Raw genomic sequence first — 113,796 nt, forward strand, 5'->3', positions numbered from 1 at the left:
CGCCCTGGCCTGGCTGGTCACCAGGACCAACACCCCGGCCAAGTGGTTCGCCCGACTCGCCGCGCTGATCCCGCTGATCGTGCCCGGCATCCTCAACACCGTCGCCTGGGCGCTGCTCTTCGCCCCGCACACCGGCCTGCTCAACGAGCTCTTCCGGGCGGTCGGCCTGCCCGCCTTCGACATCTACTCACTGCCCGGGATGGTGCTGGTGCAGTCGATGCACGTGGTGCCGGTGGCCTTCCTGATGGGCAGTGCCGCCTTCGCCACCATGGACTCCTCGCTGGAGGAGGCGGCGCTCAGCTCCGGTGCCCCGCCGCGGCGGGTGTTCCGGCTGGTGACCGTGCGGATGATCCGGCCCGCCGTGATGTCCGCCGCGCTGCTGATGTTCGTGCAGACCATCTCCACCTTCGAGGTGCCGCAGCTGATCGGCGTCCCCGGGCACACCTTCGTCTTCGTCAGCCGGATCTACAAGGCGCTGCAGACCTTCCCCACCGACTACGGCTCGGTCGGCGTGATCGGCATCTTCATCCTGGTCGTGGCCGGACTGGGACTGTGGCTCTCCCGGCGGGTGGGCGGCGGCGGGGCGGCCACCCAGACCATCAGCGGCAAGGGCTTCCGCCCCGGCACCACCGACCTGGGCCGCTGGCGCTGGCTCGGTCTCGCCGCCTCCGTGCTCTTCTTCCTGGTCGCGGTCGCCCTGCCGCTGCTGATGCTGCTCTGGTCCTCCCTGCTGCCCGGCTACGAACCGCCGTCCGCGTCCGCCCTCCGCCATCTCACCCTGGCCAACTACCGTGCCGTGCTCCACACCCCCGACCTCACCGCCTCGGTCCGCAACAGCCTGGTCACCGCGTTGATCGCGGGGGCGGTCGTGACCGTCCTCAGTTCGCTGGTCGCCTACGTCACGGTCAAGACCAAGGTGCGCGGCCGGGCCCTGCTGGACGGGCTGGCCACCGTGCCGATCGCGGTGCCCAGCGTGGTGATGGGCGTCGGCATCCTCTACTGGTACCTCACCGCGCCGATCCGGCTGCACCTGTACGGGACGCTGGCCATCCTGGTGATCGCCTTCGTCACCATCGGCCTGCCGTACGGGATGCGGTACATCGCCCCGGGAATGGCCCAGATCAAGGACGAACTGGAGGAGGCCGCCGCGACCAGTGGGGCCACCTGGTGGCGGACCTTCCGCCGGGTGGTGGTGCCGCTGCTGGCGCCCTCGCTGCTCTCCGCCTTCCTCTACACCGTGATCGTCGCCTTCCGGGAGATCTCCGCGGCGATCTTCCTCTACACCCAGGACACCCAGGTCGTCTCGGTGACGATCTATCAGCAGTGGTCCAACGGCAGCTATCCGATCGTGGCCGCGCTGGGTGTGCTGATCGTCGTGTTCCTCGCCGTCGTGGTCGGACTGGTCCGGCTGGTCGGCGGCCGGGCCGGCCTCCAGCGCGGCTGACCGACCGGCCCGCCAACGACTCGAAGGGGAGTCTCAATGATCGAGATAAGCGGACTGACCAAGCGCTTCACCGGTAGAGCGGTGACCAGGAACGCCGTGGACGCCGTGGACCTGTCCATTCCCGAGGGGCGCCTGGTGACCCTCCTCGGCCCGAGCGGCTGCGGCAAGACCACCACCCTGCGGCTGATCGCCGGTCTGGAGCGGCCGGACAGCGGCGAGATCCGGATCGGCGGCAAGCTGGTCTGCGCCCCCGGCCAGGGCGTGTACGTCGGCGCCCACCAGCGGCCGATCGGCGTGGTCTTCCAGTCCTACGCGGTGTGGCCGCACATGACCGCCGCGGAGAACGTGATGTTCCCGCTGCGCCAGGGGCAGCGCCGGGTGCCCGCCGCCGAGGCCAGGCGGAAGGCGATGGCGGCGCTGGACCTGGTCGGTCTCGCCGACCTCGCGGACCGGCCGGCGCCCGCCCTCTCCGGCGGCCAGCAGCAGCGCGTCTCGCTGGCCCGGGCGCTGGTCAGGGAGCCCGAGGTGCTGCTCCTCGACGAGCCGCTGAGCAACCTCGACAAGGGCCTGCGGGACCGGGTGCGGGACGAGATCCGCGCCGTCCAGCAGCGGCTCGGCATCACCACCGTCTTCGTCACCCACGACCAGGACGAGGCGCTGGCCGTCTCCGACGAGGTGGTCGTGATGAACCTCGGCCGGATCGTGGAGCGAGGGGCCGCCCAGGACGTCTACGCCACCCCGCGCGAGGAGTTCACCGCCCGCTTCATGGGGATCTCCAACAGCCTGCCGGGCGCGGTGATCTCGGTCGCGGACGGGGTGGCCGAGGTCGAGGTGGCGCACGGCAAGCTGAGCTGCCTGGTCTCCGACGGTCTCGGCGCGGGCGACCGGGTCAACGTCTTCGTCCGCCCGGAGAGCCTCGGCCTCTCCCGCAAGGGCGGTGCGGAGCGCGGGGGCTGGCAGGGCACCGTGGAGTTCTCCATCTACCACGGCGACTGCTGGGACTACCACGTCCGGGTCGGCGACGACCTCCTCCGCTCCCGCATCTACCGCGCGAAGGCGGGCCTGGCGCACGGCGACCCGGTGTACGTGGTCCCGGAGGAGGAGTCGGCGATCGCGCTGCCCGCGGGGGCCTGACGAGGGCCGGCCCAGGACCGGACCGCGCGGCGGGTTCTAAGCTGCTGGTATGCGCATCCGACCGATCCTCGATACCCCGGTGTCCAGTGGCGGGCCGCGCCCGGCCGGCGGGCTCGCCGAGATCGGCGCGCAGCTCGCCGAGGGCGGGGTCGCCGTGCTGAGCGGCGCGGGGATCTCCACCGAGTCCGGGATCCCCGACTACCGCGGCGAGTCCGGCCGGCACCAGCGGCACACCCCGATGACGTACCAGGACTTCACCGGCGACGAGGCCAATCGCCGCCGGTACTGGGCGCGCGGCTACATCGGCCGGCGGGCGATGGCCCGGGCGCGCCCCAACGACGGCCACCGCGCGGTCCAGGCGCTGCGGGCCGCCGGGCTGGTCACCGGCGTGATCACGCAGAACGTGGACGGCCTCCACCAGGCCGCGGGCACCGCCGACGCGGTGGAGCTGCACGGCAGCCTGGACCGGGTGGTCTGCCTGGACTGCCGCCGGATCACCCCGCGCGACGAGCTGGACGCCCGGCTGCTCGCCGCCAACGGCGAGTTCCTGGCCGAGACCGAGGCCGAGGGGCTCCGGGTCAATCCGGACGGCGACGTGGAGCTCCCCGACGAGCTGGTCGACGGCTTCCGGCTGGTCCCCTGCCTGACCTGCGGCGGCGTCCTCAAGCCGGATGTGGTCTTCTTCGGCGAGAACGTCCCGAAGGAGCGGGTGGAGCGCTGCTTCGCGCTGGTCGGCTCGGCCCGCTCGCTCCTCGTCCTCGGCTCCTCGCTGGCCGTCCTCAGCGGCCTCCGCTTCGTCCGACGGGCGGCCGCGGACGCCAAGCCGGTCTCCATCATCAACCTCGGCCCCACCCGCGGCGACGAGTACGCCCACGCCCGCGTCGAACTCCCCCTGGGCGAGGTCCTCCCCCTCCTGGCCCGCCGCCTGGGGGCGCCGCTGCCCGCGGAATGGGCATAGATACAAGCTTGGATACAAGGGCTGGTACCCTCGCCGGGTGATCGAGGATGCCGAGCGGCCGAGGCGCGTCTCCGCGGCGCACCAGGTCTATGCGATGACCAAGGAGCTGATCCTCAGCGGGGAGCTTCCGCCGGGGAGTCTGATCAGTGAAGGGGAGATCGCCGAGCGGGGGAGGGTGAGCCGGACCCCGGTGCGGGAGGCGTTCCTGCGGCTGGAGTCGGAGGAGCTGCTGGCGCTGCATCCCAAGCGGGGGGCGGTCGTCGTGCCGGTGCCGCCGGGGGAGGCGCTGGACGTGCTGGAACTGCGGCTGGCCATCGAGGGGTCGGCGGCCGAGCGGATCGCCAGGAGCGGGCTGGACGCCGCCGACCGGGTGCGGCTGCGGGAGACGATCGCCGAGCAGCGCGAGCACGCCCGGTCCGGCGACGTCCGGGCCTTCGCGGTCGCGGACGAGGCCTTCCACCGCGGGGTGGTCGAGGCCTCCGGCAACGCGATCGCCGCCCGCTTCTACGCCACCCTCGGCGACCGGCAGCGCCGGATGAGCATCACCGCGCTGGGTCCGCGCCCGGACCGGCTGGCCGAACTGGCCGACGAGCACGAGGAGTTGCTCGGCCACCTCGCCGCCGGCGACGGGGCGGCGTTCACCGCGGCCCTGCGCGCCCACCTGTCTGCGACCCACGGTTCACCGTGAGTGGTCCGGGGCGCGGTCCCGGGCCGCCCTGGCCGGATCGCAGGCCGGTTCGCTACTACGGAAAGTTCTGCCACAGATGCTCGACGTTCGAGGGATATCCGTGTCGTCCGCGCCTGTCGCCGCCCGGCGTTGGCCGGTCGTCGCGGCGGCCATGTTCGCCTGCGGGTGGGGTGGGAACCAGTTCACGCCGCTGCTGCTGATGTACCGGCGGCTGGGCGGCTACTCCGCCCTCAGTGTGGACGCGTTCCTGGGGGCGTATGTGGTCGGGCTGGTGCCGGGGCTGCTGCTGGCCGGACCGGTGTCGGACCGGAGCGGTCGGCGGCGGGTGATGGTGGCCGGGACGGCCGCCTCCGTGCTGGCCAGTGCGGTGCTCTGCTTCGGTGGGCAGAGCGCCTGGGCGATCTATGCCGGACGGCTGGTCACCGGCGTGGCGGTGGGGATCGCCATGGCGGTGGGGACCAGCTGGGTGAAGGAGCTGTCGGCCGCGGCGGACGGTGGCGGCGACAGTGGGGCCGCGGCCCGGCGGGCCTCGTTCTGCCAGACGGTCGGGTTCGGGCTGGGCGCGGGTGTCGCCGGGGCGCTGGCGCAGTGGGGGCCGTGGCCGATGGTGCTGCCGTACCTGGTGCACATGGCGATCACCGCCGCGCTGCCGGTGCTGCTGCTGCGGGTGCCGGAGACCAGGGGCGGGGCGGCGGGCGTAGAGGCGGCGGGCGCCGGGGCGCCGACCGCCGGTCCGGCGCGCGGGCTCGTCCTCGGGCTGCTGCGGGATCTGCGGATCCCGCCGCCCGCCAGGCGCCGGTTCCGGCTGGTGGTGCTGCCGATGGCGCCCTGGGTGTTCGGCGCGGCGGGGCTGGCGTACGCGGTGATGCCGCAGCTGGTCGGGGCGAAGGTCGGGCAGTGGGGGCTGGCGTACGCGACCGCGCTCACCGTGCTGATGCTGGGCACCGGCGCGGCGGTGCAGCCGCTGGCGAAGCGGCTGCGGGGAGCCGGCGGCCACGGCGGCCGGGCCCCCGTGGTGGCGATGTCGGTGATGCTGGCCGGCGCGGTGCTCTGCGCCGTGGACGCGCGGTGGCTGTCGCCGTGGGCGGCGGCGGTCGGCGCGGCGGTGCTGGGCGCCGGCTACGGGATCACCGTGGTCACGGGGCTGCTGGAGGTGCAGCGGATGGCCGGCCCGGACGACCTCGCCGGGCTGACCGGCGTCTACTTCACCCTCGCCTACGCGGGCTTCCTGCTGCCGACCGTGCTGGCGACCCTCTCCGGGCTGGTCTCCTACCCGGTGATGCTGGCCGCCGTCGCCCTGCTGGCGCTGTGCTGCCTGGGCCTGGTCTGCTTCGGGGTGCGGCGGACCGCGGCGGAGGGGATCCGCCCTCAGTCCTGATCGATCGTCACATGCTTGGGGTAGAAGGCGACATGGCCGGCGATCTCGGCCACCGCCGGATGCGGCTCGGGGTACGTCCACACCGCGTCGGCGATCTCCTGCCCGTCCCCGGTGCGGAGGGAGTAGTAGGAGGCCTCGCCCTTGTACGGGCAGTAGGTGTGGCTCTCGGTCCCGGTCAGCACCGCGGGGTCGACGTCCTCCAGGGGGATGTACTGGACCGGCGGGTACCCGCCCTCCAGGCCCTCGGAGAGGGTCAGTGCCCGGCGGGTGTCGGCGACCACCGCCCCGCCGGCCCGGACGACCACCCGCCTGGGGTTCTTCTCGATGGTGATCGGGTGGTCCGGTCCGGGCACCCGCGTCTCACGCGCCATCTCGCTCCTCCGGGACTCGCGGCGGTTCAGGTCCGCCCACCAGGCTACGCCGAACCGGCGCTCCGGCGGAGACCCGGCGGGGACCCGGCGGAGACCCGGCGGGACGGCGTTCACCGGCGGGTCACGGCTTCACGCCCACCCCGGCGTAGAGGGTGGGGGCCAGCGGCGCCGGCGGCGCCGGCTCGGGGCCGGGGGCCTTCGGCCGCCAGTCGTGCGCCAGCACCAGCCCCGGCTCGACCAGGTCGGTGCCCGCGAAGAGGCCGGAGACCTCCTCGTGGGTCCGGAAGACCAGCGGCGCGGTCGCGTTGCGGTAGATGTCCACCCCGCCGGTCCGGAGCTCGGCCTCGATGCCGTCGGCGGTGCCGTGCGAGAGGATCAGGCAGCTGCCGGGGGCCAGCGGCGCCAGGAGCTCGCGGACCAGTCCCGCCGGGTCCTCCTCGTCGCGGATGAAGTGCAGGATGGCGACCAGCATCAGCGCCACCGGGCGGTCCAGGTCGAGGACCGCGCCCGCCTCGGCGAGCAGCGTCGCCGGCTCGCGGAGGTCGCCCAGCAGCACCCGGGTGCGGCGGGACGGGTCCATTCCGGCGAGCAGGGCGCGGGCGTGGGTGAGGACGATCGGGTCGTTGTCCACGTAGACCACCCGGGCGTCCGGGGCGACCTCGGCGGCGACCTCGTTGGTGTTGCCGGGGGAGGGGATGCCGGTGCCGACGTCCAGGAACTGCCGGACGCCGCGGGCGGCGGCGAAGCGGACCGCACGGCCAAGGAAGGCGCGGTTGGCCCGGGCCACGTCCCGGGTCTGCGGGTAGAGGGCGATGGCCTGCTCGGCGGCCTCGCGGTCGGCGGCGAAGTTGGTCTTGCCGCCCAGGTAGTAGTCGTACATCCGGGCCGGGTGCGGCAGATGGGTGCGCAGGTCGACGCCCTGCTCGTACTCCTCGCCGGGCTGCTCCCCGGCCTCGGCCCCGGTGGTCTGGTCCGCCACGCGCGTTCCGCCTTGTCCTCAACTCCGCCGCGCCGAACGGTTCTTCGGGCGGCACCGGAAATGAATCATGCCACGCGGAGGCCGGTCAGGCGCAGCAGCGCAGCGGAGTGCCGCCGTTGAGGGCGATCATGTGGGAGAGCGCGGGACCGAGCGGGAGCGGGGCGCCGGGCGGGGTGCCGTCCAGGTCGGCGAGGGCGCGGAGGAGGTTCGCGCCCAGGCGCTCGCTCTCGCCGAGGGCGCTGTGCGGGCCGAGGTCGGCGGCGCGCGCCGCCGCCAGCGGGTCGGTTCCCTCGGCCCGGGTCCGCCGGGCGAGTTCGAGGAGGCGGTGGAAGTAGTCCGCGGCGTCGTCGATCGCCTCCGGTCCGCAGACCGGTCCGTGGCCGGGGACGATCACCGCCGGGTCCAGCTCGCGGAGCACCTGAAGGGCCGTCAGCATCCCGGTGGCGGAGCCCATGAAGCAGAACGGGCTGCGGCCCGGCATCAGCAGGTCGCCGGCGAAGGCGATCCGCTGCTCGGGCAGCCAGACGATGGTGTCGCCGGTGGTGTGCGCGACCCCGGGGTGGATCAGCTCGATCCGCAGCTCGGGGTGCGGAAGCCGGTGGACGGTGGTGGAGTACGTGGTGGTGGGCGGCGCCAGGATGATCTCGCCCCAGTCGATGTCCGGCCAGATCTGGTGGAGTTGGAGCCCGGCGGCCAGCAGCTGCTCGGCGCACTCGGCGTGGCCGACGACGGTGGCGTGCGGGAGGAACACCGAGTTGCCGTAGGTGTGGTCGCCGTGGTGGTGGGTGTTGACGACGGTCCGCGGGGCCGCGCCGCCGCACAGCCGCAGGGCGGTGTCCCGGAGCGCGGTGGCCCGGGCGATGGTGGCGGCGGTGTCCACCAGGACCGGGCCGCTCGGGGCGTCGATGACGCCGGCGTTGCTGATGCACCAACTGCCGGGCGGCTGGAGGTAGGCGTGCACGCCGGGAGCGAGCTCCTCGGTGAACGGCGCGGTGGCTTGGTCGTACGCGGTGCTGCGGGAGATCGACGCGGGCATGGGCCAAGCCTGCCGTACCCCGAGCCGCGGTGGTGACCGGGGGGTCGGTCAGGGGGTGCGGAAGCGGCGGTGGAAGCCGAGGCCGAGCCAGGGGCGCCGGCCGTAGGCGAAGGACCGTCCGGTGGCTATCGTCCGCCAGACCGGCTCCCGGGCGAAGCCGATCAGCAGGGCGGCGTCGGCGCTGAGCGAGAGGGTGCAGTCGACGGGCCCGGCCGCCGGCCCGCAGTGGGCCCGGCCGTCGGCGCTACGGAGGTCGAAGGGCCGGGCCCCGCGGATGCGCAGCCGGAACGCGACCGGCGGCCCGCCGGTGGCGGCCTCGTCGGCCAGCAGCGGCAGCATCGCGCCGAGCACCACCGGCGCGGCGGCGCGCGCGGACTCGGGCGGCAGGCGCCGGTCGGCGCCGAGGGCGCCGGCCAGGTCGCGGCCGTGGACCAGGGTCTCGCTGACCGCCAGGGCGGCGAGGACCGCCGCCGGGAGTTCGACGCCGGCCCCGTACCAGGGGGCCGGCAGCGGGGCGGCCGGGTCCGGGTGGGCGTCCAGGGCGGCGAGGAGGGCGGCCGCGGCGGCGCGCAGGGCCTCGGCCGCCTCGGCCGGCGTGGGCTGCTGGAAGAGCGGCAGGGAACGGGAGTTGATCTCGGCCAGCCGCTCCGGGCGGAGGCCGGGGGCGGCGCCGTGGGTGTCGTCGTGGGCGGCGCCGCCGTGGGTGTCGGCCTCGGCGTCTGCCACGGCGGTCGCGCTCGCGGCGGCCAGCTCGGCAGGGAGGTCCTCGCCGCGGATCGCCAGGCCGAAGGCGTGGTACGCGGCGCACAGGTGGGCGGCCAACTGGCCGACGTTCCAGGCCAGTCCGGGCACCGGCCGGTCCGGATCGGGGGCCCCGGCGAGGAGCCGGGCCACCCGTTCGGCCTCCCGTTCGACGGCCAGGCGGAGGGCGGGCACGTCGTAGTCGGCTGCGGGGGCGAGGGCGGTCGGGCCGGGCTGGGAGGGCATGCGGGGAAGTCTGGGGACTCGCCTGGACACCGTCAAGACTTGCCGACCGGACCCGCCGGACCGTCGGGTCCCACCGGCCCCACCGGCCGGCCGTCCAGCAGCTCGACGGCCCGGCCGCCGGCGGCGGAGAGGGCGACCGAGCGGGCGGCGGCGAGCCGGGCCGCGGACTGGGGGCGGAGGAGCTCCTCCGCCTCGGCCGCCGTGACCAGCCGCCACTCCGTCAACTCGTCCTCCTGGAGCCGGATCCCGGCCAGGTCCCCGGCGTCCGCGAGGCCGCCGTCGTAGACGTGGATCAGATGGTGCTCGGGGCCGCTGCGGGTGGACCAGTCCACGGCCAGCAGCCGGCCGGGGCGGCGGGACCAGCCCAGCTCCTCGGCCAACTCGCGGACGGCGGCCTGCCGGGGGTGCTCCCGGTCCGGCTCCAGGGTGCCGCCCGGCAGCACCCAGGGCGCGGCGGCGTCCGCCGAGCCGTCCGCCGGACGGACCCGGACCAGCAGGACGCGGCCGTCGGCGTCCCGGATCAGCGCCCGCGCCTTGACCAGGATCCGGGGGCGGGAGGCGAGGTACGCCGCGAACGGCTGCAGCACGGGCGGGGGCTCCGGCGGGGCCACCGCGAGGGTGAGCGGGGCCCGCTCAGCGGCGGCGGCGTCCGGCCCGGCGGGTCGGCCGGCGGCGGGCCGGCCGGCAGGGCCGCAGCGGAGTGGTCGGCGAGGTGGCCGTTGACCAGTTCCAGCGGCCCCGCGCCGGGCCCGGCGGCCAGGCAGGCGGTGATCCGGCGGGCGATCCGCGGGGTGGCGGCGGCCCGGACCTCCTCGGCGGTCAGATGGCCGCAGGCCGCGATCTCCCGGGGCTGGAGGACCAGCCGGCCCTCCTCCGCCGCGGTGAGCGGCTCCGCCCAGTAGACGGTGGTGGCGATCGGCGGCCGGCCCGGGGCGGCCGACCAGTCCACGGCGGCGAGCTCGCGCAGCCGCGGGGTGACGCCGATCTCCTCGCGGCATTCGCGGGCGGCGGTCTCCCGCGGGGACTCGCCGGGGTCCTGACCGCCGCCGGGGAGGGCGATCCGGTGCGGCCCGTAGGTGAGGCGGACACAGAGCACCCGGCCCTCCCGATCGGGGATCAGCACCGAGCTGGAGGCGAGGACGCCGTTCGGCCGCGGCCGCGCTCCGGGCGGGAGGCCGGTCGCCGTCCCGCTCTCGGCCTCGCTTCCGCCCGCGCTTCTGCCCGCGTCCGCGCCCGCGCTCTCGGTCTCGGTTGCGGTTTCGGTCTCGGAAGGTTGCATCAGCGAACCACGTCCTCGTCGTCCTCGTCTTGGTCCTCGACCGGCACGGAGCACGTTACCCGCCGTCGGCAAGGGTGTTGACGGAGTGTCAGGGAACGTGCGGGCTTGGTGACGAGCCCTCCGGCGGGCGAAGATCCGCCGCCCCCTATGCTGGGGGCGGCCGGGACGGAGACCTGTGGATCGGCACAGGACACAGGAGGATGAGTGGCAGCGCTGGAGTCGGACGACCCGCGTTCCATCGGCGACTACCAGCTGGTCGAGCGTCTGGGCGCGGGCGGGATGGGCCGGGTTTTCCTGGGCAGGTCGCCGGGCGGACGCCGGGTCGCGGTCAAGGTGGTGCACACCGAGCTGGTACGCCAGCCGGAGTTCCGCTCGCGTTTCCGGCGCGAGGTGGCGGCCGCCCGCGCGGTCAGCGGAGCCTTCACCGCCCCGGTGATCGACGCCGATCCGGACGCCCCCCAGCCCTGGCTGGTCACCAGCTACATCCCCGGGCCCTCGCTCGCGGACGCGGTCAACGGGCAGGGCGCGATGCCCGCCGACTCCGTCTTCTCGCTGGCCGCGGGGCTCGCCGAGGCGCTGGTCTCGATCCACGCGGCGGGCCTCGTCCACCGCGACCTCAAGCCCTCCAACGTGCTGCTGAGCGACGACGGCCCGCGGGTGATCGACTTCGGCATCGCCCGGATCCTGGAGAACCCCGGCTCCACCATGACCGGGCTGGTCGTGGGCTCGCCCGGGTTCATGTCCCCGGAGCAGGTGAACACCGGGGAGATCACCCCGGCCAGCGACGTCTTCTCGCTCGGTGCGGTGCTGGCCTTCGCCGCCACCGGCGCCAACCCGTTCGGCATGGGCGCCACCCCGTCGCTGCTCTACCGGGTCGTCCACGCCACCCCCGAGCTGAACGGGATCGACGATCCCGAGCTCCTCGGCCTGATCACCGACTGCCTGGCCAAGGAGCCGGAGCAGCGCCCGACCCCCCGCCAGGTGCTGGACCGCGCCCGTGCCCGCGGCAGCGCGGCAGACCCGGGCTTCGGCGGCGGATTCGCGGGGGGCGCGGCGGGATCCACCAGGGCGGGTGGCGGTTTCGCGGAAGGCGCGGCCGGGCCCACCGGGGCTGGCGGCGGTTTCCCGGGGAGTGCGGCAGGAGCCGCCGGGACCGGTGGCTTCGCCGGGGGCGATGGGGACGCGGCCGGCGGTACCGGGGCCGGCTTCCCGGCAGCCGGTGCGCCGATGCCCGCGCCCTACCCGCCGGCCGGTACGGAGAGCTGGCCGCTCGCTCCGCCGATCGCCGCTCCCGGCGGACCGGGCGCCCCCGGCGGCTACGGCGGCCCGGGCGTCCCGGGCGGCTACGGCACTGCCGGGGCCGGCGGATCGGCCACGCCCCCCGGCGGTCACGGCGGCGCCCCCGGCCAGCCCGGGTACGGAACGCCGTACGCCGTGCCGGGCCAGGGCGGGCCGGCCACGCCGTATCCCGCGCCAGGCTTCGGCGCGCCGGGCGCGCCGGGCGCGCCGGGCGCTCCCGGCGCCCCCGCCACGCCGTATCCGGCTCCCGGTGGCTTCGGCGGCGACGGCCCGTCGGGGCCCCGCCGGCGCGGGCCCGCCCGGCGCACCCTGCTGCTCTCCGGTGCCGGGCTGGCCGTCGTGCTGGCGCTCGTGGTGGTGCTCGGGCTCCGGGCGACGGGCGGGGGCGGAGCCGACGGCCGGGCCGCCGCGGGGCAGTCCGTGCCGGCCCCGACCGGAGCCTGGACGCTGACCTCGCACACCGGGGACCGGGTGCCGGACACCGCGGGCGGGCATCCGGCCACCGCCACCGACGTCCGCTGGCCGGTGGTGAAGAGCCGCGGGGCGATCTTCAACGGCCGTAGCAGCTCGATCACGACCTCGGGACAGGTGCTGGACACCGGCGCCGGGCACAGCTTCACCGTCTCCGCGTGGGTGCGGATCGACCGCGTCGCAGACCAGTTCGCCACCGCGGTCAGCCAGGACAGCGGCGGCAGCGGGGGCAGCGGCTTCTACCTGCAGTACTCGGGGAGCGACCGGCGCTGGGCCTTCGCGCGGCCCGGCGTCCGCGCGCTCTCCACCGGCAAGCCGGTGGCCGGCGTCTGGACCCATCTGGTCGGCGTCGACGACGGCGCGCGCGGGCTGCTGGTCCTCTACGTCAACGGCCGCGCCCAGGGCAGCGTCCGGCTGAACGACGCCCAGCAGCCCGCCTCGCACGGGCCCCTGGCGATCGGCCGCGCCCACAACGCCACCGGTCCCGCGGACTGGTTCCCCGGCGCGGTGCGGGGCGTCCGGGTGTGGAACCAGGCCCTCACCGCCGCCCAGGTGGCCGCGGTGGTATAGCGCCGCCGCGCGCCGCGCCGCCGCACGCCGCGCTCCCGCGGCTACCCGCCGTCGCCCGGCTGGTGGCGTGACGTCAGGACGTGCTCCACCAGCCTGATCAGCACCTCCTTGCCGGACTCCCGGTCGCGTGCGTCGCACAGCACCACCGGTGCGTCCGGCCCCAGGTCCAGGGCGCCGGAGATGGACTGCTCGCTGTGCGCCTGGACGCCGTCGAAGCAGTTGACCGCGACGACGAACGGGATGCCCCGGTCCTCGAAGAAGTCCACCGCCGGGAAGCAGTCCACCAGCCGCCGGGTGTCGGCCAGGACGACCGCGCCCAGGGCGCCGGTGGCGAGCTCGTCCCAGGCGAACCAGAAGCGGTCCTGGCCGGGGGTGCCGAAGAGGTAGACGGCGAGGTCGTCGCGGAGGGTGATCCGGCCGAAGTCCATCGCCACGGTGGTGGTGGTCTTGGTCTCCACCCCCTGGAGGTCGTCGACCGGGCGGCCGACCTCGGTGAGGTTCTCCTCGGTGGTCAGCGGGCGGATCTCGCTCACCGCTCCGACCAGGGTGGTCTTGCCGACGCCGAAGCCGCCGGCCACCAGGATCTTGAGGGCGGTGAAGGCCGGCCGCCCGGGCCGCGCGGGCGGCTCGGACCGGTGTGCGGACCGGCCGGTGGATCGGCCGGTGGATCGGTCAGAGTGCGCGAAGGCCATTGATCACGTCTCGCAGAAGTCGGGCGTCCGGGCGGTGGCTTGGGGATTCCGCCTCGGGCGGGGTGATGCGGACCAGTCCGTGGGTGACCAGTTCGCCGAGCAGTACCCGCACCACGCCGACCGGCAGCCCGGAGTCGGACGCCAGATCGGCGACCGGCTGCGGGGCGTCGCCGCAGAGGCGGAGGAGATCGCGCTGCTCGGGGGGCAGGAAGCCGGGTGGCCGCTCGCCGGTCGGCTGGACGATCGCCATCAGGCCGATCCGCCCGGCGCTGTCGGGCGGCCGGGCCCGGCCGGCGGTCATCGCGTAGAGGCGGACCAGCGGGCCGGCCTCCTCGTCGTAGCGGTCCCTCCACTCGTCGCCCGAGGCGGGTCCGCCGCCGTCGCTGACCTCTTCGCTCACGGCGCGCCGTCCGTCCGGGCGGGGACGCCGAGGTGCTCGCCGACCCGCTCGACCAGGACGGCCATCTCGTAGGCGATCAGGCCGATGTCGGCGTTGCCGTGGGTGAAGACGGCGAGGCAGGAGCCGTCCCCGGCGGCCACCACGAAGAGGAAGCCGGACTCCAGCTCGACCATCGTCTGGATGACGCCGCCCGCCTGGAAGTGCCGTCCGGCGCCCTTCGCCAGGGAGTGGAAGCCGGAGGCGATGGCGCAGAACCGCTCGGCCTCGGCGCGGTCCATCCCGGCCGAGGCGCCGACCACCAGGCCGTCCGAGGAGAGCATCACGGCGCAGCGGACCTCGCCGACCCGGGAGACCAGGTCGTCGAGGAGCCAGTCGACGCCGTCGCCGGAGCCGCTGCCGGAACCGCTGCCGGGATCCGGGGCCGGACCGCTCAGGTGGGTGATGGTGTACGGCTCGTTCACTGGTCTTCCCCTGCCTCGGCCCGGCCCGGGCGGGGGCCCGGTTCGGGTCGGTGGTCCGGTTCCCGCGGTGCGCCTCGGCCGAGCGGCTCTGCTCGGCGGGAGCGCTCGCGCCTGTGGCTGCGCCTGCGCCTGCGTCCGCGCCTGTGGCTGCCCCTGCGCCTGGGTTCGCGCCGGCGGCGCGGGCGCGGCGCCGGCCGGAGCGGAGGGAGCTGATGGTGGCCCGGGCCGCCTCGGGCGAGCGGTACGCGGCCGGCCGCGACTGCTGCCCGCCGGCCGTGTCCGGCTGGTCCGGCCCGCCCTGCTGCCCGGTGCGGCGCAGCTCGGGCGCGAGGCTGGCCTGCCGCACCCGCTGGGGGAGGCCCTGGGCGTCCGCGGCCGCGGCGGGGGCGGCCTCGGTGGGCGCGCCACCGGAAGGCGCCGCCTCGGCGGTCGCGGGCTGGACGGTCCCGGGCCGGGCGGACGCGGAGCCCGTGCCGGGGGTCTCGGCCGCGTGCTGGCCGGCGTGCCGTGGGCGCGGGACGGAGTGCGCCGAGGCCGTCGCGCCGGTGGCTGCCGCGCGGTGCGCGCCGCCACCGGGCGCCGGTGCGGGTGCGGGCGCCGGCGTGGACGCCGGTGCGGGCGCGGACGTCGCGCCGGGTGCCCGGGTGTGCGCCTCCGGGAAGCGGAGGCCGCGGGCGCTCGCGCCCTGCGGTACCGCGCTCCGCGCCTCGCCAACGCCGCGGGCGTAGCGGGGGAGCATCGCCCGGCCCTCGCCCGCGCCGGCCGACCTGCCGCCCGGCCCCGCCCCGGACGCCGTCTCGGCCAGGCCCGGGTGGAGGGCGCCGAGGCGGTCCTTGGGGATGAAGATCACCGCGCACACGCCCCCGTACACCGAGTGACGCAGCGTCACCCGCATGTCGAGCCGCTGGGCCAGCCGGTTGACTACGAAGAGGCCGAGCTGGCGGGAGTCGAGGAGGTTGACCTCCTCGGCGCCGATCCGCTCGTTGGCGGCCCGCAGCGCGGCGTCGCTCATGCCGAGCCCGCGGTCCTCGATCTCCAGCACCGCGCCGGTGCCGACCTCGTCGCCGCGGATGGCGACCTGGGTGTGCGGCGGGGAGAACGCGGCGGCGTTCTCGGTCAGTTCGGCGATCAGGTGGACCAGGTCGGCGACGGCGCTGCCGTCCAGCCACAGCTGCGGGACGCTCTCGATCCGGACCCGGCTGAGGTCGGCGGTCTCCGCCGCGCCCGCGCGCACCGCGTCCAGCAGCGGCACGGGGTTGCGCCAGGCGCGGCCCGGCGCGGAGCCGGAGAGGATCAGCAGCGACTCGGCGTGCCGGCGCATCCGGGTGGTGAGGTGGTCGAGCTTGAACAGGTCCTCCAGCTCGGCCGGGTCCTCGGTCCTCCGCTCCATGGTGTCCAGCAGGTCCAGCTGCTTGTGCAGCAGCACCTGGCTGCGCCGGGCCAGGCCGACGTACACCCCGGAGACGCCGGTGAGCGCCGCGGCCCGGCCCGCGACCGCGCGCAGCGCCGCCCGGTGGACGGTGTTCAGCGCGGCGGCCACCTGGCCGACCTCGCTGCGCCCGGCCTCGGAGTCGGCCAGCGGGGCCTCGGCCTCGACATCCAGCTCCTCGCCGTTGTGGATCCGGCGGATCGCGCCCGGCAGGCGGGAGGAGGCCAGCTGGAGCGCGGTGTTGCGCAGCCCGGTGAGGTCGGTGACCAGCCCGCGGCCGACCCGGACGGAGAGCACCAGCGAGCAGATCACGCCGAGCAGTCCCAGCACCACCGCCAGACCCGAGCCGCCCAGCACGGAGAAGGAGTACGGGCCGGCGCTCGCCCCGCGGGCCTCGGCCGCCGCCTCCGCCTGCCCGAGTCCGGACAGCGTGCTCCCGGCGGCCGCCGACCAGTAGTCGGCGGGCACCGCGGTCAGCGCCCCGCCGGCGCCCGCGGCGGAGATCGCCTGCTGCGCCTTGGCCAGCGAGGCGGACGCGGCGGAGTCGAGCACCGCGCGGTACCCGGCCGAGTCCTGCGCGCTCAGGTCCGGCAGCGCGCCCTCGGTGAGGGACTGCTGGACGGCGCTCTGCCGGACGAAGTCCAGGTACTGCGGCTGCTGGAGGACGCCGGCCGCCTGGGCCGCCCGGAAGTCGCCGTCCTGGCGGCTCAGCGCCTCGCGGGCGCGGGCGAGTTCGAGCACCGCCCGGGCGTCGCCGGACTGCTTGGCGCCGGCCGCGTCGGCCAGTCCGGCCTGCACCGAGAAGGCGCGCTCGACGGTCCGGTCGTAGCCGCTCGCCAGGTCCGCTGCGCCGTGGCCCGAGCGGCCGGCGGCCAGCGAACCGGCGCTGCTCATCAGGGCGTTGATCCGGGCGGGGAGGTCGGAGTCGAGGGCGGCGGTGTCCGTGCTGCTGCGGTCGACACCGCTGCGGAGTGCCGCCACGGCCCGGTCGGTGCGCTGCTCGGCGCCGTCCAGAGCGGTGCGGTCGGCGGAGTTCGGGGCCGCGCGGTAGACCAGTGCGGCGGTCCGCTCGTCCTCCACCGCGCCGGTGAGGTCGCGGATGGGGGTGGTGAGGGTGGTGTTGATGTCCCGCAGCTGCTGGGCGGCCGACACCTGGGACGCCGTGCCCACGGCCGCATAGCCCCACAGGGCCATCAGCGACACCACGGGCACGGTGAGCAGGACGACCACCTTGGCGCGGATCGTTTTCGGACGCAGCCGCTCGGGCAGCGGAAGTCGGGTGGTCATGGGAGGGGGGTCTCCTCGGCGGTGAGCGGGGGGACGCGGGACCTCGGGGGCCGGCCGGTCGCGGTCAGGAGGCGGGGAGTTCGACCTCGGTCAGCGGGCCCGCGGCGGCGGCGTCCTCGGCGCGCTCCTGCGCGGTCGGTGAGAGCGCCACGAAGGCGCTGGTGAGGAAGAGGAAGGAGCCGAGCACCACGGCGAGCGGGAAGATGAAGGAGCCCGCGGTGGCGCCGCTGAGCGGGCCGTGGCCGCCGTCCACGTGCACGGTGGCGGCGAGCATCCCGGTGTAGTGCATGCAGCTGACCGCGAGGCCCATCAGGAGTGCGGCGATCGAGGTGTAGAGGGTGCCGCGGATGGTGAGGGCGGCCCAGAGCGCGGCGGCGGCGGCCACCGCCGCGATCGCCACCGAGAGCGCCACCAGGCCGGGGGAGTAGCTGATGGTGCCGTGGAGGTTGACCGCGGCCATGCCGATGTAGTGCATGGCGGCGACGCCGACCCCGGTGCCGATTCCGCCGAAGGCCACCGAGCGCACCCGCGAGCCGCCGTAGCCGGCGATGAAGACGCCGGCGCCGACCACCAGGACCGCCACCAGCAGGCTCAGCAGGGTGAGCGGGATGTCGTAGCGGATGGGGCTGCCCTCGACGGCGAAGCCGAGCATGGCGATGAAGTGCATCGTCCAGATTCCGGCCGCCAGCGCGATCGAGGCGGTGATCAGCCAGGCGCGCTTGGTACGGCCTTCGGTGCCCAGTCCGCGCACGGTGCAGCGCAGTCCCAGAGCGGAGCCGACCACTGCCATCACATAGGACAGGACCGGAGTGATCCAGCCGCCGTTCATGTGCTGCATATGACCCACAAAAAACCCCTGGCTCGCGTCGTCGGCCCCCGAACGACACGGGAACGTAACACGTTGACCCGGTGCGGGTTGTGGGGATTCTGTATAGCCGGAGGGGGTTACCGATGCGTAGCCCCCGAAAGATGAGGGCTGGATGAAGATCGCGACCGTCGGCCGGGAAATCCCGGCTGAGATCCATCTCACCCCGCCGGGCAGCGTTATCGCCGCGGAATAGCGGACATCTCCGCATTTCCCTGCGCTTGTCGGCCCTCCGCCCGGGGCGGCCCATTCGAAAGCCGCCGGAATCCCCTCCGGACCGGGCGGACCGGGCGGCCCGAACGGAACCGGGAGCGGATCAGCGCGCGGACTCCGGGTCCACCGGAACGGTCCCGGTGGTGTCCCAGAACGCCGGGTCGGCGTCCTGCAGCCGGCTCGCCGCCCGCTTGAGGTGGCGGCGGGCGGCCGAGCGGGCCCGGCGGGCGTCCCGCGCCTCGACCGCCTCCACGATCGCCTGGTGCTCCCGGCGGACGGCCTCCGCGAAGTCGCCGCGCCTGGCCTCGTTCGCCCTGGTGACCCTGATCCCTCGGCGGGACACCTCGCCGAGGTAGCGGGCGGTGGCGACCAGGACCGCGTTGCCGGTGGACTCGGCGATCGAGCGGTGGAAGGCCAGGTCCTCGTCGGTGCCGTCGCCGCCGGCGGCCACCGCGGCGTCGATCGCGTCCAGCGCGGCCCGGATACGGGCGAGGTCGGCGGCGGTCGCCCGGGACGCCGCCAGCTCCGCGGCCTCGCCCTCGATGGCCCGGCGGACCTCCACGATTTTCAGGACATTTGACTTGGCGTCGGCTCCCAGCGGGTCGTCCGCAGCGGCGGCCTCGAGGTCGAGCGGCCGGGTGCGGCGGGCCAGGACGAAGACCCCGCGGCCCTGGCGCGGTTCGACCAGGCCCGCGTTGCGCAGCCGGGACACGGCCTCGCGGACCACCGTCCGGCTGACCCCGAGCTGACTGACGAGCTCGACCTCGGTCGGCAGCCGGTCCCCCTCGGCCAGCCGCCCGGACTCGATCTCCTCCGCCAGCAGCGCGGCCACCCGGTCCGTGAGCCGAACCGGGCCGCTCAGCTTGGAGAACATGGCCGGCAGTCTAGCGAGGGGTGATCGCGGAGCCGGTGGCGGCGAGATGCCCGCGGACCACCGACTCGAAGTCCGGGTCGGGGGTCAGGCCGAGGGCCGCGGCCCGGCGGTGGTCGAAGTCCGCCGGCCAGGAGCCGACGATGGCCTCGACCGCCGGGTCCGGCGCCACCGTGACCAGGTCGGCCACCGCGTCGCCTGCCACCCGGCGCAGGGTCGCCAGCATCTCCGCGACCGACACGGTGAGCGCCGGCAGGTTGACCGGCAGCCCGCCGGCCAGCCGCCCCGGCTCCGGGCCGCGTTCGGCCTCGGCCACCCGCAGGATGCCGGCGACCGTCCGGGGCGGGGAGGCCAGCGCCACCCGCAGGCCGGTGTCCACCGGGCAGACGGCGGGCAGTCCGGCCAGCGGCTCGCGGATGATCCCGGAGAGGAAGCCGGAGGCCGCGGCGTTCGGCTTCCCCGGCCGCACCGCGACGGTCATCAGCCGGGCCACCCGGCCGTCCAGGAAGCCCCGCCGGGTGTACTCGGCGACCAGCTGCTCGCAGACCAGCTTCTCCGCGCCGTAACTGGACCTCGGGGTGGGCAGGGTGGACTCGTCGACCACCGCCGGCAGGGGGAGGGCCGGGTCGGAGCCGTAGACGGCGACGCTGCTGGAGAAGAGGAGCAGCGGAAGCGGGGAGCCTCCGCCGGCCCGCGCGGTCTGCGCCCTCAGCGCCTCCAGCAGGGCGCGGGTGGTCTCCACGTTGCCGCGCATCCCGAGGTCGAAGTCGGCCTCGCACTCCGCCGAGACGGCGGCCGCGAGATGGATCACCGCGTCCACCGGCTCGGCCAGCAGCTCCGGCAGACGCTCCGTCAGATCGCCTTCGACGGTCTCCACCAGCCGGTGGGCGGTGAGCGGCGAGCCGGGGTCGGTGACGCGGTCGGCCAGCAGCAGCCGGTCGATCGGCGCACCCCGGAAGGTCCCGCGCTCCAGCAGGGCGCCGGCCACCCGCCGGCCGAGGAAGCCGAAGCCTCCGGTGATCAGGATCCTCATGCGCTCGCCCCTCCGTGGTCGCCGATCCAGTGGAGGCCCTCGCCGGTCCCCGCGCGCGGGTGGTACTCGCAGCCGATCCAGCCCCGGTAGCCCTGTTGGTCGATGACGTCGAGGAGGTGGCGGAGGTTCAACTCGCCGGTGTGCGGCTCGTGGCGGTCCGGGACGCCGGCGATCTGGATGTGGGCGACCCGGCCGGTGGGGAGGTCGCGGCGGAGGGTGGTGGTGAGGTCGCCCTCGACGATCTGGCAGTGGTAGAGGTCGAGTTGGACCTTGAGGTTCTCCGCCCCGACCGCCTCCAGCACGGCGTGGGCGTCGGCCTGGTGGTTGAGGAGGTAGCCGGGCATGTCGCGGGGGTTGATCGGCTCGATCAGGATCCGTACCCCGGCCGCGGCGGCCCGCTCGGCGGCCCAGGCGAGGTTCTCCAGGTAGGTGGCGTAGGCCGGACCGGTGCGGTCGATCCGGGCACCGGGCTCCCGTCGGGCGTCCGGGACGAGACCGGCCATCATGTGCACCTGGTCGCAGCCGAGTTCGGCCGCGTACTCCAGGGCGCGGTCGGTCCCGGCGCGGGTCTCCGCCTCCCGGCCGGGCAGCGCGGCGGTGCCGCGCTCGCCCGCGGCCCAGTCGCCCGGCGGCGCGTTGAAGAGCACCTGCCGCAGGCCGTTGTCGTCCAGCCGGCGGCGCAGCTCGGCGGCCGGCCAGGGATAGGGGAAGAGGTACTCCACGGCCCGGAAGCCGTGGGCGGCGGCCGCGGTGAAGCGGTCCGGGAACTCGTGCTCGGTGTACATCAGGCTCAGGTTCGCTGCGAAGCGCGGCATTCCGGTCTCCTCACTCCGGTCTCCTCACCAGGCTGCGCCGAAGGCGGACTTCAGCTCGTCGAGGGCGGTCTCGGGCAGCGGGTCCGGCCGGCGGCCGGTGAGCAGCCAGAGCTTGGCGGTCTCCTCCAGCTCCTCCAGGACGGCGAGTGCGGCGGAGGCGTCCGGACCCCAGACGACGGGGCCGAGCCGCTCCAGCAGTACCGCGCGGATCGGCGTCCCGGCCGCCGCCCGCTCGGCGATCCGCTCTGCCACCAGGTCGGCCACCCGCGGATCGCCGGGGCGGTGGTAGGGGATCAGCGGGACGTGGCCGACCTTCATCACGTAGTACGGAGTGATCGGCGGCAGCACGTCCTCCGGTTTCCACACGCCGGTGAGGGTGAGGCCGACCAGGTGGGTGGAGTGGGTGTGGACGACGAAGGTGGCCGTGCGGTCGGCCGCGCGGATCCGCTGGTGGAGGGCCAGGGTCTTGCTGGCGCGGTCGCCCGCGAGCTGCCGGCCCTCGGCGTCGACCAGGGCCAGCCGCTCGGGCCGGAGGAAGCCGAGGGCGGCGTCGGTGGGGGTGATCAGCTGGGCGTCGCCGACCCGGGCGCTGATGTTGCCCGCGCTGGCGTGGACGTAGCCGCGGGCGAAGAGGCTGCCGCCGACCCGGACGATCTCGGCGCGGGCGGCGTCGAGGGCGGTGGGGTCCGGGCCGGCGGTGGGGTCCGGTCCGGCGGCGGGGTCCGGCCAGGGGGCGGGGCCCGGCTCGACGGGGGCGTCCGGCCGGCCGGCGGTGCCGTCCCGCTGGGCGGTTCCGGTGCTGTGGTCGGGCTCGGGGCTCATCGGGGCTCCCAGGTCTCGAACGCGTCGGTGAAGAAGGCCGGGCCGCCGAAGTTGCCGGACTTCAAAGCGATATGGAGGGTCTCCGGGGGTTCCGAGCCGCCCGGCAGCGTCGCCGCGCACCAGGGCACGCCGGGGTCGATCTGCGGGCCGATCCGCAGCCCGGTGAGGCCGAGTTCCTGCACCACCGCCCCCGAGGTCTCGCCGCCGGCCACCACCATCCTGCGCACCCCGCGGTCCACCACCAGTCCCCGGGCGATCCGGGCGAGGGTCCGCTCCACCAGCTCGCCCGCCTCGGCGGCGCCCAGCCTGCCCTGCACCTCGCGTACCGCCTCCGGACCGGCGGTCGAGTAGAACAGCACCGGTCCCTTCGCGAGATGCCCGTCGGCGAAGGCCAGCGCCTCCGCGACGAGATCCGCGCCGGAGGCCGCGCGCAGCGGGTCCACCCCGAAGGCCGGCCGGCCCTCCGCGAGGAAGGCGGCGACCTGGCCGTTGGTCGCGGTGGAGACCGAGCCGGAGACGATCGCCCGCGACTCCCCCGAGGGGGGCGGGAGTTGGGCCGCGGCCGGGGAGGGGGCGAAGCCCCAGTTGGCGGGGAGGCCGATGGCGAGGCCGGAGCCCGCGGTCACCAGCGGGAGGTCGCGGACGGCGGCGGCCAGCCGCAGCAGGTCCTGGTTGTCGACTGCGTCCGCGACGGCCAGGCCGATCCCCTCCGCGCGCAGCGCCCGGATCCGCCCCCGGACGGCCTCGGCGCCCTCGGCCACCGTGCGGTGCCCGATCAGGCCGACCGGGCGGGTGGTCTGCGCGCCGAGCACCCGGACCAGGTTGGAGTCGGTCATCGGGGTGAGCGGGTGGTCGCGCATCCCGCTCTCGCCGAGCAGCACGTCGCCGACGAAGAGGTGGCCCTTGAAGACCGTGCGGCCGTTGTCCGGGAAGGCCGGGGTGGCGATGGTGAAGTCGGTGCCCAGCGCGTCCATCAGCGCCTCGGCGACCGGGCCGATGTTGCCGGCCGGGGTCGAGTCGAAGGTGGAGCAGTACTTGAAGTAGATCTGCTCGGCGCCGGCCGAGCGCAGCCGGTCGAGCGCCCGCAGGGACGAGCGCACGGCCTCCTCGGCGGGCACGGTACGGGACTTGAGGGCGATCACCACGGCGTCCGCGTCCAGCGCGTCCGCGTCCGGCGGGGGCGTGCCGATCAGCTGGACCACTCGCATGCCGGCCCGTACCAGGTTGTTGGCCAGGTCGGTGGCGCCGGTGAAGTCGTCGGCGATGCAGCCGAGCCGGATTCCCATCTCAGGCCCCTCCGTTCGGGCCGGTGTCCTCGCCGGCCGGCCGGGGCAGTGTGATCCCCGGGAAGATCTTGATCACCGCGCTGTCGTCCTCGCCGCCCAGGCCGCCGGCGGCGGCCTGGAGGAACATCTGATGGGCGGTGGCCGCCAGCGGCAGCGGGAAGCGTTGCGGACGGGCGGTGTCCAGCACGATGCCGAGGTCCTTGACGAAGATGTCCACCGCCGACCGCGGGGTGTAGTCGCCGGCCAGCACATGCGCCATCCGGTTCTCGAACATCCAGGAGTTCCCCGCGCTGTGGGTGATCACCTCGTAGAGGGTCTCGGGCGGCACGCCCGCCTTGACGCCCAGCGCCATCGCCTCCGCGGCGGCGGCGATGTGGACGCCGGCCAGCAGCTGGTTGACCGCCTTGACCGTGGAGCCGAGCCCGGGCTCCGCGCCCAGGCGGTAGACGGTGGCGCTGAGGGCCTCGAGCACCGGATCGGCGAGGGCGTACGCGTCGGCCGAGCCGGAGGTCATCATGGTCAGCTCCCCGGCGGCGGCGCGGGCGGCGCCGCCGGAGACGGGCGCGTCCAGGTAGTGGACGTTCAGTTCGGCGAGCCGGGCGGCCAGTTCGGCGGAGCGTTCCGGGGCGATCGTCGAGCACATCACGTACACCGCGCCGGGGCGGAGCCGCGCGGCGGCGCCGCCCTCGCCGAAGAGCACCGCCTCCACCTGCTCCGCGTCGACCACCACGCCGACCAGGACGTCCACGGTGGCGGCGAGTTCGCCCGCGGTGGCGAAGGCCTCCCCGGCCTCGCCGACCTCCCCGCCCTCGCCGCCCTCCGCGGCGAACCGCTCGGCCACCTCGGCGCGGACGTCGTGCACCCCGGGCCGGAGGCCGGCCCTGCGGAGGCTGCGCGCCATGCCGAGGCCCATCGTGCCGAGCCCGACCAGGCCCACCCGCGGGCCGGTCACCGTCCGCCGTTCCTCTTCCGCCATGTCCGCCCTCATCCAGCCGCTGCAGCGATCGGGTCATATGATGACCTGAGGATGATCTTTCGTCCAGGGCCAGGGCCAGGGCCAGGGCCCGCGCGCCTCAATCCGCCGGTTTCCGCCCCGCGCCGCCACCGCCCACGAACATCAGGGCCTCTCGCGGGCGAGTCGGGCCCACGGCAGCGCTGAGGCCGGATCGAGGCTGAGCCACTCCCTCATCGGCCTCCCCTTGTGTCGAAGCGCCCCCCTCGCCCGCCGCCACGAGCGCGTCCACCCGCGCCTCCGGCGGCTTCAGCACCGGCCGCGCCCGCACCGGCACCGCGAGGATCCGCCGGTCGACCCGCAGCGCGGTGCGCCCGAACCCGGACCCGCCGTCCGGCGGCGTCACCCCGGACTCCCCGAGGAGGTCGTCGACCAGTCGCTCGTACCGCTCCTGAGGGATCGTCACACCCACCTCCGCTCCTCGCCGGCCGGCTGCCGCAAGCTTGGCACGGGGGTACGACAGTCCGGGCGCGGCGCGCGGCGGCGGCCCAGGTCGAAGCCGTGTTGTTGAACGATTCATGAAGACGGCGGCGGCCGGGCAGCCCGCCCCCGCCGCCGCTGCGGGCCCGCGTCGGCCCGGTGTTCGTGCGGCCCCGGCGATAACAGTCCTGCGACGGAAGGGAGTTGACGAGGGGTCGGTTCGCCGGGCCGGTGGGGAGGGCGATCCCCGGCCCGCCCGGTGGCCGCCTGCGGCGGAGTTGGACAGAAGCCTTGACTGCCCCGAGAGCCGGGGTCTAACGTCCGGCTCGCGTTGAAACATTTCACATCCCCGGTACCCCACCGCGCGGTTCGCCATGCCGAGGAGCGCTCCCCATGTCCCCACCTGAGCCGGACGGCCCGCAGGCCGTCGTGCCGGTGCTCGCCCTGGAAGGGGTGAGCAAGTCCTTCGGCGCGGTCCGCGCCCTCCAGGACGTCGCCCTGCGGCTGCTGCCGGGCGAGGCGCACGCCCTCGCCGGCGAGAACGGCGCCGGAAAATCCACCCTGATCAAGGTCCTCGCCGGAGTCCACCGCCCGGACGCCGGGCGGGTGCTGCTGGACGGCGAGCCCGTCGTCTTCCACGGCCCCGGCGACGCCCGGGACGCCGGAGTGGCGGTGATCTACCAGGAGCCGACCCTCTTCGCCGACCTCTCGGTCGCGGAGAACATCTTCATGGGCCGCCAGCCCCGCCGCTCCTTCGGCCGGGTCGACCACGCGGCCGTACGGCGGGCCGCCGCCGGGCTGTTCGACCGGCTCGGCGTCGACCTGGCCCCGGACCGGCCCGCCCGCGGCCTCTCCATCGCCGACCAGCAGCTGGTCGAGATCGCCAAGGCGCTCTCCTTCGACGCCCGCGTCCTCATCATGGACGAGCCGACCGCCGCACTGACCGGCAGCGAGGTCGCCCGCCTCTTCGGTGTGGTGCGCACACTGCTGGAGCGAGGGGTGGCGGTGCTCTTCATCTCCCACCGGCTGGAGGAGATGTTCGAGCTGTGCGGCCGGGTGACCGTGCTGCGGGACGGCCGGTGGATCGCCGAGGAACCGCTGGCCGGGCTCTCCGAGGACGACCTGGTCCGCCGGATGGTCGGCCGGGACCTCGACGAGTTCTACCCCAAGCAGGACGCCGAGATCGGCGGGGCCGCCCTCACCGTCAGCCGGCTGACCAGGGAGGGGGCGTTCACCGACGTCTCCTTCGAGGTTCGCGAGGGCGAGATCGTCGGCCTGGCCGGACTCGTTGGGGCGGGCCGCAGCGAGGTCGCCAGAGCGATATTCGGGGTGGACCGCTGGGACGCCGGCGAGGTCCTGGTGGACGGCCGCCGGCTGACCGCGGGCGCGCCCAGCGTGGCGATGGCCGCCGGGGTCGCGCTGGTCCCCGAGGACCGCCGGGCGCAAGGGCTGGTGATGGAGATGTCCATCGCCCGCAACATCGGCCTGACCGGTCTGAAGGCCACCTCCACCGCCGGGCTGATGCGGCGCGGCGCCGAGCGCGACCGGGCCCGGGACTGGGCGGTGAGGCTCCAGGTCAAGTACGCCCGGCTGGCCGATGCCGTGGGCACCCTGTCCGGCGGCAACCAGCAGAAGGTGGTCCTCGCCAAGTGGCTGGCCACCGGCCCGCGGGTGCTGATCGTGGACGAGCCCACCCGCGGCATCGACGTCGGCACCAAGGCCGAGGTGCACCGGCTCCTCTCCAGCCTGGCGGCGGAGGGCGTGGCGGTGCTGATGATCTCCTCGGACCTGCCGGAGATCCTGGGGATGGCGGACCGGGTGCTGGTGATGCACGAGGGCCGGCTCACCGCCGACATCCCGCGGGCCGAGGCCACCGAGGAGTCGGTGATGTCCGCGGCCACCGGCCGGGACCGGCGGGAGGGGGACGCGGCATGACCTCGATGACCGAACCCGCCCAGCAGGGCCAGGGCCGCGACCGCGCCTCGACCGCGGCCGGCGGCGGCCGCACCGGGCTGCTGGACTGGGTGCTGAAGGTGCGCGAACTCGCCATCGCCGCAGTGCTGGTGCTGATGCTCGGCGCCACCCAGCTGGCCAACGGCGACTTCCTCTCCGTGCAGGGCGTCAAGGACCTGCTGCTCAACGCGGCCATCCTGGTGCTGGTGGCGACGGGGCAGGCGATGGTGGTGATCACGCGCAACGTCGACCTCTCGGTCGGCTCGGTGCTGGGCATCACCGCCTTCGCGGCCGGCGACTTCCTCCAGGGCGGCGGCGACCCGGTGCTCGGGGTGGTGATCGCGGTCGCCGTCGGGGCCGGCTTCGGGGCGGTCAACGGTCTGCTGGTGAGCATCGGCCGGGTGCCCGCGCTGGTGGTCACCCTCGGCACCCTCTACATCATCCGCGGGCTGGACTCGATCTGGGTCGGCTCCCGGGAGATCACTGCCAATCAACTTCCCTCCGGCTTCTCCGAGTTCGGCCACTCGGGGCTCTCCGCGATCCCCTATCTGGGCGTGCTGGCCGCGGTGGTCCTCGCCGCCGTCGCCTATTACCTCCGCAGCTACCGCAGCGGGCGGGAGCTGTACGCGATGGGGTCGAACCAGGAGGCCGCGCTGCTGGTCGGGGTGCCGGTCCGGAAGCGGCTGCTGGCCGCGTACGTGGCCTGCGGGGCGCTGGCCGGGCTGGCCGGGGCGCTCTACCTGGCCCGCTTCGGGAACGTGGACTCGGGCACCGGCAGCGGCTACGAACTGACCGTGGTGAGCGCCGTCGTGGTCGGCGGTGTCGCCTTCACCGGCGGCTCCGGCAGCGTCTACGGCGCGGCGCTCGGCGCGGTGCTGCTCACCTCCATCAACAGCGTGCTGCCCGCCATCGGGGTCAGCTCGGTCTGGGTGCTCGCCATCGACGGCGTGATGCTGCTGCTGGCGATCGCCGTGGACCGGCTGGTGGCCCTGCGGGTGGCCAGGATCCTCCGCGAACGCGCGGCACAGACGAGGAGTGGCCGCTGATGACCACCGACGCCGCACACGCCACCCCCCTGGACGGCGGTGCCACCGGGCACCGGCTCGGCGGGCTGGTCCGCTGGGACACCGCGGTCGGGGCACTGCTGATCGTGCTGCTGCTCTTCTCCTTCGGCTTCGTCTCCGACTTCGGCAACGCCCTCAACCTGTCCTTCCTGATCGGCAACACGCTGCCGATCGCGCTGATCGCGCTGCCGATGACGATGCTGGTGGCGGCCGGTGAGATCGACCTGTCGGTGGGCTCCACCGCCGGGCTCTCCGGGGCGCTGATGGGCGCGCTGTGGAACCACGGGATGGCGATCGAGACGATCATCCCGCTCTGCCTGTTGCTGGGCCTGGCCTGCGGACTGGTCAACGGCCTGCTGGTGACCCGGCTCGGACTGCCCTCGCTGGCCGTCACCATCGGCACCATGGCGGCCTACCGGGGCATCGCGCAGATCGTCCTCGGCTCGAACTCGGTGACCGACTTCCCGCAGCAGTACCTGGACTTCGGCTCCGGCCGGATCGCCGGCACCTTCATCCCGTACGCGGCCGTCCCCTGGGCGGTGCTGGCGGTGGTCGCCGCCGTGGTGCTGCACGCCACCGGCATCGGCCGCTCGCTCTTCGCGATCGGCGCCTCCGAGGAGGCGGCGTACTTCGTCGGGATCCGGGTGAAGCGGCTGCGGCTGTGGATGTTCGCCGCCACCGGTCTCGTCTCCGCGCTGACCGGCGTCTTCTGGGCGCTGCACTACGCCAGCGCGCGCTACGACAACGCCACCGGGCTGGAGCTGTCGGTGATCGCCGCGGTGCTCCTCGGCGGCGTGGACTTCGACGGGGGCAGGGGCACCCTCGGCGGGGCGATCGCCGGCGTCTTCCTCCTCGGTGCGCTGCAGAACACGATGAGCCTGGTCAACCTCTCGGCGCAGTCCCAGATCCTGGTCACCGGGGTGCTGCTGGTGATCTCCGTGCTCGCGCCGCGGGTGGGCCGCCAGATCGCGGCGGCCCGCGCGCGCCGGGCAGCGGCGCCGGGCTCCTCCACCAGCGCCGCCACCAGCGCCGCCCCTTCGGCCTCGAACGAACCCTCCGTCTAGGACAAGGAAGTCCGCCATGACCGCAGTCGCCAGACCCGCCACGCCCTCCGTCCGCCGTGCGGCGGCCGCGCTCGCCCTCTCCGCCGCCGTCGTCCTGACCGCCGCGGCCTGCGGCGGCACCACCAAGCAGTCCACCGACAAGGCCGCAGGGAAGGCCGCCGCCGGGGGCTCGGCGAACCCGGCCGCGCCCACCAAGAAGGGCCTGACCGTCGCCTACCTGCCCAAGCAGGTCAACAACCCGTACTTCACCATCGCCGACCAGGGCGGCAAGAAGGCGCTGGACGACCTCGGCGAGAAGTACAAGGAGGTCGGCACCAGCAGCGGCACCGACACCGCCGGCCAGGTCTCCTACGTCAACACCCTGACCCAGCAGCAGGTCAGCGCGATCGCGGTGTCCGCGCAGGACCCGGGGGCGCTGTGCACCGCGCTGAAGCAGGCGATGAGCAACGGCATCAAGGTGGTCACCTACGACTCCGACACCGACGCCGCCTGCCGGCAGATCTTCGTCTCCCAGGCGAGCGCCGAGGCGCTGGGCCGTACCGAGGTGCAGCTGATCGCCAAGCAGATCCACTACTCCGGCCAAATCGCGATCCTGTCCGCCGCGCAGACCGCGACCAACCAGAACACCTGGATCGGCTATATGAAGGACGAGTTGAAGAAGCCGGCCTACAGGAACATGAAGCTGGTCACCACCGCCTACGGCAACGACGACCCGCAGCTCTCCTTCCAGCAGACCCAGGGCCTGCTGCAGCAGTACCCCGACCTGAAGGGGATCATCGCCCCGACCACGGTCGGCATCAAGGCCGCGGCGCAGTACCTCTCCGGCTCCAAGTACAAGGGCAAGGTGATGCTCACCGGCCTCGGCACGCCCAACGACATGCGGGCGTACGTGAAGAACGGGACGGTCGCCGCCTTCGAGCTGTGGGACCCGGCCAAGCTCGGCGAGCTGGCCGGCTACGCCGCCACCGCGCTGGCCTCCGGGCAGGTCAGTGGGGCCCAGGGGCAGACCTTCAAGGCCGGTGAGCTGGGCTCCTTCACCATCGGCGCCGGCAGTGTGGTGACCCTCGGCCAGCCCACCGTCTTCGACGCCGCCGACATCGACCAGTACCACTTCTGAGCCGGCAGCCGGCTGGTGCGAAGCGCGCGTGCGGTGGGTATCAAGGACGTCGCCCGGCGGGCCGGGGTCTCGGTCGGCACCGTCTCGAACGTGATCAACAGACCGCAGCGGGTCTCCGCGGAGACCCGGCGGCGGGTCGAGGCAGTGATCGCCGAACTCGGCTACGTCCGCAGTGAGTCGGCCCGGCAGCTGCGGGCCGGGCGCAGCCGGGTGATGGCGCTGCTGGTGCTGGACATGGGCAACCCGTTCTTCGCCGACATCGCCCACGGTGCGGAACGGGCCGGCCGCGAGGCCGGACTCGTGGTGATGGTCTGCAACAGCGGCCAGAACCGTGAGCGCGAGCGGGAGTACCTGCGGTACTGCGCCCAGCAGCAGGTGCTCGGCGTGCTGCTCAGCCCGGTGGACGGTGGCGGCAACGGCGGTGGTGGCGGTGGTGGTGGCGGTCGCGGCGGCGGTCGCGGTGCCGGTGGTGCGGGCGGTGGGGTCGGTGGTACCGACGTCGGCGTGCTGCGCGGCAGCGGGATCCCGGTGGTGTGGGTGGACCGGGGGCCGGGACGGACGAGGGCTGCTCGGTCTCGGTCGACGACGTCCTCGGCGGCCGGCTGGCGGCCCGCCACCTCCTCGACACCGGGCACACCCGGATCGGCTTCGTCGGCGGGCCGCTGACCCTGCATCAGGTCCGCAACCGGCTGGACGGGGCCCGGCAGGCGCTGGCCGGGGCCGGGCTGCCGGCGGAGGCGCTGATCGGCCTGCCCACCGAGCGGCTGGACGTGGCCGCCGGCCGGGACGCCGGGGAGCGCTTCCTCGGGCTCGGCCCCGACCGGCGGCCCACCGCGGTGTTCTGCGCCAACGACCTGCTGGCGCTGGGCCTGCTGCAGACGATGTTCGCGGCGGGGGTGCGGGTGCCGGAGGAGCTGGCCATCGTCGGCTACGACGACATCGAGTTCGCGGCCGCGGCCGCGGTCCCGCTCACCTCGGTCCGCCAGCCGGCCCGCCGGATCGGCCGGACCTCCGCGGAACTCCTCATCGAGGAGTCCCTGGCCGCACCCGGCGAGCACACCCACCGACGGGTGGTCTACGACCCCGAACTGGTCGTCCGCGCCTCGACGCTGACCCGCGGCGCTTCGGGGCTCCGCTAGCGCGAGGAGGCTCGGCGCGGGAAGGCTCCGCCGCGCGGGCGGGAGCGGGCGCACTCCGCCGCGCGGGCGGGAGCGGGCGGGCTCAGCCGCCCGACGCGGCCCGCGGATGCGGGGCCACCGTCGCGCCCGGGGCCTGGTCCTGCTCCGGGCGCGGCAGGCCGAGGATGTCGTAGACGGCCGAGCCGTCCACCGTCTCGTCCTCCAGCAGGAGTTCGACCAGCCGGTCGAGGGAGCCGCGATGGGTGGCGAGGAGGTCGACGGCCTGCTGCTCGGCCTCCCGCAGCAGCCGGGAGACCTCGCCGTCGATCAGGGCCTGGGTGCTCTCCGCGTACGGCCGCCCCGCGCCGCCGGGGAGGCCGCCGGAGCCGGGGAGGAAGGCCGGGCCCGGATGCGGGTAGCCGACCGGTCCGAGCGCGGGGGAGAGGCCGAACTCGCGGATCATCCGGCCGGCCAGCTCGGTGGCCCGGGCGAGGTCGTTGGCGGCCCCGGTGGAGCCCTGCCCGAGCGCCGTCAACTCGGCCGCCCGGCCCGCCAGCTGGACCGACAGCGTCTGCCGGAGGTAGTCCTCCCCGTGGAGGTGCCGCTCGACCAGCGGGAGCTGCTCGGTGGCGCCGAGCGCCTGCCCGGCGGGCAGGATGGTGACCTTCGCCACCGGGTCCGCCTGCGGCTGCAGCGCGGCCACCAGCGCGTGTCCGGCCTCGTGCACCGCCACCGCCCGCTTCTCGGCCGGCAGCAGCACGTTGGAGCCCTCCCGGCGGCCGAGCAGGATGCGGTCCCTGGCCTGGTCGAAGTCGGTCGCGGTGAGGGTGTCGCGGTCCGCGCGGGCGGCGGTGATGGCCGCCTCGTTGGCGAGGTTGGCCAGGTCGGCGCCGGAGAACCCGGGCGTCGCCCGGGCCACCCGCTCCAGGTCCACGTCCAGATCGAGGCGCTTGCCCAGGCAGTGCCGGGTGAGGATGGCCCGGCGCTCGGCCAGCGTCGGCAGCGGGATGACGATCTGCCGGTCGAACCGGCCCGGCCGCAGCAGCGCCGGATCCAGCACCTCGGGCCGGTTGGTGGCGGCCAGCACCACGATGCCGGTGGTCGGCTCGAACCCGTCCATCTCGGAGAGGAGTTGGTTGAGGGTCTGCTCGCGCTCGTCGTTGCCCCCGATCGCCCCCGGCGCGGCCCGCCGCCCGCCCAGCGCGTCCACCTCGTCGACGAAGACGATCGCCGGGGCGCGCTTGCGGGCCTCCGCGAACAGGTCGCGGACCCGGGCCGCCCCGACGCCGACGAACATCTCCACGAACCCGGAGCCGACCACCGAGAGGAACGGCACCTCGGCCTCCCCGGCGACCGCCCGGGCCAGCAGGGTCTTGCCGGTGCCGGGCGGGCCGACCATCAGCACCCCGCGCGGCGCCGTCGCCCCGGCCCGCCGGTAGCGGTCGGGATGCCGCAGGAAGTCCACCACCTCGGCGATCTCCTCCTTCGCCCCCTCGTACCCGGCCACGTCCTCGAAGGTGGTCTGCGGCCGCTCGGTGTCGAAGACCCGGGCCCGCGCCTTGCTCACCCCCAGCGCCCCCTGCATCTGACCGGAGGCCCCGCGGGAGAGCCGCCGCCAGAACCAGATGATCAGCAGGAACGGCCCCAGGATCAGCACCCAGTCCAGGATCTGCACGCCGACCGAGGGGGAGGAGGAGGGCGCGGTCGCCGTCACCGCGACATGCTTCGCGGCCAGCCGGTCCAGCAGCGCCGGGCCGGCGAGCTGGACCGGGATGACGGTGGTGTAGTCGCTGCCGTCGGTGAACCGCCCGCTACTGCGGCCGTTGCTCCCCTCGATGCTGACCGTGCTGATCCGCCCGGCGTCGACGTCCGAGAGGAACTGGGAGTACGTGAGGTCGGTGGGCGCCGCGCCGCCGCCGCGAGTCTGCGGCAGCGCGAACCACAGCCCCAGCGCGAGGAGGATCGCCATCGGCCACAGCCAGTGCCGCCAGGCCGGCGGCGGCGGGGGCGCGGTCGGCGCGGGGCGGTCATGCGGTGGGGGAGGGGTGGCCTGCTTGGTCATTCCGGCCACCGCCCCCTCGGGCAGCTGCTCTGACGAACCGTCACCCGCCCCACGCTAGGCGGCAGGAGAGGGGTGGCCGTAGGGCCGATGGGCTCCAAATGCCCGTGGGCCCGGGGAGGTCTCAGTCGAGGCAGAACTCGTTGCCCTCGACGTCCTGCATGACGATGCAGGAGTCGATGCCGTCGTAGAGGAGCTCCACGCGTACCGCGCCGAGCGGGAGCAGCCGGGCGCACTCCGCCTCCAGCGCGGCCAGCCGCTCCTCGCCCACCAGCCCGGTGCCGACCCGCACGTCCAGGTGCACCCGGTTCTTGACGACCTTGCCCTCGGGAACGCGCTGGAAGTAGAGCCGCGGACCGACCCCCGAGGGGTCGGTGCAGGCGAACCAGGAGCCGCGCTCCTCGGGCGGCTGGGCGCGCTGGTAGTCGTCCCAGGTGGCGAACCCCTCGGGTGGCTGCGGTAGGACGTATCCCAGCACCTCGCACCAGAACCGCGCGACCCGCTCCGGCTCCGCGCAGTCGAAGGTGACCTGGACCTGCCTGATCGATGTCGACACGCGCGCACCATAACAGCGCGACCGGGCCCCGGGGGGGCCGGTGGAATCCGGAGGATGCTGCGTGCCCTGTCGAGGGCGCCCTCGCGCGCCCGTTCGGGGGCATTCCGGGGGCGGCGGGGTTCGGCCGGGTCGCGCTGCGGGAAGCGAGTGATCATGAAATCTCGGGATCGTTCCGGACGGGCCCGGCGGGCGCGGCTGCGAATCGCCGCCGTGGCGCTCGCGGGGCTCCTCGCCCCCTCGCCCCCCTCGTGGCGCCGGCCGGCCAGGCCGTCGCGGCCTCCGCCGGGCCGGTCGGCCTTCACACGCGGCATGCGTATCTGCTGGACGCCGGTCCCGCCGGGACCGCGCGGCGACGGCTGTGGGGCATCGGCGCCGCCACCCCGCTGCCGATGGCCAGCACCACCAAGATCATGACGGCGGTGGTCGTGCTGGAGACCCCGAGGCTGGACCTGAACCGCCGGTTGACGGTGCGTCAGGCCTACCTGGCATACGCCTCGCGGGTCGGCGCGAGCACCGCCGGGCTGCGGGCGGGAGACAGGTTGACGGTGCGTCAGCTTCTCTACGGGCTGTTGCTGCCCTCCGGAAGCGACGCTGCGTACGCGCTCGCCGACGGCCTCGGCAAAGGGTCCGACCGCGCGGCCCGGGTGGGCTCCTTCATCGGCCGGATGAACGCCGAGGCGCGCCGGCTCGGCATGACCGGCACCCACTACGACTCCTTCGACGGAATCTCCCGGGGCGGCAACCGCAGCACCGCCGCCGACCTCGCCCGGCTCGGCGAAACCGCCCTCCGGCTCCCGGAGTTCGCCAGGATCGTGGCCACCCGGCGCAGCACCCAGCGCGGCGCCTATGGCCACCGCTACACCTGGACCAACACCGACCGGCTGCTGACCGCCTTCCCCGGCGCCCTCGGCGTCAAGACCGGCAACGGCCCCGCCGACGGGTACTGCCTGGTCTTCGCCGCCCGGAGGCACGGCCGCACCCTGGTCGGGGCACTGCTCGCGGACGACTCCCGGCACTGGTTCCGGGACGCGGCCGCGATCCTCGCCTGGGGCTTCCGGCAGCCACGCTGAGGCCGTAGGCCCACCGGCCCACCCGCCCACCGGCCCATCGGCCCACCGGGCCCCGGTCCGCCGTGCCGCAGGCGGGGGACCGGGGACGCGGGGAACCGCACGGCCTGCCGTTCACGGCGCCGCACTCGGCGACGCCCGCTCCGCCTCAGGGCCGATGCGGCCGCCACCCCGGCTCCTGGTGCGGCACGGTCTGCGCGGACCCCGGCAGCTTCGGCGCCGGCAGCGTCGCCACCTCCTGCTTGGCCTCGGCGAGCTGCGCGGCGGTGTCGTCCGGCAGCTTCGGCGCGGAGCGGCGGCCGGGGCCCCACTGGAAGGCCGAGGTGAGGTCGCCGAAGGTGCGCCGCCGCCACTCGCTGATGTTGGGCTCCTCGACCCCGGTGAAGCGCTCCAGGAACTGCAGTGTCGAGGTGTGGTCGAAGCGCTCGGAGGCGACCCAGCCGCCCACCGTCCAGGGCGAGATGATGATGCACGGCACCCGGAACCCGGCGCCGATCGGCTGCCCGCCGATGAACTCGTCCGGCGTCCCCGGCTTCGGGGTGGGCGGCGGGACGTGGTCGAAGAGGCCGTCGTTCTCGTCGTAGTTGAGGATGAAGACGGTCTTCCGCCAGACGTCCGGGTTGTCCGCGATGGCCTCGATCTTCGAGGCGACGTAGTCGGCGCCGGCCGCCGGCAGGTAGTCCGGGTGCTCGGACCAGCTGATGTCCGGGCAGAGCCAGGAGACGGCCGGCAGCCGGTCGTTGCGGGCGTCGTCCTCGAAGGCGCCGACGGGGGTGAGCGCCTGGCCGCGGTCGTACAGCGGTTCGCCGGGCTTGGCGTCCCGGTACTGGGCGAAGGTGTCGTTCTGGCTGAGGCTGTAGCTGTCCTGGTAGATCTTCCAGTCCACGCCGGCCGCCTGCAGCCGCTCGGGATAGGTGGTCCAGCTGAAGGGCTTGCCGGTGGGCCAGGAGTTGTCGATCGCCGGGCCGCCGTGCAGCCCGTGCGGATCGATCGAGGCGCTGAGCCAGTAGAGCCGGTTGGGCCAGGTCGGGCCCATCACCGAGCAGTGGTAGTGGTCGCACACCGTGAAGGCGTCCGCCAGCGCGAACTGGAACGGGATGTCCTTGCGGGTGTAGTAGCCCATCGTGTAGGGGCCGTTGGCGCCGTCCGCAGAGCGGTGCGCGGGCATCCACTGGTTCATCTTCCCGTTGTTCCAGGCCTGGTGCTGGACGCTCCAGGCGTGGCTGGTGGACGGGATCGCCTGGGCACTGGTGGTGTGGGTGTCGAGGTGGAACGGCAGGGTGTAGCCGTCCGGGTTCTGGCTGTCGGGCTGGTGGAAGACCGAGCGGCCGGTGGAGAGCCGCAGCGCCGCCGGGTCGTCGAAGCCCCGAACGCCGGACAGCGTGCCGAAGTAGTGGTCGAAGGAGCGGTTCTCCATCATCAGCAGCACGACGTGCTCGACATCGCGCAGCGAGCCGCGGGCGGGCACTCCGGCCGCCACCGCCTTGCGCACGCTGGCCGGCAGTGCGTTGAGCCCGGCCGCGGCGCCGGCGGCACCCGCCGCGCCGAGCAGCCGCCGCCGGGTGAGGCCTCGGGACTGGGACATCGGGGAGTCCTTTCCTCCGGTAGCCGTGGACCGTGACCGGTCCCGCACATGACAGTGACGCAGCGGAGGGGAAAGGTACTGGAGAGCCCCGGTGAACAGTCAGTCAACCCCTGCTATCGGTAGATGACTTGAGGGACCCAGGCCGGGTAGGGCACGGCCCGGGCCTCACGCCGAGTCCGGTTCGGAGTCCGGATCCGCGTCCGGCCTTGGGCCCGCGCCCGCGCCCGGGTCCGCGGCCAGCACGATGTCGAAGCGCACGCTGGACCAGCCGCGGCCGGCGGGCAGCTCGCGCCCGTCCGGGGTCGGCGAGCCGGGGGCGTGCGCGGTGAACCGCTTGACCAGGGACTCCTTGACGCCGAACACCGCGTCCCGGTCCAGCAGTTCGTCGCCCTCGACGAAGATGTGGGTGACCAGCGTGCGCAGACCGCGGGCGGTCACCTTGAAGTGGAGATGGGAGGCGCGCAGCGGGGAGCGCCCGACGGCGGCGAGGAGCTCGCCGACCGGCCCGTCGTAGGGGATCGGGTACGGGGTGGGGGTCAGCCCCCAGAACCGGTAGCGGCCCTGGTCGTCGGTGAAGAGGTGGCCACGGGCGGCGAGCCGGCCGTCCTCCCGCTGGACGTCGTAGAGGCCCTCCTCGTCCGCCTCCCAGATCTCCAGGCGGGCCCCCGGCACCGGCTTCCCCTCGGTGTCGGTGACCGTTCCCTCCACCCAGCAGGGCTCGCCCGGCGCCCCGGCCGAGAGGTCGCCGCCGAGCGGGATCGCGGGGGAGCCCGCCACGAAGAACGGGCCGACCACGGTGGCCTCGGTGGCCGCCGAGCCCGCGTCGTGGTTGACGTTGATGGTCTGCATCGAGGCGCCGAGCACGTCGGAGAGGAGGACGAACTCCTGGCGGCTCTCGGTGGTGACGTCTCCGGCGGCGGTGAGGAAGTCGACGGCCCGCTGCCATTCGCCCTCGGTCAGCCGCACCTCGCGGATGAAGGAGTGGAGGTGCCGGACGAGGGACCGCAGGACGGTGCGGGTCCGGTCGTCCGGGGCGTTCCGGAAGGAGGCCAGGACGGCGTTCAGCAGGTCGTCCTCGACCTGGCGCTGGCGGTCCGGGACGTCGGCGGTGGGGGCGGGCTCGGGGGTGGTCATGAGCGCCTAACGTAGTGGAGCCCCGGAGGTCCCGGAAGCCGACGGTGGGCGCCGCGCCGGGAGGTGACGTCCCGTCAGGACGCTCCAGGATCCTCCCGCGGCCGGTGGACTGACTCCGGAGCGCCGCGGTGGGAGGCTGGGAGACGTCCCGCGTCCGCGCCGCCGGAGGCGGAGGCGCAGGAGGAGGCGGCGGCCGGAAGGAACCACGGCCCCGGCGTGCGGCGTGCGCCGTCCGGATGCTCTTCAGCCGCCCCTTCCGCGTGGGAGCGGCGGTGGGCGCCCCCTCGCGGGCACACTCGACTGCCCCGGCGGCGGGAGGTGAGGGCTCCATGAGCACAGCGAAGGACGACGGCCACCAAGGCGGCGGCGCCGCCCGGTTGACCGATCTGCCGCCGGGGCGCCGCGCCCTGGCGGTGGCCGCGACCGCGGCCGAGACGGCGGCGGCGATCGCGGTACTCCTCTTCGGCTACGCCGTGGTGCCGCTGCACACCGGGGCGGGGGAGAGCGGGTGGGTCTGGCTGCGGCTGGCGGGTTGCCTTGCGCTCCTGGTGGGGGTGCTGGCCTGGCAGGTCCGCGGGGTGCTGCGGTCCCGGCTGCCGATGCTCCGCGCCTGCCGCGCGCTGGCCTGCGCGGTCTCGCTCTTCCTGGTGCTCTTCGCCACCGGCTACGCGGCTCTGGAGGGGAACAGCGCGGGTTCGTTCAACCACCCGCTCACCCGGATCGACGCCATGTACTTCACCGTCACCGTCTTCGGCACGGTGGGCTTCGGGGACTTGGCGCCGGTCAGCGCGACCGCGCGGGTGATCGTGGCGGTCCAGATCCTCTGCGATCTGGCGCTGATCGGCGTCGCCGTCAAACTGCTGCTCGGCGCGGCCAGGGTGAGCCTGCGCAGAACGAGCGGGTGAGCCCCGCCCGGAAGGCCCCGGGCGGGGCTGCGCCGGGCGCTGCTCCGCGCCCGGCGGCCGGGCTCAGCCCGGGATCAGCCCGTCGTCGCTGACCAGGTCCCGCACCTCGGAGAGCGGTGAGGCGGGGGAGGGCAGGATGAGCTTGGAGCGCACCACCGGCTCCGCCGGCACCGGCCTCCCCAACCGCTGCACCGCCTCCACCAGCGCCGACAGCGCGGCGGCGCAGCCGGCCTCGTCGCCCTGGCCGATCGCCTTGGCCAACTGGTCGTCGTGGGCGTTGAGTTGACCGAGCTGGTCGTCCTGAAGGTCGTACTGGCCGTCGCCCAGAATCCGAATGATCACTCCGCCGGCTCCTCCGTTTTCCCTGCCGTGGCACACTTCCGCCCTCGCCGCCGGGGCGGGGCGAGAGGACAGTCTGCCAGCCGGCCCGGCTCCCCGGAGGAGCCCCCCGGGTACTCGGCGGTTCGCGCCGCCGGTGGGTCGCGGTCAGCCCATCGTCTTCTGGCCGTCCAGGGACTCCCGGATGATGTCCGCGTGGCCGGAGTGCTGGGCGGTCTCCGCGATGATGTGGAGGACGACCCGGCGGGCCGACCACTCGGAGGCGTCCTGGAACCAGGGGGCCTCGGGCAGCGGCTGGGCGTCGTCCAGGCTGGGCAGGGTGGCGACCAGCTCGTCGGTCTGCCGGGCGACCTGCTCGTACCCGGCGAGGACGCCGGACAGCGTCTCGTCCGGAAGCAGCTTGAAGTCGTCGGCCCAGGCCTCCCAGTCGGCCTCGGTCATGGCGTTGAAGTCGGGCATCGCGGCCGGGCCCTTGACGATGAACTCGGCCCAGTTCCGCTCGACGGCGCTGACGTGCTTGACCAGGCCGCCGAGGGTGAGCTCGCTGTCGGTGGTCCGCTGCCGGGCCTGATCGTCCGTCAGCTCGCGGACGGCGAACCGCAGGAAGTTCCGCTGCCTGGCCAGGATCGCCAGCAGGTCGGCGCGCTCACCGGAGGCTGCGGGGTGCTGCTCGGTCGCGGTCATGGTCGTCCTCCACGGGGTCTCTGCACTCGGGGTGCTGGGGTCTTCCGTTCCCTGCTGCTGATACCAAGGTAGAAGGGATTGCGGCCACTTTCCGACCGCAATACCGGGCAGCACGGAAGAATGGGAGACATGGCCAACACCAGCACCCGGACCCTGCGACTGCTGTCCCTGCTGCAGACCCATCGGTACTGGCCGGGAGCCGAGCTCGCCGAGCGGCTCGGGGTGTCCCCGCGCACCCTGCGCCGGGACGTGGAGCGGCTGCGCGAACTCGGCTATCCGGTCGAGGCGCAGCGCGGCGTCGACGGCGGCTACCAGCTGGCGGCGGGTGCCGCGCTGCCGCCGCTGGTGATCGACGACGAGGAGGCGGTCGCCCTCGCGGTGAGCCTCCAGGGCGCCGCCGAGGGGGCGGTGGACGGGGTGGCCGAGGCGTCCCTGCGCGCCCTGGCCAAGGTGGTGCAGGTGATGCCGGCCCGGCTGCGGCGCCGGGTGGAGGCGCTGCGCTCGATGACCGTGCCCGGTGAGTGGGGCGCGCCGGTGCGCCATGACGTCGACCCCGGCGTCCTCACCGCGCTCGCCCTGGCCTGCCGGGACGACGAGCGGCTGCGCTTCTCGTACACCGCGGCCGACGGCCGGGGCGGTGAGCGCGAGGTCGAGCCGCACCGGCTGGTCCGCCTCGGCCGCCGCTGGTACCTGGTGGCCTACGACCTCGGCCGGCAGGACTGGCGGACCTTCCGCGTCGACCGGGTCGCAGAGCAGCGCGGCACCGGCGTGCGGTTCCGGCAGCGCGCCCTCCCCGCCGAGGACGCGGCCGCCTTCGTCCGCGGCCGGATCGAGGGCCTGCCGGGGCAGTACCGGGTGGAGGTGCTGGTCGAGGCGCCGGCGGCGCGGGTGGGCGAGCGGGTCGGGCGGTGGGGCACCGTCGAGGAGTCGGACGGCCCCGACGCCGGCCGGCGCTGCCGGCTGCGGATGACCGCCGACTCGCTGGACTGGCCCGCGATGCTGCTGGGCTCGATCGGCGCCGAGTTCACCGTCCTCCAGCCCCCCGAACTGCTCGAACTGGTACGGGAATGGGGTGAACGTTTCGGCCGGGCGAACGTACCCGGGCGTTGATTGCCCGCCGAAACCACTAGCAGAGAGTGACGCGGATCGTCCCCGGATCGCGGAAACGGCACTCGACGGGTTGTCGCCCGTTAGGGTTACGGCCCTCCCCCGAAGTTGTGGTGCGGGGGTGAACGAGTGGTGGGGGTAAGGGCAGTGCAAGAGGTGAAGGCCTGTCTCGCAGATGCCATGGGCATAGTCGGCGCACTGGGCGTGCTGCTGGTCGACTGGACGAGCGGGCTGGCCCTGGAGTCGGTCGGGGACGTGATGGAGGCCTCCGGCGAGTCGTCGGCCGCCTACGCCTCCGATCTGGCGCGGACGGTGCTGCTGCGGCGGCCGCGCGGCGACCGGGTCTCGGACGCCGCGCGGACCGAGGACGTGATAGTCAGCAGTGCCGGCGTCTACCACCTGATCAGGTTCGTCAAGGCACCGTTCACCGGGGGACTGCTGCTCTACCTGGTACTCGATCGGGAGGCGGCCAATCTGGCGCTGGCCCGGCACCGCCTCGCGGCGATCTCGGATCGGCTGGTGGACACGCCATGACCGAACCGCGGACGGGGACCACGGCACTGCTGCCGCGCCGCCCCGGGCTCCCCGAGGGGGACTCGCCGGCCGGCGACCTCGCGGCGCAGCTCGGCGAGCTCGGCGCGCGCCGGGCCACCGGGGCACTGGAGGGCGACGCCGGCACTCTCTACCTGATCGACGGCGCGATCACCGGGGCACAGAGCCGGCTCGCGGTCGACAGCGCGCCGGCCGGCGGGGGCTCCGCCGCGGAACTGCGGAGGCTGACCGCCTTCCTGGACGCGGCGTTCTTCGCCTGCTCCGGCGCCACCGGGGCACTGCGGTTCCTGGACGGCGTCCCGTCGCCCGTCCCGCCCGCGGTGTCCCTCCCGGCCCGGGTGTTCCACCGCACCATCGCCCGGCGGCGGGTGCTGCTCCAGCAGATCTGGCCGTGGCCCGCGCTCGACCTGTCGGCGGTCCGGCCGCGGCCGGAGGCCTGCGCCGAGGGGCTGGGGCGGTGCCCCGACTCCTGGCGGGCGGTCGTCCAGGCCGCGGACGGCCACCGGACACCGCCGGAGATAGCCCGGCTGCTCGCCCGGTCGGCGTTCAGCACCGTGCTGGACGTCCGGCGGATGGCCGCGGCCGGACTGGTCGAGACGCCCGGGATCGGAGCCGGAAACGCGCCCGGGACCGAGGCCGGGGCAGTGCCCGGCATGGCGTCCGGCACGGCGTCCGGTGCGGCCTCCGGCTCCGCGCCGGGAGGCACGGCGTCCGGCGCGCCGGTCCGCGCGGACCCGACCGCGCACATGCCCGCCGAGGCGAGAGCGGCGGGCGCGAGGCGGCCCTCGCCGCCCGGGCCGGTGGGCTCCGGCGCGTTCGCCGACCCCACCGCCGCGCTGCTGCTGCGGCTGCGGGTGGCCCTGGAAGAGCGACTGTGAAGGCGGCGCTGGTATGCGAGAAGGGCAGGCTGACCCCATGATCCGGCGACGCCGTCCCAAGGAGGGCGGGGCGGGCGCGGGCCGCACCAGGCAGAAGGCCGCCCCGCAGGCCTCGGGCCAGGGGGTGCTGGAGGCGCTCCCCAATCTGCAGAGCGAGCTGAAGTCGGTGCGGACGGCGATCCCGGAGATGACCGGCGGTCTGGTCGCGACCACCGGAGGAGTGGTGCTCGCCCACGACACGGACGGTCTGGAACCGGCCGGGGTGGCCGAACTCACCGCGGCCGCGCTGAACATCAGCGCACGGCTCGCCGAGGCCACCGGCCAGGGCACCTTCCTGGAGCTGATCACCCGGGGCGAACGCGGCTACATCGCCACCTACGCGGCGGGCGCGCTCGTCGTGCTGACCCTGTTCGCGGGGCCGGACGCCAACCTCGGGCTACTGAACTTCGAGGCACGCCGAGTGGGCACGCGCATCGCGGCCCAGACAGAGGCGCTGCTTCGACAGTCCGCAATGGACGATTCGAAGAGAGGACAGTGACAACCACATGGCCAGCATCGAAACCGCACTCAAGGACGCGATGACCGCGATCGACGGCGCCCTCGGCGTCGCCCTCGTGGACTACAACAGCGGAATGGCCCTCGGAACCCTCGGGGGTGGGCCGGAGCTCGACCTGAGCGTCGCGGCCGCGGGCAATACCGACGTCGTGCGCGCCAAGATGCGCACGATCGAGATGCTCAAGCTCACCGAGAACATCGAGGACATGCTGATCACCCTCAGCACCCAGTACCACCTGATCCGCCCGCTCACCAGCCGCTCCGGCAAGGGGATGTTCCTCTACCTGGCGCTGGACAAGGGCCGGGCGAACCTGGCGATGGCCCGGCACCAGATCCGCACCATCGAGTCGGACCTGGAGGTCTGAACGGGTCGCGCACCCGCTCGGCCCCGGCGGGGCGGCCGCACTCCAGGAGTGCGGCCGCCCCGCCGTCCGCTCAGCCCGCGTACCGGGCGTGGGCGATGTGCCAGGCGTAGGAGTGGACGACGGCGCCGAGGCGGGCCGCGTAGCCGGCCAGCGGCCCGGCCGGGTCCGCGGTGAGCTCCCCGATCAGGGCACGGGCCTCGGCGGCCCGCTCCTCGCACATCCGGGAGGCCTCGGCGAAGGCCTCCGGCAGGGAGCAGCGGCGGGCGTTCCGCAGCACGGTCGGCAGGCTGAGCGGCTCGGCGGCCCGGCGCCGCTCGCGGCGGTAGGAGGCCAGGTCGTTGAGCCAGCCGGCGAGGTCGCAGACGGCCTCCCGCAGCCGCCGGGCCGGCTCCGACTCGAGGGCCCGCTCGCCGGCCGGGTCCGGCGCCAGCACCTCGGCCATGGTGGCGGCGGCCGGGGCCAGCACGGTGTACCGACGGAGCGTCAGGTACTCCGCGAGCGGCACGGATTCGGGATCGGACAGGACGTGCGCCTCCCACACCGTGGCGGTCAGGGTGTCCCGCAGGTCGCCGGCGAGCCGGTGGCGGAGGGCAGGACCGGCCCGCTCCCGCAGCCGGGCCAGGAGATCGGCGAGGGCCGCCCCGAAGGGATCGTCCGCCGGCCCGGCCGGGCCGCCGCCGAGTACCGGAAGCAGCCCGGCGATCCGCCGCACGTACGCCGCCGGGTCGGCCGCCGCGGCCGTCTCGGCGTGGGTGTCGTCCAGGGCGACGAACCAGACGAACAGCGCGGCGGCCAGTGCCAGTCCGTCCGGGTCGGCCTCCGGATAGGTGACGGCGACGCCCCGGCAGGTGATGTCCCGGAGCGCCTCGGCCGCGGCCGGCTCCAGCAGCGGGAAGCGGGCCAGCCACCGCCCGGTCTCGGCGGCGGCGTACCCGGCGTGCGGGCTCTTCGGAAAGGGCCCGGGGAAGGTGCGGCCGAGGTCGGGCAGGACCGGCTCGTCCGGCTCGTCCGGCTCGTCCGGCTCGGCTCGGCCGGCCGGCGCGGTCACGAGGCCTCCCGGACCGGCTGCGGCCCCTGCTCGGCGGCCGTCGGCGAACCGCCGTACGCCCGCCGGGCCCTGGCCTCCAGACGCATGGTGAGCGGCGCCGGGTGGACGGTGATCTCGGGGACCGCGCGGACCTCCGCCCCGGTGTCCCGCAGCCGCCAGCGGGCCGCGATCACGGCCACCAGCACCACCGCCTCGGCCAGGCTGAACTGGTCGCCGATGCACATCCGCTTGCCCGCGCCGAACGGGACGTAGGCCCCGCGCGGCGGCTGGGGGCGCTCCGGCAGCCAGCGGTCCGGGTCGAAGCGCAGCGGCTCCGGGTAGTACGCGGGATCGCGGTGGAGGGCGTACGGGCTCCACAGGATGTCGGCCCCGGCCGGGAGCTCCCAGTCGCCCAGCCGGACCGGGTGCCGGGTGCGCCGGGTGACGATCCAGCCCACATGGTGCAGCCGCAGGGTCTCGTCCACCAGCCGCCGGGTGAAGGCGAGTTCGGGCAGGCGGTCGGCGGTGATCGGTCCGCCGGCGAGCACCGTGTCGACCTCCTCGTGCAGCCGCCGCTCGTACTCGGGATGCCGGGCGAGCTCGTGGAAGAGCCAGCCCAGGGTGACGGCGGTGGTCTCGGTGCCGGCCGCGAGGAAGGCCGTCATCTCGGCCAGCACCTCCTCGTTGGGCAGCTGCCGGCCCTCCTCGTCGCGGGCCGCCAGGAGGAGGCTGACCAGGTCCTGGTAGCGGTCGGGGTGCGCCCGGTGGCGCTCGATGACCTGGCTGAAGTGGGTGTGGACGGTGTCGGTGACCCGGCGGATCCGCCGGTTGCGGGGGGTCGGCACCCACTTCGGGGGGGCGATGGGGGTGAAGACCCGGCGGATCGCGGCGCGGAAGATGCCGTCCACGCCGATCAGGATCTCCTCCGCCCGCTCACGCTCCGGGGAGTCGCTGTACAGGACGTCCATCACGACGTCCTGGGTCATCCGCTGGAGGCGGTGGAGGAGGTCGAAGGTCTCGCCGTCGCGCCAGTCGGCGGTCTCCTTCTCCGCGGTCCGCCGCATCCCCTCGACGTACCCGGCGACCTGGGCGCGGTGGAAGGCGGGCTGGAGGAGGCGGCGGCGGGTGAGGTGCTCCCTGCCGTCGGCGATGGGCAGGGTGTTCTCCCCGAAGAGGCGGAGTTTGTCGCCCAGGCGGCCCTTGTCGAAGGCGTCCGCCTGGGAGGTGAGCATGGCGTGGAGCAGCTCCGGGCCGTTGACCACATAGGCCGGGATGGGACCGAACCGCACCTGGACCAGCGGCCCGTCCCGGCGCACCCGCTGGAAGAAGCCCAGCCGGTCGCGGAGGAAGGGCAGGACGTGGCCGAGGACGGGTCCGGCGCCGGAGGCGTGCGGGACGGCGCGGGCGGTGGGGGAGGCGGAGGGCGTGCCGGGGGTCGGGGCGGAGGGCATGGCGGGCGACCTTTCCTGGTGCCGGTGGCGCGGACGGTGCGCGGGCTGCGTCTGGTGGGTGCCGGTGCCGGTGCCGGTGCCGGTCACTCGGCGGCGGCCGGGGCGGCCGGAGCCGCGAGGGCGGGGCTTGCGGCGGTTGCTCCGGTTGCGGCGAGTGCGGCGAGGATCTCGGCGCGGATCATGGCGAGGGGCGCGTAGAGGGTCTTGTCGTGCCACAGCGCGGGGTGGTGGTGGTCCGGGTCCCCGGCCGCCCGACGGAGGACCGCGCCGGCCCGGTCCAGGGCGTCCCGGCCGGCCGGCTCGGCGCCGCCGCCCGCGTACCGCAGGATCTGCACGCCGTAGGCGGTCTCCTCGGCCGTGCCCGTCCACACCCCCCAGGAGCCGTCGGGGCGTTGGCTGCCGGCCGCCCAGGCGGCGGCGCGGGCGACGGCCCGGGCGGCGCCGGGCTGATCCGCCCCGGCGAGGGCGGCGACGCAGCGCGCGGTGGCGTAGTACGGGGAGGCGTGCCACTTGTCCGGCCAGGGGCCCTCCGGGTCCTGCTGCTCGATCAGCCAGCCGCGCACCTGCCGCAGCCGGTCCGCCGCCGCCCGGTCCCGGCCGCCGACGCGGCGCAGGTGGAGGGCGAGGGCCTGGGCGGCGTGGGCGTTGGCGGTGACCGAGCCGGTGTCCTCGCCGAGGTAGCAGTCGTAGTGGCGGTCGCGGGCGAAGAGCCGCAGCGGCGCCGGGTCCGGGGCGCCGCCCGTGAGCAGCGCGGTGACCAGGGCCATCGAGGTGTCGTCCGCGTCCACCATCAGACCGGGGGCGCCGCGTACCCCGGCCGGGTGGTAGAGGCCGGCGGCCCAGCCTCCGGCCACCGTGAGTTGACGGTCCGTCAGCAGTCCGGCCCGGGCCAGCGCGGCGCCGACCCACAGGCGTTCGAAGACGGTGATCGGGGCCGCCTCCGGGAACAGGCCGCGGTAGCGGGCGGCGACCGGGGCGAGCAGCCGGGCCGCCTCCTCCCGGTCCGCCGGGCCTCCGGTGGCCGCTGCCGCGGCGGTGGCCGCGGGGGAGCTGCCCAGCAGCCGCCCGGTGGCGGGCGCGGTGGCGGGCGGGAGGTGGGCGGCGACCCCCTCGTAGGTGTGGTGGAGCTTCTCCGGGAGGTGGGCGGCCAGCACCTTGGCCGCCACCGCGGCCGGGTACTCCGACCGGTAGGCGGGCGGTGGGGCGGGCCGACCGGCGCGCAGCCACGGGCCCAGCGGCTCTGGGGCGTCCGGCTGCCGGGCCAGCGCGTCCAGTTGCCCGGCCAGGGCGGAGAAGAGCGCCGGGACCAGGATCTCCGCCGCCGCGGTGTCCGGCCAGGGCCCGGTGGACGGCAGGGCGCGGAGCGCGGCCAGGCCGTCCGCCGCCGCCCGCGCTGCCCGCGCCGCCCGCGCCGTGGACGCGAGGGCTGCCGGGGAGCCGCCGACGGCGTCCCGGCGCACCACCGCCAGCAGCGCCTCCACCGCGCTGAGGGTCGGCAGCAGCCGGTACCGCACCGGCCCCTCGCCCCAACTCCCGTCCGCCGCCTGCCGGTCGAGGAGGTAGTCCAGCCGGGTCCGCTCGCCGGGCAGCCAGGGCGCGAGCGAGAGCACCCGGGCCGTCTCGTAGACCGAGGGGCGGACGCTGCCCCACGGGTCGCGGTCGACCGAGGCGAGGAGCGCGGCGGCGGCGCTCTCCGCCCCGGCGGGGGCGGTGGGCCGGTCCAGCGGTGCCTGCTTCACGACTGCCTCCTAGTGGATGCCAGGGCTATCTCCCGCAGCGCGGCGGACACCGCGGGCGGAAGCGCACCGCTGTCGAGTGCGTCCAGCGCCGCCTTGTAGCGGTCAGTGATCATGTCCTCGGCGGTGCTCCGGGCGCCGGTGGCGTCCACGATCCGCCGGATCCGGCCGGCCTCCGCCTCGGTGAGGTCGTCGGCGCCCAGGCGGTCCCGCAGCAGCCGGAGATCGGGCCCGGTGGCCCGGTGGAGGGCGAGCGCGATCGGCACCGTGGCCTTGCCTTCCCGCAGGTCGCCGAGGCCCGCCTTGCCGGTGCGCTCCGGGTCCCCGAAGAGCCCCAGCAGGTCGTCCCGCAGCTGGTAGGCCTCGCCCAGGGGCAGCGCGTATGCCTCGCAGGCGCGCCGGACGCGGTCGGTGGCGCCGGCCGCGGCGGCGCCGGTCAGCAGCGGGCGCAGGACGGTGTAGGTGGCGGTCTTGTAGTGCAGCACCCGCAGTGCGTCCTCCACGCTGGGACGGGCGGCGGGCCGGCCGGTGTGCACCAGGTCGAGGTACTGGCCGTAGACGATCTCGGTGCGCATCAGGTCGAGCACCGGGAGGACGCGGGAGAGCTGACCCGGCGTCAGGCCCGCGGTGTGCAGCAGCTCGTCGGACCAGACGAGGGCGAGGTCGCCGAGGAGGAGGCCGGCCGACAGGCCGTGCGCCTCGGACCGGGGATCGTCCGGCCGACCGGCGGGGACGCGGGCGGAGGCGTGGGCGGCGGCGAGTTCGCGGTGGGCGGTGGGCCGGCCGCGGCGGAGGTCCGCGGCGTCGATGATGTCGTCGTGGACGAGGGCGAAGGACTGGAAGAGCTCCAGGGCGGCGGCGAGCCGCAGCACCGCGTCGGGGGTCTCCCGGACGGGCCGGCCGGCGACGGATACGGATGCGGATACGGACGCGGACGCGGATGGGGATGCGGCGCCGGCGGCCGGGCCGGCCCCGGCGTGCCAGCCGACCACGCAGAGCAGGGGGCGGATCCGCTTCCCACCGACCAGGCTGCGGCGGAGGACACCGCTGAGGGCGCCGAGTTCGGGGCCGGGGGCGGTGTCCTCCTTGGCGGTCAGGAAGTCGTCGAGCGTGGCATCGATGTCAGCGCGGATCGAGGGCAGGTCCAGATGATCGGTCGAGGTCAGGATTCCGGTGTGCGTCAACGTCGGTTCCTCTCGGGGGGCGAGGAAGAACTCAGGCGCACATGCACTCGAGGCTGTGGCACCCAGGGGTCAGGGGGTATCGGGTACCGCCGCGGTCCTGGCGGACCAGGGGTTGGCGACCCGGGATTGCGGGTGGAGGGCGGTGAAGGTGACCGGCAGCGCGGACAGGCTGCGGTGGACGGGGCTCGGGCGGTAGGTCAGCTCCTCCTTGGGGACGGCGATCTCGATGTCCGGCAGAAAGCCGAGCAGCCGCTCCACGGCGGCGGTCGCCACCAGCAGAGCGGTCGACTGGGCGGGGCAGGTGTGCGGTCCGGCCGCGAAGGAGAGGTGGGCGCGCGGCCCCGAGCGCTGCCCCTCGGTGGGAGCCCCCGCGTAGGGGCAGGTGTTCGCGGCGGCGTAGGAGACCATCACCGGCGAGCCGACCGGGATCAGCACGCCGTGGAAGGCGACGTCCCGGCGCGCGATGTGGAGGGAGTAGGTGGCCAGCGGCGCGTCCGCCCAGAGGGACTCGTGGATGGCGCTCTGCACCGGCAGGCCGCCGGTGGACAGGTCGGAGAAGTACCGTTCGTCGGTGAGGAGCCGCAGCAGGGTGTTGGCGATCAGGTTGGCCAGCGGCTCGTTGCCCGCGCCGAGGGTGATCAGGACCTGGTTGACCACCTCGTCCTGGTCCAGCCCGTTCGGGTGGTCCAGGTACCAGGAGGTGAGGTCCTGGCCGCGCCGGCTCAGCTTGGAGGTGTAGAGCCGGGACAGGTAGGCCTGGAAGGTCTGGGCGCCCTTGGCCTTGTCCGACTCGTCGCCGTCCACCATCGCGGTCAGGGCGTGGATGAGGTCGTCCGCCTCCGCGTCCGGCATGCCGAAGAGCGCGTTGAACACCATCAGCGGCAGCCGGACCGCGTACTGCGAGACCAGGTCGGCCCGGCCCTCCGCGGCGAAGCCCCGGAGCAGCTCGTCCGCGTAGCGGAAGGTGCGGCGGCGGACGTCGTCCGGGTCGAGGAGGGCGAAGCTGTCAGTGATCACGGTACGCAGCCGGTCGTGCTCCGCGCCGTCGGCGAAGAAGACCGACGGCCGCCACTCCACCATCGGCCGCACCGCACTGGTCTCCGGCACCCGGTGCAGCCACGGGCGGGTGTCCTTGCTCCAGGTCTCGGTGTCCCGCAGCAGGTCGAGGGCGGCCCGGTAGTCGGTGACGACATACGCGTGGACGCCCTCGTCGATCTCGGCCAGGCCGACCGGCCCCTGGGCGCGCAGCAGCTCGTAGCTGCGCTGCGGGTCGGCGGCGTGCTCCGGCCCGTGCAGTCGCACAGGGGTGAACGACGAGGTCGTGGTCGTTGCGGTCACTGGGCCTCTCCGGCACGGGCTACGAGATGGGTGGACAGGGCGATGAGGGATTCCAGGCTCGAGGTGCGATCCCGGGCGTCGCACACGACCAGGGGCGTGGACGGGGCCAGGTCGAGCTTGGACCGCACCACCTCCAGGTCGTAGTCGGGAGAGTCGGGGAAATTGTTGACCCCGACCGCGTAGTCCAATCCGGCTTCCTCTATGAGATCCATCACCTCGAAGGAGTCGTCAAGACGGCGTGTGTCGACCAGGACGAGGGCACCCAGGGCACCTCGGGCGATGTCCTCCCAGAGCGGCAGGAACCGGCGCTGACCGGGCGTCCCGTAGAGGTAGAGGATGATCTGCGAGCCGGTGCCGGGGCCGAGGGTGAGCCGGCCGAAGTCGATGGCGACCGTGGTGGTCCGCTTGTCCTTCAGCCCGTCCAGGGAGAGGTCGTCGGCCGTGGCGGCGGCGTTCGTCATCACCTCGTCCGTGTGGAGGGTGGGGATCTCGGACATGGTGCGGATGAAGGTGGTCTTGCCGATCCCCAGCGGGCCGGCGACCAGGATCTTCACCCGGCGGTGGGTCTCGTCCGGCAGGTAGACCGGGGCGCCGGGGCGGGCCCCGGCGCGGACCTGGTCAACGGAGGGAGAGGAGACCATTGAGCACCTCCTTCAGGAGTCCGGCCGAGGGCCGCGGGGCCGTTTCGTCGGGGGCGAGTGCGTCCGGCAGCGGAACCTCCGCGCGCAGGCATCCGTCGTCGATCAGCTGGGCCGCGAGCAGCCTGCACATGCTCACCGGCAGATCGAGGTAGGCCGCGGTCTCGCTGACCGAGAGCGCCCCGCCCGAGAGGAGGTCGAGCAGCCGCTGCTGCCCGGGGGTGTGCGCGGGCCCGGGGGGCAGACCGGTGGCCCGCAGCGCGGTCAGCGGCTGGAGGCTGAACACGGTGGGGGTGACGCCGCCCTGGGCGGCGAGGTAGGACGGCACCATCCGGCGCCGGGCCGGGCCGCGGCTCACGATGTGCCGCCGTCGTCGCTGCGGGCGCCGACCGACATCAGATGCTCGCCCAGCTTCCGGGCCTGCCGGGCCATGGTGTGGGCGGCCACGCCCATCGGCATCTTGTCGGTCCCGGCGACCGCGATGAAGGCGTTCGAGGCGCTGCCGGCCGGCATCATCATGTAGATCCCGTTCTGGGTCTGCACGGTGACGGTCTCGACCGGGGTCGAGGTCGGCGCGCCCAGCGCGGAGTTGGTCGCGGTCCTGGCCGCCCCGTGGAGGGCGGAGGACATCGCGGCGATCCCCTCGGCCTCCTCCCGGGCGAGTCCCTCCGACGCCGCCACCACCATGCCGTCCACGGACAGGATGAGGGCGTGCAGCACCCCGTTGATGTCGGTGAGCGGGTTGAGGACCCAGGACGGGTCCTGGAGCCGCTCGCGCAGAGATGATGAGTCGCTGGTGTCGGTCACTTCTCGTCCTCGCCCGAGTTCTCGGAGTTGTCGCCGTCTTCTCCGTCGGAGCGTCCGCTCCGCACGCCCTGCTGGAACTGGTCCCACACGGCCGCGGCCCGGTCCGGGTCGACCGGCCGGGCGGGCGCGGCGGCCTCCTGGGCCGCGCGGTTCCTCCTCCGCCGCTGCGGGAGGTCGTTGGCGTCGGCGGGCGGGGCCGGCTCGGAGGAGGATGCCGGCTCGGCCGGCGCGGAGGACGCGGCGGCCGGGGAGCCCGCGGATTCCCCGCCGTCCTCTCGGGCCCCGGGGCCCGCGAAGTCCTCGGGGCCGGCCGGGGCGGTGACGTGCGGGCTGCGCGGGGGCGCCGCGGTGCCCGCTGCCAGGGCGGACATCTGCTCCTCCTCGTCCATCTCGGTCAGCAGGTCGGGCGGGATGGACACCACCGCGCGGGTTCCGCCGTAGGGGGAGACCTGGCCGATCTCGATCCGGAAGCCGTGGTCGGCGGCCAGCCGGCCGCAGGCGGCGAAGCCCAGCGCGGGAGGGTCGCCGAGCTCGGTCAGCAGCAGGTCCTCGCGGTCCTCGCCGGAGACCAGGCGCCGGCCGCGGCGGATCGCCTCGGGGGTCATCCCGGTGCCCGCGTCGTCGACGACCACCGAGACCGTCCCGCTGTCCCCCTGCATCAGCGCCACCTGGACCTCCAGGTCGTCCCGGGAGTGCTCCAGGGCGTTGGCCATCAGCTCGCCGAGGGCCACCGCGAGCGGCTCGGCCACCCGGCCGGCCACGCCGGTACGGGGGTCCGGGAGCTGGGAGGTGACCTTGATCCGCTCGTAGCCGGCGAGCCGGGACTGGGCTCCGCTGACCACCTCGGAGAGGAAGGTGTCCGGGCGGACCATCCCCGGCCAGCCGCCGCAGACGATGGCCGCGCGCTGCACCCGGCGGGCGACCTGCTCGTTGAGGTGGTCCATCTCGAAGAAGACCCGGGCGATGTCCGGCTCGACGGACTCGGCCTTCATCTGGAGCTCGGTGATCCGCGTCTGGAGCTGGAAGAGCAGTGCCTGGATGTCGGTCGAGGCGCCGCGCAGCGCGGCCTGCGCCGAGGCGTCCACCCGGCGCCGGGACTTCTCCACCGAACCGGCCAGGAGGTCCAGTACGGACTGGCCCAGCTCGGCGGCCTCGGCCAGATCGGGGTGGAGGGGGCCGGGCACCGGAAAGCGCGAACTCTCCACATTCTGCACCTGCGCCGGAAGCCTGTTGGTCACAAGGTGGCGGAGTTCGGCAAGAAGTTGTGCGTATTTCGCCTGCGCGGAGCCGACGTCCAGCTCCGAGCGGCTCAACTCGGCCGTTCGCTCACGTAGTCTGCCCCGCAGCGCGCTTCTGGAGCGGGCCAGCAGCGCTGCTCCGGCGGCGCCGACAAGGGTCGTGCCGCCGAGTATCCCGGCGGCCGTCTCTGGTATCGAACTCACGCTTCCCCGGCAGAGGTTCGGGGCCCGCGAGCGACGAACGGCCGCACTCCCCGCCGTGCGCCGCCCCGGGACCGGACAGTAGGTCCTGCGAACTCGCACAATTCCCGAGCACAAAGGCTCATGCTCGTTCGCCTCATCACATCAACTTCGGCACCAAGTCTTCAACACCGGACAGAAATTGACGGTGTGCCAGTTATACAGCCTCGTTGACTCCGGGCACCACACGGCACGTCCGCGGCGGCGGTGCGCGGCGGCGGTGCGCAGCGCGGCCCGCTGCGCCGCCCTCCGGAAAAGGCCCCGTGCGCTGGACTTCTGCCCTGAGGCTGGGCCAGGGTATGGCAACCCACCGGATCATCGCGGGGTACCCGCCGCCACCACCCACGGCGGCGCCGGCCCCGTGCGCCACCGCGTCCCAGCACTGCCGAATTCCGTGACCTTCGTGCACCTCTCTAGGGGAACCCCGATGCGACCGACCAGCAGGTCCCGCCACCGCTATGCCGCCGCCACAGCCCTCGCCGCCGCCGTCGCCCTCCTGGCCACCGCCTGCAGCGCGCAGAGCCAGGAGACGACACTGTCGAACGGGGTGAAGCTGGTCAAGAAGGGCCGGCTGACCACCTGCACCCATCTCCCGTACGCGCCCTTCCAGTCCACCCAGAACGGCAAGGTGGTCGGGTTCGACGTCTCGCTGATCGACCTGGTGGCCAAGAAGCTCGGGGTGAAGCAGCAGATCATCGACACCTCCTTCGAGACCATCAAGACCGGTGCCGCGCTCGACGCCGGCAGCTGCGACATAGCCGCGGCGGGGATGACCATCACTCCGGAACGCAAGCGGCATCTGGACTTCTCCGTCCCGTACTTCGACGCCACCCAGGCGCTGATGGCCCGCAAGGGCGTCCCGGCGACCGACCTGGCCGCGGTCGAGTCGCGGAAGCTCAAGCTCGGTTCGCAGTCCTCCACCACCGGCGAGGACTACGCCAACGCCCACGGCGGCGACCCGGTCTCCTACGAGAGCTCGGACGCGGAGCTCAACGGGCTGCGGACGGGCGCGGTGGACGTGATCATCCAGGACTACCCGGTGGTCCAGAACTGGCTGAAGGACCCGGCCAACTCGTCGAAGTTCGCCCTCGCCGGCGACATCGACACCGGCGAGCAGTACGGCTTCGCGGTGAAGAAGGGCGGCAACCCCAAGCTGCTCGCCACCGTCGACGAGGTGATCAAGCAGGCCATCGCGGACGGCGCCTACAAGAAGCTCTACGAGCAGTGGATCGGCCCGATGCCGAAGAGCGCGGGGAACATCGGATGACAGCGCCGGCGCCCGCTCCACCCTCCACCCCGGCCCCTGGTCCTGTGCGCTCCGGGCTCTCCCCGCGCCGCCGCCGGACGCTGCTCCGCGGCACCCAGTACCTGGTGCTGGTCGCGGCGCTCGCGCTGCTCGGCGGATTCGCCGACTGGACCGTGCTGCGGCAGCAGTTCCTCAACTGGTCGGTGGCCAGGCAGATGTTCCCCGACGTGATCACCACGGCGCTGGTGAACACCGTCGTCTACACCCTCTCCGGGTTCGCCGCCGGGCTCGTCCTCGGCCTGGTGGTGGCCCTGATGCGGCTCTCCTCGGTGGGCCCGTACCGGTGGCTGGCCGGCGCCTACGTCGAGGTCTTCCGCGGCCTGCCGGCGCTGCTCATCTTCATCTTCGTGGGCGTGGGCATCCCGCTGGCCTTCCCCGGGGTGGTCTTCCCCGGCGGCACGGTCGGTCAGGTCACGGTCGCCATCGGGCTGGTCTCCGCGGCCTATATGGCGGAGACCATCCGGGCCGGGCTGCAGGCCGTGCCGCCCGGGCAGATGGAGGCCGCCCGCACCCTCGGGATGTCGCACGGGATGGCGATGCGGTCCATCGTCATCCCGCAGGCCTTCCGGATCATCGTGCCGCCGCTCACCAACGAGCTGGTCCTCCTCTTCAAGGACTCCTCGCTGGTGCTCTTCCTCGGCGTCACCATGCAGGAGCGCGAACTCACCAAGTTCGGGCGGGACCTGGCCAGCCAGACCGCGAACATCACCCCGATCTTCGTGGCCGGACTCTGCTACCTGCTGATCACCATCCCGCTCGGCTACCTGGTGCGGCGCCTGGAGGCGCGGCACTCCAAGGCGAGGTGACGCGCATGAGCGCGACGACGTCCGACACGGCGGCGCCCGAGACGGCGGACGCGGCGATCGAGATCCGCGGGCTGCACAAGTCCTTCGGCGAGCTGGAGGTGCTGCGGGGGGTGGACTTCGCCATCGCCCCCGGTGAGGTGGTCTGCGTGATCGGCCCCTCCGGCTCCGGCAAGTCCACCCTGCTGCGCTGCGCGAACCTGCTGGAGCGGCCGACCAGCGGCCGCGTCCTGGTGGGCGGCACCGACATCACCGATCCGGACGTGGACATCGACCGGGTGCGGCGGCGGATCGGCATGGTGTTCCAGCAGTTCAACCTCTTCCCGCATCTCAACGTGGAGCGGAACCTGACCATCGCCCAGCGCCGGGTGCTGGGCCGCGGCCAGGAGGAGGCGGCCCGGATCGCCCGGGAGAACCTGGACCGGGTCGGCCTGGCCGAGAAGGCGGGCAGCTTCCCCTCGCAGCTCTCCGGCGGGCAGCAGCAGCGGGTGGCGATCGCCCGCGCCCTCTCCATGCAACCCGAGCTGATGCTCTTCGACGAGCCGACCAGCGCCCTCGACCCCGAGCTGGTCGGGGACGTGCTGGCGGTGATGCGCGGCCTCGCCGACGAGGGGATGACCATGCTGGTGGTCACCCATGAGATGGGGTTCGCCCGCGAGGTGGCCGACCGGGTGGTCTTCATGGACGGCGGCGTGGTGGTGGAGGAGGGCAGCCCCGAGGAGGTCCTCGGCAGCCCCCGGCACCCGCGGACCCGGGAGTTCCTGGCCCGGGTGGTCCGCCCGGAGGAGAACCCCGAGGAGACCGCCTCGACGTGAGGGGGAGCGGGCCGCCGCCGCCCCAGTGGGCATATGCCCATTAGTTGCCGGGAAGCGGCGGCGGCCCGTTATGAAAAAGTGTTCGGCTTTGCGGGACAGGGATGTTTCGGGTCGCGTACCGTCGCTGGGCATGGCTTGGCAACGTGCTGTGAACGGAGCCCTGACGCGTCTCACGGGCTACCACCTGACCCGTAGCAACAAACCGCGGACCGCCCCGCCGGGGCCGCCGGAGGCGGCAGCGCCCGCCGCGCCGAAACCCGCGCCCGATCCGGCGCCCGCCCCCGCCCCCGCTCCTGAGCCGGCCGCGCCGAAGCCCGCGCCCCCGCTGAAGCTGCCGGAGGACTACGACGAGGAGGCGAAGGAGGTCATCCGCGCGGTCAAGCCGTTCACGATGACCTCCCCTGAGCGCCTCAACGCGTTCATCCTGGCCACCCGGCATGTCGTCAAGCACGGCATCCCCGGGGACATCGTGGAGTGCGGGGTCTGGCGCGGCGGCTCGATGCAGGCCTGCGCCAGGACCCTCCTCTCGCTCGGGGTCACCGACCGCGACCTCTACCTCTTCGACACCTTCGAGGGGATGACCCCGCCCACCGAGGAGGACACCCGCAGCGACGGCAAGACCGCGGCGGAACTGCTGGCGGCCTACGAGAAGGACCGGCCGATCTGGGCGGTGGCCTCGCTGGACGACGTCAAGGCCGGCTTCGCGGAGCTCGCCTATCCGGAGGAGAGGCTGCACTACGTCCAGGGCAAGGTGGAGGACACCGTGCCGGGCGAGGCGCCGGAGCAGATCTCGGTGCTCCGCCTGGACACCGACTGGTACGCCTCCACCAAGCACGAACTGGAGCACCTGTACTCGCGGTTGGTGAGCGGGGGCGTGCTGCTGATCGACGACTACGGCTACTGGCAGGGCTCGCGGCAGGCCGTGGACGAGTTCATGGAGAAGACCGGCGAGCGGCTGCTGCTGCTCCGGATGGACGAGGGGCGGATCGCGGTCAAGCCGTGAACCGTCCGGCGCCGGCCCCGGCCCGGACCGCCGACCGGGATTGACGTTCCGTCAGATCCCGGTCCGCGGCCGGTGCGCCGGGTCGGCGGGGGACGGCACGACCGGCCGCGGCAGCGGCTGGACGAGGAGCAGGGTGAGGTCGTCGGCGTTCCCCGGCGCCTCCGCCGTGTGCGCGCGGAGGAGCCCCAGCAGGGCGTCGAGCGAGTCGTCCAGCAGCGGTTCGGTGAGCGAGCGGCGTACCGCCTCGCTCCAGCGGAACATCTCGCCTTCCCCGTCCCGGGCCTCGGTGAGGCCGTCGGTGTAGAAGAGGAGGCGCTCGCAGGGCGCCAGCCGGGCCCGCAGCTGCATCGGCTCCGGGCAGAGGCCGAGCGGCGGCGCGGGCTCGGCGCCGGCCAGCGGTTCCAGCCGCTCGCCGACCCGGACCGGCGCCGGGTGGCCGCAGTTGACGATCCGCACCTCGGCCGGGCCGAACTCGGCGAGCACGGCGGTGACGAAGTCCTCCGGCCTGAGGGCGGCGGCCAGCCGGTCGTCCAGCTCCCGGGTGAGCCGGACCAGGTCCGGCGAGGTGTACGCGAGATCGCGGAAGTGGCCGAGGACGGCCGCGGCCAGGGGCGCCGCCGCCAGACCCTGGCCGCGCACGTCCCCGACGATCAGCCGCAGCCCGTACGGGGTGTCGGCGACGTCGTAGAGGTCGCCGCCCACCGAGTCCACCTCGCGGAGGGTGGGGCCCGGCGGGTCGCCGGGGAGGAGGCGGTCCGCGCCGGCCGGGCAGTGGTAGCGGACGGCCAGCGACAGGCCGGCCACCCGGGGCGCCACCGGGCGGAGCATCGCCCGGCGGGCGGCCCGCGCGATCCGGTGGGCGGCGCGCTCGGCGGCCTCCCGGCGACGGACGGCGGACACCGCCACGGCGCCGATCAGCGCGACGGCCGGGGCGTCCAGCGCGAACCCGAGGGTGTCCAGGGCGTGCCGCAGGCCCGCGGCCACGGCCGTCAGGGCGAGTGCGGCGACCGCGAGTGCCGCGGTCGCCGCCGTGGCCGACCGGCCGAGCCGCTGCGATGAGTCCCGACGCACGTCGTGGTCGCCCTCCATGGTCATGGACCTGACTTGCCGTCAAGGCGGCTGGGGTCAGCGGTGGCTGACGGGCCGACGATAGGGGCCCGGCACAACGGATGCGTGGCCATGGCACGGTTCTGCCGGGAATCGATCGGATCATGTTCGTTCGCCGCCCGGAACGGCCCCGTATCGAGACCGAAGTGTCGGAAACACGGCCGGTTCGGACCTCTGGATCCAACCGGTGGTGCGGCTCCGTCACTCCCGGTATAGCTGGTGGCGACCATGGCGATTTTCGACGGGGAGGCGGGGCGATGTCGGAGCCTGTGGGGCCGGCCGGCCGGAGAGGCGGCGCCGACGGCGACTGCCTCGGGGAGCACGGCAATCTGCCCGGCGAGTGGACCAGCTTCATCGGGCGCGCCGCCGAGCTGGACACCCTCGCGCGGCTCCTCACCGCCCCCGCGGCGGCGGCCGACGGGCCGGACCGCGGTTCCCGGCTGATCACCCTGACCGGCGTCGGCGGGGTGGGGAAGACCCGCCTCGCCCTGCGCGCCGCGGCAAGCGCGGCCGGCCTCGGCCGCCCGGCCGCCTCTCCGACCGCCTTTCCGGACGGCGCCTGGCTGGTGGAGCTCTCCCGGCTGAAGGACGCCCGGCTGCTCGGCCTCACCGTCTGCGAGGCGCTGGGCGCCACCGACCAGACCACCCGCCACCCCGTCGAGGTGCTCCGCGAGCATCTCGCGGACAAGCGGCTGCTGCTGATCGCCGACAGCTGCGAGCATCTCGCCCCGCACTGCCGGGGGTTCCTCACCGACCTGCTGGCCGCCGCCCCCGGACTGCGGATCCTGGCCACCAGCCGGCAGGCGCTCGGCGCCCCCGGCGAGCGCACCGTCGTCGTCCCACCGCTCCCGGCCCCCGCCGAGGGCGCCGCGCTCTTCGCGGACCGGGCCGCCGGCGTCCGCCCCGGCTTCACCGTCGACGACCGCAACCGCCCCGCCGTCACCCGGCTCTGCGAGCGGCTGGAGGGCATCCCGCTGGCCATCGAACTCGCGGCCAGGCGGCTGCGCGGGATGACGGTGGACGAGATCCTCGCCCACCTCGACGACCGCTTCCTGCTCCTGACCGACGACGAGGTGGACGTCACCGACATCGACGTGGACTGGCCGGACGGCATCCCCGCCCGCCACCAGGCGCTGCGCACCACCATCGGCTGGAGCCACGAGCTCTGCTCGCCCGCCGAGCGGCTGCTCTGGTCCCGGCTCTCCGTCTTCGGCGGCGACTGCGACCCGGACGCCGCCCAGGAGGTGTGCTCCGACGCCCGGTTGACGGCGGGCGCGGTCCGCGAGGGGGTGGCCGCGTTGGTCGACAAGTCGATCGTGGACCGGGAGTCCACCCCGGCCGGCCCCCGGCTGCGGATGCTCGACACGGTCCGGGAGTACGGCGGCCAGTGGCTGGCCATGATCGGCGACGGCGAGGGCGCCCGGCTGAGCCGCCGCCACCGTGACCACTACATCCGCTTCGCCGAGCACGGCGAGCGCTCCTGGTTCGGCCCCGCCCAGTCGGCCGTCTTCCGCGCCGCACAGGCCGAGCGGGCCAACCTCCGCGCGGCCCTGGAGTACTGCCTGACCACCCCCGGGGAGCTGCGGCGCGGCCTCCACCTGGCCGGCACCCTCTGGTACTACTGGGTCGGCTGCGGCTTCCTCGCCGAGGGCCGGCAGTGGCTGGACCGTGTCCTCGCCCTCAGCCGCGACCCCGAGCACGGCGCCGAACGCGGCCCCGAGCGGGCCAAGGCGCTCTGGGTGAACGGATACATCGCCACCCTCCAGGGCGACTACCCGGCCGCGACCCGGATGCTGGAGGAGTGCAGGGAGCAGGCCAGGGCCGCCGGCGACCAGCGCGCGCTGGCCTACGCCGTCCACCGGCTCGGCTGCGCCGCGCTGCTCCAGGACGAGCACGCCCTCGCGGAGAAGCTCTTCACCGAGGCGCTCGACCGCTACCGGGAGCAGGGCGAGCTCAACAGCAACGTGCTGATGGGCCAGGTGGAGCTGGCCATGGCGCTGGCCTTCCAGGGCCAGCTGGACCGGGCCGTCGACCTGTGCACGGAGGTCCGCGCGATCTGCGCCGAGCACGGCGAGCAGTGGTCGCTCGCCTACGCCCTCTACGTGCTGGCCCAGGCCGAGCTGGCCGACGGCGAGCTGGACCGCGCCACCGAACTGGCCGGCGAGGCCCTGCGGATCAACCACGCCTTCCACGACCTCCTCGGTACCGCGCTGCCGATGGAGCTGCTGGCCCTCTTCGCCGCGCTGCGCGGCCGGCCCGAGCAGGCCGCGGTGCTCCAGGGCGGGGCCGGGCGGATCTGGACCGCGGTCGGTCCGCAGCTCTTCGGCTCCAAGCACTTCAACGCCCCCCATCTGCGCTGCGAGGCGCTGGCCCGGAAGGCCCTCGGCGACCAGGCGTACGAGGCCGCGTACCGCAGGGGCGCCGCGCTGAGCCCGGACGGCGCGGTCGGGCGCGCCCTGTCGGGCGGGTGACGCCCCGTCACGGCATCATCGATGGTGTTGCCGTGTCGCGGCCCGCGACCCGACGGGCCCGGGGGACGAAGGGAGCAGCCATGAGCGCGGAGAAGGCGGAGACGACGCAGAACGGGGAACGCGGGGCGTTCGTCCGGGACACCCGCTACCTGGACGCCCGGATCACCGCGGACGGGCGGGACGGCTGGCCGGTGGAGCCTGGACGCTACCGGCTGGTGGTCTCCCGGGCCTGCCCGTGGGCCAGCCGGGCGGTGATCGTGCGCCGACTGCTGGGCCTGGAGCCCGCGCTGTCGATGGCCGTCGCCGGGCCGACCCACGACGAGCGCAGCTGGACCTTCGACCTGGACCCCGGGGGAGTGGACCCGGTGCTCGGCATCGAGCGGCTCGCCGAGGCCTACGAGAAGGCCGAGCCGGGCTACGACCGCGGGGTGACGGTGCCGGCGATGGTCGACATCCCGTCCGGCGCCGTGGTCACCAACGACTACCCGCGGATCACCGTCGACCTGGAGACCGAGTGGACCGCGTACCACCGGGACGGCGCCCCCGACCTCTATCCGGAGGCCCACCGGGAGGAGATCGAGGAGGTCGGCGAGCTGGTCTACCGGGACGTCAACAACGGGGTCTACCAGGCCGGCTTCGCGACCGGCCAGTCCGCCTACGAGGCCGCGTACCAGCGGCTGTTCGCCCGCCTCGACTGGCTGGGCGAACGCCTCGCGGACCGGCGCTACCTGGTCGGCGACACCATCACCGAGGCCGACGTGCGGCTCTTCACCACCCTGGTCCGCTTCGACGCGGTGTACCACGGGCACTTCAAGTGCAACCGCGCCAAGCTGACCGAGCTGCCGGTGCTGTGGGCCTACGCCCGGGACCTCTTCCAGACCCCGGGCTTCGGCGACACCGTCGACTTCGCCCACATCAAGCGCCACTACTACGTGGTCCACTCGTCCATCAACCCGACCGGGATCGTCCCGGCGGGGCCCGACCTCACCGGTTGGCTCACCCCCCACGGCCGCGAGGCCCTGGGCGGCCGGCCCTTCGGCGACGGCACGCCGCCGGGCCCGACCGCCCCGGGAGAGGCGGTCCCGGCGGAGCACTGGGTGCGCTGACGGCGCCTCGGCACGTCGGCGCGTCGGCGGGCCTCAGCGGCGGGCCGGCGCCCGGCGGCGGGGGGTCGCTTCGGCCTCCTCGTCCGGGTACTCGTCGAGTTCGTCGGCCTCCTCGTCCTCCTCCTCGGGGAGCTCGTCCTCCTCCTCGGGGAGCTCGTCCTCCTCCTCGGGCAGTTCCTCCTCGGGGAGGTCCTCCTCCGGGAGCTCGTCCCCGAACTCGTCGAGCTCGTCCGGGCCTTCGGGCTCCTCGGCCGATTCGGGCTCCTCGGGCTCCTCGGCCGACGCCTCGTCCTCCGGCGCCAGATCCTCCTCCCGCTCCCGGTCCTCCTCCCGCTCCTGCTCCTGGTCCTGCGCCGAGGACTCCTCTTCCTCCTGGACGGCGTCCTCGTGGGAGAGGACCACCTCGCCGTCGCGGATCTCGCCGCGCCAGGCGCCGGTCGACTCGTTGCGGGTGCTGATGAAGCGCCGGTAGAGCTTGAGGTCCAGGCGGGCCCGCCGGCCCTGGGCGCGCCAGATGTTGCCGGTCTTCTCGAAGAGGCCCTTCGGGAAGTACTCGATGACCAGCAGCACCTTGGTGAGGTTCGGACCCAGCGAGTGGAAGGTGACGACGCCCTTGGTGGTGCCCTTGGCGCCCTCCGAGGACCAGGCGATCCGCTCGTCCGGCACCTGCTCGATCACCTTGCCCTGCCAACTCCGGGTGGACCAGAAGACCTTGGCCTTCCAGTTGGAGGTGACGTCGTCCGCCCGGTCCACGCTCTTGACGCCGTGCGCCCAGGTCGGGAACTCCTGGAACTGCGTCCACTGGTCGTAGGCGGTGCGGACCGGGACGCCGACGTCGATGTCCTCGACAATGGTGATCGACCGCCCGCCGGCGCCGCCGCGGCCCTTGCCGCCGCGCCCCTTGCCGAGAAGACCGCCGAGGCGCTCCTTCACACCGCCGATGGTCCGGTCCTTGATCTGCTGCTTCAGCTGGTCGGCACCCACCTTCGCGAGGGCCGCGCCGGGGCTCTTGCCGCCGGTGAGGCTCTCGGTGAGGGCGCCGGGGTTCTCGGTGAGTTTCGCTGTGGCCTCGCCGACCTTCCGGCCCAGTCCGTTCAGTGCGTGCTCGGTGCGGGCCCGCAGATAGTCCTGGAGGGCGTCGCCCAGGCGGGAGTTGCCGAGTGCGCTGTCAGCCATTGCGGCCACCCCCGTCCGTCCGCTTGGCGGTGGCGCGCTTGCGGGCCGGGGTGTGGGCGGCACTGGAGGCGGCGCGCTTGGCGCCGGACGCCGGCTTGCGCGCGGCACCGCGGGCCGGCCGGCTCGCCGCGTCCGCGGTCTTCGCCGGGCGCGAAGGGCGGGTGCGGGACTGGGCGGAGCCGCGCTCCCCGCCGTTCTCGGAGCCCTTGCCGGAGTTCTCGTCGGAGCCGTCGTCGGAGCCGTCCCGGGAGGACTTCGACGCCCGCGCGGTCCCGGACTCCTCCTCCCGGTCGGCGGACTCGTTCTCGTCCTCCGGCTCCTCCGCGTCCTCCTCCGCGTCCGCGCCGCCGTCGGCGGCGGCCGAGGCGGCTCCGCGTAGGCTCTCGGTGCGGCGGTTCAGCGCGTCGGCCAGCCGGTCGCCCTGCGCGGTCAGCGCCTTGCTGCCGACCTCCTTGCCGATCCGGGTCAGATCACCTCGTACCTGCTCGTTCAACTCCCCGAGTATCGGCAGGCGTTGCACCAGCTCGGGCAGGCGTGCCGGGTCGATGCTGATCTTCTTGCCGGTGAGCCAGAGGCCCAGTCCGATCGCGAGCTTGGCGTTGTGGCCCCGTCCCAGCAGGTAGCCGCCGGCCACGGCGACAGCGATCTTGCCTGTGTTCTTCATCGCCTCATCTCTCCATCACAGAAGGCGCCCGAAAGCGTGCGAACGGGCTCAGGTTGAACACCATTTCCCTACCTCCCGGGCCCCTACCCCGGCCCTCCGAGGCCATGCGGTGTTCCCCCGGCGCCCGCCCTCCCGGCGAGGGCTGCCCGGGCTCCCCGGCGCCAAACGGCCGCCGGCGGCGTGGACGTCCACGCCGCCGGTCCCGGCCGGAGTGCCCGCACTCCGGCCGGCTGATCCGTTCCTTCCGAGCCGAGTCGACAGAGGCGAGCCGGCCAGGGCTCAGCCGCGGAAGGCGTCCTGGCCGGTGAGGGTCTTGCCGATGACGAGCTGGTGCATCTCCACGGTGCCCTCGTAGGTGAGGACGGACTCCAGGTTGGCCGCGTGGCGCATGACCGGGTACTCGTAGCTGATGCCGTTGGCGCCCAGGATGGTGCGGGCGGTGCGGGCGATCTCGATGGCCTCCCGGACGGAGTTCAGCTTGCCGTAGCTGACCTGCTCCGGGCGGAGGGTGCCGGCGTCCATCCGGCGGCCCAGGTGCAGCGCGAGCAGCAGGCCCTTGTTCAGCTCCAGGGACATGTCGGCCAGCTTGGCCTGGGTCAGCTGGAACCCGGCGATCGGCCGGCCGAACTGCTCGCGGCCGATGGCGTACTCGCGGGCCGACTCCAGGCAGGAGCGGGCGGCGCCGAGCGCCCCCCAGACGATGCCGTAGCGGGCCTGGTTGAGGCAGGAGAGGGGGCCCTTGAGGCCCTTGACCTCCGGCAGCACCGCGTCGGCCGGCAGCCGCACGCCGTCCAGCACCAGCTCGCTGGTGACCGAGGCCCGAAGGGAGGCCTTGTGCTTGATCTCCGGGGCGGAGAAGCCGGGGGTGTCGGCCGGCACGACGAAGCCGCGCACGCCCTCCTCGGTCTGCGCCCAGACGACGGCCACCGAGGCCACCGAGCCGTTGGTGATCCACATCTTGCGGCCGTCCAGGACCCAGTCCGAGCCGTCGCGCTTGGCGCGGGTGCGCATCGAGGCCGGGTCGGAGCCGTGGTCCGGCTCGGTCAGGCCGAAGCAGCCGATCGCCTCGCCGGCGGCCATCCGCGGCAGCCAGTTCTGCTTCTGCTCCTCGCTGCCCCAGCGGTGGATCGCGTACATCGCCAGCGAGCCCTGGACGGAGACCAGCGAGCGCAGCCCGGAGTCCGCGGCCTCCAGCTCCAGGCAGGCCAGGCCGTACTGGACGGCGGTGGCACCGGCGCAGCCGTAGCCCTCCAGGTGCATCCCGAGGGCGCCCAACCCGCCCAGCTCGCGGGCGAGTTCGCGGACCTCGGGCAGCTCCCCGCGCTCGTACCACTCGGCGACCTGCGGCAGCACGCGGCGCTCGCACCAGGCGCGGACGGTGTCCCGGATGGCCAGGTCCTCCTCTCCCAGCAGGTCGTCGAAGCCCAGCGGATCGGTCTGAGGGTTGCTCATGGCGTTCAGTCTTCCTCGGGATCGGTGGTTCCGGTCAGGCGGGCGATGGCGTCGTCGTCGTAGCCGAGGGCGGAGAGCACCTCGTGGTTGTGCTGGCCGAGGGTGGGCGGCGCGCTGCGCACGGCGGGCCGCTCGCCGCGGAAGTTGACCGGGAAGGCCACCTGCTGGAGCGGGCCCGCCTCCGGGTGCTCGACGGTGCGGACCATGCCCAGGGCGGCGGTCTGCTCCGAGCCGTAGACCTCGTCCAGTCCGCGGATCGGGGTGACCGGCACCCCGCCGGCCTTGAGCAGCGCGCACCAGTTCCCCACGGTGTCCGTGCCGAGGACCGCCTCCAGTTCGGCGTTGAGCTCCTTGCGGTGCTCCACCCGGTCCCGGTTGCGGGTGAAGCGCGGATCGGCGGCCAGGTCAGGACGCTCCAGCAGCCGGCAGAGCTGCTGGAACATCGCGTCGTTGCCGACCGCGATCACGAAGTAGCCGTCCTGCGCCGGATAGGCCTGGTACGGCACCAGGCTGGGGTGCCCGGAGCCGAGCCGGGTCGGCGTCTCGCCGGTGGCGAAGTAGGCGGTGGCCCAGTTGATGTGGAGGGCCAGCTGGGTCTCGTAGAGGGAGGTCGTCAGGTACTGGCCGCGGCCGGTGCGTTCGCGCTCGACCAGGGCCGAGGTGACGCCGATGGTGCCGAAGAGCGCCGCGCCCAGGTCGCCCATCGCGTAGCCGGCCTTGACCGGCGGCCCGTCCGGCTCGCCGGTCAGCGACATCAGCCCGGCGGAGGCCTGGGCGACCATGTCGTAGCCGGGCTCCAGCCTCAGCGGGCCGGTCTCGCCGAAGGCGGAGATGTGCAGCACCACCAGGCGCGGGTAGCGCTCGCTGAGCAGGTCGTAGCGGAAGACCTCGGCCAGGCTGCTGCCCGGCTTGAAGTTCTCCACCAGCACGTCCGCCCCGGCCAGCATCCGGTGGACGGCCTCCTGGCCCTCCGCGGACTTCAGGTCCAGGGTCACCGAGCGCTTGTTGCGGTTGGCGGCCAGATAGTAGGTGGCGTCCGGGCCGTTGAAGGGCGGACCCCACTTGCGGGTGGGGTCGCCGCCGTCCGGGTGCTCGACCTTGGTCACCTCGGCGCCGAGGTCGGCCAGCGACATGGTGGTGTACGGGCCGGCCAGGATCTTCGACAGGTCCACCACCCGCAGGCCGGCCAGCGGCCCCTGGAAGCCCTCTGCGGGCTTGCCGGACACGTCGGACACCTCGGACACCTCGTTCAGGTCAGACACGGGAGTCCACCACCAGCGCGGCCTGCGCCTCGGCGAGCGGGACCGCACCGCCGTCGGCCAGCTCGGGCAGCCGGGCGAGGGCCGGGCGCAGCGCGGAGGGGCGGGCGCCGAGGGCCAGCGAGAGCCAGGCGTTGGCCACCATCAGCCCGCGGTGGCCGCGGTCGGCCTTCGCGCCGTCCCCGCTCTCGAACTCCGCCTGCTCCAGCAGCACCGTGGCCATCACCGCCCGCGCGAGGTCGTCGGTGTACTCGCCGATCGCGTACTGCTGCTCCTCCTCCGGGGCGGCCAGCAACGCGTCGCCGGCCGCCAGGAGTTCGGCCCAGTACCGATCCAACGCGGCCACCGGGGCGGCCAGTTCGGCGGCCGCGGCGCCGAGGGCCTTGAGCCGGGCCCGGTAGGCGTCCGCCAGCAGCCGGTGGTTGCCGGAGCGGCGCATGCAGCGCAGCACGTCCAGTGCGATGACGTTGGAGGAGCCCTCCCAGATCGAGCCCAGATGGGCGTCGCGCAGCAGCCGGGGGTCGACCCAGTCCTCGATGTAGCCGTTGCCGCCGCGGATCTCCATCGACTCGCCGGTGACCGCCCTGGCCTCCTTGCAGACCAGGTGCTTGGCCATCGGGGTGAGGATCCGGACCAGTTCGCGGGCGGACTCCTCGCCCGCGTCCGCCGCGTCCAGCTGGGCCGCCGACTCCAGCACCAGGGCCAGCGAGGCCTCCGCGGTGAGGAGCATCGGCAGCAGGGTCGCGCGCATCAGCGGCTGGTCGAAGAGCGGCTTGCCGAAGACCGCCCGCTCGCGGGTGTGGTCCACCGACTCGCGCACGGCCCGCCGCATCAGCGCCGAGGAGCGCATCGCGTTGGACAGCCGCGAGACGTTGAGCATCTCGGCCATCTGCAGGAAGCCGCGGTCGAGCCGGCCGACCGGCAGCGCGTACGCGTCCTCCAGGGTGACCTCGCCGCTGGCCATCGAGCGGGCGCCGAGCTTCTCCTTCAGCCGGTCGATCCGGACGGAGTTGCGGGTGCCGTCCGGGCGCAGCCGCGGGACCAGGAACATCCCCAGCCCGCGCGTCCCCTCGCCCTGGCCGGGCACCCTGGCCAGGGTGAGCACCACGTCCGCGGTGACGTTGGAGGCGAACCACTTCTGCCCGCGCAGGGTCCAGTGGTCGCCGCGGTCGGTGGCCTCGGTGGCGGTCTGTGCGATGTCGGTGCCGCCCTGACGCTCCGTCATGAACATCGCGCCGGTGGCGAGCCGGTCCAGATCGGTGGCGCTGAGCGCGTCGATCTCGGCGGCGTACCGCTCGGGGTCGAAGAGCCGCAGCACCCGGGCCGCCGAGTCGGTCATCGAGACCGGGCAGGCGAGCCCGAACTCGGCCTGCACGAAGAGGTAGGAGATCGCGTACTTGGCGACGTGCGGGGCCCTGGTCGGCCAGCCGTGGACGCCGCTCCGGTGCGACATGGCGGCCAGGCCGAAGCGCTCGAAGGCGAGTTCGCACATCCGGCGGTAGGCGGGGTGGAAGTCGACCTCGTCGATCCGTTCGCCGGAGGGCGAGTACGGGCGGAGCACGGGCGGGTTGGCGTCGGCCACCGCGGCCAGCGCGTCCAGCTCTCCGGCGGCCACCGCGCCGGCGTCCGCGAGCACCGGCTCGATCCGCTCGCGGTCCTCGGCGGAGAGCACCCGGTCCAGCATGGGCCGCAGCGCGGGGTCGCGTTCGGCGAAGTCAGGAGTCATCATCGGCGTCCTTACTCGGTATGAGACGCAGGCCACTCTGGCGCGGAAATTAGGACCAGTCCAATACTGATTCGGCCTACCGGTGATACCTCATTCGTCATAATCGCCGCCATGGTCCCGGTCGTCCCGCCTACTCGTAGTCGGCCGGGGTGGGCAGCGCCTTCTCGGCGACCCGGAGCACCGCCCGCAGCGCGGCCGAGGAGTTGTCCGAGCGCCAGGCCAGGGCGATCGGCAGGACCGGCACGTCCCCGCGCAGCGCGCGGTAGGCGACCTGCTCCATCCGGATCGTCCGGGCCGAGTCGACCACGATCGCGATGCCGACCCCGGCGCCGACCAGGGTCAGCAGGTTGTACGCGTCCGGCGCCTCCTGGATCACGGTGGGGCGGATGCCCGCGTTGAGGAACATCTGCACGCTGGCGTCCCGCACCGCCGAGCCGCGCTGCGGCGGAAAGGAGACGAAGCGCTCGCCGGCCAGCTCGGCCACCCCGATCTCCGCCCGCTCGGCCAGCGGATGGGTGTCCGGCAGCGCCGCCACAAGACGCTCGGCCCGCACCACCCGGGTGGAGAGCCCGGGCGCCACCGGCAGCGCGACGAAGCCCAGGTCCAGCGAGCCGTCCGCGATCCGCGCCTCCGCCTCCCCGGCGAAGGTCTGGCCGCGCAGCACGAACTCGATCCCGGGCAGCTCCGAGGTGACCGCCCTGGTGAGCCGGGGGAGGACGGCGTAGCTGCTGGCCCCCGCGAAGCCGATGCTGACCCGTCCCACCTCGCCCGCCGACGCGGCCCGTACCGCGCGCTGGGCGGCGGAGGCCTCGGCGAGCACCCGGCGGGCTGGGGCGAGCAGCGCCTCGCCGGCCGCGGTCAGCCGCACCGAGCGGGTGCTGCGCTCGAAGAGGGAGGCGCCGAGATCCCGCTCCAGCAGCCGGATCTGCTGGCTGAGCGGCGGCTGGGCCATGTGCAGCCGGGCCGCGGCCCGCCCGAAGTGGAGCTCTTCGGCGACGGCGACGAAGGCGGTGAGATGACGGAGTTCCACCCGCACAACCTACGGGGAGCGCAGAACGCCACCCGCACAACCTACGGGGAGCGCAGAACGCGGAGCGCGCGCGGGGGAGTGCGGGGCCGGCGCCGGGGGCGGCGGGCAGGGTCAGCGGCCCGCAGCCGGGGGTGAGGGAGCCCAGCACGGCGGCCCGGCGGGCGCCCGTGCAGGAGGGTACGGAGGCGGGCAGCCCGTGCACGGTGAGGAAGCCCAGCACGGCGAAGGCCAGCGCCTCCTTGGCCGTGCCGTCCACCCCCAGCTCGGCGCTGGGGGCGATGCGCAGCTCCGGGGCCTCCTCGGCGAGCATCCGCATCAGCGTCGGATTGCGGGCGCCGCCGCCGGAGGCGAAGAGCTCGCCGACGCCGTGGGCGCGGCAGGCCTCGGCGACGGTCACCGCGGTGAGGCGGGTGAGGGTGGCCAGCACGTCGTCCTGGTCCGGGACCGGCTCTGCGGCCAGCGCGGTCCGCAGATAGGGGAGGTGGAAGTGCTCCTTGCCGGTGGACTTGGGGGCGGGGCGGCGGTAGTAGGGGTCGGCGAGGAGCCGGGCGAGGAGGCCGGGGTGGACCCGCCCGGCCGCGGCGCCGCGGCCGTCCTCGTCGAAGTCCCGTGCGCCGCCGCTGAACTCGCGCACGGCGGCGTCGATCAGGGCGTTCGCCGGGCCGGTGTCGAAGGCCAGCGGGGCGGCGTCCGGATCGGCGGGCACCACGGTGATGTTGGCGATGCCGCCGAGGTTGAGCGCGGCCCGGACGCCCGGGCCGGGGGCGTGCCGGTCGCCGTGGCCGTCGCCGGGGCCGTCGCCGTGCCGGTCGCCGTGCCCGTCGCCGGCCTCGTGCCCGCGCAGCAGCAGGGTGTCGAAGAGGCCGACCAGCGGGGCGCCCTGGCCGCCCGCCGCCACGTCCCGGCTGCGCAGGTCGGAGACGACCGGGAGCCCGGTCGCCTCGGCGATCCAGGCGGGCTGCCCGAGTTGGAGGGTGCCGCGCACCCGTCCGTCCTCCACCCAGTGGTGGACCGTCTGCCCGTGCGAGACCACCAGGTCGGCGGCGCCCGAGCAGAGCTCCTCGACGGCGCGGACGGCCGCGGCGGCGAAGACCTGGCCGAGCTCGGTGTCCAGTCGGCAGACCGCCTCCACGGTGGTCGCGGCCGGCGGCAGCACGGCGGCGATCCGGCGACGGACCCCGGCGTCCAGCGGAAGGGTCAGCGCGCCCAGCGGGCGCAGCAGCAACTCGCCGTCCTCCAGGGCGAGTTCGGCCGCGGCGGCCTCCACCGCGTCGTAGGAGGTGCCGGACATCAGGCCGATCACCCGCATGGTCACTCGCCCGCCCCGGCCCCGGCGGCGCCGGACCCGGCGGGCCCGGCCTGCGTCGCGGGCCCGGCCTGAGTCCCGCCGTCGGCCTGCGCGCCCCCGCTCCGGCGACGGCCGCGGCCCCCTCCCGTTCCCGCCCCCGCTCGGCCGGTCGTCGATGGCAGAGGCTGGCCGACCCGCCCACCAGCAGGGTGATCAGCACCCCGATCGGCACCAGCCACTGCGCCGCGATCCCGGCCGGCGCGGTGACGCCCGCCGTGGTGGCGTCCACCTTCACATACCGGACGATGTAGGTCATCGCCGCCACCGTCGCCAGGAAGGCGATGATCGCGTCCAGCTGGGTGGCCCGGCGCACCAGCCGCCCCAGCAGGAAGGCGCCGAGCAGCGCGCCGTAGCTGTAGCCGGTGATGGTCAGCGCGGTCAGGTAGACGTTGCCGGTGCTGGAGCTGAAGCCGCAGGCGAAGACCGCCATCAGCGCCGCCCACAGCAGCGTGGTCCACCGCCCCAGCCGCAGCATCGCCGCCTCGGAGGGCCGGTAGCGGGTCAGGCCGTGGACGATGTCGGAGACCGAGGAGTTCGCCATCGAGTTGAGCGCCGAGGAGAGCGAGCCCATCGCGGCCCCCAGGATGCCCGCCACCAGCAGCCCGGAGATCCCGATCGGCAGCCCGTGGAGGATGAAGCTCGGGTAGAGGTCGTCGGAGCTCTTCAGCCCCAGCTGCTGGAAGGTCCTCCCCCCGTGGTACGCCCACAGCAGCGCCCCCACCAGGGAGAACGCCGCGAACTGCACGGCGACGAAGATTCCCGAGCCGATCATCGCCTTCTGACCGTCCCTCAGGGTGCGGCAGGCCAGCACCCGCTGGACGATCAGCTGGTCGGAACCGTGGCTGGCCATGGCGAAGACCGCGCCGCCGAGGATTGCCGTCGGCAGGGCGAAGGAGCTGGTCAGCACGTGGGCGGCGGAGAAGTCGGTGTCGAAGACCCGGAAGTTCCCGGCGTGCAGCGCGGAGGCGAAGCCGTGCCCGCCGACATGCCCGCCGAGGACGCCGATCGCCAGCAGCGCCCCGCCCGCGTACAGGCCCATCTGGATCACGTCGGTCCAGATCACCGCCTTGATGCCGCCGAGGTAGGTGTAGCCGACGGTGATCACGGTCAGCACGATGATGATCAGCTTGTAGCCGATGTGCAGGCCGAACTCGTCCAGCAGCAGCTTGATCGGGATCGCCGAGGCGAAGAGCCGGACGCCCTCGGCGAGCAGCCGGGTGAAGACGAAGGCGATCGAGGCGATCCCCTGCAGCCGCGGCCCGAACCGCTCCGCCAGGTACTGGTAGGCGCTGACGAAGTCGCCCCGCTTGTAGAGCGGGATCAGCACGGTCGCCACCACGACCCGCCCGATGACGTAGCCCAGTGCCAGCTCGACGTTGCCGAAGGCCTGGCCGCCGGCGGCCCCGCCGGGGATGCTGATCACGGTCAGCACGCTGGTCTCGGTCGCCACCACCGAGAAGCACACCGTCCACCACGGCATCCGCCGCTCGCCGACGAAGTAGTCGGCGGCGGACTTCTGGCGCCCCGAGAGACGCAGCCCGACCCAGGCGACGACGACGAGGTACACCACGATCACGACCAGGTCGACGCCGCGCACAGACTCACTCCCCGAAGACGGATCCGCACCTGGCACGGACATCCAGGGCCGCGCCGAGTGCCTCAACGTACGGGAACCGATCGCCTCCGAACAAGGCCCCGCCGACGGCCTCGCGCCGCAGCCCGCGGGGCCGGGAGCGCGCGTCCGCCGCGTGGCGGAATTGGCCGATTGTCAGTGCCGTCCGGTTGCATAGGGGCATGGACGATCAGCAGCCCAGCCCGCCCCCGCGGTCCCGCGAGCAGCTCCGCGAAGAGGCCGACGCGATCCTCGCCGAGCTCGTCGGCGATCCCGGCGGCTCCGCGCGCCTGCGGGACGACCAGTGGCGGGCGGTCGCCGCCCTGGTCGACGAGCGCCGCCGGGCGCTGGTCGTGCAGCGCACCGGCTGGGGCAAGTCGGCGGTGTACTTCGTCGCCACCGCGCTGCTGCGCCGGCGCGGCGCCGGGCCGACGGTGATCGTCTCGCCGCTGCTGGCCCTGATGCGCAACCAGGTCGAGGCGGCGGCCCGGGCCGGCATCCGGGCCCGCACGATCAACTCGGCCAACCCGGAGGACTGGGCGGCCGTCTACGCGGAGATCGAGCGCGGCGAGACGGACGTCCTGCTGGTCAGCCCCGAGCGGCTGAACTCCGTCGACTTCCGCGACCAGGTGCTGCCCAAGCTGGCCGCCACCACCGGGCTGCTGGTCGTCGACGAGGCGCACTGCATCTCCGACTGGGGCCATGACTTCCGGCCGGACTACCGCCGGCTGCGCACCATGCTCGCCGAGCTGCCGGAGGGCGTCCCCGTGCTGGCCACCACGGCCACCGCGAACGCCCGGGTCACCGCGGACGTCGCCGAGCAGCTGGGCACCGGCGGCGAGGACGCCCTCGTCCTGCGCGGGCCGCTGCACCGGGACAGCCTCCGCCTGGGGGTGCTCGAACTCCCGGACGCCGCCCACCGGTTGGCCTGGCTGGGGGAGCGGCTGGGCGAGCTGCCCGGCTCCGGCATCGTCTACACCCTCACCGTCGCCGCCGCCGAGGAGGTCGCCGGCTACCTCCGCGGGCGCGGATACCCCGTCTCCTCGTACACCGGCAGGACCGAGAACGCCGACCGCCTGCAGGCCGAGGAGGATCTCCTCGCCAACCGGGTCAAGGCGCTGGTCGCCACCTCCGCCCTCGGCATGGGGTTCGACAAGCCGGACCTGGGCTTCGTCGTCCACCTCGGCTCGCCATCCTCGCCGATCGCGTACTACCAGCAGGTCGGCCGGGCCGGCCGCGGGGTGGACCACGCCGACGTCCTCCTCCTCCCCGGCCGGGAGGACAAGGCGATCTGGGACTACTTCGCCTCGGTCGGCTTCCCGCCCGAGGAGCAGGTGCGGCGGACGCTCTCGGTGCTCGAGGAGGCCGGCCGCCCGCTGTCGGTCCCCGCCCTGGAGACCCGGGTCGAGCTGCGCCGCTCGCGGCTGGAGACCATGCTCAAGGTGCTGGACGTGGACGGCGCGGTCAAACGGGTCAAGGGCGGCTGGACCGCCACCGGTCAGCGGTGGGAGTACGACGCCGAGCGGTACGCCTGGGTGGCCCGCCAGCGCGAGGCCGAGCAGCAGGCCATGCGGGACTACGTGGCGACCGCCGGCTGCCGGATGGAGTTCCTCCAGCGCCAGCTGGACGACGAGCAGGCGGCGCCGTGCGGGCGCTGCGACAACTGCGCCGGGCCGTGGTTCGACCCGGCCGTCTCCCCGGAGTCGCTGGCCGGCGCGGCCGGCGAGCTGGAGCGCCCGGGGGTGGAGGTCGAGCCGCGGCGGATGTGGCCCTCGGGGATGGCCGCGGTCGGCGTCGACCTCAAGGGCCGCATCCCGGCGGGGGAGCAGGCCGAGACCGGCCGCGCCCTCGGGCGGCTCTCCGACATCGGCTGGGGCAACCGGCTCCGCCCGCTGCTCTCCGAGCAGGCCGCGGACGGGCCGGTCCCGGAGGACGTGCTGAACGCCGTGGTCACGGTCGTCGCCGACTGGGCGCGCTCGCCCGGCGGCTGGGCCGGCGGGGCCCCGAGGCGACCGCCAGGCCGGTCGGCGTGGTCGCGATGCCGTCCCGCAACCGGCCGCAGCTGGTCTCCTCCTTCGCGGCCGGACTGGCCGGGGTCGGCCGGCTGCCCCTCCTCGGCAGCCTCGCCCACACCCCGCAGGCCCTCGAACTCCCGCCGCCGCACCGCAGCAACTCCGCGCAGCGCCTCCGCGCCCTGGCCGCCTCCTTCGCCGTCCCCGACGACCTCGCCGAGGCGCTGGCCGAAACCCCCGGCCCCGTCCTCCTCGTCGACGACTACACCGAGACCGGCTGGACCCTCGCCGTGGCCACCCGCCTCCTCCGCGGCGCGGGCGCGGACCGGGTACTCCCACTGGTGCTCGCCATCGCCGGCTAGCGCGGTGGGCGGCGACGGTGGTGGGGTTGCAACCGGGTCTCCGCGGCGGTCTGCGGCGCCGTTCGGGGTTGGGCGTGCGGTTCCTCGCGCCCCCTGGGGGGCTTGTCTGGGTGGTTGGCTGCGGTTCGCGGGTTGTGGCGGCGGAGCCGCGCATGGGGGGCGCGGGGAACTGCGCGGCCCGCTATCCGCGGAGCGTGGGGCGGCGACGGTGGTGGGGCTGCAACCGGGTCTCCGCAGCCGTTCGCGGCCGGGCGCGCAGCCGCTAGCGCTGGGGTTCGATCACGGTGACGCCCGCGCCCCGCGCGCCGCTCATCGCGGCCAGCGCCGCCGGCGCCCCCGCCAGCGGGATGGTCGAGGTGACCAGGCGGTCCGGGCGGACCACGCCGGCGCGGACCAGTTCCAGCAGCGGCGGGTAGGCGTGCGCGGCCATCCCGTGGCTGCCGAGGAGTTCGAGTTCGAACGCGATCACCCGGCTCATCGGCACGACCGCGTCCTCCGGCAGCAGCCCCACCTGGACGTGGCGCCCTCGGCGGCGCAGCGAGCGAACCGAGGCCGCGCAGGTGGCCGGCGAGCCCAGGGCGTCGAGGGAGAGATGCGCCCCGCCACCGGTGACCTCCCGTACCGCCTCGGCCGTCCGGGCCGTCCCGGCCGTCTCGGCGGCCTCCGCCCGGACCCACTCCGCCGCGCCCAACTCCCGTGCCAGCTCCAGCGCCTGCGGCGAGACGTCGACCGCGACGACACGCGCCCCCGCCGCCGCGGCGATCATCACCGCGGAGAGGCCCACGCCCCCGCACCCGAACACCGCCACCCACTCGCCGGCCGCCGCCCGCCCCTGCGCGGTGACCGCCCGGTACGCCGTCGCGAACCGGCAGCCGAGCGAGGCCGCCGTGCCGAACGAGAGCTCCTCCGGCACGGCGACCAGATTGACGTCGGCGTGGTCCAGGGCCACGTACTCGGTGAAGGATCCCCACTGGGTGAAGCCGGGCTGCGTCTGCCGCTCGCAGACCTGCTGCTCCCCGGCCGCGCACGCCGCGCAGCTCCCGCAGGCGCAGACGAACGGCACGGTGACCCGGTCGCCGACCCGCCAGCGGGTCACCCGCGCGCCCACCGCCGCGACGACACCGGCGAGTTCGTGCCCCGGCACATGCGGGAGCCGGACGTCCGGGTCGTGCCCCAGCCAGCCGTGCCAGTCGCTGCGGCACAGTCCGGTCGCCTCGACCCGCACCACCACGCCGTGCGGCGCCGGCTCGGGATCCGGCACCTCGCGCAGCCCGGCGGGCTCCCCGTACTCCTCGAACACCACTGCCCGCATCCGCCCTGCCCCGCCGTTCCGCCGTTGCGCTGCCGCGCTGTTCCGCCGTCGCACCCCCGCGCCGCGCCGTCGTCGGCGGACGCCGTTCCGGCCGGAACGCTAGCAGTGGGACGCGTCAACGCCCGAAGTACCCATGGTGACCGAGTTATTGACTTTCTCTCACCTGGTGGTTACTCGTTGTGTCGTACTCCTGTCCGCTCCGGTACGAAGGATTCGAAGGATTCGAAGGATGCACATGCGACTCCGCAGACTGCGCAGACTGCTGGTCCCGCTCGTCACCGCCGTGCTCGCCGTGCTGGGGCTGGGGATGTCTCCCGCCGTCGCCAGCGCCGAGACGACAACGTTGTCCAAGCCCCACCCGGCCACCTCGGCCGCCGACTACGCGCAGGCCGCCGCCACCGCTCTGCAGCGCTTCTACGACCCGTCGACCGGTCTGTGGACCGGCACCGGCTGGTGGAACGGCGCCAACGACCTCACCGCACTGCTGGACCTCGACCGGCTGTCCGGCAGCCGCGCCTACACCGCCACCGCCGCGAACACCTACGCGAAGCAGGTGAACACCGGCGACGGGCAGTTCCGCAACGAGTACCTGGACGACACCGGCTGGTGGGGCCTCGCCTGGATCCAGGCCTACGACCTCACCGGTGACCAGCGTTACCTGGCCACCGCCCGCGCCGACGCCGACTGGATGTGGTCCTACTGGGACGGCACCTGCGGCGGCGGCATCTACTGGTCCACCGCCAAGACCTACAAGAACGCCATCCCCAACGAGCTCTTCCTCAAGCTGGCCGCACAGCTCCACCAGCGGATCCCGCACGACACCACCTACCTCGACAGGGCGAACCAGGAGTGGTCCTGGTTCGCCGCCAGCGGCATGATCAATTCCGGCCACCTGGTCAATGACGGCCTGGACTCCTCGACCTGCCAGAACAACGGCGGGCAGACCTGGACCTATAACCAGGGCGTGATCCTCGGCGGACTGCTCGAACTCGACCGCGCCTCCGGCGGCACCCGCCCCGAACTCCTCACCGAGGCACGGCAGATAGCGACCGCCGCCACCACCAGCCCGCTGCTCACCCCCGGCGGCGTCCTCACCGAGCCCTGCGAGGCGAACGGCGGCGACTGCGGTGCCGACGGCCCCTCCTTCAAGGGCATCTTCGTCCGCAACCTGGGCGAGCTGAACAGTGCCCTCTCCGACCGCCCGTACTCGCCCTTCCTGGCCCGCCAGGAGGCGACCCTGGTGGCCGACGACCGCAATGCCCAGGACGACTACGGAGTCCACTGGGCCGGCCCCTTCGACAAGGCCGACCCCGCACGCCAGCACAGTGCCCTGGACGCGCTGACCGCGGCGGCGTGGAACGCCTGAGCCCGACCGGCCGCCGTCTGGCGCCGGCGGGCCGGCTCCCTCCCCTGCGGAGCCGGCCCGCCGCAGGTCACGGCGTGACCGCGAGCACCTGACCCGGCCAGGGGTCCCGGCCCGGGCGCTGGACGGAGAACGCCTCGGTCGGGCGGAAGCCGAGCCTGCGGTACTGGTCGACGAGCCGGCCGCCCGCGCCGGCGTAGCAGTCCACCCGGAGGAGGTCGAGGCCGCGCTCGCGGGCGATCTCGCGGGCGTCGGCGACCAGGGCGGCGCCGATCCCGCTCCCGCTCCGGGCGCGGTCGGTGACCAGCAGGCGGAGGTAGATCTCCGGCCCGGCGAGGGGTTCGACGTAGGACGGCGGCCGGTCCGCGAGGACGCAGACCCCGATCACCCGGCCGAGGCCGTCCTCGGCGATCCGGGCGGTGTGGTCGCGCAGGTACTCCTCGACGTGGGCGACCCGGGCGGGGCTCGCCGAGTACCGCTCGCTGCCCCACTGCTCGGTGATGCCGCGCGCCACCAGCCACTCCACCGCGCCGTCCAGCAGGCCGAGGAGGGCCGGCAGGTCCGCGGGGCCGCCGGTTCGCACTGTGGGGATCTTCGTCGTCATGCCCCCGTTTCTACCGCCTGCGGGCCGGCCTGCCGAGAGCGCGGGAAAACGGATTCGGCGGGAGGCCGTCAGTGCTGTACTGTTCCCCTCAACGACGCGGGGTGGAGCAGCTCGGTAGCTCGCTGGGCTCATAACCCAGAGGTCGCAGGTTCAAATCCTGTCCCCGCTACGCAGAGGTGAGGGCCCGGTTTCCGCCGGGCCCTCACTGTTTTCCGCGCGGGCCGCCGAGTGGCCGGGGCGGCGGGGCTGACGGACGATCAGATCAGGATCGACCGCCGCCCACGACCGCCGCTGAGGAGCCCGCCGCATGCCCCCGCTCCCTCCCCGCTCCTGCCGTCGCCCTCGCCTCCGTCCTCGCTTTCGCCCTCGCTTTCGTCCTCTGCGTCCTCTCCGTCCTCGCGCTCGCCCCGCCGCCCTGCTCGGGCTCACCGCCATCGCCGCCGTGGCGGCGGCCGCGCCCCCCGGCCCGGGCCCCGCCGTCCGGCCCGCGAGCGCGACCGCCGCACCGGCGCGGTGGCCCGTCCCGGTGAACCTCGCCCCGGGCACCGCCCAGGTCGTCACCGTCCAGTCGCGTGGCACCCACGCCACCGTGATCGCTTGGCAGTTGGAGCCGGACGGCGTCTGGCGGAGAGTGCTGGCGACCGCGGCAGGACGGGTGGGCGCCCACGGCGTCGTCGCCGGGGCGGCCCGCCGCCAGGGCACCCTGACCACCCCGACCGGGACGTACACCCTCACCCAGGGCTTCGGCGTCGGCCCCGACCCGGGCACCCGGATGCCCTACCACCGGGTGGGCCCGCGGGACTGGTGGGTCGAGGATCCCGAGACCCGCTACTACAACCAGCTGCGCCGCTCGGACCAGGGCGGCTTCCCCCTCACCGAGGACGGGCCGCGCGGCAGCGAGCACCTTGTCGACCACCCCGTCCCGTACCGCAACGCGCTGGTCGTCGACTTCAACCGGAGCCCGGCGGTACCCGGCCGCGGAGCCGGCATCTTCCTCCACGACCTGGGCCCGAAGGGCGGCCCCACCGCCGGCTGCGTCGCCGTCCCGGCCCCCGTCCTCACCGCCGTCCTGCGCTGGGCCACCCCGTCCCAGCACCCGGAGATCGCCATCGGCTGAACACCGCCTCGACGCTCCCGCGCGCGACGCTCCCGCGCGCGACGCTCCCGGCCGCCCCGGCCCGTCGGCGCGGGCGGCGCGCCCTGGCCGGCTCCACCCCCGCCGCCAACGCCGCCCGGGGTTCCGCGGTGAGCCGCTGGGGCGGCTGAGTCGTGGCGGTGCCAAGGCTATTGACGGGGTGTCGGAAGTCTCATAGATTGCCGCTGCATCGTGCGGATGAAACGATTCATCCTCCATCTTCCGGCGCAGTGAAGGGGTACTTCAGTGGCCAGTCAGACAACGATGTCAGAGCCGGATCCGATGAGTCGCCGCCGTTTCCTCGGCGTGGGCTCGGCGCTGGCCGCCGGGGCGCTCACGGCGGGGGCGGTCGGCGCGGCCGGCGCCCTCGCCACCCCCGCGCTGGCGGCCGCCGCCGGCACGCCCGCCGCCGGACCCGCGCCCGTCGACCTCTCCCCGGCGCACTGGATCTGGTACCCGGAGGGGAACCCCGCCACCGCCGCCCCGGCCGGCCACCGCTACTTCCGCAGGCGGTTCACCGTCCCCGCGGGCGAGGTGACGGACGCTCAGCTGGTGGTGACCGGCGACCAGGCGCTGAACGTATGGCTCAACGGAACCCCGCTCGCCGCCACCGCGCGGGCCGCCGACTCCTGGCGGAAGGCGGTCTACGTGGACCTCCGGCCCGCGCTGGTGCCCGGCGGCAGCAACACCCTCGCGCTGGCCGGCCGCAGCGGCGGCGGCCCCGCCGGCCTCCTCGGCCGGGTGCGGGTCGTCACCAGCGGTGGGACGGCGGACCTCGTCACTGACGGCAGTTGGTCGGTGGGACGCGAGGGGCCGACCGGCTGGGAGCAGCCCGCCTTCGACGACGGCGGCTGGGCGCCCGCCCGCGACCTCGGCCGATACGGCATCGCCCCCTGGCGTACCGGCGTGGCCGCGCCCGACCTCTCCGCCCCCTCGCCGCTGGCGGTGGTCGACGGCACGGTCGAGCACCGCAGCACTCCGCTGGGCATCGACACCGGTCAGCCGCGCTTCGGCTGGGTCCTGGGCTCGACAGAGAACGGGCTGCGCCAGGCCGGCTACCAGCTCCAGGTCTCCACCACCCCCGAGGGCGGCGGCGACGTATGGGACAGCGGCCGGGTCGCCTCCGCCCAGCAGATCGACCTCGCGTACGCCGGCCCCGCCCTGGCCGGCCTGACCCGGTACCACTGGCGGGTGCGGGTCTGGGACGGGCAGGGCCGGGCCGGCGCCTGGAGCGCCGTGCGGTGGTTCGAGACCGGGCTGATGGCCCCGGCGAAGGAGTGGACCGCCGCCTTCATCGGCGGACCGGCCGCCCCGGACCTCTCCGGCGCCTCCTGGATCTGGTACCCGGAGGGCGATCCTGCCTCCGGGCTGCCCGTCGAGGACCGCTACTTCCGGCGCGACTTCACCCTCGGCTCCGCGCCCGCCGCGGCCACCCTGATCGTCACCGGCGACGACACCGCCGACGTGTGGGTCAACGGGGTGGAGGTCAGCACCTCGCCCCGGGTCACCGACTCCTGGAAGACCTCGGCCACCGTCGACGTCACCGCCCATCTGGCGGCCGGCGCCAACACCCTGGCCGTGGCGAGCTCCAACACCACCCAGTCCCCGGCCGGCATGATCGCCAAGCTGATCGTGGACGGCGCCACGGCCCTCGTCACCGACTCCTCCTGGAAGGCCGCCAAGTCCGCGCCCGCCGGCTGGAACACCGCGGGGTACGACGACGGCGACGCGGCCGTCTGGCCCGCCGCGCTGGTGGTGGCCGGCTACGGCAGCGGGCCGTGGGGGGCTGATGTCCGGGTGGTGACGCCGGCGCCGATGCTCCGCAAGGCATTCACGGTCGCCAAGCCGGTCGCCTCCGCCCGGCTGCTGACCACCGCGCTGGGCCTCCACGAGACCCGTCTGAACGGCCGGAAGGTCGGCGACGAGGCCCTCGCGCCCGGCTGGACCGACTACCGCAAGCGGGTGCAGTACCGGGTGCACGACGTCACCTCGCAGATCCGGCGCGGCGCCAACGTGCTGGGCGCCTGGCTCGGCAACGGCTGGTACTCCGGCAACGTCGGCTTCGCCGGCACCGCGATCTACGGCTCCCGGCCGTGGTACTCCGCGCAGTTGGCCCTCACCTTCACCGACGGCAGCACCCAGGTGCTGAGGACCGACGGCAGCTGGCGGACCGCGACCGGTGCCATCCGGGCCGACGACCTCTACCAGGGCGAGACCTTCGACTCCCGTCTGGACGCGGCCGGTTGGGACGCTCCCGGCTTCGACGACGGCCGGTGGTCCGCCGTGGCGGTGTCCGGCGACGCCGCCCCCACCCTGGTCTCCCAGATCGACGACGGCGTCACCGTCCACCAGGAGCTGCGCCCGGTCTCGGTCGCCCAGCCGGCCCCCGGCGTGTGGATCTTCGACCTCGGCCAGAACTTCGCCGGCTGGACCCGGATCGCCGTCCGCGGCCCGGCGGGGACGCAGGTGACCGTCCGGCACGGCGAGGTGCTCAATCCGGACGGCACCCTCTACACCGCCAACCTCCGCACCGCCCAGGCCACCGACCGGTTCGTGCTGTCCGGCACGGGCCGGACCGAGACCTACGAGCCCCGGTTCACCGTCCACGGCTTCCGGTACGTCGAACTCACCGGCCTCCCGGCCGGATTCACCCCGGACGCGGGCACCGTGACCGGCCGCGCGGCCTGGACCGACGCGGCCCAGGCGGGCACCTTCGACACCTCCGACGAGCTGGTCGACCGGATCCAGCACAACATCCTGTGGGGCGAGCGCAGCAACATGCTCTCCATCCCCACCGACTGCCCGCAGCGGGACGAACGGCTCGGCTGGACCGGCGACATCGGCGCCTTCTGCGCCACCTCCACCTTCAACCTGGACACCCGCCGCTTCCTGGCCAAGTTCGCCGACGACCTGACCGACGCCCAGCGCTCGGACGGCGCCTTCACCGACGTCGCCCCCGCGGTGATCAGCGGGGCGGGCACGGCCGGCTGGGGCGACGCGGGGGTGATCGTGCCCTTCACCATGTGGCAGCGCTTCGGCGACCTGCGGGTGGTGGACCGGCACTTCGCGGCGATGGCCCAGTGGGTGGACTACCTCCGCTCCACCTCCGGCAGCGATCTGATCCGCGATCAGCAGACCTACGGCGACTGGCTGAACGTCGACGACAACACCGCCCAGGACCTGATCTGCACGGCCTTCTTCGCCCACGCGGCCCGGATGGTCGCCGAGATGGCCTCGGCCACCGGCCGCTCGGCCGAGGCCGCCTCGTACGGGAAGCTGGCCGACCAGGTGGCGGCCGCCTTCACCGGCCGGTTCGTCGCGGCCGACGGCACGGTGAGCGGCGACACCCAGACCGGCTATGTGCTGCCGCTGGCCTTCGGGCTGCTGCCGGAGCCCCTGGTCCAGCCGGCCGCCGACAAGCTGGCCGCGAAGGTCGCCGCGTGCGGCGGCCATCTCAGCGTCGGCTTCCTCGGCGTGGAGAACCTGCTGCACGTGCTGGCCGATCACGGCCACGCCGACACCGCCTACCGCATCCTGCTGCAGCGGGACTTCCCCGGCTGGGGCTACATGATCGCCAACGGGGCGACCACCGTCTGGGAGCGCTGGGACGGGATCAGGACCGACGGCTCCTTCAACGACCCGGGGATGAACTCCTTCAACCACTACGGTCTCGGCTCGGTCGGCGACTTCCTCTACCGCCGGGTCGGCGGCCTCGCCCCGGCGAGCCCCGGGTACGGCTCGCTGCGGATCGCCCCCGTCGTCGGCGGCGGTCTGACCTCGGCCCGCAGCACGTACCAGACCGGCTACGGCACGGCCTCCAGCGACTGGGCGGTGGCCGGCGGCCGGCTGGCGCTGCACGTCGCGGTCCCGGTCAACACCACCGCCACGGTGACGGTGCCGACCTCCCGGCCGGACTCCGTCACCGCCCCGGCGGAGGCGGTCCCGACGGGGGTGCCGGGGACCTACTACCTGCCGGCGGGGCGGTACACCTTCACGGCGGCGAGCTAGGCGGCCGGGCGGCCCGGCGGCCCAGGCGGCCCGGCGGCCCAGGCGGCCCGGCGGCCGAGGCGAGCCGTCCCGAGGCCGCCCGGCACGCCCGGCCGCCCCGCCTCCCGGCCCTCCCGTCGGCCGCCCCTACCGCCCCGACACCCCGCCGATCAGCGCAGCCACCAGCGCCGCCCGGCGGGGGAGTTCGGCGAGGAGGGCGTACTCGCCGGGTGCGTGGGCGTGGTCGCCGACGGCGCCGAGGCCGTCCAGGGTGGGGATGCCGATCCCCGCGGTGAAGTTGCCGTCGGAGCCGCCGCCGACGGCCACCGCCGGGAGTTCGCCGAGGTCCAGGCGGGCGGCGGCGTCCCGGGCCAGGGCGAGGAGGCCGGCGCACTGCTCGGGCTCCATCGGGCGGCGGTTGACGCCGCCCTCGACGAGGACCCGGGCCTCCGGGTGCCGGGGCTTCAGGGCGAGCATCCGGGTGTGGAGGGCGTCCTGGTCCGCAGCGGTGGCGGCCCGGGCGTCGATCTCCACATGGGCGGTCGCCGGCACGGTGTTGGTCGTGGTGCCGGCGGCCGCGACGGTCGGGACGACGGTGAGCGAGCCGGCGCCCATCGCGTCGATCTCCTGGACCAGGGCGGCCAGTTCGAGGAGGGCGTTGACCCCCTTCTCCGGTTCCAGCCCGGCGTGGGCGGCGCGGCCGGTGACCCGGACCGTGTAGCGGCTGACACCCTTTCGGGCGGTCTTGAGCGCCCCGCCCGCCGAGCCCTCGGTCACCAGGACGGCCGAGCAGCCCGCCGCCACCCGCTCGATCAGCGGGCGGAAGACCGGCGAGCCCAGCTCCTCGTCGGTGGTGAGGAGGAGGCCGCACCCGGTGGCGTCCGGGCCGCCCGCCGCCGCCATCGCGTACATCGCCTGGACGACGCCCGCCTTCATGTCGAAGGCGCCCGGCGCGGAGATCCGCAGCTCGTCCCTGAGCGGCCGCGGCCAGTCGGCGAGGGTGCCGATCGGCCAGACGGTGTCCAGGTGGCCGAGGAGGAGGACGCCGCCCGGCGCGGGCTCCCAGAGGAGGGCGGGGCGGCCCTCCTCGGTGAGCCGGCCCGGCGGCCGGCCGAGCAGCCCGGTACCGAGGGCGGCGGCGTGCTCGGCCACGGCGTGGAGGGCGGCCAGGTCCTCCGAGGGGGACTCGATCCGGCAGAGGTCGAGCACCGCGCCGGCCATCTCCTCGGTGCGGGCGGCCAGGTCGGCGAGGAGCCCGGGGCGGACGGCCATCACCGCGCCTCCGCACGGCCGGCGTCCTGCGCGGCAGCCGGGCCGGCACCCCGCGCCTGCGAGCTCTCCCGCCGCACGGTCTCCGGCCTTACGCTCTCCGGCCGCACGGTCTCCCGGCGCACGGTCAGTTCGGCGAGGACCTCCGGGATCGGGGTGACGCCGATGCCCGGTCCGTCCGGCACCGCGATCCGGCCGTCGGCAACGGTGAACGGCTCGGTCAGGTCCTGGCGGAAGTAGCGGTCGGAGCCGGAGATGTCGGACGGCAGGGTGAAGCCGGGCAGCCCGGCGAGCGCCAGGTTGGCCGCCCGTCCGACGCCGCTCTCCAGCATCCCGCCGGCCCAGACCGGCACCCCGGCGGCCGCGCAGACGTCGTGCACCCGGCGGGCCTCCAGATAGCCGCCGACCCGCCCGGGCTTGATGTTGACGATCCGGCAGGCGCCCATCGCGATCGCCTCGTGGGCGGCCCGCGCCGAGGTGATCGACTCGTCCAGGCAGATCGGCGTCTCCAGGCCGGCCGCGGCCAGCTGGGCGTGCCCGGCGACATCCTCCTCCGGCAGCGGCTGCTCGATCAGCAGCAGGTCGAAGCGGTCGAGGGCGCGGAGGGTGCGGAGGTCGTTGCGGGTGTAGGCGGCGTTGGCGTCCACCTGGAGCAGCACCTCGTCCCCGAAGCGCTCGCGGACGGCGGCGACCGGCGCCAGGTCCCAGCCGGGCTCGATCTTGAGCTTGATCCGGGCGTAGCCGGCCGCCAGGTATCCGCCGACGGCGTCCAGCAGCGCGGGCACGGAGTCGTGGATGCCGACCGAGACGCCCGAGCTGACCGAGGCCTGGACGGCGCCCAGGTAGGCCGCCAGCGGCATGCCGGCCGCCCGGAGCTGGGCGTCCAGGACGGCGGTCTCCAGGGCGGCCTTGGCCATCCGGTGGCCGTGGACGGGGGCCAGCGCCGGGGCGACGGCCGCGGCGGTCACGTCCGGGAGGGCGAGCAGCCGGGGGAGCAGCTGGTCCGCGAGCACCCGGTGGGCGGCCTCGGTGTACTCGCTGGAGTAGAGGGGCTCGGCCATGGCCACGCACTCGCCCCAGCCCTCGGCCCCGTCCGCGACGACCCGCACCAGCAGGACGTCGCGGCGAGTCTGGGTGCCGAAGGAGGTGCGGAAGGGGGCGACCAACGGCAGGTCGAGCCGCAGCAGTTCGACGAGGTCGATCTTCATGCGAGGGGGCTCTCCTCAGGTGTCGGGGCAGGCTCGGTGCGGAGGGGTTCGGACGGCGGTACGAGGGTGCAGCGGCCGTCGGCGGTCACGCCGGTCCAGCGGTAGCCGGCGTCCAGCAGCGGCGCCATCCGCTCGCGCAGCGCGTGCCGCCAGGCCAGGGCGTGGGCGGGGGGCACGGCGATGGGGAGCCGGAGGACCACGCGGGGGCTCTCGCTCGCGTCCCCGCCAGCGGACGCACCGGTGCTCGTAGCGGCGCGGGTGCCCGCGTCCGCGTCCGTACCCGCGCGCGGCGACCGCGGGGCTCCGCCGGAGCGGCGGTCGGCGACCGGCTCGCCGTCCGCCCCGGGGCCCAGCACCGGTTCCTCCGCCGGGGGCGGGCCGGGGTCGGGGGCCGGGCCGGACAGCTCCCAGTGGACGAGCACCCGGTCGCTCGGCAGCCCGCTGTTCCGGCTGTCCGGCATCTCCCCGTAGTAGTCCGGGAGGTAGCCGACGCCCGCGGCTCCCAGCCGGTCGATGTTGAAGACCGCGTTGCGGTGCACCAGCGGATCGAAGGTCCAGGTCATAGCCGTGATCCCGCGGTCCAGGCACCACCGGCGCTGGTGCTGCTTGATCGCCCGGCCGATCCCCGTCCCCTGGCGGGCCGGGTCGACGCCGACGATGTGCGAGTGGAGGGCGGGCCGGTCCGGGGAGCGGAACCCGAGCGCGCCGCCGACCAGCCGCCCGTTCCCGTCCCGGGCGCCCAGCACCATCCCGCCGCACTGCGCCAGGGCGCGCAGCACCGCGAAGGGGACCAGCGGGGCCGGGGAGCCCCAGATCCGGTCCAGCAGCGCGCCCAGGGCCTCCAGCTCCTCCCGCCGCCGGAGGTCGGTTATCCGCAGATCGTCGGTCATGGCCGCAGCGTTCATGACCGCAGCCTGCCCCGCCGGGCGCGGCTGGGCGTCGTCCCCCGCGTCAAGCGGACCGCGGCCGGATTGTGTCCTGCCACAATCCATCCCTCCCCGCGGATCGCTCCGGACCCGTACGATGCCGCCATGCAGGGCGAACTGACGGTGCGCGGGCTGGTGGAGCAGCTGGGCTCCGCCGTCCTGCGCCTGGCGGCCGAGTCCGGCCGCCCGGGCAGCGAGGACCGCGTGCTGGGCAGCGTCTCGATCCACGACCCGGGCGCGGAGGGCGCGGCGGAGGAGGTCCCCGGCGCGGGCGGGGTGGTGCTCGGCGTCGGCCTGCGCGACCACGCCGAGCTGCGGGCCCTCGCCGAGCGCGCGGCCGCCGCCGGCGTCCACGCCCTCGCGGTGAAGGGGCCCCTGCCCGACCCCTGGGAGGACTGCCCGCTGCCGGTCATCGAGGTGAACCCGGGTGCCTCCTGGCTGCACATCGCCACCACCGTGCGGGAGCTGCTGCTGGACCGGGCCCGCTCCCGGGTGGAGCCGGCCGCCGGCCCCGGCGACCTGTTCGGCCTCGCGCAGGCGATCGGCTCGCTGCTCGGCGCCCCGGTGACCATCGAGGACCCCTCCTCCGCCGTCCTCGCCTGGTCCTCCGGACAGGACGGCACCGACCCCGGCCGGATCGAGACCGTCCTCGGCCGGGCGGTGAAGCGGGAGCGGCTGGAGGTGCTGAACGCCCGCGGCGACTTCGCCCGGCTGCGGGCCAGCGAGGACCCGGTGTTCATCGAGCCGGTGGCACCCGGGATGCTGCCCCGGGTGGCCATCGCGATCCGCGCCGGCTCCGAGGTGATCGGCTACGTGTGGGCGGTGGCCTCCGCACCTCTCCCGCCCGAACTGTCGGCCCGGCTGCGCGAGTTGACGCCGATGGTGGCCCTGCACCTGATGGGCGCGCGGGCGGACCGGATCCGGCAGCGCGAGTACCGGCGGGAGCTGGCCGCCGCCGTGCTCGGCGGGGGAGCGGCGGCCGCCGACGCCGCGGCCCGGCTGCGGCTGGACGCCGGGCCGCTGTGCGTACTGGCGGCGGCGCCGCGGTGGGAGGCCGAGGCGGGGGCGGATCCGGCCGCGGCCGCCTCCGCGGCCCGCCGGCAGCGCTTCGAGGACGAGCTGGACCGCTATCTCTCCGCGATGCACCCGTCCGGCGTCGCCCTCTCCGCGGGCGCCACGGTGTACGCGGTGCTGGCCTGGCCGCAGCGGACCCCCGAGGAGGCGGAGGCCCGCTCCCGGGCCCTGGCCGCGGACTTCCTGGAGAGGTCGCCCGCGGGCCGGGGCTTCGCGGCCGCCGTCGGCGGGCCGGCGGCCGCGGTCGGCCGGATACCGACCGCGCTGCGGCAGGCGGACGCCGTGCTGCGGGTGCTGTGCGGCGCCGACGCACCGGAGTGGGAGGCCCGGGGCCTCGCGGCGGACGGCGAGCCGGTGGTGGCGACCGTGCCGGAGGCGATGCTGCCGGTGCTCCTCAACGGCCTCGCGGACCGGGTGCGGGAGCTCGGCCTGCCGGCCGAGTCCGGGCCGGTCCGACGGCTGCGCGAACTGGACGGGCGGGACGGCCGGCGGGGGGTGCTGGGGGAGACCCTGGCCGCCTACTTCGCGGCCGGCGGCAACACCGAGGCCGCGGCCGAGCGGCTGCGGATCCACGTCAACACCATGCGGTACCGCCTCCGCCGGATCCGCGAGGCCGGCGGTCTGGACTTCGCCGACGCCGACGCCATGCTCCTCGCCCAGCTCCAGCTGCGGATGGGGCGGGCGGCGTCGCCGGAGCCGTTCGGCGGACTTTGACGGAACCGACAGTTGTCCACCGGGAAGCCGGTGATCCGGCACAAGAATCACCGGCAGGACGCCCCCACACTGCTTCTCGACGGTTCTCGAACGACCCGTGTCGGGTGGCTGGGAGGCGGTATGCAGATCCGGGAGAGCTTGATCCGCGGCGCGGTGGTCGCCGACGGTGGGGGCGGCGAGCCGGCCCCGGCCGACGTCCTCGTCGACGCGCGGGGGAGGATCGCCGCCGTCTCGCCGCCCGGTTCGATCCCGCCCGCCGACCGGGCCACGGTGGACGCGACCGGGCTGGTCCTCGCCCCCGGCTTCGTCGACGTCCACTCGCACGCCGACAACGCCCCGCTGCTCGCCGAGGACGACACCAGCAAGATCCTGCAGGGCGTCACCACCGAGGTGGTCGGCAACTGCGGCTTCTCGCTGGCTCCGATCGGCCCGGCCACCGCCGCCGAGATGACCTCCTTCAGCCGGCGGATCTTCCCCCCGCTCGGCATGGAGTGGCGGGACTGGTCGGAGTGGACCGCCCTGCTGGACTCGCGCGGCTACGTCACCAACTACGCCCCCCTGGTCGGCCACGGCACCCTGCGGATCGCCGTCCTCGGCATGGCCGACGCCACCCCGGACAGGGCCCAGCTCGCCGAGATGGCGGGCCTGCTGGACAAGGCCCTGGAGGGCGGGGCGTTCGGCATGTCCAGCGGACTGGTCTACCCGCCGGCCGTCTTCTCCGAGACCGAGGAGCTGGTCGCGCTGGCCGCGCGGCTCGGCCGGGAGCGGCTCTACACCACCCATATGCGCGGGGAGGGCGACTCGCTGCTCCAGTCCCTCGCGGAGACCGCGCGGATCGGCGCCGAGGGCGGCTGCCCGGTGCACATCTCCCATCTCAAGTGGACCGGGCGGAGCAACTGGGGCCGGATGCCCGAGGCCCTGGCCGCGATCCGGCGGGCCGCCGAGGACGGCCTCGCGGTCAGCAAGGACATCTACCCCTACCCGGCCGGCTCGACCATGCTCACCGGCCTCCTCCCGCCCCCGTTCCTCGCCGACGGCGACGAGGGCGTCCTCGCCCGGCTCGAATCCGCCGAGTCCAGGCGGCAGTTGGCGGTGATGATGGAACGCGGTCTGCCGGGCTGGGACAGCCACCAGCACTCGGCCGGCTGGGACGGCGTCCTCGTCTCGACCACCGCCAGCCACCGCTACGAGGGCCGCACCATCGCCGAACTCTCCGCCGCCCTCGGCGAGCCCGAACTCGACGTACTGGTGCGGGTGCTGCGCGAGGAGCGGCTGCGGGCCAGCATGGTGATCTTCTCGATGGACGAGGAGGACGTCCGCACCGCCTTCGCCGACCCGGACACCATGGTCGGCACCGACGGCCTCCCGCCGGGCACCGGAGGCAAGCCGCACCCGCGGCTCTTCGGCACCTTCCCGCGGATCCTGGGCGAGTACGTCCGCAAGGCGGCGGTGCTGCCGCTCGGCGAGGCGGTCCGGCGGATGACCGCCGTCCCCGCCCGGACCTTCCGCATCCCCGACCGGGGGGCGGTCCGCCCCGGGCTGGTCGCCGACCTGGTGGCCTTCGATCCGGAGTCGGTCGGGCACGAGACCGACTACCGCGACCCGGTGCGCCCGCCGACCGGCATCGCCTGGGTGATGCAGGCGGGCCGGCTGGTCGTGGACGGCGGCCGCTACCTGGGCCCGCGCTCCGGCCGCCGGCTGAGCCCGGCCGACTGACCGACCCGATCCCCGGCCTCCCGAGCCTCCGCAGCCTCCGTAGCCTCCCCAGCCTCCGTCCCCGCGTACCGAGTTGGAGTCCGCATGCCTCCGAGTACGGCCCTCCGCCCGCGCAGACCGGCCCCCTCCGCCCGCCGGGTCACCGCGGTGACGGTGACCATCCTCTTCGTGGCCTGGATCGTCGACTACGTCGACCGCCTGGTCATCTCCACCGCGCTGCCCAGCATCGGCAAGGAGTTCGGCCTCGACCACACCCAGCAGGGCCTGGTCATGACCGTCTTCTTCATCAGCTACGCGCTCTGCCAGTTCCCCGGCGGGATGCTGGCCGACCGGGTCGGCTGCCGCCGGATCATGGTGGCGGCCATGGTCGCCTGGTCGGTCTTCACCGGGCTCACCGGGCTGGCCGCGTCCTTCGGCATGCTGCTGGTGGTGCGGGTGCTGTTCGGGGTCACCGAGGGGGTGTTCCCCGGCGCCTCGCTGAAGGCGGTGACCGAGCGGACCGAGCCGCGCACCCGGATGACCGCGAACGGCATCATGCTCGGCTCCAACCCCCTCGGCGCCGCGCTCGCGCCGCTGATCGCCGCGCCGGTGATCGTGGCCGTCGGGTGGAAGGAGTCCTTCTACTCGGTCGCCCTGGCGGGGGTGGTGGTGGCCGCCGTGCTCTGGTTCTTCCTGCCGGAGCCGCTGCCGCAGGCCGCCGGGGCGGAAGCGGCGGAGCCGGAAGCGGCCCAGCCGGAAGCGGCCGGGCAGCCGGTCCGGCCGGCGGCCGTCCTCCGTCCCGCCGCCCTGATCCGGCGCGGTGTGCTGTGGCGGTTCGCCCTCCTCTTCGCCGGCCAGGACCTGATCGCCTGGGGGCTGACCAGCTGGGTGCCCAGCTACCTGCAGACCGTCAAGCACGTCTCCACCGGGGCCACCGGGGTGCTGGCCTCGATCCCCTTCTTCTGCGCCACGGCGGGCACGGTGGTCGGCGGCCTGCTCTTCGACCGGCTGTTCTACGGGCGCCACCGGCTGCTGCTGGTACCGGCGTTCGCGGTCTCCGGCGTCTTCCTGCTGCTGATGGCGAGCACGCCGTCCACCGGGATGTTCGTCTTCTACCAGTCGGTGTCCATGCTCGCGCTGTACCTCGCCTTCATGCCGATCCTCGGCCTGCCTCTGCGGCTGCTGCCGCGCGAGGTCGCCGGGTCGGCCGCGGGACTGGTCAACATGGGCGGCCAACTCGCGGGCGCGGTGGCCCCGTTCGTGATGGGCTTCCTCTCCGACCGGTTCTCCTTCACCGCCGCCTTCCTCTTCCTGGAGGTCGGTGCGGTGATCGGAATCGGTGCCGCGCTGTGGGCGCCGGAGCGCCCCGAGCAGCTCGCCCGGCACTTCCCCGAGCTCGCCGCCCGCCCGGACGCCCGGTCCGCACCGAACACCGCGAGCACCCGTAACTCCTGACCGGCGGGCCCGGGGCGGCCGTCCGCGCGGGGGCGGAGGCGTCCGTCCTCGCAGTCCACGCCGGGCGCGGCGTCCGGGGCGTGCGCCCCGCGCGGTGCGCCGTGGGCGCGTGCGCGGCCGGCCAGGTGCGGGGCCGCGCTCGGCGGCGGAGTCCCGGCTGCGGCTCGGTGGCCGTTGCCGTTGCCGGGCGTGGCGCGCGGGGGCCTCCATGTCGAGCGGGCCGGACCGCCGGACCGCCGGACCGCCCGACCGCCGGACGCCGCACCGGCCTCGCCGGACGGGCATGCCGGCGGTCGGTTCAGTCCCCGGCCTCGACCTCCGCCTCGACCTCCGCCTCCGACCTCGCCGCTGCCGCTGCTGCCGCCGCCAGGCGGTCGTGGGGGTCGGCCACCAGGCGCCGCTGCGTCACGTCCAGCACGCCGGCCGTGCACTCGGCCTCCGCGGCGACCGTGTCGTCCGGCGTGCCGTCCGCCCTCCGCACCCGGGTGAGGCGGTGGGTGACGGTGAACGGCTTGCGCTCGGTGAAGTGGATTCTCGAGTCCACCTCGACCACGTCGCCGGCCCGCAGCTCGGCGAGGTACCGCATCGTCGAGGCGAGCAGCACCACCGTCACGCCCTGCCGCTCCAGCGCGGGCTGGTCCACCCCGGCCCGCCGGAGGTGCTCCATCCGCGCGTGCTCCGTGTACTGGTGGTAGACGGCCTGGTTGAGATGGCCGTTCACGTCGATCTCGTAGCTCCTGACCTCCACCCGCGTCCTGAACGTCCCGGTCAGCAGCCCGGCACCGGTGATCTCGCGCACCCTTCGCCTCCTCGGATCGGGGATCATCCTCCCCCATCGCACCGCCGGCCCGGCCTACTCTGGGACGCAGGATCGCGGCGGACTCCCCGGGAGGATGCGTGGGCGGCACGGAGCCATCGGACGAGCGGGCGGCTGCCCCCGAGGTCCGCAAGCGGGTGCAGGAGAGCTTCGACCGGCAGGGGCTGATGAGCCACCTGGGCGCGCGGATCACCCTGATCGCCCCCGGGCGCGTCCACATCGAGCTGCCCCGGCGGCCCGAACTCACCCAGCAGCACGGCTACTTCCACGCCGGCGCCAGCAGCGCCATCGCGGACAGCGCGGGCGGCTACGCCGGCCTCACCCTCTTCGACGAGGACTCCGACGTCCTCACCGTCGAGTACAAGCTGAACCTCCTCGCCCCGGCCGTGGGCGACCGCCTTCTGGCCGCCGGCACCGTGATCAGGTCCGGCCGCACCCTGACCGTCTGCCGGCTGGAGGTCTACGGCGTCACCGGCACCGAGCACACCCTCGTGGCCAACGGCCAGCAGACCCTGATCCGCATCACCGCCCCCGGCGGCGGCTGAGGCCCGGCCGCGAGGTAACCCGCCGGTCGGCCCCGCCCCTGGCCCTGAGCCCGGCCCCCGCCCCCGACCCCCGCCCCGGCTCGGATCGGCTTGCGGCGGCCCGGCTCGACCGGAAGGACGACGGCGGTGGCCGGCGCCTCGGGCCGGTCCAGGCGCTGCGGCAGAGGACAGAAGGCAGAGGGCAGAGGGCAGAGTGCGGACGGCCGCGGCCCCGATCGCCTGGCTGTCCACGGCCCGGACAGGCCGCCGGCCCCCGGCAGTGTCCGCAGGCGGACGCCGAGCAGATCCACGACCGGATCGTCCTCCGACGCCAGGTGGTGAACGATCTCGGTGGATATACAGGAACCAAGGGCTGAAAGGCCCGTTCGCGCCCGTCCCTCCGAACCCTGGAGTCACCGAGGATGAAGTCCCACCAGACCCTGCACGACGGCTGGCAGCTGACCGCGGCCGGCGGGCCCGTACCCGAGCACATCGCCGGCCGGACCGTCCCGGCGCAGGTCCCCGGCAGCGCCCATCTCGACCTGCTGGCCGCCGGGTTGATCCCCGACCCCTACCTGGACCGGGCCGAGGAGGAACTGGCCTGGGCGCACCGCGCGGCCTGGCGCTACACCCTCTCCTTCGAGGCCGCGGCCCCCGCCCCCGGCGAGCGCGTCGACCTGGTCTTCGACGGCCTGGACACGGTCGCCGAGGTCCGGCTGAACGGCTGGCTGCTGGGCAGCACGGCCAACATGCACCGGTCGTACCGCTTCGACGTCCGCGAGGCCCTCCGCGCCGGCGCCAACGAGCTGGTGGTGGAGTTCCGTTCGGCGCTGGAGTACGCGGAGGAGCAGGAGCACGCGATCGGCCGGGTGCACAGCTACCCGCACCCCTTCAACATGGTCCGCAAGATGGCCTGCAGCTTCGGCTGGGACTGGGGCCCCGACCTGCAGACCGCCGGGATCTGGAAGCCGGTGCGGCTGGAGCGCTGGGCGGTCGCCCGGCTGGTCGAGGTCCGCCCGCTGGTCACGGTCGGCGCGGACGGCACCGGCCGGGTCGAGGTGCACGCCGGGATCGAGCGCTCCGGTAGCGACGGCGAGGACGGCGGACTCGCCCTCGGCATACGGGTGGCCGGCCGTGAGCACCGGGTCGAGGTGCCGGCGGGGGAGGACACCGCGGTGCTCGCCGTCGAGGTCCCCGACGCCGACCTGTGGTGGCCGGCCGGCTACGGGGACCAGCCGCTCTACGACCTCTCCGTGGAGCTGAACGACGGAGCCGGCGGCGCCGCCCTCGACTCGGCCGAGCACCGGATCGGCTTCCGCACCGTCACCGTCGACACCACACCCGACGACATCGGCACCCCCTTCACCTTCGTCGTCAACGGCCGCCCGGTCTTCGTCAAGGGCGCCAACTGGATCCCGGACGACCACTTCCTGACCCGGATCACCCGCGAGCGGCTGGCCCGCCGGGTCGACCAGGCCCTCGGCGCCCACATCAACCTGCTGCGGGTGTGGGGCGGCGGCATCTACGAGACCGAGGACTTCTACCGGGTCTGCGACGAGCGCGGAGTGCTGGTCTGGCAGGACTTCCCGTTCGCCTGCGCCGCCTACCCCGAGGAGGAGCCGCTGCGCTCCGAGGTCGAGGCCGAGGCCCGGGAGAACGTCGCCCGTCTCACCCCCCACCCCTCGCTCGCCCTGTGGAACGGCGCCAACGAGAACATGTGGGGCTTCTGCGACTGGGACTGGCAGCCCCAGCTCAAGGACCGCACCTGGGGCAACGGCTACTACACCGAGCTGCTCCCGAGGATCGTCGCCGAGCTCGACCCCACCCGCGCCTACTCCGCCAACAGCCCGTACAGCCCCGGCCACCCCCTGGACGAGGTCCACCCCAACGACGAGAACCACGGCACCCGGCACGAGTGGGCGGTCTGGAACGCCCTCGACTACACCGCCTACCGCGACCACATCCCCCGGTTCTGCTCGGAGTTCGGCTTCCAGGCCCCGCCCGCCTGGGCCACCCTGAAGCGCTCGGTCCACGACGAGCCGCTGTCCACCGACTCGCCCGGCTTCCTCCTCCACCAAAAGGCCCACGACGGCACCGGGAAGCTGGAGCGCGGCCTCGCCGCCCACCTGCCCCGGCCGGCCGGCTTCGCCGACTGGCACTGGGCCACCCAGCTCAACCAGGCCCGGGCGGTGGCCTTCGGCATCGAGCACTTCCGCTCCTGGTGGCCGCGGACCGCGGGTGCGATCGTCTGGCAGCTCAACGACTGCTGGCCGGTCACCTCCTGGGCCGCCGTGGACGGCGACGAGCGCCGCAAGCCGCTCTGGTACGCCCTGCGCCGGGCGTTCGCGCCCCGGCTGCTCACCGTCCAGCCGCGGGACGGCCGTTCGGCGGTGATCGCGGTGAACGACACCGACTCCGAGTGGCGGGGGGTGCTGCGGGCCGAACTCCAGGACTTCGACGGGTCGGTGCGGCAGACGGCCGACATCGAGCTCGCGGTGTCCCCCCGGTCCGCGGCCCGGTTCGACCTCCCCGACCCACTGCTGAAGCCGGACCGCGCCGACCGCGAGGCCCTCGTGCTGACCTGCGAGGGGACCCGTACCGTCCACACCTTCCTGGAGGACCGCGAACTGGCCTACGAAACACGGCCGTTGAGCGCCACCGCGACCGCCGTGCCGGGCGGCTACCGGGTGGACGTCCGGGCCCGCTCCCTGGCCAGGGACGTGTCCCTGTTCGCAGACCGCCTCGCCCCCGACGCCGAGGCCGACGAGATGCTGGTCACCCTCCTCGCCGGGGAGTCCCACTCGTTCCTGATCCGCACCGGCGAGCGGCTGGACCCGGCCGAACTCACCGGTCCGCTGGTCCTCCGCACGGCCAACGACCTCCGCGAACCCGCCTGAGCCGACCCCGCCGGAGTCGGCCCCGTCTGGGCCGGGCCCGTCTGGGCCGGCCCCAACGCCTCCGCGCCGGCCCTGATCCCGTCGGCATCGCGGTGAAGGCGTGACCCAGGCCGGGCGGGGCCGGGCCGGAGCGCACATGTCGCGTCCGGCCCGGCCCCGCCCGGCCCGTTCGAAGCTCAGGCCCGGCGGGCGGAGCGTCCGCGCCGGAGGCGGAGCAGCGGCACCAGGTTGAGGAGGAGGCCGATCCCGGCGACCACCGTCACCAGGTTGGCCCCCGGGCGGTAAGGCCCGAAGTCGGCACCGGTGTGCGCGGTCCCCGCGACCAGCGCGGTGACCAGGGCCAGCACCAGCGCGGCGCCCACCTGTCCGGAGGTCTGCACCAGGCCGGAGGCCAGGCCCTGCTCGGAGTCGTCGATCCCCTCGGTGGCCTGCGACATGATCGAGCTGAAGCCGAAGGCGAACCCGCCGCCCAGCAGCAGCATGGTCGGCAGCACGGTCGTGGCGTAGTGCGGGGTGCTGCCGGCGGTGGCCAGGAACCAGAGGTAGCCGAGGGTCAGCGAGGTCATCGAGGCGATGATCAGAGGGGCCGTGCCGAAGCGGTTGACCAGCCGGCCGACCAGCGGCGAGCCGACCGCCACCACCACGCCCGCGGGCAGCAGTGCCAGCGCCATCCGCAGCGGCGACCAGCCCAGTCCGTCCTGCAGATACAGGGTCATCATGAACTGGAAGCTCATGTAGGAGCCGAAGAGGGCGATGATGCTGAGGTTGGCCCGCACTGTGGAGCCGACCCGCAGGATGCCGAAGCGCACCAGCGGGTGCGGATGCCGCCGCTCGATCACCACGAAGGCGGTCAGCAGTGCGGCGGCGAGGAGGAACGAGCCCAGGGTGAGCGGCGCCGTCCAGCCGTGGCTGGGCGCCGCGACCACGGCGTAGACGGCGAGGAGCATGCCGCCGGTCAGGGTGACCGCGCCGGCCGGGTCGTGGCCGCCGGTCTCCGCCCGCCGGTCGCGGGGGATCAGTACGGCGCCGACCACCAGGGCCAGCAGGGCCAGCGGGACCGGGGTGAGGAAGGTCCAGCGCCAGCCGAAGCCGGTGAGCAGCCCGCCGAGGATCAGCCCGGAGGAGTAGCCGCTGGCGCCGAAGAGGGAGAAGACCGAGAGCGCCCTGTTGCGTGCCGGGCCCTCCGGGAAGGTGGTGGTGAGGATGGAGAGCGCGGTGGGCGCGGTGAAGGCGGCGGCCAGGCCCTTGACGAAGCGGCTGGCGATCAGCAGCCCGCCGTTGTCGACCAGTCCGCCGAGCAGTGAGGCGGCGGCGAAGACGGCCAGTGCGGTGAGGAAGACCTTGCGCCGGCCGAGGAGGTCGGCGGTGCGGCCGCCGAGCATCATCAGCCCGCCGTAGCCGAGGACGTAGCCGTTGACGATCCACTGCAGGGCGGTGGGCGACATCCCGAGGGTGCGGCCGATGGAGGGGAGCGCGACGCCGACCATCGAGACGTCGAGCCCGTCGAGGAAGAGGACCAGGCAGAGCACCGCGAGGACGCCCCACAGCCGAAGCGGCCAGCGCAGGGACGATGAGGATGCGGCCGCGGCTGCGCCTGCGCCTGCGGTTGCCGGTATGGCTGCCGCCGGTGCGGCTTCCGGCGCGGTGTCGCGGGTCGGGTCGGCTGTGGTCGCCGGCGGGGCGACGACGGTCTCCGTCGAGTGGGTCATGGGGAAGACACTACATGCATGTGCATCTACTGTCGACGCATTTAATGTTCCCGCAATCAATGTATATGCATTGTGCACCCATGAGCGCTACGATCGACCCGTGCCTGTAACCCTGAGCGGAGAAGCCGCGCTCGTCGACCGCTGGCGCTCCCTGCTGTCCTGCTACAGCCAGGTGGCCCACGATCTGGACCGCGAGCTGCATGCCGAGCACGGCCTGACCATGAGCGACTTCGAGGCCCTCGACCGGCTGGTGGCCTTCGACGGCTGCCAGGCCCGCGTCCAGGACCTGGTCGGGGACATGCACCTGAGCCAGAGCGCCCTCTCGCGCACCGTCGCGCGACTGGAGAAGGGCGGGCTGGTCCAGCGTGCCATGTGCGAGACGGATCGTCGCGGGGTTTTCGTCACCGCGACCGAGACCGGCCGCGCCCTCCACGCCGAGGCCCGCAGGACCTACCTCGCGGTCCTCGACCGCCACCTCAGCGAAGCCCGCTGACCGTTCCTCCCGGTTTCCCGCGGCCGGTGACCCGCGGCCGGTGACCGACGGCCGGCGCTGCTCAGCGCCTGGTCCGGTACCTGGTCAGGACCACGCCGCCGGGAAAGGTCCGGGTCTCCAGCAGGTCCAGCTCCACCCAGCCGTCCAGCGCGGCGAAGAACGGCGTGCCGCCGCCCACCATGACCGGATGGGCGACGATCGCGTACTCGTCGATCAGCCCGGCCCGGATGGCCGCCCCGGCCAGCGTCGCGCCGCCGATGGTCATGGGGCCGCCGTCCTCCGCCCTGAGCCGGGTGATCTCGGCGGTCGCGTCCGCCGTGACCAGGCGGGCGTTCCCCTCGACCTTGTCGATCGTCGAGGAGAACACCACCTTGGGCGTCTCCCGCCAGTTCCGGGCGAACGCGATCTGCGCCGGGGTGGCCCCGGGCTGCTGGTCGCCGGTCGGCCAGTAGGAGTTCATCGTCTCCCAGAGCTTGCGCCCGTACAGCGAGAGGGAGTTCGCCTCCTCGTGTTCGAGCCACCACTGGAACAGCTCGGGGCTCGGCGGCCCGCTCCAGCCGATGTCGTCGCCGGGCGCGGCGACATAGCCGTCCAGGGTCAGGTTCATGGCGTAGATCAGCTTCCGCATCGCCCGGCCTTCCGTCCGTGGGTGTGGCTGCACCTCCTGGAGACCAGCGTGGCGCGGGAGAATCATCGGTGCGCGATCAGGCGGGCTGCGGGGCGGCCAGGGCGGTCTCCCAGTCGGAGCGCGCGGCGACCGCGGCCCGCCAGCGGCGCAGTGCGCGGGGCGGCACGCCGACGCCCAGGGCCCCGGTGAGCCGGTCGCCGGTGCGGTAGGCGACCAGGAAGGCTCCCTCCGCCGGATCGCCCTCCACCACCCGGGCCTCGTCGTGCCCGCGCAGATGGCCGTAGGCCTGCAGCTTCACCTCGTACTGGTCCGACCAGAAGTACGGGACCGGGGCGAAGGGCACGGCCCGGTCCGGGCGGAGGAGGTTGCGGGCGGCGGCCATGGCCTGCTCGGCGGCGTTGGTGCGGTGCTCGATCCGCATCTCGGCGTCGAACAGCGGGTTGTGCCAGCGAGCCACGTCGCCGGCGGCGTGGACGCCGGGGGCGGCGGCGGTGGAGGCGTCGCAGCACAGGCCGTCGTCCAGGCGCAGCCCGCTGCCGCGCAGCCAGTCGGTGTTGGGCCGCGAGCCGACGGCGACCAGGACGTCGTCCACGGGGATCCGGCTGCCGTCGGTCAGCCGCACACCCGTCGCCCGGCCGCCCGAGGCGGTGATCTCGGCGACGCCGGTCCCGGTCCGCAGGTCCACCCCGCGCTCGCGGTGCAGCCGGGCCAGGAAGGCGCCCACCTCCGCGCCGACCGCGTGGGCGAGCGGGATCGGCGCCGGCTCGACCACCGTGACCGGCACGCCGAGGCGGCGGGCCGCCGCGGCGACCTCGGTGCCCAGGAAGCCGGCGCCGACCACGACCAGCCGTCCGCCCGCGCCGAGTCGCTCCCGGAGGGCGGCGGCGTCCTCCAGGGTGCGCAGGACGTGGACGCCGGGGAGGTCGCAGCGGGGGAGCGGCCGCGGCCGTACGCCGGTGGCGATGATCAGGCCGTCGTAGCCGATCCGGGTGCCGTCCGCCAGCGTCACCGTCCGGTCGCCCGGGTCCAGGGCGGCGGCCGGGGTGCCGAGCCGGAGGTCCAGGCCGAGGGCGTCGATCTCCTCGGGCCGGCGCAGGGCGGTCCGCTCGGCCGTCCAGGTGCCGTCCAGGACCTGCTTGGAGAGCGGGGGGCGGTCGTAGGGGAGGTGGGCCTCCTGGCCGACCAGGGTGAGGGGGCCGTCGAAGCCCTCCCGGCGGAAGGTCTCGGCCGCGGCCAGGCCCGCCGCGGAGGCGCCGACGACGGTGATCCGGCGCGGTGCCGCGCCGGCCGGCGCAGCCGTCACTCCTCCACCAGCCGGATGGCCGCGGCCGGGCAGATCGCCGCCGCCTCCCGCACGTCGGCGTGCCGGTCGGGGGCGGGCCGGCGGCTGAGCAGTTCGACGATGCCGTCGTCGTCCTGGTCGAAGACGTCGGGGGCGGCCAGGACGCACTGTCCGGACGCGACGCACCTGGGCTGGTCGACCTCTACGCGCATGGGGGCTCTCTCTCGTTGCGTGGGCTGTGGGGGGACTCTGGGGGTCTCTTGGGGGGACTGCCCAAGGGCCGCCGGGGGACTGCCCGGAGGCTGTCGGGGACTACCAGGTGACGGGGAGTTCATAGACGCCGTAGACGATGCCGTCGTGCTTGAACTCGATCCGCTCCGGCTCGGTGGCCAGTGCCAGGGTCGGGATGCGGCGGTAGAGGGTGCCGTAGACGACCTGGAGCTCCATCCGGGCCAGCGGCTGGCCGAGGCACTGGTGGACGCCGTAGCCGAAGGCGACGTGGCGGCGGGCGTCCCGGGTGAGGTCCAGGCGGTCGGGGTCGGCGAAGGCCCCGGCGTCCCGGTTGGCGATGTCGTTGGCGAAGACCAGGCCGTCCCCGGCCCGGATCGTCTGGCCGCCGATCTCGATGTCCTCCAGCGCCACCCGCCGGCGACCGGAGTGGGTGATGTTGAGGTACCGCAGCAGTTCCTCGACCGCCGAGGCGACCAGAGCGGGGTCCTCCGCCTCGCGGAGGAGGGCGAGCTGGTCCGGGTTGCGGAGCAGTGCCAGGGTGCCGAGGGCGATCATGTTCGCGGTGGTCTCGTGCCCGGCGGCCAGCAGGAGGACGCCCAGCCGGGCCGCCTCGCGCCGGGTCATCTCGCCGGTGGCGACCCGCTCGGTGGCCAGCCGGGACAGGACGTCGTCCCGGGGGTGGGCGAGCTTCTCGGCCAGCAGCCCGTCCAGGTAGTCGGTGAGGGCGCCGTTGGCGGCGTCCACCTCCTCGGCGGTCGAGGTCCTGCGGACCACGATCCGGGTGTTGCGCTGGAAGAACTCGTGCTCCTGGTACGGCACGCCGAGCAGTTCCGAGATGACCAGGCTGGGCACGGGCAGCGCAAAGGCGTCGACCAGGTCGGCCGGCTTCGGCCCGGCGAGGATCTCGTCGATCAGGTCGTCCACGATCCTCTGCACGGCCGGCCGCATGGCCTCGATCCGCCGGATGGTGAACGGGGCCGTCACCATCCGCCGGTGCCGGGCGTGCTCGGGGTCGTCCATGGTGAGGAAGGTCCGCAGGACGCCGCTGGAGGTCCGGCCGCCGGCGCTGCGGTGGGGATAGCCGGGGTGCTCGGAGTCCGCGCTGATCCGGGGGTCGCCGATGAGGGCCCGGAAGTGGTCGTACCGGGTGATCAGCCAGGGGGTGGAGCCGTCCCAGATGCGGACCCGGGAGACGGGCTCCTCCGCCTGCAGCGCCTGGAGGTTCGGGGGCGGGTCGAAGGGGCAGCCGGCCGCCCGCGGCGAGGGGAACTCGGGCAGCTCGGGCAGCTCGGGCGGTCCGGCTTCGTCGGTCTCGGCGGACGCTTCGGGGAGGGTGTCGGTCATGCGCGCCTCCGTTGCAGAGGACTGGTTCAGAGGACTGGTTCGTTCTCTGTCCTAACAGTGTTAGGCCGTTCTTGGCAATGACATGACGGAAACCTGGCGGCCCGCAGCGGTGCTATTCGGCCAGCGCCAGACCGAGGAGCTCGTCGGCCATCTCGGCGATCGCCGCCCGGTCCGCCGGGAACGGCATCGCCATCGCCAGGGCCACCATGCCGTGGAGGGAGGACCAGACCAGCCTGGCCACCCGGGCGTCGCTCGGAGCCGCCTCGTCCCGCGGGCCGCCCGCCGGATCGTTCCGGCAGGCCGCGACGGCCTCGGTCCAGGCCTGCGAGACCTCCCACAGCGGGTGGGGGCTGGCCTCCGGGCGGGCCACCTCTATCCGCTCGATCGCGAACATCAGCCGGTAGTGCTTGGGGTGGTCGAAGGCGAACCCGCAGTACGCCTGCGCCATCGCGCGCAGCGCGGCGCGCGGGCCGTCCACCGCGCCCTCCTCCCGCGCCTCTCGCAGGCATTCGGTCAGGCGGTGGTAGAGCTGCTGGGTCAGCGCCTCCATCAGCTCCGCGCGGTCCCGGAAGTGGAGATAGATGCTCGGTGCCGCGATCCCCACCTCCCGGGCCACCGCGCGGAGGGACAGGTCGCCCTCCCGGCCGGACCGCATCAGCAGCCGCGCGGCGGCCACCAGGATCTCCTGCCGCAGCGCCCCGCCCTCACCGCGTCTGCTGGGCGTACGCCGCTTGAACTCGTCGGACACGTCGCTTCCTCTGCCGGCCGTCTCGGGGCCTGACAGTGTATGGGCGCGCGGCGGGCCCGCCCCGGCTCACCAGGTGACGGGGAGCCGGTAGACGCCGTAGATCAGCGCGTCGTGCTTGAACGGGATCTCGTCGAGGCCGGCGGCCAGGCGCAGGGTGGGGATGCGGCGGTAGAGGGTGCCGTAGACGACCTGGAGCTCCATCCGGGCCAGCGGCTGGCCGAGGCACTGGTGGACGCCGAAGCCGAAGGCGACGTGCCGGCGGGCGTCGCGGTGGATGTCGAGCCGGTCGGGGTCGCCGGTGAAGGCCTCGGCGTCCCGGTTGCCGATGTCGTTGGCGAAGACCAGCGGGTCGCCCGCCTTGATCAGGACGTCGCCCAGGCGGATGTCCTCCAGGGCGACCCGGCTGCGGCCGGTGTGGACGATGTTGAGGTAGCGCAGCAGCTCCTCCACCGCGGCGGCGACCGTCCTGGGGTCCTCCGCCTCGCGCAACTCGGCCAGCTGGTCGGGGTGCTGGAGGAGGGCGAGGGTGCCGAGGGCGATCATGTTGGCGGTGGTCTCGTGGCCGGCGATGAGCAGCAGCCGGCCGATCCGGGCGGCCTCGGCGCGGTTGAGCTCGCCGGTCCGGGTGCGCTGCGCCAGTTCGGTCATCACGTCCTCGCCGGGCTCGGCGAGTTTGCGGCCGACCAGGTCGTCCAGATAGTCGAGGAGCTCCTTGATCGCCGTGGAGGCGTCCTCGGCACTGGTGCCGCGGTTGATCAGGGCCCGGCTGCGGCTCTGGAAGAAGTCGTGGTCGGCATAGGGGACGCCGAGGAGGGCGCAGATCACCAGTGAGGGGACCGGGAGGGCGAAGGCCTCCACCAGGTCGGCGGGCCTGGGGCCGGCCAGCATCCGGTCGATGAGGTCGTCCACGATGCCCTGCACGGTGGGGCGCAGCGCCTCCACCCGCTTGATGGCGAACGGCGCGGTGACCATCCGGCGCTGGCGGGCGTGCTCCGGGTCGTCCATCGAGATGAAGGTGCGGCCCTGTCCGCGGCTCTGCTTGGTGCCGGGGCTGGAGTGGGGGTAGTGGGGGTGGGTGTTGTCGGCGCTCACCCGGGGGTCGCCGAGGAGGGCGCGCTGGTCGGCGTGGCGGGTGATCAGCCAGGGGGTGCTGCCGTCCCACAGCCGCACCCTGCTCGCCGGGGCCTCGCGCTGCAACGCGCTCAGCTCGGGCGGCGGGTCGAAGGGGCAGCCGGTGGCCCGGGCGAAGGGATAGTCCGGGATCGGGGCCGAGGGGGTCGAGGGGGCCGAGGAGGCAGTGGCGGGGACGGTGGGGGCGGAGGGGGCGGCGGCGGACTCGGCGGCAGGCGTCATTCCGGCTCCAGTCTTTCGGCGGGGCCATGACAGCTCGATGAGCCCATCGACCCGCCGAGGGAGGAAGTGGTTCGCCCTCTGTCCTAACACCGTTAGGTACGTACGGCAATCATCCGGCCGCTTGCCCGTCAGCGGGACGGCGTGATCCGGCCAGTCGCCGGCCAAGGCCGCCGGCCCATCCGGTGGAGCAGCAGGTCCTGCGCCGACGCGCCCGGGCCCGGGCCCCGGCCGTCCGGTGCGGCGAAGAAGCGGTGGGTGGTCGCGGGCCCGGCCGACACCGGGGTCTCGGCCAGCCCGGCGTAGATGTCGTCCAGGAACCGCCGGATCCAGTCGACCAGTTCGCCGTCTAGCCGGTCGTCGGCGCCCACCGCCCGGGCGAGGTCCCAGGTGTGGACGACGCTGTCGGCGGTCCGCACCGCGAGTGCCTGACGGCCCGTCACCTCGCCCAGCGGGTAGTCGAGTACCCGGTCCAGGGCGCCCGGCGCCGAGAAGGCCTCGGCGCAGTCGCCCACCGAACGCTGGTATGCCCCGACCGGGTCCCCGCCCAGCGCGTCGGCCTCCCGCAGCCGGAGGAAGTCCGCGCCGGCACCGCCCCGCAGCAGGCCGAGATAGCCGAGGTTGCCGCGGGTCATGTGGTTCACCAGTTGCCGGACGTCCCAGTCCGGACACGGGGTGGCCGCGTTCCACTGCCCGGGCCGTACCTCGCGCAGCCGGGCGGCGAACCCGGCGCCGGCCCGGACGTACCGCTCGACCAGGCCCTCGGAGAAGTCGCTCATCACCCCAGTCTCGGCGTCCGCCTCGGCTGGGTCCGGCGGCGGAGCGACCTCGCGCTCGGCGCCTTGACAGTCCCCGCGCCGCCCGCCGATCATCGATCGGTCGAGCGAAGGGGAGCGCAGATGACCGAAGCGTCCGCGGACACCGGTATGCGGCCCCGGGAGCTGGCGCCCGGGCAGCGCACCTGCGTCTGGGTGGCCGGTACGGACTCCGCGCCCCCGCGGCTGGTCCACGAGACCTCGCACCTCCTGCTGGAGGCGCCGAACTTCGGCCCGGACGGCCGCTCCCTGCTGCTCAACGGCGCCGGCCGGCTGTGGCGGCTGGAGCTCGGCGACGGGCGGGCGGCGGAGCCGAAGGAGGTGCCGCTGCACGGCGTCCCGCCGATCAACAACGACCATGTCGTCTCACCCGACGGCCGGCACGTCTACCTGTCCGGCATGGACGGCCACCTCTACCGGGCCCCGCTGTCCGGCGGCGCGGGCACCCGCCTGACCGGCGAGGACGGCAGCCTCCACTTCCTCCACGGGATCGGTCCCGACGGCGGCACCCTGGCGTATGTGGCCATCCCCCGCGGCACCGGCGGCGGGCCGGGCCGGCTCGCCCTGATGCCGGCCGAGGGCGGCCCCGGCCGCCTGGTGGACACCGGCGACGGCCATCTGGACGGACCCGAGTACGCGCCCGACGGCCGGTGGATCCTCTTCAACAGCGAGGCGTTCACCACCGCCCCCGGGCATGCGCAGATCGTCCGGATGCCCGCCGGGGGCGGCCCGCTGGAGCGGCTGGTGGACTCCGAGACCGTCGACTGGTTCCCGCACCTCTCGCCGGACGGCCGGTTCGCCACCTATCTGTCCTTCCCCGCGGGCACCCTCGGCCACCCGGCGGACCTGGACGTCACCGTCCATCTGGTGAGCACCGAGGACTGGCGCACCCCGCTGCGGAGCTTCCCGCTCTTCGGCGGCCAGGGCACGCTGAACGTCAACGGCTGGTCGCCGGACAGCAGCCGCTTCGCCTTCGTCTCCTATCCGGTCAGCTGAGCGGCGGAGACCGGCCCGCCGGCGGGGAGCCGACGGGCCGTCAGGCGGAGGTCCGCAACCGGGGCTCAGGCCTCCTCGACGTCCGAGAAGAGCAGCCGCACCCCGCCGGTCGCCAGGTCGAACACCTTGGCCACGAAGGCCGAGGCCTCCTCGGTGGTCACGGCCCGGCTGGCCGCGTCGTAGTCGGTGAAGTACAGGTCGAGGACCCGATAGGCCGGGGTCGGGCTGCCGTCCTCCTTCGGCCAGACCTTGGCGCTCTCGATCCGCGTCACTCCGGGGATCTGCTTCGCCAGCCTGATCTGCTCGCGGTGGCCGGCCTCGAACTCCTCCGGGGACTTCGGGTTCTCGTAGATCGCGGTGATCTTCGTCGGCATGGTTCCGGCTCCTTCTCCGCCCTTACCGGGCCTTCCAGTTGGCATTGTCGGGAATCGACTTGTCGGGCACCACGACCTGGATGAGCGACGGGCTTCTGGTGTTCGCCATCGCACCCGCCACGGCGTCCATCAATCCGCCGTAGGTGTCCACTCGCCACCCCTGGCAGCCGAACACCTCGGCCAGCCTGCTGTAGTTCCAGGGGTGGAGCAGGCATGACCGGTAGAACGGCTCGTCGGAATGGAAGACCGAGGCGTCGGCGAGCCATTGCTCCACGCCGTAGACGCCGTTGTCGATCACGAAGATGATCGGGTCGAGTCCGAACCGGGTCTGCGTCGAGAGGCATTGGGCGGTCATCTGGAAACCGCCGTCCCCGGAGAAGACCATCACCCGCTGGTCGGGCCGCTTCGCCAGGCAGAGTCCGGTCGCGGCCGGCGCGCTGTAGCCGATCGACGAGTACGAGGACTGGACGACGAACCCGCCCGCGCCGACCACCTTGAGCAGCAGGCTCCCGAAGTAGTTCATGCTGGCGTCGGCACCGATGAGGGTGTGCCGGTTGATGTACTGCTGCATGAAGTCGTAGAACCCCTGGTACGTGATCTCGCCCGAGGTGCGCAGGGACGGCACGGTGTAGGTGGTCTTGGTGAGGGTCTTCCACGCCTTGGGCGGGATCTTCGCCGCCAGCAGGCCGTCGACCAGATGCTCCAGCGCGACCTGTCCGGAGAATCGGGTGCCGAACTTGACCGCGTCGAACGAGGCGAACGCGGTCTTGTCGTAGTCCGGGCTCCAGCCCAGCGAGTTGATGTCGGTCAGCCACACGCCGAGGGCCAGGATGAAGTCGGAGTCCCGGGCCAGGTCGGCGGCGGCCTCCGAGGAGGCCTGGCCGTCCAGGACGCCGATGAACAGCTCGTCGTCCTCGGACAGCACGGCCTTGCTGAGGAGTTCGGTGACGAAGGGGATGTTCAGCTGCCGGATCAGGCTCAGCGTCTTCTCCTGCAGGCCGAGCCGGTCGACCTCGACGCCGACCCAGATCAGCGGATTCTCCGCGTGCTCCAGCGCGGTGCGGATCTCCGCGATCGACTCCTCCAGGCTGCCCGGGTCGGACAGCACCTCGGCCGGCCTCAGACGGCCCTTCGGCGGTTCGCACTCCAGGTCCACCATGTCCTGGAGGAGCTCGATATAGACCGGGCGGCGCTGGCTGACGCACTGCGTCAGCGCGTAGTCGATCAGCATCGGCGCGGTCACCGGATTCTCGATCCGCACCGTCGCCGCCGTGATGTGCTCGAACGACTGCATGTCCGTCTCGCGCCCGCTGATGAAGTGATGGGCGCTGAAACCGGTCTGCTCGAAGACGATGGTCTTCTGGATGCTCGGCGTGCCGTTGATCAGCACGATCGGCACCTTCTCGGCGTAGGCGCCGGCCACCGCGTTCACGGCGCACAGCGCGCCCGCGGAATAGGTGACGCAGAGCGCGCCGATTCCCCGCAGCCTCGCGTAGCCGTCCGCCGCGTAACCGGCGTTCACCTCGTTGACTTCCTCGATGATCTCGATGCTGCTCGGGGTGACGTACCGGTTCAGCCAGTCGATCGAGTAGTCGCCCGCGATGGAGAACAGATGCCCCAGGCCGAGCTGGCTGAGCCGGTCCACCAGATACTTGCCTACCGTGCTGGTCTCGCTCATGGATGGGATCCCTCCGCGGTCAGTAGTCGCTGGCTCCGCCGAACAACCGGGGCAGGTAGATGTCGAATATCCCCGGGCATCTGCGTTCGGGATACCGCTGGAGCAGGAACGCCCGGAAGGCGTCGCCCGTCAGCCCGTCGCCGATGGCCTGCCGGGCGGCCGAGAGGTACTCGATGACGCGGGCGACCTCGTTCTTGTCGGCCGGCAGGCCGTGGCCCGGCATGAACAGCTCGTACTCCGAGACCAGCATCTGCTGCAGGACCCGCACCCAGTGCTCCAGGTGCTTCGTCAGATAGGGGTGGGTGCCGCTGTAGAGCAGGTCCTGGGCGAAGTACACGCCCAGTTCGGGGAGTCCGACGGTGAGGTGGTAGTCGATCTCGGTGTCCGTCACCCGGTCGAAGACGTATCTGACCCCGTCGATGGTCTCCTCGCCGGGCCGGACGCCGTGCTTGGGCACGACGATCTGGTCCGGGACGAGGTCGCCCAGCTTCCAGTGGTCGGCGCGGGACTCCTCGCCGTGCTCCTGGATGAAGTTCATGGTCTCCGGCAGGGTGTGCACCGGCACGTCGGTGAACGCCGCCCCCAGGCCGAACCAGTGGTCCGGGTGCCGGTGGGAGAGGTACAGCCGCTCGATCGGCTTGCCGAGGCCGTCCGCGTACTCCCGGAAGGCCCGCGCGTAGGGCACCAGGAACTGGCTGTCGATCAGGACGAGTTGGTTGCGGGTCTCGACGATGTGGGTGGCGTTGGCGATGTTGCCGGCGGCGAAGGAGGAGACGAAGGTGTGGATGCGGACGTCGCCGGCCTGCTTGACCACCATGGCGATGGGGTCTGTGACCTGACCGAGCATCAGGAGCCTTTCGGGTCGGGCGGTTCGGACGCGGGTCGCGCGGTTCGGGTGGTTCGGCTGGTTCGGCTGGTTCGGACGGGTGGGGCGGTTCGGGGGCTCCGGGCTCAGGCGGGGGAGGCGGTCCGCTCCCGCAGTTCCTCCAGCGCGGCCGCGGCCACCTGGTAGGCGCTGTCCACGCCGGGCACCGGGTCGTCCTCGCCGGGCCGCCAGAACCGCCGGCGGGCCATCCGCATCGAGGAGACGAACGGCGGGATCGCGTTGAACACCTCGACCAGGTACGGCCCCCGGTAGACCGGATCGATCTCGTCGCGGACCACCTGCCACGGGATCCAGCTGTCCCGCACCGCCCCCCGGTCGGGGGCGGAGATGTGGACGTAGTGGAGGCGGTTCTGCCGGACCGCCCGCGCCAGATCCGCGGAGAAGGCCGACGGGCCGCGGCTCTCCATCACCAGCTGGGCGGTGTCGACGGTCACCCCGCCCTGCGGGTGGTCGAGGGTGTCGAGGAAGTCCAGTACCTCCGCGACCATGTTGGGCGGGGGCGTCTCCCAGCTCTTCACCGGCTCGATGGCGAGCTTCACCTCGCGGGCCTCGGCGTACTCCGACAGCTCCTCGAAGACCGCGCGGGCCGCCCGGTAGCGGGGCTCCATCCAGTCCTGGAGGGCGTCGCTCCACAGCGGCTCGCCGTCGTCGGTGAGCGGGAAGACGCCGTAGGGGTAGAGGAACGGCCCGGACATGATGGAGTCCCCGCCCAGCACCCGGGTGATCTCGACCCGGGACTCCAGATAGGACAGGGCCTGCCGGCGCTGCTCCTCGTACGGCGAGGTCGGGTCGAAGGTGCGGGTGGTCCCCACGTTGGTGGTGAACTTCACCCCGGAGAGCCCCGCCCGGTCGAACGCCTTCCGCAGGCCGATGTAGGCGTCGATCTCCCGCTTGTGGTCGACGCCCGGCGGCTGGGTGGCGATGTGGACGTCGAAGCCGCGGTAGCCCATCTCGGTGAGGGCCTTCAGATGGCCGATCAGGGTCTGGCCGTAGCGGGCGTCCTCCGGCCGCAGGTCGGCCGTGAACATGAAGAAGCTGAAGAACACGTCTCGTCCGGACGGGGGGTTCATTCCTGCTGTCCTCCGTTCCCTACCAGCCCAGGACGTCGGCGAGGTAGGCGCGGGCCTTCTTGGCGTACGCGAGCGGTACGGCCTTGTTCGGGTCCTGCTCGGCCTCGACCATCAGCCAGCCCTGGTAGCCGGCGTCGGCCAGCACCTCCAGGATCGGCCGGAAGTCGATCCCGCCGTCCCCCGGCACGGTGAAGACGCCGAGCTCGACGGCCTCCTGGAAGGAGAGGCCCTCCTCCCGCACCCGGCTGACGACCTCGGGCCGGACGTCCTTGAGGTGGACGTGGCCGATCCGGTCGGCGTGCGCCCGGGCCAGCTCCAGCGGGTCGTCGCCGGCGAAGGCGATGTGGGCGGTGTCCAGCAGCAGGTGGACCAGGTCCGGATCGGTCGAGTCCATCAGCCGGTCGACGTCGGCCCGGGTCATCACCCCGGTCCCCATGTGGTGGTGGTAGCTGAGCTTCATCCCGGCCGAGTTGGCGATCTTGCCGAGCTCCTCCAGACCCGAGGTGAGGTTCTCCCACTGGGCGTTGGTGAAGACCGGCCGGTTGGCGAACACGTCCACCGGGAGGAGATGCGAGGAGGCCCCGAACTCGGCCACCACCAACTCGGTGCCGCCCAGCGCCTTGATGTGGGCGAGGGTCTCCTCGAAGGCGGCGACCGTCTTCTGCCGCATCTTGGCGACGGTGAAGTAGGTGCTCGTCCAGGGCTCCGAGACGCGCAGCCCGCGAAGGTCCAGAGCGGCCTTCAGCTCGGCGGCGTCCGAGGGGTACTTGTGCCCGATGCTGCAGCCCTGGAAGCCGGCCAGCGCCATCTCGCTCACGGCCTGGCCGAACGGGATGCCCGCGTCGATGGCGGGGAAGTCGTCGTTCCACCACAGAGTGCAGCAGACGCCGAGTCTCACCCGGTCCGGGCCGAGGCGGGCGGCCGGATCCGTCATTTCTTCGCCCCTCTCAGATAGCGGTCCTCGATGCGGGGCGGCTCGGCCCAGGCCCCGTAGCCGGGGGCCTTGGCGCCGGGCGGGTTCGCCCCGATGGCCCGCCACAGCAGCCCCTCCTGATAGGAGGCTGCGGTGACGGTGGACGTCTCGTTGGCGCCGCGGGCGCCGTAGGCGTCGGTCCACTCGGGCGGCAGGGCGTACCACATCCCGGCGAACCAGAGCTTGATCACGTTGCGGGCCACCGGGCCGATCCGGTCGTCGCTGAAGACCCGGTGGCGCAGCGCCCGGTCGAGCCGTGCCCGGTCGACGGGATCTTCGCCGACGGGGCCTTTCTCGACGAGGCCTTTCTCGACGGAGCCCCGGTCGCCGCCTGCGGTGTCGCCGGCCGCCTCGGCCCGCGCGGCCCGGTGGGCGGCCAGCAGGTCGGTCACCACCTCGTCCCCGCAGGCGGCCCGGACCTTGGCCAGATACTGGTGGGCCAGCCCGGTGCCGAGGAGGTCGGTCTCCCCGAAGGCGGTCAGGTCCACCGAGAGGGCGAGGAACTCATCGAAGGGGACGGGCGACTTGTCGTTCATCGCTGCACCTCCTGGGTGGGCTCCGGGATCTCGAAGGTGGGGGCGGCGTGGAGGCCGCCGCTGTCCGGCAGCGGGTTGCGGACCAGCCGGTCGAAGCCGTCGCGCAGCCGGAACATCTCGTTGACGGCCTCCTTCAGCAGCTCGGGACGCCCGTTGAAGGCCCGGGTCAGCAGCGCCAGGAAGGCCGCGTAGTCGGAGTTGAACTCCCGTGCCACCCGGGCGAGTTCGGAGCCCGGTGGGTAGTCGGACAGCCGGGCGCTGACCTTCACCTGGTAGACGTCGTCCCAGGAGACGCTGAGCGGCGGCCCGGAGGGCGCCTCGGGGTCGTCGCCCACCTGGTAGTAGCGGCCGAGCTGGAGCTGGCGGAACCGGTAGTAGTGGGCCAGCTCCCCCTCCGCGTCGTAGATGCCGGAGTCGAGGCCCTCGCCCTGGGCGGCGATGAACCGCAGCGCCCGCCGGGCCGAGTCCAGGTCGGAGACGGTGGTCACGGCGCCCCCGCCGGAGTAGTAGTACTCCGGCCCGATCTGCAGCGCCGGGTCCCCGCGGAAGAGCCCGGGGTCGGCGGCCGCCACCTTCTCCAGCCCCTCGATGATCTCCTCGTAGAACTCGCCGATGCTGTAGAAGTGCATCCCCTCGGCGGTGGGGCTGGAGACCAGCATCGGGCTGCGGTCGCCGGTGGGGATCAGCCGCGCGTCGGCGCTGGGCGCCCGGCCCGGCCGCTCGATCTTGCAGAAGGTGTCCACCGCCTTGGGGGTGAGCGGCCGCAGGTCGACGGTGAAGTCGTCCTCCCCGTCCGGCAGCCGGGCCGGATAGGAGGGCACGAAGCCGGGGCGGGTCAGGTCGGGCTTGCCGCCCACCGCGTTCAGGACGTTGGCGGTCAGGGTCAGATGCAGCATCTCCTCCACCGCGGCCACCCGGATGATGTGGGCGGCGTCCGAGTTGGTGGTGGAGCGGATCGAGTAGTAGGCGGTGAGGTAGGTGGGGATGGTCGCGTGCTCCAGCGCCATCGCCGCGTGGAGGTAGCTGATCAGGTCGTCGCGGTCGCCGATGGTGGACGCGGTCACCGGGCCACCCCCTCGCTCGGGCGGCCGGGCGCGCCGGCCGAGGTGATGCCGACCGGCGCGGTGTCCGAGTCGAGCTGGGCCAGCATGGCCCGGGCGCTGCGCAGGCACAGGGCGGCGACGGTGAGGGTGACGTTCGAGGTGCCCACGGTGGGCATGCTCCCCCCGCCGACCAGGTAGAGGTTCTGGTGGTCCCAGGACCGCTGGTCGGCGTCGACCACCGAGGCGGCCGGGTCGCTGCCCATGCTGTGGGTGCCGGCCAGATGGTTGCCGCCGCGGATCTCGTACCCCTCGCCGCCGTACACGGCGTAGCCCCAGAAGTCCGGGTCGTATGCGGTGTGGTCCTCGGCGCCGAGCCGGGCGAAGATCCGCTTGGACAGCTGCCTGGCGTACGCCACCCCGCGCATCGTGTAGTCGGGGATGTCGTAGGTGAGGACCGGCCGCATGTTCCCCAGATGGTCGGTGTAGTCCGGGTCCACGGTCACCCGGTTGCTCGGGTTGGCCGGGACCTCGACCATGAACGCCAGCTGGAGCTGCCGGGAGACCCGGTCCACCAGGCCCTGCCGCAGCGACTCGCCGTAGCGGCCTCCGGCGTCGACGAGGGCGAGGAGGTCGGTCATCGGCGCGCCCCGGGCCCAGCCCCAGCCGTCGTTGTGGATGTCGACGCTGAACGCCGCCTGGTGCCGGCGGAATCCGCCGCCGCGCAGGTCGGTGATGCCGCCGGTGCAGTTGGTGCCCCGGAAGGTGCCGGCCACCTCCGGCAGCAGCGCCCAGGCCAGCAGATAGGCGTGGTCCATGAAGTTGCGGCCCATCAGACCGCTGGAGCCGCGCAGCCCGGAGGCCAGCATCAGCCGCGGGTTCTCCACCGCGTTGGCGGCCAGCACGAACAGCCGGCCGCGGGCCCGCATGGTGGTGAAGCCGGGGCTGTCGGGCCGGTCGTAGCGCCGGTACTCGATCTCCGTCACTCGGCCGGTCTCCTCGTCGATGTGCACCTTGTGCGCCACCGCCTGGGCGACCAGGTCGACCCGGCCGCTGCGGAGGGCGGCGGCCAGGGTCTTGCCGGCGTTGTACTTGGCCTGCACCGGGCAGATCGGCACGCAGTTGTTGTTGCCCTGGCAGCGGCCGCCGACCTCGACCTGGTAGGTGCTCACCGCGCCCCGCGGCCGGTAGCCCTTCCCGCCGTCGTAGGCCGGGTTGGGGATGCCGTTCCGGCCCTGGGGGAACGGCCTCACCCGCAGCTCCCGGCGCTCGCCGTCCAGGTGGACCGGCATCCCGTCGACGTCCCGGGCGACCATCCGGTCCAGGTAGGAGAGCGGCAGCCCGCGCATCGGGTACACATAGCCCTCGTCGAAGGAGATCCCCAGGTACGCCTGGTCCTCCACGTCGGCGGAGACGCCGATCTCACGCTCGGCCTCGGCGTAGTACGGGGCCAGGTCCTCGTAGCCGAGCGGCCAGTCGGCCCCCTCGCCGTAGAGGCTGCGCATCCGGAAGTCCTCGGGGAGCATCCGCAGCGTCTTGGCCTCCCAGTGCATGGTGGTGCCGCCGAGGACCCTGGTGTAGGTGGTGTCGGAGGCGAAGGGCCCGCTCTGCACGAGGTAGGAGGAGGCGTCGGGGGCGCCCGGGGTGATCCGCCGCGCGTCGGTGCCGCGGGGCATCGGGGCGTTGGCGGCGTCCGGGTAGGGCGCCTGGTTGTCCTTGCTGATCGCCGAGTAGAAGCGGTCGAGGTAGCCCTCGTAGCCGCGGAGGGTGAGGTCCTCGGCCGGACCCGCCTCCAGGACCAGCACCCGCCGGCCCGCCTCGCTCAGCCGCGCGGCGATCAGCGCGCCGGCGATCCCGCCGCCGACGACGACGGCGTCGTAGAGGACCTCGGCCGCCGCGGCGGGGTCGGTGCGCTTCGCCGCCCCCTCGGGGAACTTGGCGTACATGGGGCGGTCACCCCTCCTCTGCGAGTCGGTCGGCCGCGGTCACACGGCACCGGACCGGGCTCGCATCGCGGACAGGTAGGAGGCGTAGCTCCAGGTGAGGTTGTGGACACTGCGCTCGAAGCCGGTGCTGCCGTCGAACTGCTCGGAGAGCTCGAAGTGGTCGCTGTGGTAGACGACCGCCCGCACCATGGCGTCGCCGGTGGCCACCAGAGCGGCGGCGGCAGCGGCCGGGGCAGTGGAGGCGTCGATGCCGGACTGGGCGAAGAAGGGCGCGGACAGCCCGTCCAGCGGCACCTTGCCGCTCGTCTTCACCTCGGCCGCCAGCCGGTAGTGGAGCTCGGCGACGTTGCAGGTGGAGAGGGCCCAGGGGTGCCCGCCGAGCACCGGGTGGGAGGTGTCGCCGTCGTAGACGTCGCCCGGGTAGCGGCCGAACATCGGGCCGATGCCGAACTGCTCCTTGTCCGCCTTGTTGATCGGGTAGAAGGCGATGCCGCCCTCCTCCCACTGTGCCCGGAGCTGGGCCGCAGTGGCGAGCAGTTTGGTGTCGGTCACCGGGACCGCGCCGTAGAGGGCCGCCTGCACGATGTCGATGTTGGGGTCGTAGCCGCTGACCACCGGGTTCTGCGGGGAGGGCTGGGCGCCGCCGCCCGGGTCGGCCATCATGCTAACGTACTTGGCGCCGTCCCAGTGCCCGGCGAGGGCCTGGCGCAGCCACTTGACGGCGGGGCGCAGCCCGGTGGGCTTGTCGATGCCGACCACGGTGGAGGCCTGGACCTCCTCGAAGCAGCGCAGCTGGGCGGAGCGGGCGAAGAAGCTGTAGCCGGTGTGCTCCTCCCAGAGGTTGGTGGTGGTGCCCTGGTAGACGCCGAGGAGGTAGGCCACATTGGCGTTGACCAGGTCCACGGCCCGCTTCTGGGTGCCGAGGTCGAGCTTGTCGTAGGCGGCCAGGACGGTGAGCGACTGGAGGGCGGGCCCGTCGTTCTGCTCGGTCCACGGACGGGAGTCGCCGGCGATGTTGAAGCAGGCGTGGCCCTTGGTGGGCTGGGCGTTGGAGTGGCAGAGGTCCGCGAACTGCACGTAGTCGTTGAGGGTCTGCACGGCGCCGTCGGGGGTGGTGGGGAGGTCGGCCTTGGCCACCTCCATGACCGTGATGGCCCCGTCGCGCACCCAGTTGAAGACGTAGTCCTCGTCGATCCCGGGGGTGTCGGCGGGGAAGGACGGGGCGGCGATGACGCAGCCCGGCTTGGAGTCCCGGGAGATGTCGCCCGGGGACTGCGGATCACTGAAGATGAATCCGTCGCTGGCGATGTTCCGGAACATGAAGCTGAACATCAGCGGGGTGAGCGAGGGCAGGTCGATCGCCCCCGAAGCAAGGGAGACCTGGACATTGGCCCGCCCCTGGGCGGTGCCGGTGATCCGGTTGGTGCGGGCGGACGTGCCGGGTGTGCCGGTGGACTCGGACATTGCTGAACTCCGTTGTCTTTCCAGCGGAATGATTTCCTCC

At 74.0% G+C, this 113,796-nt stretch carries 95 protein-coding genes, 1 tRNA gene and 5 pseudogenes (1 of these 101 only partly in view); 36 read left to right on the forward strand and 65 right to left on the reverse strand.

Going from position 1 to position 113,796, the window contains the following annotated elements; genetic code table 11:
- The 5 genes from BS73_RS32625 to BS73_RS32645 all read left to right on the forward strand — a co-directional run.
- Positions 1-1,444, forward strand: partial view of an ABC transporter permease gene (locus BS73_RS32625; protein WP_037577982.1) — the 3' portion only. 350 nt of this gene lie to the left of the window's left edge; only the last 1,444 of its 1,794 coding nucleotides appear in the window; the start codon falls outside the window, past its left edge; the stop codon is at positions 1,442-1,444.
- A 36-nt stretch (positions 1,445-1,480) separates the two neighbouring features.
- Positions 1,481-2,578: an ABC transporter ATP-binding protein gene (locus tag BS73_RS32630; protein ID WP_037577983.1), complete on the forward strand. Its 1,098-nt coding sequence runs from the start codon at positions 1,481-1,483 to the stop codon at positions 2,576-2,578.
- 49 nt (positions 2,579-2,627) lie between these two features.
- Positions 2,628-3,536, forward strand: coding sequence for an NAD-dependent protein deacetylase (locus BS73_RS32635; RefSeq protein ID WP_037577984.1), 909 nt, complete (start codon positions 2,628-2,630; stop codon positions 3,534-3,536).
- A 37-nt stretch (positions 3,537-3,573) separates the two neighbouring features.
- Positions 3,574-4,224, forward strand: coding sequence for a GntR family transcriptional regulator (locus BS73_RS32640; protein ID WP_235215603.1), 651 nt, complete (start codon positions 3,574-3,576; stop codon positions 4,222-4,224).
- Positions 4,225-4,324: 100 nt separating this feature from the next.
- A complete protein-coding gene (locus tag BS73_RS32645) occupies positions 4,325-5,602 on the forward strand; it encodes an MFS transporter (protein ID WP_200886750.1) in 1,278 nt (425 codons plus the stop codon).
- Here BS73_RS32645 and BS73_RS32650 read toward each other — a convergent pair.
- From BS73_RS32650 to BS73_RS35345, 6 genes are all read right to left on the reverse strand, one after another.
- Positions 5,593-5,973 carry a DUF427 domain-containing protein gene (locus BS73_RS32650; protein ID WP_037577985.1) on the reverse strand — a complete coding sequence of 127 codons (381 nt, stop codon included), beginning with the start codon at positions 5,971-5,973 and terminating at the stop codon, positions 5,593-5,595. The two genes, BS73_RS32645 and BS73_RS32650, sit on opposite strands and share 10 nt — an antisense overlap.
- A gap of 121 nt (positions 5,974-6,094) precedes the next feature.
- Entirely contained in the window at positions 6,095-6,952 is an 858-nt protein-coding gene (locus BS73_RS32655; protein WP_063837114.1) for an SAM-dependent methyltransferase, read from the reverse strand.
- Between the two features lie 85 nt (positions 6,953-7,037).
- Positions 7,038-7,988 (reverse strand): MBL fold metallo-hydrolase, encoded by a 951-nt coding sequence (locus BS73_RS32660; protein ID WP_037577986.1) that lies wholly within the window; start codon positions 7,986-7,988, stop codon positions 7,038-7,040.
- Between the two features lie 48 nt (positions 7,989-8,036).
- Entirely contained in the window at positions 8,037-8,975 is a 939-nt protein-coding gene (locus BS73_RS32665) for a maleylpyruvate isomerase N-terminal domain-containing protein (protein WP_037577987.1), read from the reverse strand.
- Between the two features lie 32 nt (positions 8,976-9,007).
- Positions 9,008-9,562: an NUDIX domain-containing protein gene (locus tag BS73_RS32670; RefSeq protein WP_037577988.1), complete on the reverse strand. Its 555-nt coding sequence runs from the start codon at positions 9,560-9,562 to the stop codon at positions 9,008-9,010.
- Positions 9,496-10,254 (reverse strand): NUDIX domain-containing protein, encoded by a 759-nt coding sequence (locus BS73_RS35345; protein ID WP_051941251.1) that lies wholly within the window; start codon positions 10,252-10,254, stop codon positions 9,496-9,498. Before BS73_RS35345 ends, BS73_RS32670 begins: the two co-directional genes overlap by 67 nt.
- 204 nt (positions 10,255-10,458) lie before the next feature.
- Here BS73_RS35345 and BS73_RS36810 point away from each other — a divergent pair, with 204 nt between their 5' ends.
- On the forward strand, positions 10,459-12,594 hold the full coding sequence (locus tag BS73_RS36810) for a protein kinase domain-containing protein (protein WP_037577989.1): 2,136 nt from the start codon (positions 10,459-10,461) through the stop codon (positions 12,592-12,594).
- 41 nt (positions 12,595-12,635) lie between these two features.
- Here BS73_RS36810 and BS73_RS32685 read toward each other — a convergent pair whose 3' ends face one another.
- From BS73_RS32685 to BS73_RS39010, 12 genes and pseudogenes are all read right to left on the reverse strand, one after another.
- Entirely contained in the window at positions 12,636-13,286 is a 651-nt protein-coding gene (locus BS73_RS32685; RefSeq protein WP_051941252.1) for a GTP-binding protein, read from the reverse strand.
- The gene (locus tag BS73_RS40160) at positions 13,267-13,587 is read right to left on the reverse strand and encodes a DUF742 domain-containing protein (protein ID WP_235215760.1); all 321 of its coding nucleotides are present in this window, start codon (positions 13,585-13,587) and stop codon (positions 13,267-13,269) included. Before BS73_RS40160 ends, BS73_RS32685 begins: the two co-directional genes overlap by 20 nt.
- A 95-nt stretch (positions 13,588-13,682) precedes the next feature.
- Positions 13,683-14,120, reverse strand: a complete 438-nt coding sequence (locus tag BS73_RS40165) for a roadblock/LC7 domain-containing protein (protein ID WP_235215761.1) — start codon at positions 14,118-14,120, stop codon at positions 13,683-13,685.
- Between the two features lie 868 nt (positions 14,121-14,988).
- Positions 14,989-16,863, reverse strand: a pseudogene (locus BS73_RS40170) (sensor histidine kinase); the annotation flags it as partial.
- 64 nt (positions 16,864-16,927) lie between these two features.
- The gene (locus BS73_RS32695; protein WP_037577990.1) at positions 16,928-17,710 is read right to left on the reverse strand and encodes an MHYT domain-containing protein; all 783 of its coding nucleotides are present in this window, start codon (positions 17,708-17,710) and stop codon (positions 16,928-16,930) included.
- A gap of 334 nt (positions 17,711-18,044) precedes the next feature.
- Positions 18,045-18,815: a FadR/GntR family transcriptional regulator gene (locus BS73_RS32700; protein WP_084704527.1), complete on the reverse strand. Its 771-nt coding sequence runs from the start codon at positions 18,813-18,815 to the stop codon at positions 18,045-18,047.
- 10 nt (positions 18,816-18,825) lie between these two features.
- Positions 18,826-19,845 (reverse strand): D-erythronate dehydrogenase, encoded by a 1,020-nt coding sequence (gene denD, locus BS73_RS32705; RefSeq protein WP_037577991.1) that lies wholly within the window; start codon positions 19,843-19,845, stop codon positions 18,826-18,828.
- Positions 19,842-20,660, reverse strand: coding sequence for a 2-oxo-tetronate isomerase (gene otnI / locus BS73_RS32710; protein ID WP_037577992.1), 819 nt, complete (start codon positions 20,658-20,660; stop codon positions 19,842-19,844). Before otnI ends, denD begins: the two co-directional genes overlap by 4 nt.
- 24 nt (positions 20,661-20,684) lie before the next feature.
- A complete protein-coding gene (locus tag BS73_RS32715) occupies positions 20,685-21,482 on the reverse strand; it encodes a class II aldolase/adducin family protein (RefSeq protein ID WP_084704528.1) in 798 nt (265 codons plus the stop codon).
- The gene (gene otnK, locus BS73_RS32720) at positions 21,479-22,768 is read right to left on the reverse strand and encodes a 3-oxo-tetronate kinase (RefSeq protein ID WP_037577993.1); all 1,290 of its coding nucleotides are present in this window, start codon (positions 22,766-22,768) and stop codon (positions 21,479-21,481) included. Before otnK ends, BS73_RS32715 begins: the two co-directional genes overlap by 4 nt.
- Position 22,769: 1 nt before the next feature.
- Positions 22,770-23,744: an L-threonate dehydrogenase gene (gene ltnD / locus BS73_RS32725; protein WP_051941255.1), complete on the reverse strand. Its 975-nt coding sequence runs from the start codon at positions 23,742-23,744 to the stop codon at positions 22,770-22,772.
- 97 nt (positions 23,745-23,841) lie between these two features.
- Positions 23,842-24,186 carry a hypothetical protein gene (locus BS73_RS39010; RefSeq protein WP_200886751.1) on the reverse strand — a complete coding sequence of 115 codons (345 nt, stop codon included), beginning with the start codon at positions 24,184-24,186 and terminating at the stop codon, positions 23,842-23,844.
- Positions 24,187-24,593: 407 nt separating this feature from the next.
- Between BS73_RS39010 and BS73_RS32735 the strand changes: the two genes are divergently transcribed.
- The 5 genes and pseudogenes from BS73_RS32735 (at position 24,594) to BS73_RS40175 (ending at position 30,537) form a co-directional block, all read left to right on the forward strand.
- Positions 24,594-26,135 (forward strand): sugar ABC transporter ATP-binding protein, encoded by a 1,542-nt coding sequence (locus tag BS73_RS32735; RefSeq protein WP_037577994.1) that lies wholly within the window; start codon positions 24,594-24,596, stop codon positions 26,133-26,135.
- Between the two features lie 5 nt (positions 26,136-26,140).
- Positions 26,141-27,199 carry an ABC transporter permease gene (locus BS73_RS32740; RefSeq protein WP_037582271.1) on the forward strand — a complete coding sequence of 353 codons (1,059 nt, stop codon included), beginning with the start codon at positions 26,141-26,143 and terminating at the stop codon, positions 27,197-27,199.
- Positions 27,199-28,281 (forward strand): ABC transporter permease, encoded by a 1,083-nt coding sequence (locus tag BS73_RS32745; RefSeq protein ID WP_051941256.1) that lies wholly within the window; start codon positions 27,199-27,201, stop codon positions 28,279-28,281. Before BS73_RS32740 ends, BS73_RS32745 begins: the two co-directional genes overlap by 1 nt.
- 16 nt (positions 28,282-28,297) lie before the next feature.
- Complete coding sequence (gene rhaS, locus BS73_RS32750; protein ID WP_037577995.1) at positions 28,298-29,398, forward strand: rhamnose ABC transporter substrate-binding protein; 1,101 nt, start codon at positions 28,298-28,300, stop codon at positions 29,396-29,398.
- A gap of 12 nt (positions 29,399-29,410) precedes the next feature.
- Positions 29,411-30,537: pseudogene (locus tag BS73_RS40175) on the forward strand (LacI family DNA-binding transcriptional regulator).
- 82 nt (positions 30,538-30,619) lie between these two features.
- On the opposite strand, the gene ftsH reads toward BS73_RS40175, so the two are convergent.
- Together ftsH and BS73_RS32765 are read right to left on the reverse strand one after the other, a co-directional pair.
- Positions 30,620-32,578: an ATP-dependent zinc metalloprotease FtsH gene (ftsH, locus tag BS73_RS32760; protein WP_051941257.1), complete on the reverse strand. Its 1,959-nt coding sequence runs from the start codon at positions 32,576-32,578 to the stop codon at positions 30,620-30,622.
- Between the two features lie 121 nt (positions 32,579-32,699).
- Complete coding sequence (locus BS73_RS32765) at positions 32,700-33,131, reverse strand: VOC family protein (protein WP_037577996.1); 432 nt, start codon at positions 33,129-33,131, stop codon at positions 32,700-32,702.
- A 248-nt stretch (positions 33,132-33,379) separates the two neighbouring features.
- Between BS73_RS32765 and BS73_RS32770 the strand changes: the two genes are divergently transcribed.
- Entirely contained in the window at positions 33,380-34,201 is an 822-nt protein-coding gene (locus BS73_RS32770; RefSeq protein ID WP_051941258.1) for a D-alanyl-D-alanine carboxypeptidase family protein, read from the forward strand.
- Between the two features lie 145 nt (positions 34,202-34,346).
- On the opposite strand, the gene BS73_RS32775 is transcribed toward BS73_RS32770, so the two are convergent.
- A complete protein-coding gene (locus BS73_RS32775) occupies positions 34,347-35,783 on the reverse strand; it encodes an alkaline phosphatase family protein (RefSeq protein ID WP_037577997.1) in 1,437 nt (478 codons plus the stop codon).
- A gap of 165 nt (positions 35,784-35,948) precedes the next feature.
- Positions 35,949-36,917, reverse strand: coding sequence for a dioxygenase family protein (locus BS73_RS32780; protein WP_051941259.1), 969 nt, complete (start codon positions 36,915-36,917; stop codon positions 35,949-35,951).
- Between the two features lie 329 nt (positions 36,918-37,246).
- On the opposite strand from BS73_RS32780, the gene BS73_RS40555 reads away from it, so the two are divergent.
- Positions 37,247-37,822: a potassium channel family protein gene (locus tag BS73_RS40555; protein ID WP_051941260.1), complete on the forward strand. Its 576-nt coding sequence runs from the start codon at positions 37,247-37,249 to the stop codon at positions 37,820-37,822.
- A gap of 63 nt (positions 37,823-37,885) precedes the next feature.
- On the opposite strand, the gene pspAA is transcribed toward BS73_RS40555, so the two are convergent.
- Positions 37,886-38,164 carry a PspA-associated protein PspAA gene (gene pspAA, locus BS73_RS32790; protein WP_037577998.1) on the reverse strand — a complete coding sequence of 93 codons (279 nt, stop codon included), beginning with the start codon at positions 38,162-38,164 and terminating at the stop codon, positions 37,886-37,888.
- A gap of 144 nt (positions 38,165-38,308) precedes the next feature.
- Positions 38,309-38,845 carry a DinB family protein gene (locus tag BS73_RS32795; RefSeq protein ID WP_037577999.1) on the reverse strand — a complete coding sequence of 179 codons (537 nt, stop codon included), beginning with the start codon at positions 38,843-38,845 and terminating at the stop codon, positions 38,309-38,311.
- Between the two features lie 129 nt (positions 38,846-38,974).
- Here BS73_RS32795 and BS73_RS32800 point away from each other — a divergent pair, with 129 nt between their 5' ends.
- The 5 genes from BS73_RS32800 (at position 38,975) to BS73_RS32820 (ending at position 42,302) form a co-directional block, all read left to right on the forward strand.
- Positions 38,975-39,955 carry a helix-turn-helix transcriptional regulator gene (locus BS73_RS32800; RefSeq protein WP_037578000.1) on the forward strand — a complete coding sequence of 327 codons (981 nt, stop codon included), beginning with the start codon at positions 38,975-38,977 and terminating at the stop codon, positions 39,953-39,955.
- 177 nt (positions 39,956-40,132) lie between these two features.
- Positions 40,133-40,486, forward strand: a complete 354-nt coding sequence (locus tag BS73_RS32805; RefSeq protein WP_037578001.1) for a hypothetical protein — start codon at positions 40,133-40,135, stop codon at positions 40,484-40,486.
- A complete protein-coding gene (locus tag BS73_RS32810; RefSeq protein ID WP_051941261.1) occupies positions 40,483-41,382 on the forward strand; it encodes a hypothetical protein in 900 nt (299 codons plus the stop codon). The genes BS73_RS32805 and BS73_RS32810 overlap by 4 nt, the downstream gene beginning before the upstream one ends.
- 37 nt (positions 41,383-41,419) lie before the next feature.
- On the forward strand, positions 41,420-41,920 hold the full coding sequence (locus BS73_RS32815) for a roadblock/LC7 domain-containing protein (RefSeq protein ID WP_084704532.1): 501 nt from the start codon (positions 41,420-41,422) through the stop codon (positions 41,918-41,920).
- A gap of 7 nt (positions 41,921-41,927) precedes the next feature.
- Positions 41,928-42,302, forward strand: coding sequence for a hypothetical protein (locus BS73_RS32820; RefSeq protein WP_037578002.1), 375 nt, complete (start codon positions 41,928-41,930; stop codon positions 42,300-42,302).
- A gap of 70 nt (positions 42,303-42,372) precedes the next feature.
- On the opposite strand, the gene BS73_RS32825 is transcribed toward BS73_RS32820, so the two are convergent.
- The 9 genes from BS73_RS32825 to BS73_RS38525 form a co-directional block, all read right to left on the reverse strand.
- Positions 42,373-43,350 (reverse strand): terpene synthase family protein, encoded by a 978-nt coding sequence (locus BS73_RS32825; protein ID WP_037578003.1) that lies wholly within the window; start codon positions 43,348-43,350, stop codon positions 42,373-42,375.
- Positions 43,347-44,780 (reverse strand): cytochrome P450, encoded by a 1,434-nt coding sequence (locus tag BS73_RS32830; RefSeq protein ID WP_051941262.1) that lies wholly within the window; start codon positions 44,778-44,780, stop codon positions 43,347-43,349. Before BS73_RS32830 ends, BS73_RS32825 begins: the two co-directional genes overlap by 4 nt.
- 83 nt (positions 44,781-44,863) lie before the next feature.
- Positions 44,864-46,519, reverse strand: coding sequence for a prenyltransferase/squalene oxidase repeat-containing protein (locus BS73_RS32835; RefSeq protein WP_051941263.1), 1,656 nt, complete (start codon positions 46,517-46,519; stop codon positions 44,864-44,866).
- Positions 46,516-47,700, reverse strand: coding sequence for a polyprenyl synthetase family protein (locus BS73_RS32840; RefSeq protein WP_051941264.1), 1,185 nt, complete (start codon positions 47,698-47,700; stop codon positions 46,516-46,518). Before BS73_RS32840 ends, BS73_RS32835 begins: the two co-directional genes overlap by 4 nt.
- A gap of 69 nt (positions 47,701-47,769) precedes the next feature.
- Complete coding sequence (locus BS73_RS32845) at positions 47,770-49,038, reverse strand: cytochrome P450 family protein (protein ID WP_051941265.1); 1,269 nt, start codon at positions 49,036-49,038, stop codon at positions 47,770-47,772.
- On the reverse strand, positions 49,035-49,679 hold the full coding sequence (locus tag BS73_RS32850; RefSeq protein WP_037578005.1) for a GTP-binding protein: 645 nt from the start codon (positions 49,677-49,679) through the stop codon (positions 49,035-49,037). The genes BS73_RS32845 and BS73_RS32850 overlap by 4 nt, the downstream gene beginning before the upstream one ends.
- Positions 49,657-50,034, reverse strand: a complete 378-nt coding sequence (locus tag BS73_RS32855; protein WP_051941266.1) for a DUF742 domain-containing protein — start codon at positions 50,032-50,034, stop codon at positions 49,657-49,659. Before BS73_RS32855 ends, BS73_RS32850 begins: the two co-directional genes overlap by 23 nt.
- Positions 50,031-50,483, reverse strand: a complete 453-nt coding sequence (locus BS73_RS38520) for a roadblock/LC7 domain-containing protein (protein ID WP_051941267.1) — start codon at positions 50,481-50,483, stop codon at positions 50,031-50,033. The genes BS73_RS32855 and BS73_RS38520 overlap by 4 nt, the downstream gene beginning before the upstream one ends.
- A complete protein-coding gene (locus tag BS73_RS38525; protein WP_161789729.1) occupies positions 50,480-51,925 on the reverse strand; it encodes an ATP-binding protein in 1,446 nt (481 codons plus the stop codon). Before BS73_RS38525 ends, BS73_RS38520 begins: the two co-directional genes overlap by 4 nt.
- 463 nt (positions 51,926-52,388) lie before the next feature.
- Between BS73_RS38525 and BS73_RS32870 the strand changes: the two genes are divergently transcribed.
- The 4 genes from BS73_RS32870 (at position 52,389) to BS73_RS32885 (ending at position 55,888) form a co-directional block, all read left to right on the forward strand.
- Positions 52,389-53,228, forward strand: a complete 840-nt coding sequence (locus tag BS73_RS32870; RefSeq protein WP_037578006.1) for an ABC transporter substrate-binding protein — start codon at positions 52,389-52,391, stop codon at positions 53,226-53,228.
- Entirely contained in the window at positions 53,225-54,073 is an 849-nt protein-coding gene (locus BS73_RS32875) for an amino acid ABC transporter permease (RefSeq protein ID WP_051941269.1), read from the forward strand. The genes BS73_RS32870 and BS73_RS32875 overlap by 4 nt, the downstream gene beginning before the upstream one ends.
- 5 nt (positions 54,074-54,078) lie before the next feature.
- The gene (locus BS73_RS32880) at positions 54,079-54,885 is read left to right on the forward strand and encodes an amino acid ABC transporter ATP-binding protein (protein ID WP_051941270.1); all 807 of its coding nucleotides are present in this window, start codon (positions 54,079-54,081) and stop codon (positions 54,883-54,885) included.
- Positions 54,886-55,015: 130 nt separating this feature from the next.
- Positions 55,016-55,888 (forward strand): TylF/MycF/NovP-related O-methyltransferase, encoded by an 873-nt coding sequence (locus tag BS73_RS32885; protein WP_037578009.1) that lies wholly within the window; start codon positions 55,016-55,018, stop codon positions 55,886-55,888.
- A gap of 51 nt (positions 55,889-55,939) precedes the next feature.
- Here the strand turns inward: BS73_RS32885 and BS73_RS32890 are convergent, their stop codons facing one another.
- Entirely contained in the window at positions 55,940-56,983 is a 1,044-nt protein-coding gene (locus tag BS73_RS32890) for a PP2C family protein-serine/threonine phosphatase (RefSeq protein WP_051941271.1), read from the reverse strand.
- A 269-nt stretch (positions 56,984-57,252) separates the two neighbouring features.
- On the opposite strand from BS73_RS32890, the gene BS73_RS32895 reads away from it, so the two are divergent.
- Positions 57,253-59,466: an ATP-binding protein gene (locus BS73_RS32895; RefSeq protein WP_063837115.1), complete on the forward strand. Its 2,214-nt coding sequence runs from the start codon at positions 57,253-57,255 to the stop codon at positions 59,464-59,466.
- 80 nt (positions 59,467-59,546) lie between these two features.
- Entirely contained in the window at positions 59,547-60,572 is a 1,026-nt protein-coding gene (locus BS73_RS32900) for a glutathione S-transferase family protein (protein WP_037578010.1), read from the forward strand.
- Positions 60,573-60,605: 33 nt separating this feature from the next.
- On the opposite strand, the gene BS73_RS40560 is transcribed toward BS73_RS32900, so the two are convergent.
- From BS73_RS40560 to BS73_RS36835, 8 genes and pseudogenes are all read right to left on the reverse strand, one after another.
- Complete coding sequence (locus BS73_RS40560; protein WP_037578011.1) at positions 60,606-61,748, reverse strand: SRPBCC family protein; 1,143 nt, start codon at positions 61,746-61,748, stop codon at positions 60,606-60,608.
- Positions 61,741-62,412, reverse strand: a complete 672-nt coding sequence (locus BS73_RS32910; protein ID WP_037578012.1) for a hypothetical protein — start codon at positions 62,410-62,412, stop codon at positions 61,741-61,743. Before BS73_RS32910 ends, BS73_RS40560 begins: the two co-directional genes overlap by 8 nt.
- A gap of 279 nt (positions 62,413-62,691) precedes the next feature.
- Positions 62,692-63,864, reverse strand: a complete 1,173-nt coding sequence (locus tag BS73_RS32915; protein ID WP_037578013.1) for an acyl-CoA dehydrogenase family protein — start codon at positions 63,862-63,864, stop codon at positions 62,692-62,694.
- Positions 63,865-63,869: 5 nt separating this feature from the next.
- Complete coding sequence (locus BS73_RS32920; RefSeq protein WP_235215604.1) at positions 63,870-65,126, reverse strand: CaiB/BaiF CoA transferase family protein; 1,257 nt, start codon at positions 65,124-65,126, stop codon at positions 63,870-63,872.
- Positions 65,119-66,849, reverse strand: a complete 1,731-nt coding sequence (locus BS73_RS32925; RefSeq protein WP_037578014.1) for an acyl-CoA dehydrogenase family protein — start codon at positions 66,847-66,849, stop codon at positions 65,119-65,121. The genes BS73_RS32920 and BS73_RS32925 overlap by 8 nt, the downstream gene beginning before the upstream one ends.
- Before the next feature lie 130 nt (positions 66,850-66,979).
- A complete protein-coding gene (locus tag BS73_RS32930) occupies positions 66,980-67,879 on the reverse strand; it encodes a LysR substrate-binding domain-containing protein (RefSeq protein ID WP_037578015.1) in 900 nt (299 codons plus the stop codon).
- Between the two features lie 70 nt (positions 67,880-67,949).
- A pseudogene (locus BS73_RS36830) lies at positions 67,950-69,188 on the reverse strand (anhydro-N-acetylmuramic acid kinase); the annotation flags it as partial.
- A gap of 145 nt (positions 69,189-69,333) precedes the next feature.
- Positions 69,334-70,824: pseudogene (locus BS73_RS36835) on the reverse strand (sodium:solute symporter); the annotation flags it as partial.
- Between the two features lie 197 nt (positions 70,825-71,021).
- On the opposite strand from BS73_RS36835, the pseudogene BS73_RS32945 reads away from it, so the two are divergent.
- Positions 71,022-73,213 (forward strand): annotated as a pseudogene (locus tag BS73_RS32945) (DEAD/DEAH box helicase).
- Between the two features lie 262 nt (positions 73,214-73,475).
- Here BS73_RS32945 and BS73_RS32950 read toward each other — a convergent pair.
- Positions 73,476-74,525, reverse strand: a complete 1,050-nt coding sequence (locus BS73_RS32950) for an alcohol dehydrogenase catalytic domain-containing protein (RefSeq protein ID WP_037578018.1) — start codon at positions 74,523-74,525, stop codon at positions 73,476-73,478.
- Between the two features lie 229 nt (positions 74,526-74,754).
- Between BS73_RS32950 and BS73_RS32955 the strand changes: the two genes are divergently transcribed.
- Positions 74,755-75,891 carry a glycoside hydrolase family 76 protein gene (locus tag BS73_RS32955; RefSeq protein ID WP_084704534.1) on the forward strand — a complete coding sequence of 379 codons (1,137 nt, stop codon included), beginning with the start codon at positions 74,755-74,757 and terminating at the stop codon, positions 75,889-75,891.
- A gap of 67 nt (positions 75,892-75,958) precedes the next feature.
- Here the strand turns inward: BS73_RS32955 and BS73_RS32960 are convergent, their stop codons facing one another.
- A complete protein-coding gene (locus BS73_RS32960) occupies positions 75,959-76,492 on the reverse strand; it encodes a GNAT family N-acetyltransferase (protein ID WP_200886752.1) in 534 nt (177 codons plus the stop codon).
- A gap of 95 nt (positions 76,493-76,587) precedes the next feature.
- Between BS73_RS32960 and BS73_RS32965 the strand changes: the two genes are divergently transcribed.
- From BS73_RS32965 to BS73_RS32975, 3 genes are all read left to right on the forward strand, one after another.
- Positions 76,588-76,661 (forward strand) — tRNA-Met (locus BS73_RS32965).
- Between the two features lie 357 nt (positions 76,662-77,018).
- The gene (locus BS73_RS32970; protein ID WP_235215605.1) at positions 77,019-77,609 is read left to right on the forward strand and encodes a L,D-transpeptidase family protein; all 591 of its coding nucleotides are present in this window, start codon (positions 77,019-77,021) and stop codon (positions 77,607-77,609) included.
- Between the two features lie 300 nt (positions 77,610-77,909).
- On the forward strand, positions 77,910-81,635 hold the full coding sequence (locus BS73_RS32975; RefSeq protein ID WP_084704536.1) for a family 78 glycoside hydrolase catalytic domain: 3,726 nt from the start codon (positions 77,910-77,912) through the stop codon (positions 81,633-81,635).
- Between the two features lie 126 nt (positions 81,636-81,761).
- On the opposite strand, the gene BS73_RS32980 is transcribed toward BS73_RS32975, so the two are convergent.
- The 3 genes from BS73_RS32980 to BS73_RS35350 are packed head-to-tail and all read right to left on the reverse strand — an operon-like array spanning position 81,762 to position 84,981.
- Positions 81,762-82,886, reverse strand: a complete 1,125-nt coding sequence (locus BS73_RS32980) for a M20/M25/M40 family metallo-hydrolase (protein ID WP_235215606.1) — start codon at positions 82,884-82,886, stop codon at positions 81,762-81,764.
- A complete protein-coding gene (gene menC, locus BS73_RS32985; protein WP_084704537.1) occupies positions 82,886-84,091 on the reverse strand; it encodes an o-succinylbenzoate synthase in 1,206 nt (401 codons plus the stop codon). Before menC ends, BS73_RS32980 begins: the two co-directional genes overlap by 1 nt.
- Complete coding sequence (locus BS73_RS35350; protein ID WP_051941273.1) at positions 84,088-84,981, reverse strand: GNAT family N-acetyltransferase; 894 nt, start codon at positions 84,979-84,981, stop codon at positions 84,088-84,090. The genes menC and BS73_RS35350 overlap by 4 nt, the downstream gene beginning before the upstream one ends.
- A 141-nt stretch (positions 84,982-85,122) precedes the next feature.
- Between BS73_RS35350 and BS73_RS32995 the strand changes: the two genes are divergently transcribed.
- The 3 genes from BS73_RS32995 to BS73_RS33005 all read left to right on the forward strand — a co-directional run bounded on the left by BS73_RS32995 (position 85,123) and on the right by BS73_RS33005 (position 89,955).
- Positions 85,123-86,805: a PucR family transcriptional regulator gene (locus BS73_RS32995; RefSeq protein ID WP_037578021.1), complete on the forward strand. Its 1,683-nt coding sequence runs from the start codon at positions 85,123-85,125 to the stop codon at positions 86,803-86,805.
- 120 nt (positions 86,806-86,925) lie between these two features.
- A complete protein-coding gene (locus BS73_RS33000; protein WP_037578022.1) occupies positions 86,926-88,521 on the forward strand; it encodes an N-acyl-D-amino-acid deacylase family protein in 1,596 nt (531 codons plus the stop codon).
- An 84-nt stretch (positions 88,522-88,605) separates the two neighbouring features.
- Complete coding sequence (locus BS73_RS33005) at positions 88,606-89,955, forward strand: MFS transporter (protein WP_051941274.1); 1,350 nt, start codon at positions 88,606-88,608, stop codon at positions 89,953-89,955.
- Between the two features lie 298 nt (positions 89,956-90,253).
- On the opposite strand, the gene BS73_RS33010 is transcribed toward BS73_RS33005, so the two are convergent.
- Positions 90,254-90,754, reverse strand: coding sequence for an acyl-CoA thioesterase (locus tag BS73_RS33010; protein ID WP_235215607.1), 501 nt, complete (start codon positions 90,752-90,754; stop codon positions 90,254-90,256).
- 185 nt (positions 90,755-90,939) lie between these two features.
- On the opposite strand from BS73_RS33010, the gene BS73_RS33015 reads away from it, so the two are divergent.
- Together BS73_RS33015 and BS73_RS33020 are read left to right on the forward strand one after the other, a co-directional pair.
- Positions 90,940-91,317: a PaaI family thioesterase gene (locus tag BS73_RS33015; protein ID WP_084704976.1), complete on the forward strand. Its 378-nt coding sequence runs from the start codon at positions 90,940-90,942 to the stop codon at positions 91,315-91,317.
- 401 nt (positions 91,318-91,718) lie between these two features.
- Positions 91,719-94,193: a glycoside hydrolase family 2 protein gene (locus BS73_RS33020; RefSeq protein ID WP_037578025.1), complete on the forward strand. Its 2,475-nt coding sequence runs from the start codon at positions 91,719-91,721 to the stop codon at positions 94,191-94,193.
- 176 nt (positions 94,194-94,369) lie between these two features.
- Here BS73_RS33020 and BS73_RS33025 read toward each other — a convergent pair whose 3' ends face one another.
- Entirely contained in the window at positions 94,370-95,902 is a 1,533-nt protein-coding gene (locus tag BS73_RS33025; protein ID WP_084704540.1) for an MFS transporter, read from the reverse strand.
- A gap of 100 nt (positions 95,903-96,002) precedes the next feature.
- Between BS73_RS33025 and BS73_RS33030 the strand changes: the two genes are divergently transcribed.
- Positions 96,003-96,395 (forward strand): MarR family winged helix-turn-helix transcriptional regulator, encoded by a 393-nt coding sequence (locus BS73_RS33030; protein WP_235215608.1) that lies wholly within the window; start codon positions 96,003-96,005, stop codon positions 96,393-96,395.
- A 61-nt stretch (positions 96,396-96,456) separates the two neighbouring features.
- On the opposite strand, the gene BS73_RS33035 is transcribed toward BS73_RS33030, so the two are convergent.
- From BS73_RS33035 to BS73_RS33065, 7 genes are all read right to left on the reverse strand, one after another.
- Entirely contained in the window at positions 96,457-97,023 is a 567-nt protein-coding gene (locus BS73_RS33035; protein ID WP_037578026.1) for a dihydrofolate reductase family protein, read from the reverse strand.
- A gap of 76 nt (positions 97,024-97,099) precedes the next feature.
- Positions 97,100-98,326 (reverse strand): NAD(P)/FAD-dependent oxidoreductase, encoded by a 1,227-nt coding sequence (locus tag BS73_RS33040; protein WP_235215609.1) that lies wholly within the window; start codon positions 98,324-98,326, stop codon positions 97,100-97,102.
- On the reverse strand, positions 98,323-98,517 hold the full coding sequence (locus BS73_RS33045; RefSeq protein ID WP_037578027.1) for a ferredoxin: 195 nt from the start codon (positions 98,515-98,517) through the stop codon (positions 98,323-98,325). Before BS73_RS33045 ends, BS73_RS33040 begins: the two co-directional genes overlap by 4 nt.
- A gap of 100 nt (positions 98,518-98,617) precedes the next feature.
- The gene (locus tag BS73_RS33050; protein WP_037578028.1) at positions 98,618-99,880 is read right to left on the reverse strand and encodes a cytochrome P450; all 1,263 of its coding nucleotides are present in this window, start codon (positions 99,878-99,880) and stop codon (positions 98,618-98,620) included.
- A gap of 112 nt (positions 99,881-99,992) precedes the next feature.
- The gene (locus BS73_RS33055) at positions 99,993-100,628 is read right to left on the reverse strand and encodes a TetR/AcrR family transcriptional regulator (protein ID WP_037578029.1); all 636 of its coding nucleotides are present in this window, start codon (positions 100,626-100,628) and stop codon (positions 99,993-99,995) included.
- Between the two features lie 66 nt (positions 100,629-100,694).
- A complete protein-coding gene (locus BS73_RS33060; RefSeq protein WP_051941275.1) occupies positions 100,695-101,981 on the reverse strand; it encodes a cytochrome P450 in 1,287 nt (428 codons plus the stop codon).
- A 128-nt stretch (positions 101,982-102,109) separates the two neighbouring features.
- Positions 102,110-102,757 carry a TIGR03086 family metal-binding protein gene (locus tag BS73_RS33065; RefSeq protein ID WP_037578031.1) on the reverse strand — a complete coding sequence of 216 codons (648 nt, stop codon included), beginning with the start codon at positions 102,755-102,757 and terminating at the stop codon, positions 102,110-102,112.
- 120 nt (positions 102,758-102,877) lie between these two features.
- Here BS73_RS33065 and BS73_RS33070 point away from each other — a divergent pair, with 120 nt between their 5' ends.
- Positions 102,878-103,789: a TolB family protein gene (locus BS73_RS33070; RefSeq protein WP_152617809.1), complete on the forward strand. Its 912-nt coding sequence runs from the start codon at positions 102,878-102,880 to the stop codon at positions 103,787-103,789.
- Positions 103,790-103,854: 65 nt separating this feature from the next.
- On the opposite strand, the gene BS73_RS33075 is transcribed toward BS73_RS33070, so the two are convergent.
- The 9 genes from BS73_RS33075 to BS73_RS33115 all read right to left on the reverse strand — a co-directional run bounded on the left by BS73_RS33075 (position 103,855) and on the right by BS73_RS33115 (position 113,756).
- Positions 103,855-104,163, reverse strand: coding sequence for an EthD family reductase (locus tag BS73_RS33075; protein WP_037578032.1), 309 nt, complete (start codon positions 104,161-104,163; stop codon positions 103,855-103,857).
- Positions 104,164-104,185: 22 nt separating this feature from the next.
- Positions 104,186-105,841 carry an alpha-keto acid decarboxylase family protein gene (locus BS73_RS33080; protein ID WP_037578033.1) on the reverse strand — a complete coding sequence of 552 codons (1,656 nt, stop codon included), beginning with the start codon at positions 105,839-105,841 and terminating at the stop codon, positions 104,186-104,188.
- A gap of 19 nt (positions 105,842-105,860) precedes the next feature.
- Positions 105,861-106,688: an MBL fold metallo-hydrolase gene (locus BS73_RS33085; RefSeq protein WP_037578034.1), complete on the reverse strand. Its 828-nt coding sequence runs from the start codon at positions 106,686-106,688 to the stop codon at positions 105,861-105,863.
- A gap of 104 nt (positions 106,689-106,792) precedes the next feature.
- Complete coding sequence (locus tag BS73_RS33090; RefSeq protein WP_037578035.1) at positions 106,793-107,797, reverse strand: sugar phosphate isomerase/epimerase family protein; 1,005 nt, start codon at positions 107,795-107,797, stop codon at positions 106,793-106,795.
- Between the two features lie 19 nt (positions 107,798-107,816).
- Positions 107,817-108,731 (reverse strand): myo-inosose-2 dehydratase, encoded by a 915-nt coding sequence (gene iolE, locus BS73_RS33095; RefSeq protein WP_037578037.1) that lies wholly within the window; start codon positions 108,729-108,731, stop codon positions 107,817-107,819.
- Positions 108,728-109,306, reverse strand: coding sequence for a hypothetical protein (locus BS73_RS33100; RefSeq protein ID WP_037578043.1), 579 nt, complete (start codon positions 109,304-109,306; stop codon positions 108,728-108,730). Before BS73_RS33100 ends, iolE begins: the two co-directional genes overlap by 4 nt.
- On the reverse strand, positions 109,303-110,370 hold the full coding sequence (locus BS73_RS33105) for a ferritin-like domain-containing protein (protein WP_037578044.1): 1,068 nt from the start codon (positions 110,368-110,370) through the stop codon (positions 109,303-109,305). Before BS73_RS33105 ends, BS73_RS33100 begins: the two co-directional genes overlap by 4 nt.
- A complete protein-coding gene (locus BS73_RS33110; RefSeq protein WP_063837116.1) occupies positions 110,367-112,292 on the reverse strand; it encodes a GMC family oxidoreductase in 1,926 nt (641 codons plus the stop codon). Before BS73_RS33110 ends, BS73_RS33105 begins: the two co-directional genes overlap by 4 nt.
- Positions 112,293-112,331: 39 nt before the next feature.
- Positions 112,332-113,756: a glycoside hydrolase family 15 protein gene (locus BS73_RS33115; protein ID WP_152617810.1), complete on the reverse strand. Its 1,425-nt coding sequence runs from the start codon at positions 113,754-113,756 to the stop codon at positions 112,332-112,334.
- Between the last annotated feature and the right edge of the window lie 40 nt (positions 113,757-113,796).

This window comes from Phaeacidiphilus oryzae TH49 (genome assembly GCF_000744815.1).
GTDB classification, from domain to species: Bacteria; Actinomycetota; Actinomycetes; order Streptomycetales; family Streptomycetaceae; genus Phaeacidiphilus; species Phaeacidiphilus oryzae.

What these genes read in the sequence shown, in the direction of transcription:
- BS73_RS32805 (WP_037578001.1), top strand. Translation starts at nt 40,133, where the DNA reads ATGGGCATAGTCGGCGCACTGGGCGTGCTGCTGGTCGACTGGACGAGC.
- BS73_RS32660 (WP_037577986.1), bottom strand. Translation starts at nt 7,988, where the DNA reads ATGCCCGCGTCGATCTCCCGCAGCACCGCGTACGACCAAGCCACCGCG.
- BS73_RS32870 (WP_037578006.1), top strand. Translation starts at nt 52,389, where the DNA reads ATGCGACCGACCAGCAGGTCCCGCCACCGCTATGCCGCCGCCACAGCC.
- BS73_RS32980 (WP_235215606.1), bottom strand. Translation starts at nt 82,886, where the DNA reads ATGGCCGTCCGCCCCGGGCTCCTCGCCGACCTGGCCGCCCGCACCGAG.
- BS73_RS33000 (WP_037578022.1), top strand. Translation starts at nt 86,926, where the DNA reads ATGCAGATCCGGGAGAGCTTGATCCGCGGCGCGGTGGTCGCCGACGGT.
- BS73_RS40555 (WP_051941260.1), top strand. Translation starts at nt 37,247, where the DNA reads ATGAGCACAGCGAAGGACGACGGCCACCAAGGCGGCGGCGCCGCCCGG.
- BS73_RS35350 (WP_051941273.1), bottom strand. Translation starts at nt 84,981, where the DNA reads ATGACCGACGATCTGCGGATAACCGACCTCCGGCGGCGGGAGGAGCTG.
- BS73_RS33090 (WP_037578035.1), bottom strand. Translation starts at nt 107,797, where the DNA reads ATGAACCCCCCGTCCGGACGAGACGTGTTCTTCAGCTTCTTCATGTTC.
- otnK (WP_037577993.1), bottom strand. Translation starts at nt 22,768, where the DNA reads ATGGGAATCCGGCTCGGCTGCATCGCCGACGACTTCACCGGCGCCACC.
- BS73_RS32900 (WP_037578010.1), top strand. Translation starts at nt 59,547, where the DNA reads ATGAGCGCGGAGAAGGCGGAGACGACGCAGAACGGGGAACGCGGGGCG.
- BS73_RS32885 (WP_037578009.1), top strand. Translation starts at nt 55,016, where the DNA reads ATGGCTTGGCAACGTGCTGTGAACGGAGCCCTGACGCGTCTCACGGGC.
- BS73_RS32685 (WP_051941252.1), bottom strand. Translation starts at nt 13,286, where the DNA reads ATGGCCTTCGCGCACTCTGACCGATCCACCGGCCGATCCACCGGCCGG.
- BS73_RS33115 (WP_152617810.1), bottom strand. Translation starts at nt 113,756, where the DNA reads ATGTCCGAGTCCACCGGCACACCCGGCACGTCCGCCCGCACCAACCGG.
- BS73_RS33035 (WP_037578026.1), bottom strand. Translation starts at nt 97,023, where the DNA reads ATGCGGAAGCTGATCTACGCCATGAACCTGACCCTGGACGGCTATGTC.
- BS73_RS32960 (WP_200886752.1), bottom strand. Translation starts at nt 76,492, where the DNA reads ATGACGACGAAGATCCCCACAGTGCGAACCGGCGGCCCCGCGGACCTG.
- BS73_RS32915 (WP_037578013.1), bottom strand. Translation starts at nt 63,864, where the DNA reads ATGAGCAACCCTCAGACCGATCCGCTGGGCTTCGACGACCTGCTGGGA.
- BS73_RS32875 (WP_051941269.1), top strand. Translation starts at nt 53,225, where the DNA reads ATGACAGCGCCGGCGCCCGCTCCACCCTCCACCCCGGCCCCTGGTCCT.
- BS73_RS33080 (WP_037578033.1), bottom strand. Translation starts at nt 105,841, where the DNA reads ATGAGCGAGACCAGCACGGTAGGCAAGTATCTGGTGGACCGGCTCAGC.
- BS73_RS33060 (WP_051941275.1), bottom strand. Translation starts at nt 101,981, where the DNA reads ATGACGCCTGCCGCCGAGTCCGCCGCCGCCCCCTCCGCCCCCACCGTC.
- BS73_RS32995 (WP_037578021.1), top strand. Translation starts at nt 85,123, where the DNA reads ATGCAGGGCGAACTGACGGTGCGCGGGCTGGTGGAGCAGCTGGGCTCC.
- BS73_RS32740 (WP_037582271.1), top strand. Translation starts at nt 26,141, where the DNA reads ATGACCGAACCCGCCCAGCAGGGCCAGGGCCGCGACCGCGCCTCGACC.
- BS73_RS32715 (WP_084704528.1), bottom strand. Translation starts at nt 21,482, where the DNA reads ATGAGCCCCGAGCCCGACCACAGCACCGGAACCGCCCAGCGGGACGGC.
- BS73_RS33070 (WP_152617809.1), top strand. Translation starts at nt 102,878, where the DNA reads ATGACCGAAGCGTCCGCGGACACCGGTATGCGGCCCCGGGAGCTGGCG.
- BS73_RS32810 (WP_051941261.1), top strand. Translation starts at nt 40,483, where the DNA reads ATGACCGAACCGCGGACGGGGACCACGGCACTGCTGCCGCGCCGCCCC.
- BS73_RS32925 (WP_037578014.1), bottom strand. Translation starts at nt 66,849, where the DNA reads ATGACTCCTGACTTCGCCGAACGCGACCCCGCGCTGCGGCCCATGCTG.
- BS73_RS33045 (WP_037578027.1), bottom strand. Translation starts at nt 98,517, where the DNA reads ATGCGCGTAGAGGTCGACCAGCCCAGGTGCGTCGCGTCCGGACAGTGC.
- BS73_RS32820 (WP_037578002.1), top strand. Translation starts at nt 41,928, where the DNA reads ATGGCCAGCATCGAAACCGCACTCAAGGACGCGATGACCGCGATCGAC.
- BS73_RS33025 (WP_084704540.1), bottom strand. Translation starts at nt 95,902, where the DNA reads ATGACCCACTCGACGGAGACCGTCGTCGCCCCGCCGGCGACCACAGCC.
- BS73_RS40160 (WP_235215760.1), bottom strand. Translation starts at nt 13,587, where the DNA reads ATGACCGCCGGCCGGGCCCGGCCGCCCGACAGCGCCGGGCGGATCGGC.
- ltnD (WP_051941255.1), bottom strand. Translation starts at nt 23,744, where the DNA reads ATGGCGGAAGAGGAACGGCGGACGGTGACCGGCCCGCGGGTGGGCCTG.
- BS73_RS32775 (WP_037577997.1), bottom strand. Translation starts at nt 35,783, where the DNA reads ATGTCCCAGTCCCGAGGCCTCACCCGGCGGCGGCTGCTCGGCGCGGCG.
- BS73_RS32830 (WP_051941262.1), bottom strand. Translation starts at nt 44,780, where the DNA reads ATGCCCTCCGCCCCGACCCCCGGCACGCCCTCCGCCTCCCCCACCGCC.
- BS73_RS32735 (WP_037577994.1), top strand. Translation starts at nt 24,594, where the DNA reads ATGTCCCCACCTGAGCCGGACGGCCCGCAGGCCGTCGTGCCGGTGCTC.
- BS73_RS33050 (WP_037578028.1), bottom strand. Translation starts at nt 99,880, where the DNA reads ATGACCGACACCCTCCCCGAAGCGTCCGCCGAGACCGACGAAGCCGGA.
- BS73_RS32630 (WP_037577983.1), top strand. Translation starts at nt 1,481, where the DNA reads ATGATCGAGATAAGCGGACTGACCAAGCGCTTCACCGGTAGAGCGGTG.
- BS73_RS32780 (WP_051941259.1), bottom strand. Translation starts at nt 36,917, where the DNA reads ATGACCACCCCCGAGCCCGCCCCCACCGCCGACGTCCCGGACCGCCAG.
- BS73_RS32700 (WP_084704527.1), bottom strand. Translation starts at nt 18,815, where the DNA reads ATGTTCTCCAAGCTGAGCGGCCCGGTTCGGCTCACGGACCGGGTGGCC.
- BS73_RS32890 (WP_051941271.1), bottom strand. Translation starts at nt 56,983, where the DNA reads ATGACCATGGAGGGCGACCACGACGTGCGTCGGGACTCATCGCAGCGG.
- BS73_RS32975 (WP_084704536.1), top strand. Translation starts at nt 77,910, where the DNA reads ATGAGTCGCCGCCGTTTCCTCGGCGTGGGCTCGGCGCTGGCCGCCGGG.
- BS73_RS32955 (WP_084704534.1), top strand. Translation starts at nt 74,755, where the DNA reads ATGCACATGCGACTCCGCAGACTGCGCAGACTGCTGGTCCCGCTCGTC.
- BS73_RS32850 (WP_037578005.1), bottom strand. Translation starts at nt 49,679, where the DNA reads ATGGTCTCCTCTCCCTCCGTTGACCAGGTCCGCGCCGGGGCCCGCCCC.
- BS73_RS32950 (WP_037578018.1), bottom strand. Translation starts at nt 74,525, where the DNA reads ATGCGGGCAGTGGTGTTCGAGGAGTACGGGGAGCCCGCCGGGCTGCGC.
- otnI (WP_037577992.1), bottom strand. Translation starts at nt 20,660, where the DNA reads ATGCCGCGCTTCGCAGCGAACCTGAGCCTGATGTACACCGAGCACGAG.
- BS73_RS32895 (WP_063837115.1), top strand. Translation starts at nt 57,253, where the DNA reads ATGTCGGAGCCTGTGGGGCCGGCCGGCCGGAGAGGCGGCGCCGACGGC.
- ftsH (WP_051941257.1), bottom strand. Translation starts at nt 32,578, where the DNA reads ATGACCAAGCAGGCCACCCCTCCCCCACCGCATGACCGCCCCGCGCCG.
- BS73_RS33020 (WP_037578025.1), top strand. Translation starts at nt 91,719, where the DNA reads ATGAAGTCCCACCAGACCCTGCACGACGGCTGGCAGCTGACCGCGGCC.
- BS73_RS32815 (WP_084704532.1), top strand. Translation starts at nt 41,420, where the DNA reads ATGATCCGGCGACGCCGTCCCAAGGAGGGCGGGGCGGGCGCGGGCCGC.
- BS73_RS32910 (WP_037578012.1), bottom strand. Translation starts at nt 62,412, where the DNA reads ATGAAGAACACAGGCAAGATCGCTGTCGCCGTGGCCGGCGGCTACCTG.
- BS73_RS32635 (WP_037577984.1), top strand. Translation starts at nt 2,628, where the DNA reads ATGCGCATCCGACCGATCCTCGATACCCCGGTGTCCAGTGGCGGGCCG.
- BS73_RS33085 (WP_037578034.1), bottom strand. Translation starts at nt 106,688, where the DNA reads ATGCTCGGTCAGGTCACAGACCCCATCGCCATGGTGGTCAAGCAGGCC.
- BS73_RS33100 (WP_037578043.1), bottom strand. Translation starts at nt 109,306, where the DNA reads ATGAACGACAAGTCGCCCGTCCCCTTCGATGAGTTCCTCGCCCTCTCG.
- BS73_RS33005 (WP_051941274.1), top strand. Translation starts at nt 88,606, where the DNA reads ATGCCTCCGAGTACGGCCCTCCGCCCGCGCAGACCGGCCCCCTCCGCC.
- BS73_RS35345 (WP_051941251.1), bottom strand. Translation starts at nt 10,254, where the DNA reads ATGCAACCTTCCGAGACCGAAACCGCAACCGAGACCGAGAGCGCGGGC.
- BS73_RS32800 (WP_037578000.1), top strand. Translation starts at nt 38,975, where the DNA reads ATGGCCAACACCAGCACCCGGACCCTGCGACTGCTGTCCCTGCTGCAG.
- iolE (WP_037578037.1), bottom strand. Translation starts at nt 108,731, where the DNA reads ATGACGGATCCGGCCGCCCGCCTCGGCCCGGACCGGGTGAGACTCGGC.
- rhaS (WP_037577995.1), top strand. Translation starts at nt 28,298, where the DNA reads ATGACCGCAGTCGCCAGACCCGCCACGCCCTCCGTCCGCCGTGCGGCG.
- BS73_RS32650 (WP_037577985.1), bottom strand. Translation starts at nt 5,973, where the DNA reads ATGGCGCGTGAGACGCGGGTGCCCGGACCGGACCACCCGATCACCATC.
- BS73_RS33015 (WP_084704976.1), top strand. Translation starts at nt 90,940, where the DNA reads ATGAGCCACCTGGGCGCGCGGATCACCCTGATCGCCCCCGGGCGCGTC.
- BS73_RS32795 (WP_037577999.1), bottom strand. Translation starts at nt 38,845, where the DNA reads ATGACCGCGACCGAGCAGCACCCCGCAGCCTCCGGTGAGCGCGCCGAC.
- BS73_RS32880 (WP_051941270.1), top strand. Translation starts at nt 54,079, where the DNA reads ATGAGCGCGACGACGTCCGACACGGCGGCGCCCGAGACGGCGGACGCG.
- BS73_RS32745 (WP_051941256.1), top strand. Translation starts at nt 27,199, where the DNA reads ATGACCACCGACGCCGCACACGCCACCCCCCTGGACGGCGGTGCCACC.
- BS73_RS33075 (WP_037578032.1), bottom strand. Translation starts at nt 104,163, where the DNA reads ATGCCGACGAAGATCACCGCGATCTACGAGAACCCGAAGTCCCCGGAG.
- menC (WP_084704537.1), bottom strand. Translation starts at nt 84,091, where the DNA reads ATGAAGATCGACCTCGTCGAACTGCTGCGGCTCGACCTGCCGTTGGTC.
- BS73_RS32665 (WP_037577987.1), bottom strand. Translation starts at nt 8,975, where the DNA reads ATGCCCTCCCAGCCCGGCCCGACCGCCCTCGCCCCCGCAGCCGACTAC.
- denD (WP_037577991.1), bottom strand. Translation starts at nt 19,845, where the DNA reads ATGAGGATCCTGATCACCGGAGGCTTCGGCTTCCTCGGCCGGCGGGTG.
- BS73_RS33110 (WP_063837116.1), bottom strand. Translation starts at nt 112,292, where the DNA reads ATGTACGCCAAGTTCCCCGAGGGGGCGGCGAAGCGCACCGACCCCGCC.
- BS73_RS40560 (WP_037578011.1), bottom strand. Translation starts at nt 61,748, where the DNA reads ATGGCTGACAGCGCACTCGGCAACTCCCGCCTGGGCGACGCCCTCCAG.
- BS73_RS33065 (WP_037578031.1), bottom strand. Translation starts at nt 102,757, where the DNA reads ATGAGCGACTTCTCCGAGGGCCTGGTCGAGCGGTACGTCCGGGCCGGC.